The 110,406-nt window shown below is 65.0% G+C and carries 125 protein-coding genes and 1 pseudogene (1 of these 126 only partly in view); 67 read left to right on the top strand and 59 right to left on the bottom strand.

Annotation, left to right across the window (positions count from 1 at the left end):
• The 7 genes in view from ACAG21_RS23470 to ACAG21_RS23440 are tightly spaced (at most 32 nt apart) and all read right to left on the bottom strand, a layout consistent with a single transcriptional unit that may run on beyond the window.
• Positions 1-955: the 5' portion of an MCE family protein gene (locus ACAG21_RS23470; protein WP_370498662.1), read on the bottom strand. The gene continues 185 nt to the left of window position 1, outside the view; the window shows 955 of its 1,140 coding nt (coding positions 1-955); the start codon lies at positions 953-955; its stop codon lies beyond the left edge, outside the window.
• Positions 952-2,253 (bottom strand): MCE family protein, encoded by a 1,302-nt coding sequence (locus tag ACAG21_RS23465; RefSeq protein ID WP_370498734.1) that lies wholly within the window; start codon positions 2,251-2,253, stop codon positions 952-954. Before ACAG21_RS23465 ends, ACAG21_RS23470 begins: the two co-directional genes overlap by 4 nt.
• A 32-nt stretch (positions 2,254-2,285) precedes the next feature.
• A complete protein-coding gene (locus tag ACAG21_RS23460; protein ID WP_370498661.1) occupies positions 2,286-3,629 on the bottom strand; it encodes an MCE family protein in 1,344 nt (447 codons plus the stop codon).
• Positions 3,626-4,654, bottom strand: coding sequence for an MCE family protein (locus ACAG21_RS23455; RefSeq protein ID WP_370498660.1), 1,029 nt, complete (start codon positions 4,652-4,654; stop codon positions 3,626-3,628). Before ACAG21_RS23455 ends, ACAG21_RS23460 begins: the two co-directional genes overlap by 4 nt.
• Before the next feature lie 24 nt (positions 4,655-4,678).
• Positions 4,679-6,022 (bottom strand): MCE family protein, encoded by a 1,344-nt coding sequence (locus tag ACAG21_RS23450; RefSeq protein WP_370498659.1) that lies wholly within the window; start codon positions 6,020-6,022, stop codon positions 4,679-4,681.
• 3 nt (positions 6,023-6,025) lie between these two features.
• The gene (locus tag ACAG21_RS23445; RefSeq protein WP_370498733.1) at positions 6,026-6,859 is read right to left on the bottom strand and encodes an ABC transporter permease; all 834 of its coding nucleotides are present in this window, start codon (positions 6,857-6,859) and stop codon (positions 6,026-6,028) included.
• Positions 6,860-6,870: 11 nt separating this feature from the next.
• Complete coding sequence (locus ACAG21_RS23440) at positions 6,871-7,638, bottom strand: MlaE family ABC transporter permease (protein ID WP_370498658.1); 768 nt, start codon at positions 7,636-7,638, stop codon at positions 6,871-6,873.
• 286 nt (positions 7,639-7,924) lie between these two features.
• On the opposite strand from ACAG21_RS23440, the gene ACAG21_RS23435 reads away from it, so the two are divergent.
• The 3 genes from ACAG21_RS23435 (at position 7,925) to ACAG21_RS23425 (ending at position 10,414) form a co-directional block, all read left to right on the top strand.
• Positions 7,925-8,695, top strand: a complete 771-nt coding sequence (locus tag ACAG21_RS23435; RefSeq protein ID WP_370498657.1) for a FadR/GntR family transcriptional regulator — start codon at positions 7,925-7,927, stop codon at positions 8,693-8,695.
• A gap of 328 nt (positions 8,696-9,023) precedes the next feature.
• Positions 9,024-10,229: a cytochrome P450 gene (locus tag ACAG21_RS23430; RefSeq protein WP_370498656.1), complete on the top strand. Its 1,206-nt coding sequence runs from the start codon at positions 9,024-9,026 to the stop codon at positions 10,227-10,229.
• Positions 10,226-10,414, top strand: coding sequence for a ferredoxin (locus ACAG21_RS23425; protein WP_370498655.1), 189 nt, complete (start codon positions 10,226-10,228; stop codon positions 10,412-10,414). The genes ACAG21_RS23430 and ACAG21_RS23425 overlap by 4 nt, the downstream gene beginning before the upstream one ends.
• A gap of 139 nt (positions 10,415-10,553) precedes the next feature.
• Here ACAG21_RS23425 and ACAG21_RS23420 read toward each other — a convergent pair whose 3' ends face one another.
• Genes ACAG21_RS23420 through ACAG21_RS23405 form a run of 4 tightly spaced genes read right to left on the bottom strand, consistent with a single transcriptional unit; the run spans position 10,554 to position 14,248 of the window.
• A complete protein-coding gene (locus ACAG21_RS23420; protein ID WP_370498654.1) occupies positions 10,554-11,474 on the bottom strand; it encodes a VOC family protein in 921 nt (306 codons plus the stop codon).
• A gap of 37 nt (positions 11,475-11,511) precedes the next feature.
• Complete coding sequence (locus ACAG21_RS23415) at positions 11,512-12,372, bottom strand: fumarylacetoacetate hydrolase family protein (RefSeq protein WP_370498653.1); 861 nt, start codon at positions 12,370-12,372, stop codon at positions 11,512-11,514.
• 30 nt (positions 12,373-12,402) lie between these two features.
• Positions 12,403-13,617: an acyl-CoA dehydrogenase family protein gene (locus tag ACAG21_RS23410; RefSeq protein WP_370498652.1), complete on the bottom strand. Its 1,215-nt coding sequence runs from the start codon at positions 13,615-13,617 to the stop codon at positions 12,403-12,405.
• A gap of 34 nt (positions 13,618-13,651) precedes the next feature.
• Positions 13,652-14,248, bottom strand: coding sequence for a flavin reductase family protein (locus tag ACAG21_RS23405; protein WP_370498651.1), 597 nt, complete (start codon positions 14,246-14,248; stop codon positions 13,652-13,654).
• 865 nt (positions 14,249-15,113) lie between these two features.
• On the opposite strand from ACAG21_RS23405, the gene ACAG21_RS23400 reads away from it, so the two are divergent.
• From ACAG21_RS23400 to ACAG21_RS23380, 5 genes are all read left to right on the top strand, one after another.
• Entirely contained in the window at positions 15,114-15,866 is a 753-nt protein-coding gene (locus tag ACAG21_RS23400) for a hypothetical protein (protein ID WP_370498650.1), read from the top strand.
• A gap of 2 nt (positions 15,867-15,868) precedes the next feature.
• Positions 15,869-16,432, top strand: coding sequence for a hypothetical protein (locus ACAG21_RS23395; RefSeq protein WP_370498649.1), 564 nt, complete (start codon positions 15,869-15,871; stop codon positions 16,430-16,432).
• A 165-nt stretch (positions 16,433-16,597) separates the two neighbouring features.
• Complete coding sequence (locus ACAG21_RS23390) at positions 16,598-17,347, top strand: dienelactone hydrolase family protein (RefSeq protein WP_370498648.1); 750 nt, start codon at positions 16,598-16,600, stop codon at positions 17,345-17,347.
• 179 nt (positions 17,348-17,526) lie between these two features.
• Positions 17,527-18,666, top strand: coding sequence for a M24 family metallopeptidase (locus ACAG21_RS23385; RefSeq protein ID WP_370498647.1), 1,140 nt, complete (start codon positions 17,527-17,529; stop codon positions 18,664-18,666).
• 54 nt (positions 18,667-18,720) lie between these two features.
• Complete coding sequence (locus ACAG21_RS23380) at positions 18,721-19,539, top strand: IclR family transcriptional regulator (protein WP_370498646.1); 819 nt, start codon at positions 18,721-18,723, stop codon at positions 19,537-19,539.
• A gap of 3 nt (positions 19,540-19,542) precedes the next feature.
• Here ACAG21_RS23380 and ACAG21_RS23375 read toward each other — a convergent pair whose 3' ends face one another.
• From ACAG21_RS23375 to ACAG21_RS23340, 8 genes are all read right to left on the bottom strand, one after another.
• Positions 19,543-20,268 (bottom strand): class II aldolase/adducin family protein, encoded by a 726-nt coding sequence (locus tag ACAG21_RS23375; RefSeq protein ID WP_370498645.1) that lies wholly within the window; start codon positions 20,266-20,268, stop codon positions 19,543-19,545.
• 9 nt (positions 20,269-20,277) lie between these two features.
• Complete coding sequence (locus ACAG21_RS23370; protein WP_370498644.1) at positions 20,278-21,516, bottom strand: NAD(P)/FAD-dependent oxidoreductase; 1,239 nt, start codon at positions 21,514-21,516, stop codon at positions 20,278-20,280.
• A complete protein-coding gene (locus ACAG21_RS23365; protein ID WP_370498643.1) occupies positions 21,516-21,710 on the bottom strand; it encodes a ferredoxin in 195 nt (64 codons plus the stop codon). Before ACAG21_RS23365 ends, ACAG21_RS23370 begins: the two co-directional genes overlap by 1 nt.
• A gap of 17 nt (positions 21,711-21,727) precedes the next feature.
• Positions 21,728-22,537, bottom strand: coding sequence for a 3-(cis-5,6-dihydroxycyclohexa-1,3-dien-1-yl)propanoate dehydrogenase (hcaB, locus tag ACAG21_RS23360; RefSeq protein ID WP_370498642.1), 810 nt, complete (start codon positions 22,535-22,537; stop codon positions 21,728-21,730).
• A complete protein-coding gene (locus ACAG21_RS23355) occupies positions 22,521-22,775 on the bottom strand; it encodes a dihydrodiol dehydrogenase (RefSeq protein ID WP_370498732.1) in 255 nt (84 codons plus the stop codon). Before ACAG21_RS23355 ends, hcaB begins: the two co-directional genes overlap by 17 nt.
• A 68-nt stretch (positions 22,776-22,843) precedes the next feature.
• Positions 22,844-23,419: a 3-phenylpropionate/cinnamic acid dioxygenase subunit beta gene (locus ACAG21_RS23350; RefSeq protein ID WP_370498641.1), complete on the bottom strand. Its 576-nt coding sequence runs from the start codon at positions 23,417-23,419 to the stop codon at positions 22,844-22,846.
• Complete coding sequence (locus ACAG21_RS23345; RefSeq protein WP_370498640.1) at positions 23,416-24,864, bottom strand: Rieske 2Fe-2S domain-containing protein; 1,449 nt, start codon at positions 24,862-24,864, stop codon at positions 23,416-23,418. The genes ACAG21_RS23350 and ACAG21_RS23345 overlap by 4 nt, the downstream gene beginning before the upstream one ends.
• Before the next feature lie 61 nt (positions 24,865-24,925).
• Positions 24,926-25,675, bottom strand: a complete 750-nt coding sequence (locus tag ACAG21_RS23340; RefSeq protein WP_370498639.1) for an IclR family transcriptional regulator — start codon at positions 25,673-25,675, stop codon at positions 24,926-24,928.
• A 69-nt stretch (positions 25,676-25,744) separates the two neighbouring features.
• Here ACAG21_RS23340 and pcaH point away from each other — a divergent pair, with 69 nt between their 5' ends.
• Genes pcaH through ACAG21_RS23310 form a run of 6 tightly spaced genes read left to right on the top strand, consistent with a single transcriptional unit; the run spans position 25,745 to position 30,746 of the window.
• On the top strand, positions 25,745-26,497 hold the full coding sequence (gene pcaH, locus ACAG21_RS23335; RefSeq protein ID WP_370498638.1) for a protocatechuate 3,4-dioxygenase subunit beta: 753 nt from the start codon (positions 25,745-25,747) through the stop codon (positions 26,495-26,497).
• Positions 26,494-27,054, top strand: a complete 561-nt coding sequence (gene pcaG, locus ACAG21_RS23330; protein WP_370498637.1) for a protocatechuate 3,4-dioxygenase subunit alpha — start codon at positions 26,494-26,496, stop codon at positions 27,052-27,054. Before pcaH ends, pcaG begins: the two co-directional genes overlap by 4 nt.
• The gene (locus tag ACAG21_RS23325) at positions 27,051-28,250 is read left to right on the top strand and encodes a lyase family protein (protein WP_370498636.1); all 1,200 of its coding nucleotides are present in this window, start codon (positions 27,051-27,053) and stop codon (positions 28,248-28,250) included. The genes pcaG and ACAG21_RS23325 overlap by 4 nt, the downstream gene beginning before the upstream one ends.
• Positions 28,247-29,404, top strand: coding sequence for a 4-carboxymuconolactone decarboxylase (gene pcaC, locus ACAG21_RS23320; protein WP_370498635.1), 1,158 nt, complete (start codon positions 28,247-28,249; stop codon positions 29,402-29,404). Before ACAG21_RS23325 ends, pcaC begins: the two co-directional genes overlap by 4 nt.
• Entirely contained in the window at positions 29,404-30,069 is a 666-nt protein-coding gene (locus ACAG21_RS23315; protein ID WP_370498634.1) for a 3-oxoacid CoA-transferase subunit A, read from the top strand. The genes pcaC and ACAG21_RS23315 overlap by 1 nt, the downstream gene beginning before the upstream one ends.
• Positions 30,066-30,746, top strand: a complete 681-nt coding sequence (locus ACAG21_RS23310; protein ID WP_370498633.1) for a 3-oxoacid CoA-transferase subunit B — start codon at positions 30,066-30,068, stop codon at positions 30,744-30,746. The genes ACAG21_RS23315 and ACAG21_RS23310 overlap by 4 nt, the downstream gene beginning before the upstream one ends.
• Positions 30,747-30,813: 67 nt before the next feature.
• Here ACAG21_RS23310 and ACAG21_RS23305 read toward each other — a convergent pair whose 3' ends face one another.
• Positions 30,814-31,596, bottom strand: a complete 783-nt coding sequence (locus tag ACAG21_RS23305) for a FadR/GntR family transcriptional regulator (protein ID WP_370498632.1) — start codon at positions 31,594-31,596, stop codon at positions 30,814-30,816.
• A gap of 57 nt (positions 31,597-31,653) precedes the next feature.
• On the opposite strand from ACAG21_RS23305, the gene ACAG21_RS23300 reads away from it, so the two are divergent.
• The 12 genes from ACAG21_RS23300 (at position 31,654) to ACAG21_RS23245 (ending at position 41,016) form a co-directional block, all read left to right on the top strand.
• Positions 31,654-32,697 carry an ornithine cyclodeaminase family protein gene (locus ACAG21_RS23300; protein ID WP_370498631.1) on the top strand — a complete coding sequence of 348 codons (1,044 nt, stop codon included), beginning with the start codon at positions 31,654-31,656 and terminating at the stop codon, positions 32,695-32,697.
• Positions 32,697-33,776, top strand: coding sequence for a cupin domain-containing protein (locus tag ACAG21_RS23295; protein ID WP_370498630.1), 1,080 nt, complete (start codon positions 32,697-32,699; stop codon positions 33,774-33,776). The genes ACAG21_RS23300 and ACAG21_RS23295 overlap by 1 nt, the downstream gene beginning before the upstream one ends.
• Positions 33,773-34,672: a 4-hydroxy-tetrahydrodipicolinate synthase gene (dapA, locus tag ACAG21_RS23290; RefSeq protein WP_370498629.1), complete on the top strand. Its 900-nt coding sequence runs from the start codon at positions 33,773-33,775 to the stop codon at positions 34,670-34,672. The genes ACAG21_RS23295 and dapA overlap by 4 nt, the downstream gene beginning before the upstream one ends.
• A 28-nt stretch (positions 34,673-34,700) precedes the next feature.
• On the top strand, positions 34,701-35,453 hold the full coding sequence (locus ACAG21_RS23285) for a hypothetical protein (RefSeq protein WP_370498628.1): 753 nt from the start codon (positions 34,701-34,703) through the stop codon (positions 35,451-35,453).
• Between the two features lie 17 nt (positions 35,454-35,470).
• Positions 35,471-36,034: a hypothetical protein gene (locus ACAG21_RS23280; protein ID WP_370498627.1), complete on the top strand. Its 564-nt coding sequence runs from the start codon at positions 35,471-35,473 to the stop codon at positions 36,032-36,034.
• 23 nt (positions 36,035-36,057) lie between these two features.
• Positions 36,058-36,339 (top strand): hypothetical protein, encoded by a 282-nt coding sequence (locus ACAG21_RS23275; protein ID WP_370498626.1) that lies wholly within the window; start codon positions 36,058-36,060, stop codon positions 36,337-36,339.
• Between the two features lie 59 nt (positions 36,340-36,398).
• Positions 36,399-37,355, top strand: a complete 957-nt coding sequence (locus tag ACAG21_RS23270; protein WP_370498625.1) for a hypothetical protein — start codon at positions 36,399-36,401, stop codon at positions 37,353-37,355.
• Between the two features lie 42 nt (positions 37,356-37,397).
• Positions 37,398-38,147, top strand: a complete 750-nt coding sequence (locus ACAG21_RS23265; protein ID WP_370498624.1) for a dienelactone hydrolase family protein — start codon at positions 37,398-37,400, stop codon at positions 38,145-38,147.
• A complete protein-coding gene (locus ACAG21_RS23260; RefSeq protein ID WP_370498623.1) occupies positions 38,144-39,184 on the top strand; it encodes an NAD(P)/FAD-dependent oxidoreductase in 1,041 nt (346 codons plus the stop codon). The genes ACAG21_RS23265 and ACAG21_RS23260 overlap by 4 nt, the downstream gene beginning before the upstream one ends.
• Positions 39,185-39,188: 4 nt before the next feature.
• Positions 39,189-39,530, top strand: a complete 342-nt coding sequence (locus tag ACAG21_RS23255; protein WP_370498622.1) for an indolepyruvate ferredoxin oxidoreductase subunit alpha — start codon at positions 39,189-39,191, stop codon at positions 39,528-39,530.
• Between the two features lie 9 nt (positions 39,531-39,539).
• Complete coding sequence (locus ACAG21_RS23250; protein WP_370498621.1) at positions 39,540-40,142, top strand: carboxymuconolactone decarboxylase family protein; 603 nt, start codon at positions 39,540-39,542, stop codon at positions 40,140-40,142.
• 175 nt (positions 40,143-40,317) lie between these two features.
• Positions 40,318-41,016: a class II aldolase/adducin family protein gene (locus ACAG21_RS23245; RefSeq protein ID WP_370498620.1), complete on the top strand. Its 699-nt coding sequence runs from the start codon at positions 40,318-40,320 to the stop codon at positions 41,014-41,016.
• Positions 41,017-41,136: 120 nt separating this feature from the next.
• On the opposite strand, the gene ACAG21_RS23240 is transcribed toward ACAG21_RS23245, so the two are convergent.
• From ACAG21_RS23240 to ACAG21_RS23230, 3 genes are read right to left on the bottom strand one after another with little or no spacing between them, the layout of a single operon-like run.
• A complete protein-coding gene (locus ACAG21_RS23240) occupies positions 41,137-41,712 on the bottom strand; it encodes a hypothetical protein (protein WP_370498619.1) in 576 nt (191 codons plus the stop codon).
• Positions 41,709-43,211, bottom strand: a complete 1,503-nt coding sequence (locus ACAG21_RS23235; protein WP_370498618.1) for a hypothetical protein — start codon at positions 43,209-43,211, stop codon at positions 41,709-41,711. The genes ACAG21_RS23240 and ACAG21_RS23235 overlap by 4 nt, the downstream gene beginning before the upstream one ends.
• Positions 43,211-43,510, bottom strand: coding sequence for a hypothetical protein (locus tag ACAG21_RS23230; RefSeq protein ID WP_370498617.1), 300 nt, complete (start codon positions 43,508-43,510; stop codon positions 43,211-43,213). The genes ACAG21_RS23235 and ACAG21_RS23230 overlap by 1 nt, the downstream gene beginning before the upstream one ends.
• Before the next feature lie 204 nt (positions 43,511-43,714).
• Here ACAG21_RS23230 and ACAG21_RS23225 point away from each other — a divergent pair, with 204 nt between their 5' ends.
• The 4 genes and pseudogenes from ACAG21_RS23225 to ACAG21_RS23210 all read left to right on the top strand — a co-directional run bounded on the left by ACAG21_RS23225 (position 43,715) and on the right by ACAG21_RS23210 (position 45,273).
• Entirely contained in the window at positions 43,715-44,122 is a 408-nt protein-coding gene (locus tag ACAG21_RS23225; protein ID WP_370498616.1) for a hypothetical protein, read from the top strand.
• Positions 44,123-44,233: 111 nt separating this feature from the next.
• A pseudogene (locus tag ACAG21_RS23220) lies at positions 44,234-44,398 on the top strand (hypothetical protein); the annotation flags it as partial.
• A 213-nt stretch (positions 44,399-44,611) separates the two neighbouring features.
• Positions 44,612-44,860 carry a hypothetical protein gene (locus ACAG21_RS23215; protein ID WP_370498615.1) on the top strand — a complete coding sequence of 83 codons (249 nt, stop codon included), beginning with the start codon at positions 44,612-44,614 and terminating at the stop codon, positions 44,858-44,860.
• Between the two features lie 221 nt (positions 44,861-45,081).
• A complete protein-coding gene (locus ACAG21_RS23210; RefSeq protein ID WP_370498614.1) occupies positions 45,082-45,273 on the top strand; it encodes a hypothetical protein in 192 nt (63 codons plus the stop codon).
• Positions 45,274-45,289: 16 nt separating this feature from the next.
• On the opposite strand, the gene ACAG21_RS23205 is transcribed toward ACAG21_RS23210, so the two are convergent.
• The 7 genes from ACAG21_RS23205 to ACAG21_RS23175 all read right to left on the bottom strand — a co-directional run bounded on the left by ACAG21_RS23205 (position 45,290) and on the right by ACAG21_RS23175 (position 52,843).
• Entirely contained in the window at positions 45,290-45,781 is a 492-nt protein-coding gene (locus tag ACAG21_RS23205; protein WP_243393846.1) for a hypothetical protein, read from the bottom strand.
• Between the two features lie 115 nt (positions 45,782-45,896).
• A complete protein-coding gene (locus ACAG21_RS23200; RefSeq protein WP_370498613.1) occupies positions 45,897-47,570 on the bottom strand; it encodes an alpha/beta hydrolase in 1,674 nt (557 codons plus the stop codon).
• 12 nt (positions 47,571-47,582) lie between these two features.
• The gene (locus ACAG21_RS23195) at positions 47,583-47,909 is read right to left on the bottom strand and encodes a hypothetical protein (protein WP_370498612.1); all 327 of its coding nucleotides are present in this window, start codon (positions 47,907-47,909) and stop codon (positions 47,583-47,585) included.
• Between the two features lie 1,467 nt (positions 47,910-49,376).
• A complete protein-coding gene (locus ACAG21_RS23190; RefSeq protein ID WP_370498611.1) occupies positions 49,377-49,730 on the bottom strand; it encodes a VOC family protein in 354 nt (117 codons plus the stop codon).
• Between the two features lie 13 nt (positions 49,731-49,743).
• Positions 49,744-50,217, bottom strand: a complete 474-nt coding sequence (locus ACAG21_RS23185; protein WP_370498610.1) for a GtrA family protein — start codon at positions 50,215-50,217, stop codon at positions 49,744-49,746.
• A gap of 69 nt (positions 50,218-50,286) precedes the next feature.
• Positions 50,287-52,260: a serine/threonine-protein kinase PknD gene (locus tag ACAG21_RS23180; RefSeq protein ID WP_370498609.1), complete on the bottom strand. Its 1,974-nt coding sequence runs from the start codon at positions 52,258-52,260 to the stop codon at positions 50,287-50,289.
• Positions 52,261-52,510: 250 nt separating this feature from the next.
• Positions 52,511-52,843 carry a DUF732 domain-containing protein gene (locus ACAG21_RS23175; RefSeq protein ID WP_370498608.1) on the bottom strand — a complete coding sequence of 111 codons (333 nt, stop codon included), beginning with the start codon at positions 52,841-52,843 and terminating at the stop codon, positions 52,511-52,513.
• Positions 52,844-52,924: 81 nt separating this feature from the next.
• On the opposite strand from ACAG21_RS23175, the gene ACAG21_RS23170 reads away from it, so the two are divergent.
• Positions 52,925-53,959, top strand: coding sequence for a polysaccharide deacetylase family protein (locus tag ACAG21_RS23170; RefSeq protein ID WP_370498607.1), 1,035 nt, complete (start codon positions 52,925-52,927; stop codon positions 53,957-53,959).
• Here ACAG21_RS23170 and ACAG21_RS23165 read toward each other — a convergent pair.
• Together ACAG21_RS23165 and ACAG21_RS23160 are read right to left on the bottom strand one after the other, a co-directional pair.
• Positions 53,956-55,062 carry a glycosyltransferase family 4 protein gene (locus tag ACAG21_RS23165; RefSeq protein ID WP_370498606.1) on the bottom strand — a complete coding sequence of 369 codons (1,107 nt, stop codon included), beginning with the start codon at positions 55,060-55,062 and terminating at the stop codon, positions 53,956-53,958. The genes ACAG21_RS23170 and ACAG21_RS23165 overlap by 4 nt on opposite strands.
• 46 nt (positions 55,063-55,108) lie before the next feature.
• Positions 55,109-55,792, bottom strand: a complete 684-nt coding sequence (locus ACAG21_RS23160) for a GAP family protein (protein ID WP_370498605.1) — start codon at positions 55,790-55,792, stop codon at positions 55,109-55,111.
• A gap of 190 nt (positions 55,793-55,982) precedes the next feature.
• Between ACAG21_RS23160 and ACAG21_RS23155 the strand changes: the two genes are divergently transcribed.
• The 3 genes from ACAG21_RS23155 to ACAG21_RS23145 are packed head-to-tail and all read left to right on the top strand — an operon-like array spanning position 55,983 to position 58,228.
• Positions 55,983-57,143 (top strand): glycosyltransferase, encoded by a 1,161-nt coding sequence (locus ACAG21_RS23155; protein WP_370498604.1) that lies wholly within the window; start codon positions 55,983-55,985, stop codon positions 57,141-57,143.
• Positions 57,144-57,176: 33 nt separating this feature from the next.
• On the top strand, positions 57,177-57,524 hold the full coding sequence (locus ACAG21_RS23150) for an ArsR/SmtB family transcription factor (protein WP_370498603.1): 348 nt from the start codon (positions 57,177-57,179) through the stop codon (positions 57,522-57,524).
• The gene (locus tag ACAG21_RS23145; RefSeq protein ID WP_370498602.1) at positions 57,521-58,228 is read left to right on the top strand and encodes a cation transporter; all 708 of its coding nucleotides are present in this window, start codon (positions 57,521-57,523) and stop codon (positions 58,226-58,228) included. Before ACAG21_RS23150 ends, ACAG21_RS23145 begins: the two co-directional genes overlap by 4 nt.
• A 34-nt stretch (positions 58,229-58,262) precedes the next feature.
• Here the strand turns inward: ACAG21_RS23145 and ACAG21_RS23140 are convergent, their stop codons facing one another.
• The 3 genes from ACAG21_RS23140 to ACAG21_RS23130 all read right to left on the bottom strand — a co-directional run bounded on the left by ACAG21_RS23140 (position 58,263) and on the right by ACAG21_RS23130 (position 60,422).
• Complete coding sequence (locus tag ACAG21_RS23140; protein WP_370498601.1) at positions 58,263-58,916, bottom strand: hypothetical protein; 654 nt, start codon at positions 58,914-58,916, stop codon at positions 58,263-58,265.
• A 167-nt stretch (positions 58,917-59,083) separates the two neighbouring features.
• Positions 59,084-60,016, bottom strand: coding sequence for a cytochrome c oxidase assembly protein (locus ACAG21_RS23135; protein ID WP_370498600.1), 933 nt, complete (start codon positions 60,014-60,016; stop codon positions 59,084-59,086).
• A 31-nt stretch (positions 60,017-60,047) separates the two neighbouring features.
• The gene (locus ACAG21_RS23130; protein WP_370498599.1) at positions 60,048-60,422 is read right to left on the bottom strand and encodes a DUF732 domain-containing protein; all 375 of its coding nucleotides are present in this window, start codon (positions 60,420-60,422) and stop codon (positions 60,048-60,050) included.
• A gap of 90 nt (positions 60,423-60,512) precedes the next feature.
• On the opposite strand from ACAG21_RS23130, the gene ACAG21_RS23125 reads away from it, so the two are divergent.
• Entirely contained in the window at positions 60,513-61,121 is a 609-nt protein-coding gene (locus ACAG21_RS23125) for a hypothetical protein (protein WP_370498598.1), read from the top strand.
• Between the two features lie 7 nt (positions 61,122-61,128).
• Here ACAG21_RS23125 and ACAG21_RS23120 read toward each other — a convergent pair whose 3' ends face one another.
• Positions 61,129-61,470 carry a DUF732 domain-containing protein gene (locus ACAG21_RS23120; protein WP_370498597.1) on the bottom strand — a complete coding sequence of 114 codons (342 nt, stop codon included), beginning with the start codon at positions 61,468-61,470 and terminating at the stop codon, positions 61,129-61,131.
• Between the two features lie 120 nt (positions 61,471-61,590).
• On the opposite strand from ACAG21_RS23120, the gene ACAG21_RS23115 reads away from it, so the two are divergent.
• From ACAG21_RS23115 to ACAG21_RS23105, 3 genes are read left to right on the top strand one after another with little or no spacing between them, the layout of a single operon-like run.
• Positions 61,591-62,358: a Clp protease N-terminal domain-containing protein gene (locus tag ACAG21_RS23115; RefSeq protein ID WP_370498596.1), complete on the top strand. Its 768-nt coding sequence runs from the start codon at positions 61,591-61,593 to the stop codon at positions 62,356-62,358.
• Positions 62,359-62,412: 54 nt separating this feature from the next.
• Positions 62,413-62,931 carry a hypothetical protein gene (locus ACAG21_RS23110; protein WP_096291019.1) on the top strand — a complete coding sequence of 173 codons (519 nt, stop codon included), beginning with the start codon at positions 62,413-62,415 and terminating at the stop codon, positions 62,929-62,931.
• On the top strand, positions 62,919-63,467 hold the full coding sequence (locus ACAG21_RS23105) for a GNAT family N-acetyltransferase (RefSeq protein WP_370498595.1): 549 nt from the start codon (positions 62,919-62,921) through the stop codon (positions 63,465-63,467). Before ACAG21_RS23110 ends, ACAG21_RS23105 begins: the two co-directional genes overlap by 13 nt.
• On the opposite strand, the gene zapE is transcribed toward ACAG21_RS23105, so the two are convergent.
• Complete coding sequence (gene zapE, locus ACAG21_RS23100; protein WP_370498594.1) at positions 63,445-64,521, bottom strand: cell division protein ZapE; 1,077 nt, start codon at positions 64,519-64,521, stop codon at positions 63,445-63,447. The genes ACAG21_RS23105 and zapE overlap by 23 nt on opposite strands.
• Positions 64,522-64,555: 34 nt before the next feature.
• Here zapE and ACAG21_RS23095 point away from each other — a divergent pair, with 34 nt between their 5' ends.
• The 4 genes from ACAG21_RS23095 to msrB are packed head-to-tail and all read left to right on the top strand — an operon-like array spanning position 64,556 to position 68,730.
• The gene (locus tag ACAG21_RS23095; protein ID WP_370498593.1) at positions 64,556-65,335 is read left to right on the top strand and encodes a pyrimidine reductase family protein; all 780 of its coding nucleotides are present in this window, start codon (positions 64,556-64,558) and stop codon (positions 65,333-65,335) included.
• 9 nt (positions 65,336-65,344) lie between these two features.
• The gene (locus ACAG21_RS23090) at positions 65,345-66,925 is read left to right on the top strand and encodes an alpha/beta fold hydrolase (RefSeq protein WP_370498592.1); all 1,581 of its coding nucleotides are present in this window, start codon (positions 65,345-65,347) and stop codon (positions 66,923-66,925) included.
• A 20-nt stretch (positions 66,926-66,945) separates the two neighbouring features.
• Positions 66,946-68,292: an arabinofuranan 3-O-arabinosyltransferase gene (aftC, locus tag ACAG21_RS23085; RefSeq protein WP_370498591.1), complete on the top strand. Its 1,347-nt coding sequence runs from the start codon at positions 66,946-66,948 to the stop codon at positions 68,290-68,292.
• A gap of 27 nt (positions 68,293-68,319) precedes the next feature.
• Positions 68,320-68,730 carry a peptide-methionine (R)-S-oxide reductase MsrB gene (gene msrB, locus ACAG21_RS23080; RefSeq protein ID WP_370498731.1) on the top strand — a complete coding sequence of 137 codons (411 nt, stop codon included), beginning with the start codon at positions 68,320-68,322 and terminating at the stop codon, positions 68,728-68,730.
• Positions 68,731-68,814: 84 nt separating this feature from the next.
• Here msrB and ACAG21_RS23075 read toward each other — a convergent pair whose 3' ends face one another.
• The 4 genes from ACAG21_RS23075 to hemE are packed head-to-tail and all read right to left on the bottom strand — an operon-like array spanning position 68,815 to position 72,719.
• Positions 68,815-69,567 carry a class I SAM-dependent methyltransferase gene (locus tag ACAG21_RS23075; RefSeq protein WP_370498590.1) on the bottom strand — a complete coding sequence of 251 codons (753 nt, stop codon included), beginning with the start codon at positions 69,565-69,567 and terminating at the stop codon, positions 68,815-68,817.
• A 28-nt stretch (positions 69,568-69,595) separates the two neighbouring features.
• Positions 69,596-70,291: a hydrogen peroxide-dependent heme synthase gene (gene hemQ, locus ACAG21_RS23070; RefSeq protein WP_370498589.1), complete on the bottom strand. Its 696-nt coding sequence runs from the start codon at positions 70,289-70,291 to the stop codon at positions 69,596-69,598.
• Between the two features lie 5 nt (positions 70,292-70,296).
• A complete protein-coding gene (locus tag ACAG21_RS23065; protein ID WP_370498588.1) occupies positions 70,297-71,673 on the bottom strand; it encodes a protoporphyrinogen oxidase in 1,377 nt (458 codons plus the stop codon).
• Complete coding sequence (hemE, locus tag ACAG21_RS23060; RefSeq protein ID WP_370498587.1) at positions 71,670-72,719, bottom strand: uroporphyrinogen decarboxylase; 1,050 nt, start codon at positions 72,717-72,719, stop codon at positions 71,670-71,672. Before hemE ends, ACAG21_RS23065 begins: the two co-directional genes overlap by 4 nt.
• Positions 72,720-72,807: 88 nt before the next feature.
• Between hemE and ACAG21_RS23055 the strand changes: the two genes are divergently transcribed.
• From ACAG21_RS23055 to ACAG21_RS23030, 6 genes are all read left to right on the top strand, one after another.
• Entirely contained in the window at positions 72,808-73,602 is a 795-nt protein-coding gene (locus tag ACAG21_RS23055; RefSeq protein ID WP_370498730.1) for an enoyl-CoA hydratase/isomerase family protein, read from the top strand.
• Between the two features lie 131 nt (positions 73,603-73,733).
• Positions 73,734-74,369 (top strand): DUF3000 domain-containing protein, encoded by a 636-nt coding sequence (locus tag ACAG21_RS23050; protein WP_370498586.1) that lies wholly within the window; start codon positions 73,734-73,736, stop codon positions 74,367-74,369.
• Position 74,370: 1 nt separating this feature from the next.
• Complete coding sequence (locus ACAG21_RS23045; RefSeq protein WP_370498585.1) at positions 74,371-75,666, top strand: HRDC domain-containing protein; 1,296 nt, start codon at positions 74,371-74,373, stop codon at positions 75,664-75,666.
• 194 nt (positions 75,667-75,860) lie between these two features.
• Positions 75,861-77,126, top strand: a complete 1,266-nt coding sequence (locus ACAG21_RS23040) for an EspA/EspE family type VII secretion system effector (protein WP_370498584.1) — start codon at positions 75,861-75,863, stop codon at positions 77,124-77,126.
• Complete coding sequence (locus ACAG21_RS23035; RefSeq protein ID WP_370498583.1) at positions 77,123-77,440, top strand: ESX-1 secretion-associated protein; 318 nt, start codon at positions 77,123-77,125, stop codon at positions 77,438-77,440. Before ACAG21_RS23040 ends, ACAG21_RS23035 begins: the two co-directional genes overlap by 4 nt.
• A gap of 62 nt (positions 77,441-77,502) precedes the next feature.
• Entirely contained in the window at positions 77,503-78,090 is a 588-nt protein-coding gene (locus tag ACAG21_RS23030; protein WP_370498582.1) for a hypothetical protein, read from the top strand.
• 40 nt (positions 78,091-78,130) lie between these two features.
• On the opposite strand, the gene ACAG21_RS23025 is transcribed toward ACAG21_RS23030, so the two are convergent.
• From ACAG21_RS23025 to ACAG21_RS23005, 5 genes are all read right to left on the bottom strand, one after another.
• On the bottom strand, positions 78,131-78,478 hold the full coding sequence (locus tag ACAG21_RS23025) for a YbaB/EbfC family nucleoid-associated protein (protein ID WP_370498581.1): 348 nt from the start codon (positions 78,476-78,478) through the stop codon (positions 78,131-78,133).
• Positions 78,479-78,593: 115 nt separating this feature from the next.
• Positions 78,594-80,507, bottom strand: coding sequence for a 1-deoxy-D-xylulose-5-phosphate synthase (gene dxs / locus ACAG21_RS23020; protein ID WP_370498580.1), 1,914 nt, complete (start codon positions 80,505-80,507; stop codon positions 78,594-78,596).
• A 37-nt stretch (positions 80,508-80,544) separates the two neighbouring features.
• Entirely contained in the window at positions 80,545-82,008 is a 1,464-nt protein-coding gene (locus tag ACAG21_RS23015) for a cation:proton antiporter (protein WP_370498579.1), read from the bottom strand.
• Positions 82,009-82,417: 409 nt separating this feature from the next.
• Positions 82,418-83,614: a class I SAM-dependent RNA methyltransferase gene (locus tag ACAG21_RS23010; RefSeq protein WP_370498729.1), complete on the bottom strand. Its 1,197-nt coding sequence runs from the start codon at positions 83,612-83,614 to the stop codon at positions 82,418-82,420.
• A 40-nt stretch (positions 83,615-83,654) separates the two neighbouring features.
• On the bottom strand, positions 83,655-85,649 hold the full coding sequence (locus tag ACAG21_RS23005; RefSeq protein WP_370498578.1) for an APC family permease: 1,995 nt from the start codon (positions 85,647-85,649) through the stop codon (positions 83,655-83,657).
• A gap of 123 nt (positions 85,650-85,772) precedes the next feature.
• Between ACAG21_RS23005 and ACAG21_RS23000 the strand changes: the two genes are divergently transcribed.
• Complete coding sequence (locus ACAG21_RS23000; RefSeq protein ID WP_370498577.1) at positions 85,773-86,456, top strand: TrkA family potassium uptake protein; 684 nt, start codon at positions 85,773-85,775, stop codon at positions 86,454-86,456.
• A 38-nt stretch (positions 86,457-86,494) separates the two neighbouring features.
• Positions 86,495-87,172, top strand: coding sequence for a TrkA family potassium uptake protein (locus ACAG21_RS22995; RefSeq protein WP_370498576.1), 678 nt, complete (start codon positions 86,495-86,497; stop codon positions 87,170-87,172).
• Here the strand turns inward: ACAG21_RS22995 and ACAG21_RS22990 are convergent.
• Positions 87,169-87,843 (bottom strand): DUF3159 domain-containing protein, encoded by a 675-nt coding sequence (locus ACAG21_RS22990; RefSeq protein WP_370498575.1) that lies wholly within the window; start codon positions 87,841-87,843, stop codon positions 87,169-87,171. The two genes, ACAG21_RS22995 and ACAG21_RS22990, sit on opposite strands and share 4 nt — an antisense overlap.
• Positions 87,840-88,208 carry an OB-fold nucleic acid binding domain-containing protein gene (locus tag ACAG21_RS22985; RefSeq protein ID WP_036468284.1) on the bottom strand — a complete coding sequence of 123 codons (369 nt, stop codon included), beginning with the start codon at positions 88,206-88,208 and terminating at the stop codon, positions 87,840-87,842. The genes ACAG21_RS22990 and ACAG21_RS22985 overlap by 4 nt, the downstream gene beginning before the upstream one ends.
• Positions 88,209-88,346: 138 nt before the next feature.
• Between ACAG21_RS22985 and ACAG21_RS22980 the strand changes: the two genes are divergently transcribed.
• Positions 88,347-89,045, top strand: a complete 699-nt coding sequence (locus ACAG21_RS22980; RefSeq protein WP_370498574.1) for an alpha/beta hydrolase — start codon at positions 88,347-88,349, stop codon at positions 89,043-89,045.
• Positions 89,046-89,081: 36 nt separating this feature from the next.
• On the opposite strand, the gene ACAG21_RS22975 is transcribed toward ACAG21_RS22980, so the two are convergent.
• Both ACAG21_RS22975 and dut read right to left on the bottom strand, forming a co-directional pair.
• Positions 89,082-89,861 carry a DUF3710 domain-containing protein gene (locus tag ACAG21_RS22975; RefSeq protein ID WP_370498573.1) on the bottom strand — a complete coding sequence of 260 codons (780 nt, stop codon included), beginning with the start codon at positions 89,859-89,861 and terminating at the stop codon, positions 89,082-89,084.
• On the bottom strand, positions 89,858-90,322 hold the full coding sequence (gene dut, locus ACAG21_RS22970) for a dUTP diphosphatase (RefSeq protein WP_370498572.1): 465 nt from the start codon (positions 90,320-90,322) through the stop codon (positions 89,858-89,860). The genes ACAG21_RS22975 and dut overlap by 4 nt, the downstream gene beginning before the upstream one ends.
• Before the next feature lie 25 nt (positions 90,323-90,347).
• Between dut and ACAG21_RS22965 the strand changes: the two genes are divergently transcribed.
• Positions 90,348-90,827 carry a DUF3093 domain-containing protein gene (locus ACAG21_RS22965; RefSeq protein WP_370498571.1) on the top strand — a complete coding sequence of 160 codons (480 nt, stop codon included), beginning with the start codon at positions 90,348-90,350 and terminating at the stop codon, positions 90,825-90,827.
• A 9-nt stretch (positions 90,828-90,836) separates the two neighbouring features.
• Here ACAG21_RS22965 and ACAG21_RS22960 read toward each other — a convergent pair whose 3' ends face one another.
• A complete protein-coding gene (locus tag ACAG21_RS22960; RefSeq protein ID WP_036468275.1) occupies positions 90,837-91,139 on the bottom strand; it encodes a DUF4193 domain-containing protein in 303 nt (100 codons plus the stop codon).
• 182 nt (positions 91,140-91,321) lie between these two features.
• Between ACAG21_RS22960 and cei the strand changes: the two genes are divergently transcribed.
• Complete coding sequence (cei, locus tag ACAG21_RS22955; protein WP_370498570.1) at positions 91,322-91,975, top strand: envelope integrity protein Cei; 654 nt, start codon at positions 91,322-91,324, stop codon at positions 91,973-91,975.
• Between the two features lies 1 nt (position 91,976).
• Here the strand turns inward: cei and ACAG21_RS22950 are convergent, their stop codons facing one another.
• Positions 91,977-92,855, bottom strand: a complete 879-nt coding sequence (locus ACAG21_RS22950; RefSeq protein ID WP_370498569.1) for an inositol monophosphatase family protein — start codon at positions 92,853-92,855, stop codon at positions 91,977-91,979.
• A 127-nt stretch (positions 92,856-92,982) separates the two neighbouring features.
• Between ACAG21_RS22950 and ppgK the strand changes: the two genes are divergently transcribed.
• The 4 genes from ppgK (at position 92,983) to ACAG21_RS22930 (ending at position 96,889) form a co-directional block, all read left to right on the top strand.
• Entirely contained in the window at positions 92,983-93,792 is an 810-nt protein-coding gene (gene ppgK / locus ACAG21_RS22945) for a polyphosphate--glucose phosphotransferase (protein WP_370498568.1), read from the top strand.
• Positions 93,793-93,968: 176 nt separating this feature from the next.
• Positions 93,969-95,501, top strand: coding sequence for an RNA polymerase sigma factor (locus ACAG21_RS22940; protein ID WP_370498567.1), 1,533 nt, complete (start codon positions 93,969-93,971; stop codon positions 95,499-95,501).
• Between the two features lie 69 nt (positions 95,502-95,570).
• Positions 95,571-96,431: a DUF4436 family protein gene (locus ACAG21_RS22935; protein WP_370498566.1), complete on the top strand. Its 861-nt coding sequence runs from the start codon at positions 95,571-95,573 to the stop codon at positions 96,429-96,431.
• A gap of 68 nt (positions 96,432-96,499) precedes the next feature.
• On the top strand, positions 96,500-96,889 hold the full coding sequence (locus ACAG21_RS22930; RefSeq protein WP_370498565.1) for a RidA family protein: 390 nt from the start codon (positions 96,500-96,502) through the stop codon (positions 96,887-96,889).
• On the opposite strand, the gene ACAG21_RS22925 is transcribed toward ACAG21_RS22930, so the two are convergent.
• Positions 96,862-97,248, bottom strand: a complete 387-nt coding sequence (locus tag ACAG21_RS22925; protein ID WP_370498564.1) for a DUF952 domain-containing protein — start codon at positions 97,246-97,248, stop codon at positions 96,862-96,864. The two genes, ACAG21_RS22930 and ACAG21_RS22925, sit on opposite strands and share 28 nt — an antisense overlap.
• A gap of 135 nt (positions 97,249-97,383) precedes the next feature.
• On the opposite strand from ACAG21_RS22925, the gene ACAG21_RS22920 reads away from it, so the two are divergent.
• Positions 97,384-97,572, top strand: a complete 189-nt coding sequence (locus ACAG21_RS22920; RefSeq protein WP_036468267.1) for a hypothetical protein — start codon at positions 97,384-97,386, stop codon at positions 97,570-97,572.
• A 65-nt stretch (positions 97,573-97,637) separates the two neighbouring features.
• On the top strand, positions 97,638-98,642 hold the full coding sequence (locus ACAG21_RS22915; RefSeq protein ID WP_370498563.1) for a YihY/virulence factor BrkB family protein: 1,005 nt from the start codon (positions 97,638-97,640) through the stop codon (positions 98,640-98,642).
• On the opposite strand, the gene ACAG21_RS22910 is transcribed toward ACAG21_RS22915, so the two are convergent.
• Positions 98,643-98,882 carry a DUF3039 domain-containing protein gene (locus ACAG21_RS22910; RefSeq protein WP_096286390.1) on the bottom strand — a complete coding sequence of 80 codons (240 nt, stop codon included), beginning with the start codon at positions 98,880-98,882 and terminating at the stop codon, positions 98,643-98,645. It lies immediately after the preceding gene.
• A gap of 45 nt (positions 98,883-98,927) precedes the next feature.
• Between ACAG21_RS22910 and ACAG21_RS22905 the strand changes: the two genes are divergently transcribed.
• From ACAG21_RS22905 to ACAG21_RS22895, 3 genes are all read left to right on the top strand, one after another.
• Positions 98,928-99,401, top strand: a complete 474-nt coding sequence (locus ACAG21_RS22905; protein WP_370498562.1) for a DUF3099 domain-containing protein — start codon at positions 98,928-98,930, stop codon at positions 99,399-99,401.
• 138 nt (positions 99,402-99,539) lie between these two features.
• Positions 99,540-100,502, top strand: coding sequence for a sigma-70 family RNA polymerase sigma factor SigB (sigB, locus tag ACAG21_RS22900; RefSeq protein WP_090601317.1), 963 nt, complete (start codon positions 99,540-99,542; stop codon positions 100,500-100,502).
• Between the two features lie 137 nt (positions 100,503-100,639).
• Complete coding sequence (locus ACAG21_RS22895; RefSeq protein ID WP_096286386.1) at positions 100,640-101,329, top strand: metal-dependent transcriptional regulator; 690 nt, start codon at positions 100,640-100,642, stop codon at positions 101,327-101,329.
• A 7-nt stretch (positions 101,330-101,336) separates the two neighbouring features.
• Here ACAG21_RS22895 and ACAG21_RS22890 read toward each other — a convergent pair whose 3' ends face one another.
• Positions 101,337-102,395, bottom strand: coding sequence for a DUF4192 domain-containing protein (locus ACAG21_RS22890; protein ID WP_370498561.1), 1,059 nt, complete (start codon positions 102,393-102,395; stop codon positions 101,337-101,339).
• A gap of 114 nt (positions 102,396-102,509) precedes the next feature.
• Between ACAG21_RS22890 and sthA the strand changes: the two genes are divergently transcribed.
• Positions 102,510-103,916, top strand: a complete 1,407-nt coding sequence (sthA, locus tag ACAG21_RS22885; protein ID WP_370498728.1) for a Si-specific NAD(P)(+) transhydrogenase — start codon at positions 102,510-102,512, stop codon at positions 103,914-103,916.
• On the opposite strand, the gene ACAG21_RS22880 is transcribed toward sthA, so the two are convergent.
• Complete coding sequence (locus ACAG21_RS22880; protein WP_370498560.1) at positions 103,917-104,738, bottom strand: serine protease; 822 nt, start codon at positions 104,736-104,738, stop codon at positions 103,917-103,919.
• Between the two features lie 206 nt (positions 104,739-104,944).
• Between ACAG21_RS22880 and ACAG21_RS22875 the strand changes: the two genes are divergently transcribed.
• The 3 genes from ACAG21_RS22875 to ACAG21_RS22865 are packed head-to-tail and all read left to right on the top strand — an operon-like array spanning position 104,945 to position 107,707.
• Entirely contained in the window at positions 104,945-105,919 is a 975-nt protein-coding gene (locus ACAG21_RS22875) for a proteasome assembly chaperone family protein (protein WP_370498559.1), read from the top strand.
• A 35-nt stretch (positions 105,920-105,954) separates the two neighbouring features.
• Positions 105,955-106,986 carry an alpha/beta fold hydrolase gene (locus ACAG21_RS22870; protein WP_370498558.1) on the top strand — a complete coding sequence of 344 codons (1,032 nt, stop codon included), beginning with the start codon at positions 105,955-105,957 and terminating at the stop codon, positions 106,984-106,986.
• A 34-nt stretch (positions 106,987-107,020) separates the two neighbouring features.
• Positions 107,021-107,707 carry a PhzF family phenazine biosynthesis protein gene (locus ACAG21_RS22865; protein WP_370498557.1) on the top strand — a complete coding sequence of 229 codons (687 nt, stop codon included), beginning with the start codon at positions 107,021-107,023 and terminating at the stop codon, positions 107,705-107,707.
• 3 nt (positions 107,708-107,710) lie between these two features.
• Here the strand turns inward: ACAG21_RS22865 and ACAG21_RS22860 are convergent, their stop codons facing one another.
• The 3 genes from ACAG21_RS22860 to ACAG21_RS22850 form a co-directional block, all read right to left on the bottom strand.
• A complete protein-coding gene (locus ACAG21_RS22860; protein WP_370498556.1) occupies positions 107,711-108,196 on the bottom strand; it encodes a peroxynitrite isomerase in 486 nt (161 codons plus the stop codon).
• A 5-nt stretch (positions 108,197-108,201) separates the two neighbouring features.
• Positions 108,202-108,666, bottom strand: coding sequence for a transcriptional regulator NrdR (gene nrdR, locus ACAG21_RS22855; RefSeq protein WP_370498555.1), 465 nt, complete (start codon positions 108,664-108,666; stop codon positions 108,202-108,204).
• A 156-nt stretch (positions 108,667-108,822) separates the two neighbouring features.
• Positions 108,823-109,332 (bottom strand): LysM peptidoglycan-binding domain-containing protein, encoded by a 510-nt coding sequence (locus ACAG21_RS22850; protein WP_370498554.1) that lies wholly within the window; start codon positions 109,330-109,332, stop codon positions 108,823-108,825.
• A gap of 292 nt (positions 109,333-109,624) precedes the next feature.
• Here ACAG21_RS22850 and lexA point away from each other — a divergent pair, with 292 nt between their 5' ends.
• A complete protein-coding gene (gene lexA / locus ACAG21_RS22845) occupies positions 109,625-110,326 on the top strand; it encodes a transcriptional repressor LexA (RefSeq protein ID WP_370498553.1) in 702 nt (233 codons plus the stop codon).
• Positions 110,327-110,406 lie beyond the last annotated feature (80 nt).

The following is a 110,406-nucleotide window of genomic DNA, read 5'->3' as shown; positions in this document are numbered from 1 at the left end:
TGGCGGCATCGCCACGAAATACCTTGTCAACATCCTCTTTTGGCCAGGGGAAGGTGGGTAACAGACTCAGCGACCGCGTCAGCGCGGGACCGGCGTTGGCCAGCGACTCGAGCACCGGCCCGAGATCGCGCAGCTCTTGTACGAAAGCGGCTTTGGTTTTGTTCGCCGAGTCCGCTGCTAACGCACTGAACTTGCCGAGCCGGTCGAAAGCTTGAACAAGATTCTCTCTTTGGTCCTTCAGGACTGCCAGCGCATCCGGAATCGCCCGTAACCCCCTATCGATCACGGGTTGTTGTTCGGCGAATTGGCTGGCAAGGCTGTTGATCCGGTCAGTAGCTGTCAGGATGTCGTCCTTCTGCCGGTTTAGCTGGCCGACAAACTCGTCGACTCGTCGAATCAGCGTGCGCAGGTCTTCCTCACGTCCGTCGAAAGCGGTGCTGAACGCTTTGGTGATGTCTTGGACTTGGCCCAGGCCTCCCCCATTCAGGAGCATCGAAGCCACCGACAATGTTTGTTCTGTCGTTGGGTATGAGCCGGCCCGCGACAACGGGATCAGTGCGCCGTTGCGCAATCTTCCTTGCGGCGGTACCTCCGTGGGGCCGGCCAGCTCGACATGTACGGTGCCGAGGACGCTTGTTTGGCCTAGCTTCGCGGTGGCATTAGCGGGCAGCTCGACGTCACCGTTGATCCTCATGGTGATCAACGCGTGCCAGCCCTGCCGTTCGATCTTGGTGACCGTGCCTACGGTGACATCGCCGACCCTGACCCGTGAATTGGCCTGGATGTTAGTGACATTCGGCATTTGGGCTTGCACTTGGTAGGACCCCGGCCCGTATCCTTGAGTGCCCGGCAGCGATATCGAGTTCACACCCCGCCAGCCACAACCCGTGAGCACGGTTGCGAGCAGGGCCAGAAGCAATGTTGCGCTTGCGCGGACGGCACCACGCTGGATCATTGGCCGCCCCCAGGGGGAACCATCAGGCCGGTTAGGCCTGCGGCCGGGTTGGTTGGGATCGGTGTTCCAGCGATCGGAGGCGCCGTGCCAGTGATCGCCGGCACAGAGTCAGGCGGCTGCGTCTGAATTGTCGGCGCCGGTCCAGGTGCGGCTGGCGGTGGGTTGGGCCGGTAATCGGGCCGCAGCCAGTCCTCACTGTAGGTAATCTCATTCGGTCTTGCCTGTGCGGTAACAAATGGGTTCATTCCCAACGGGAGAAAGTTGTACTGCCGGTTCTTGATAATCGGCGCCAGATATTGCACGCAGAGCTTGGCCGACTGCTCGTTGTTCAGTCTGGACGCGGCCTGAATTGCCCCGCACAGGAACGAGATCGGGTTAGCGAAGTTGTTGATCGCCAGAATTCCTGTTATCGACCCCTGCGCTGGGTCGTAAATGTTGACGAAGTTGCTCACCACGTTGGGAAGGACATGCAGTGTCTGCTTGACATCATCAAGGCTCTCGGTCAAAGCCTGTGAGATGCTGGCCAGTTTGTCCGATGTGGTGCCGAGTGCTTCACGGTTGTCGGCTACGAATCCCTTAACATCATCGACTGCGGCGTTGAAATCGGTTATCGCCTGGGCGATTTGGTTGGGATCACTTGCCAGAAGTGACGTCACCGCGGCGAGATTCACGTTGAGTTGACGCATCAGGTCGGCACTGTCGTGTAGCGCCGAAACCAGTGTTGAGAGGTTCTTGACGGTCGAAAATGTGTCGTTGCTGTGATCACCGAATGCCGACACCGCTTGGGACAGTTTAACAATGGTGTCGTGTATTCGGCTTCCCTGACCGCGCAGGTTGTCGGCGGTCGTGTTGATGAAAGCACCCAGCGGGCTGACACCGTCGGGGCGCGTCGGCTGCAGGCTATCGCTGAGTTTCTCCAACTGTTGACGCAAGTCATCAAATTCCACCGGCACCGCCGTGCGGTTTTGCGGTATGACCGCACCATCTGCGAGCCTCGGACCGCCCGTATAGGCCGGCGTGAGCTGGATTGCGCGAGACGTGATCAGCTTTGGCGAGAGGATTACTGCATTAGCCTCAGCGGGGACTTGGTATTTGCGGTCCAGCGAGAAGCTGATCTTGGCACGCTGAGGCTGCGGCTCGATCTTGTCGATCCGACCAACCCTGACGCCGAGGATCACGACGTCATCACCGACGAAGATTCCATTGCTGTTATCGAAGTACGCGATCACGTGTGTTCGGCTGATTGCCGGTAGTGACACGACGAGGACGATTCCGCCGAGCAGGATCACCGCGTGCAGACCGGCCAACGCAATTCGAGTGGCCCGCGACCTCACGGTTGCCCCTTCGGCTGGCTGGGCGGCGGAACCTCGTTGGGCGCCGGCACATACACCGGCGATGGCGTAGGTTCGGGAACCGACGCCAGTTCCGGTGGAGCGGCCGCGGGCGGGCCGGGCGGCGGTCCCCCCGGAGGCGGAGCGGGCAGTGGCGGACGGTAGGGATAGCAGCCCGGGCCCGGGAGGCGACAAGGATGATCGCCGGGATTGCCCGTAATCGCATCCGGCAGCCTGAGATTCGGCTCGCCCGCTTGGCCGGTGCGGGGGTAGGGCACGGGAAGCGCGGGTGTGCCGGGCTGCCCCGTCTGTGGGTCGGTGCGTTGCGATGGCAGCAGCACGTTCGGGTCCAGGCCCAGGTCAGAGAAGGCAGTGTCGACAAACGGCTGCAGGAATTGGCCCGGCAGCAAATTGACAACGTAGGCTTTGAAGAACGGCCCTCCAGCCACCGATTCGCCCAACGACATCGAGTACGCATTAAGCAGTTTCAGTGACTTCTGCACCCTGTCTTTGCGGTTGTCTACGATCGTCAGAACCCCGTTCAGCTTGTCTAGGGCCGAATGGAGCTGAGAGCGGTTATCGGCGACGAACCCCGACAACTGTCGGGAAAGAGCAGAGATATTGCCTGAAAGCTGTTCGAGCGCGGCACTTTGAGTCCGCAGCTGAGCCAGAAGCGCGTTGGTGTTGGCGATCAGCTCTACTACTTGATCGCTGCGTTTAGCCAGGACTGCCGTCGCCTTGTTGGCGTTGGCAAGTAGCGTCCGCAGTTGAGCATCACGCTCGTCAAGTGTTTGGGCGAACCGGGCGACGCCATCGAGTGCCGCCTTCAGGTCTGGTGGCGTGTCTTTGAATGTTTGCGCCAACGTGCTCAGCGATTGGTCAAGCCGATTCGTGTCCAGTTCGTGGACGGTCTGTGTTAGATCACCCAGTGCGTCCGGTAGCTGGTAGGCAGGTGTGGTGCGGTTCAACGGAATAGGACCGGACAGGTGGCCATCCCCGCGGGGGGTAATTTCGAGCACCTTCGCGCCCAACAGGCTCTTGGCCCTAATGGCTGCCTCGGTGCGATCGCCGAGACGGATATCTTTATCGATGTTGAACTTGATCAGTACACGGGCACCGTCGAGCTCGACGCTCGTGATGGCGCCGACCTGGAACCCAGAGACTTGAACGTGCGCGCCGGTGTCGATTCCACTCGATTCCGCGAAGTAGGCTGAATACTCTGCCTTTTGGGCCGTGAAGATGGGCAACTTGTCGTACTCGAGTGCGCCCAGCACGGTGGTAGCCGTCACGGCGATACCGATCACGCCGATCAAGGTGTGGTTGCGCTCAGAGAACGGTTTCATTTTGGCGTGCACCGCCCGGATGGCTGGTTGGCGAGCCTGACGTATACCGGTTGCCCGCCTTTCCCATTGACTTTGAGGACGGCTTCGCAGAGGTAGAAGGTGAAGAAGTCGCCGTACATCCCTTGTCGCGCCAGTGCCTGGTATGCGTCTGGCAAGGTGTTGAGCAAGTTGTCAAAGTAGTCGTGGTCGGCCAGCACCAGATTGTTGGCCCGTTCCGATTGTGCAACAACGCTTTTGAACGGTGCACGTGCTTGAGAGAGCATGTCGGCGATCGAACCGGCCGCGGCGTTGCTGTAGGCGACCGAGTTAGAGAGATCAGTCTTGCTAGCGGCTAGCCGCTTTACCAGTTCCGCCAATGAGGTGAGAGCCTTGTCGAACTGCTGGCTTTGATCACCCACAGCACCCAGTACCGTGTTGAGGTTGACGATAACCTGGCCAATCAGTTCGTCCCGGTTTGCCAGCGTGCTGGTGAGGGCGGCGGTCTGGGACAGGAAAGAGCCGATGGCTTCGCTCTGCCCCTGCAACACTTGAATGAGCTGTCCCGACAACGCATTTACCTGAAGTGGATCCAGCGCCCGGAACAACGGGCGGAACCCCCCGATGAGCGCATCCAAGTCCAGTGCTGGCTCGGTCCGATCTAGTGGGATGGCTTGGTCATGGCCCAACCGCTTGACCCCGCCGGCGCCCTCTTGTAATTCCAGGTAGCGGTTGCCGATGACGTTGTCGTAGCGGATGACTGCCCGGGTCCCCTCAGTCAGTACCACCGTGTTGTCCGCCGAGAACTGCACAGTGACGACGGTGTCGGGGCGTATCGAGATGTGTTTCACCTTGCCGACCTCGACGCCGGCTATACGCACGAAATCGCCAACTTTCAGTCCACTCACATTGGTGAACTCGGCGTTGTAGGTGGACTCCGATTGAAACCGCAGCTGCGCGAACACCATGAACAAGCCGAACGTCGCGAGCCCGCACACGATGACGAATATGGCCAGACGCCATATCGCCCCGGCAAGGTTATCTCTCACGGATCGGATCCTTACGTAGTTGCATCATCCGGGTGGTGGGCCGGGTAGTGGCCCAGGCGGTGGCGGGAAGAGAGGTGCGCCGTCGGGTCCGTATTGCGGCGCACCATAGGGAGGTGCGCCCGGGTAGGGCACCGGGCCCGGTGCGGGCGGGCCAAAGTTGCGTAACGTGGGCGGCTCCGGCACACCCCGAGTGACGGGGAAGAAATCAGCCCATCCCGGGAAGCCGATCCCGGGATTGGGCCTGATGTCCAGACCCGTACCCCAGCCGGTGTTGGTAACTAGTTGCCGGACAGGATAATTCGCTGCAACGTCCGGAAGTGACCCGCAACCGGGCTTGCCCCCGGGACCGCCCTTGGCCGCCACGATTGGCAAATTGTCGGGATACCGATAAGGGTCACTGCCCAACAAGAACGCGTCGTCGAGCAGAATGCTCCGACCGTTCTGCCCGCCCACAACGTTGTAGCCGCCGTTGTCGAGCCACGACTTTGCCCCTACCAGCAGGCACGTGAACTCGGGGTTGTACTTCATCAGCAAATCCGTCGTGGGCTGCAGCACGTTGACCGCCTGCACGAGATGTTCTCTGTTGGGAGCAAGAAGATCAATCCCAGCCTGAGACACACCAATAACGCTGAGCAACAGCACATCTAAATCAGAAGCTTGAGTGCTGATAGTGGCGCTTGTCGTAGTGAACGCCTTGATCGTTTCTAACAGGTCGTGGGCGGCTGCACCGTAAGGGCGACTGGCATCGCCCAGCGACCGCCAGTCGTGTTGCAGTGTTGTCATGCGCGGATTGATCTCGCCGAGAACATGATTGCTGGCGGTGATGGCGTCACCCATCCGCTCGCCGCGTCCCCGAACCGCGACTGCGAACGCAGTCAGAACTGCGTTCAATTTTGGTGGGTCGATCTGATGGAGAACGTTGACGAGGTTTTCGAAGACGGTATTCACCTCGGTGGTCACATTACGCGACCGCAGCACAGCTCCCGGCGAAATATGCTGTCTGCTAGGGCTATCCGGATAAATCAGGTCGACATATTTCGCGCCGAACAGAGTGGTGGCCCGGATCTGGGCTTCGACATTGGCGGGAATATGGTTGACCTCAGCTGGGAAGAGGTCAAGTTTGAGACGCACGGGATTTCCGCTCTCGATGCCGGCGACTCGCCCCACTTGCACACCACGCAGCTTGACTTTGGCGCCGGATTCCATCACCAGGCCGGCGCGCTCCGACGTGAGGGTGACCGGAACGTAGGTGTCGAGAGTCCCGGCGAACATCGCCGAGCAAATCCACACGAAAGTCAGCACCACCGCGATGAGAGCCGCTGTCCAGTAGGCCGGGTGAACACGAAATCGCTTAGCTTTAGTCGTCATTGGCTAACCCGATAAGTTGAATCCGCCGGACTGCCCGTAGATGGCCAGTGAGATGAAGACCGTCAAGACTCCCGAGGCTACGAGCGAGGTTCGGACCGCGCGCCCCACTGCTTCCCCTACCCCAGCGGGTCCACCCGACGCGGTATAGCCGTAGTAGGTGTGCACAAGCATGATGACGATTGCCATCGATACTGCAAGCAGGAACGACCACACCAGGCTCATCGGGTAGAGAAAGGTGTTGAAGTAGTGGTCGTATACGCCCGTCGATTGCCCGTATATGGCAGTGGTGCTGATCTTTGCTGACGCGAAGGCCGCCAGGACGGCAACGCAATACAGCGGGATCACGACGATCACTCCGGCGACAAGCCGCGATGAAGCGAGATAGGCGATTGAGCGGATGCCCATCACTTCCAGCGCGTCAATCTCTTCGTTGATGCGCATCGCGCCGAGTTGCGCCGTCGCACCCGCACCTATGGTGGCGGCCAAAGCGATGCCCGAAGTCAACGGCGCGGCCAGCCGGACATTGAAGTATGCCGACGCGAATCCGGTCAACGCTTCCACGCCTATGTCGGAGAACTGGTTGTACCCAATGACTGCGGCTAATGCCCCGGTCGTGATTGTCAGGAAGGCCACGATCACGGTGGTTCCGCCGACCACTGCCAATGCTCCGGTGCCTAGCCCCATCTGTGCGACTAGTCGCATCAACTCGGTCCTGTAATGCACAAACACGTCGCCGGTGGAACCGATAGTCCTCGCGTAGAACTGGGCCTGGGTGCCGATTCTGTTCCACCCGTCTGACCATCGGCGCAATGTGCGCGATAGGCGGGGAAACGGCATCTGGGAGACGGTCACAAGGTGACCTTTACGCCGACGGCTGTGGTGATGATGTTGATGGCGAACAGCGCCATGAAGGCGTACACGACGGTTTCGTTGACCGCGTTGCCGACCCCCGCAGGCCCCCCGTCGACCGAAATGCCCTTGTAGCAAGCGATGAGCCCGGCTGCCATTCCAAACAGGCCGGCTTTGACGAGAGCCAGCACGACGTCCGGGATTCTGGTGAGTACCGTCATCCCAGCCGCGTAGGCGCCCGGGGTCACATGCTGAATGAACACCGAGAAGAAGAACCCGCCCACCAGGCCCACGGTGATCACTACGGACGACAGCAGCACAGCGACAAGCGTTGCTGCGAGCACTCGGGGCACGACCAACTTCTGGATCGGGTCGATGCCCATCACTCGTAGCGCGTCCAGCTCTTCGCGGATGGTTCGTGCACCAAGGTCTGCGCACATTGCGGTGGCACCCGCGCCTGCTACCACGAGCACGGTCACGATGGGACCTACCTGCGTCACCGTCGCGAAAGCGGCCGTGGTGCCGCAAAAGTCAGCGGCCCCGAATTCCACCAGCAAGATGTTGAAGGTAAACACCACCAAAACGGTGTACGGGATCGCCAACATCAGCGTTGGCAGCAACGACACGCGTGCCACAAACCAGGCCTGGAGCAGAAGCTCCCGCCATGCGAAAGGCTTCCGCGGTATCAGCATCATGGTGTCTAGCGCCATGGCGAAGAATCCCCCGAGAGCCGAGGCCGGCTTGGTGGCGCTCGTCCATACGGTCATCCCGGCCGGCCTTGTGAGTCGACGGTGTGCCGTACCGCCAGCACTGGCCAGCGGCAGCGGTGCGCTGACAGACCAGCGGCCCAGTGACCGCTGCTCGGCGCGCATCGTCCTACCAGCTGAACCACCCCGTATCAGTCCTTTGAATTCACCATGCTCAATTGATCTGGTGAGAGTCTGGGGTGATATCAGTCACTTGTCAATAGATTCAGCCTAATCCAATATGCTGAATGTTGACGCGGGGCGTCCTACCGCGTCGAGCCGGTTACGAGTGGGAAGATGAGCGGTGATGACAGTCGATCCACCGGCCTTTCGCCGCGCTGACTGGGAGCGTCGGTCCAACCGCGGCCAGACGAGGCCCGAACAAGCTGCAGAGCAGCTGGCAACCATGGCCTTGGCGGCCGAGCCGGGAGAACGGCTGGGTACCAAAGACGAACTGCGCGCGTCGTGCGGTGTGTCTGTAGGCACCTTCAATGAGGCGTTGCGCATCGTCCAGGCGCGCGAGCTTGTCACGGTCCGGTCCGGTCCTGGCGGTGGCCTATTTGCTAGCCGCCAGTCGCCCCTTGTCCGTTTCGGCAACGCGATGCTGGCCCTCGACGATGACGCCGCGTCGCTGGCCGATGCTTTTCGGTTGCGCCACGCACTGGATCCTTTGCTGATGCAGGATGCCTTGGAGCACTCGTCTGCCCATGACATCGCGGCGCTACGCGCCGAGCTAGACCAAATGAAGGGGGCGGCCGCAAGCTCCGACAGCACCGCCTTCATTCGGGCGAATTGGCAGCTACACATCAGGCTTGCCGAAATCAGCCCGAGCGCCCTATTACGCTCGTTCTACCTACACCTTCTAGAGATCACCGACTCCCACCTGTTGGCAGCGGAGCCTGTCCAAGACGAGTCACTGTCCGAATACCTTCAGAGCAGATACCTCCTTCATGTCGCCTTGGTCGACGCGCTCGCGCAGCACGATTCGCGCGCAATTGAGTTGATCCACGAGCACAATGCCACTGGCCCGTGGATCGGCGAAGACCCCAGAACACCGGCTGCCACTGCCGACCGTTAGGACTCTCGCCGGTCTGTAGCCAACAGTCGCCGGTACGCAATTGAGCAGGCGCGGGTTGCTGTTGCCGGCAACCAGTCCCTTCGCGTCGATCCATAATTCAGGATGATCAATATGGCCAATCCTCTTGACATGAGACCTGCGCCACAACATGCTTGCAGCGGGCCGATTCGAAAACGGTGAAGCAGGCTGCAACGGCTCTCTTGGTGACGGAAGCCGCACTTGGATTCCGGACCGGTTAGACAGCTGGCAATCACCGCAAACCGCACATCTGCAACGTGGCAGTCAATTTCGGCTCCGTCGGGCCGAAATACGTTGGAAGGGAAGGCTCATGACGACCTCGGCAGACCCGGACCAGTTCTTTAATCCCCTGAACCCGGACCATCTTGCTGAGCCCGACGAATTGATGCACGCATCCCGGATGGGTTGTCCGGTGGGCGAAGTCAGCGACATCCTCTACACCGTCAACACCGATCTCGGAGTTCGACAAGTGTTCGAGGACACAGCACATTTCTCTAACCGGGGCAATTTCTCCGTCGGAGCTGAGGATGTTCAGTGGCCGTTTACCGTTGCTACCCAGGCAGACCCGCCGGCCCACACGGCGTTACGCGCTCGGCTTCTCAAAGATTTCGCGCCCGCAAGGTTGCGCAAACTCACACCGCGGGTTGAGTCGATAGTTGCGGCTAGCCTCGACGCACTGCCTGAGTCCGGCAGTGTCGACCTGTACGCGGACTACGCGCATTACATCCCGGCGAGGATTCTCTACGCCCTGATCGGCATACCCGAAGAGGCGTGGACCGATGTTCAACGATGGTCTGATGCGATCGTTGCAACGGTCCCCGAACCAACCCATGTGCTGCCCGAATTTCATTCCCTTACCCGGTATCTCGGCCAGCTGGCGGAGCGCAGACGCGCCCATCCCGACCACCGCGAAGAAGATGTACTCGACAACCTATGCTTCGCAGGTCCCGACGAGGCCGACATGTCGACACCAGAGGTGATGACACACATCCTTCAACTCGTCGTCGCCTCGACCGATACCACGCGGGCGCTCATTGCAAATTGTCTGTACCGGCTGCTCGAGAATAGGAAGCACTGGGAAGCCGTCCTGTCTGATCGGTCCCTGTTGCCAAACGCTATCGAGGAATCATTGCGAGTGGACTCACCCGCGCAGTTCATGGTGCGTTCGGTGATCGAGGACGTGACCATCGATGCCTGCCCCGTACCTGCCGGCAAGAAGGTCTACCTCAACATCCAGTCTGCGAACCACGATGAAAAGCGATGGGGCCCAGACTCGCAGAAATATCGCTTCGATCGGCCGCACGCGGCGGCCCACTTGGCATTCGGGCGGGGAATTCACACCTGTATCGGTGCACCTCTGGCCCGAATCGAGGCGCGAATCGCAATCGAAGCACTCCTAGACCGCTACCCCGGAACGAGACTGGTCCCACACGCGAGATGGGCGAAATGCCCGGGGCCATTGACACGAAGGGTTCAGAGCGTACCCGTCCTGCTGTCCAGAGAGGATGTCCGGTGAGAATCGAACTCGATCGAAACCGCTGTGAAGGCCACGGAATGTGCGAAGTGGTAGCGCCGAAATTCTTTGCGGTTCAGGATGACGGAAGCCTCACCATCCTGTCGGAGGAGATCTCAGATACCGACGAGTCGCAATTGCACGATGCTGCAATTGCATGCCCCGTCAACGCATTACGACTGACGTGATGTCACCGCCTGCAAGCGCCGACGCTTGATGCGCTAAGTGGGCAGGCAAGTCTTCGAAGATCGCGGTAACAGCGTGGTGAGCGTTTCCAACTCGCACGCCGACGTCAGGACCGTGAAAATAGCTGCAAAATTGCGACCATCACGGCGCGTGCACACCAGTCATCAGCGCAGCCAGATCTTCGGGAGCCAAGAACGACGGCGGTGGCGGTGGGCCCCAATTGAACAGACCGCGCGCACCTTCGAATGTCTCAGGAGTCCAAAGTTGGTCATCAACAATGCAATCCAGATCCGAGTAGTACTCACTGAAATTGCCGGCGGGGTCTTTCAGGTACCAGAAGAAATTCGATCCCGCGTGGTGACGGCCGAGTCCCCAGATATGGCGTGCCGGGTCGGCTTGCAGCATCGCCGTCGCACCCCGGCCCACCTCGTCGATGTCGTCGACCTGCCACGAGGTGTGGTGCAAAAAGCTCACTGGCGCCTGCAGAATCAGAACGTTGTGATGATCTGTCGAGCAGCGCAGGAACGCCCCAACGTCTTTAATCCGATCGCTTACCTTGAATCCGAGGCCCTCGATGAAGAAGCGTTGTGTGGCTTGGAAGTCGGTGGTTCCCAACACAGCATGACCTAGCTTGCGCGGTCGCACCGGCCCGCTGCGCATGACACCCGGCGCGCGTTGGCCGACCCGCTCGGCCCGCCCAGGCGTGTTCGGGACGGGAGCCAGAGTGGGCAGTTGAACAATGCGGCCCATGACACCGACAGTCGCGCGGACCCCAGTCACCGGTTCGACAGCACTGATCTGGCGTGGCTGCACATCGGCGCTGACCTCGATCCGCGCGAGGTTGCGTGCAATCTGGCCGATGTCGTCCTCGTCCTCGGCGCCGAATTCGATTTCGACTAAGCGTCGTGTTGGCGCGTACACGATACGCAGTTGCCGTCCACCGTCGCGCGTCGTGAACCAGCCGTCCGCGAACGGTTCCAATCCGAACTCGCAGTAGTAGGCCTGTGTTTCGGCCACGTTAGGGACCCCAATTGTGACGGTGGCGAACCGGTGTAGGGCCATGCGGTCTCCTGCGGGTGCGAGCGGTTTTGTTGTCGGATCAGACGGGCTCGGCAGCAACGAACTGTTGTCGCAGCTCTCCGATTCCACTGACGTAGCTGATCAATTCGTCGCCGGGGGCGATGAAGCGCGGCGGCGTTCGTCCCAAGCCCACCCCAGCGGGCGTGCCTGTGAACAACACGTCGCCAGGCAACAAGGGCAGTTTTTGCGACAGCCGCGAGATCAAGACCGGCACCGAGAAGACGAGGTCACTGGTGCGGCCCTTTTGCATCTGCTCCCCGTTGATGGAGCAGCCCAGCTCGAGGTCATCTGGGTTGTCGAATTCATCGGGGGTAACCAGCCACGGCCCCGTAGGACCGAAACCCGGCAATGATTTTCCCAAGCTGAATTGAGGCGAGGGACCACTTGTTTGCGTGATGCGTTCTGAAAGATCCTGTCCAACGGTCAGCCCCGCCACGTGCTCCCACGCCTGATTCGGCGGGATCCGATGGGCCAAACGGCTCATGATGATCACCAACTCCACCTCCCAGTCGGTATGCCCGCCGGGTGGCAGCTCGACCGTGGTGACCGGGCCGGTCAGGCACGACGACCATTTGGTGAACATCACCGTCGGTTCGTCGGGCACGTCGAAGTGCGATTCGGCAGCATGTGCGCGATAGTTCAGACCGATCGCGAAGACTTGCTTGGGTTCTGGTGCCGGTGCACCGAGCTCGCTAGCCGAAAACGGTGAAGCCGAAGCGAAGTCGGCGCCGCGGGCCCATGAGACGAACTCATCCCACTCGTTGTAAATCCGTTGAGGCGACGGGTCAAAGCGACCGTTGCTCGCTTCGTGCACATCGACGGAACCCGCTCCATCGGCACTGACCAGCGCGAGCCGACCACGTACATTTGCCACGCGCACGCGTGAGTCCTTTCGATTTGGCTGGTGGTTTCAGACCAGCGGGGTGATGGAGTCCTCTAGGCCCAGAAGCGCCTTCCCGTACACCTCGTAGGCAACCGTTGGCGACACCACCGCGTGCCGGGCGGCAGTAGCTGAATCGCGCCAGATCCGTTGGAGCGGATTGACGTCCGCGAACGCCCCCGCGCCGTGGGCGAACAATAGGATTTCAATAGCACGCGTGATCGTTTCTGCGATGTAGCCAGTGTCGGAACGAACTCGGGCGCGCGTCAGGAAATCTGGATACTCCCCGCGGGCGGCCGCCTCGTCTATGTCGCTGGCAGCGCGGTATGCGTGAAGCTGCGCCGTGTCGATGAGTCTCGCCGCCTCGGCAACCTGCAGCTGGAAGGCTACCGAATCCTGTTGGGCCTCATAAAATGTGTAGGAAATGGGCTTCTTTGCCGCCTTGCTCGTCACGTACTGCAGCGCGGCCCTGCCCATACCCAGCTGAGGACCGACGAGCACCAGCGCGACGACTGGGACGAAGGCTGACCGGTATAGCGCTTCCTTGTCGGTGTGTTCGGACGGGTACTCTCCACGAATCGCGTTAGGCACCCGCAAGATCCGATGCTCAGGCACCATTACATTCTCGGCGATCACCGCGTTGCTGCCCGTGGACTTCATGCCTGCGACAAACCACATGTCCTCCATCTGCAGCTGGGACCGAGGGATCAGCGCGAGGCCTTGATCGACAACCTGGCCCGTTTCGTCGGTGATCGGAATCCCCAGCACCGACCAATCCGAGTGCCATGACCCGGAGTTGTAATACCACTTTCCTGTGACTATCCAGCCGCCGTCGGTCTTGCGCGACTCGGCGGTGGGCGCTAACACGCCGGACACCTTGGCATCTGGATTGGCACCGAAAACTTCGTCCTGCGCTTGTGCGCAGAACAGGCTAGTCATCCAGTTACACACGTTGATTAGCGTGACGATCCACGCGGTTCCGCCATCGGCTTCGGCGACTGCGGCCGAAACGTCGAGCATCGTACGCATCGAGGTTTGGTATCCCCCGTAGCGCTTCGGGATCGTCAGCCGAAACAGTCCTGCCTCGGCCAGCGCTTTGATGCTGTCCTCTGCGACTCGACGATCCTGTTCGCCGACCACAGCGTTCTTCGACAGCAAAGGATGCAGTTCCTTGACCCGCGCTACCAGCTCGGCCGCGTCCGGTGTCGTGGTGCCGCCATCAAGCGATGGCTGGATGGTTGTCATCTCGTTTCACTCCTCGGTGTAAGGCATGCGGGATTCACCGAGTACACGCTGCGATGTGATCGGTGATGGGCTTGCGCGGCCGCTGTTGGAATTGGGAATGGGTGCCGAAGGTCCGGTGCCCGTAAATCAAAGGTGGTTGAGGTGACGATGCGGCATCGCGAACCAACCCGATGAGCAGCAGGTGATCACCGGCCTCCACCGCCTGATTGAGGTCACATGCCGCCCAACCAACCGCGCCTTCGATGCGCGGCAATCCGTCCGCCATCGACCAGCAGGCGTGGTGGAACCGGTCTACTCCCCTGCTGGCAAACACAACTGCAAGATCGTCTTGCGCCCTGCCGAGCACATTCACGCCGAAGCGCTTACTACCGAGGATTCGCGCGAGCAAGGTGGATTTGCGATCTAGAGCGATCGAAACCAGTGGCGGCCTAAGCGATACCGAAGCCAACGAACTTACCGTTGCGCCGTGTGGCCCATCGTGGTCCGCTGTCGTCACGAGCGAAACAGGCGCGCACACCCCCGCCATCAAGTCACGAAAGTGTTGATCCAAAACCACAGCGGCCTTCCCACCGAATTCACCATGCTGAATTGCTTTCCCTGCAGTCTGCGAGGCAGGACGGCCACCTGTCAATAGATTCGAGGTTATTCATCATGCTGGTTTCCGAAGCTGCTTGAGGCTTGCTTCTCGCGAGCTTTCGATCAGCCCCCTACGGACAACCCGTTCGGCTGGCTGCGCAGCAGGGGAACCCGGTGGCGTATCGCGGGAGCCGACCCGCGCCAACGGCGTTGCCACCGCGACGTCTACCGGCCGGCAGGAGCCCCTCGCGGGCGGCGCGTCAACACTCTCGCGAGGAAGGATGAACCGCCGGACATTGTCAACCGTTGAGATGGGCGCCACTCCAGGGCGATACAAGCGTCAACACTTGGCGCAGTAGCTGGATCGAATGCTGCGTTCCCTTGTCGCGCAGAATATTTCGCTTCAGTTCAAAGCGCCCTCCCCACGCCACCGTCACGCGATTCCGTGTTACCCGCATGGGGGCGATGACAGGCTGGGCCACTTCGCCCGATGGGAAGGAGCCCCGCTGCGGCAGACTCCCGCGGCAGGTCGCATCTCCAACAACGAAAGAGCGCATGGGACGTCCAAACCCTGAACCATGGGTCCCGAGGCAGTCCGGTAAAACACGACGCTCGCGGTGAAAGCGGGTTTCTTGCCGGCAACCCCATCCATCGGCGTCCCTCACCCCCACCCGCGTTCCCGTAGCAACCGGGGTTCTCTGCCCTACAGAAAGGTGCTGCGGTCATATTCTTGACAGCTGCAGTGGTGTGTCACACACTGTATTCGCCATGGTGAATTTCGTCATAGGTCATAGCCAGCACGCCGGCGGTGTCCCGACCCCGCTGCACTGGCACAGCTCACGGGCGCTCTACCTAACTCGGGCGCCACGGACTTTCCTCGGCGCGCCGCCCTGGGACTGCACCGCATGAAGGAGAAAAACGTGACTCACACCAGCCACAGCGTGGAGCCGGCAGATCAGCAGGCGCACCGCATCCCGCCTCCGTCGGGACATCGTGAGGCGTTGAAAGTCAACGTGTTCGAATTCATGGCCGGCGCCGCGTGTCAGCTCCTGCCGTTGTTCCCCTACCACGACGCGGGAGCAATCGTGCCGTGTGGCGCGGTATTCACCGGCGACGCCGACGACAGCGATTTCGGTCATTTCTTTCACTACAACACCGTGCAGGAAGTCGCGGTGACTTTCGGCGCCCACAACGGGATGCTGCAGAGCGGACAAATCTTTGTCACCCAGCCGATGCACGGGGTGAACTCATTCCTCCGCGACCCGGCCGACCCCGAGGCGTTCATCCTGATGACGATCACACAGCACCAGTCCGAGGAGGGCGATCAACGCGAGGCGATCCTGTTCCGCTGTCAGAAATGCCACCAAGAGCTGCTACGCCACGACTACAACGCCACCCCTAAAGGCGCCGAAGGCTACGACCCATCACAGTGGGGCGGCTCTGTCGATGACGAACTGCCGCCGTTCATGACCTTGTGGGGCACCAATAAGGCCGCGGTCGACTACGACGACGAATCCGTGCGTACCTGCTCTAAGTGCGGTCACACGAATCCCCGCCACCCGCACCACAAGTCGGGTTTTCATCGTTATCTGAGCCAAGTCCGCTCAGCGGAGGCGGCGAAACGAGCATTGCGTGCGGCCGCACGACCGATGGCCGAAAGCCAGGAGGCCTGATCATGGACAGGCGCAGGATGTTGCACACGTTCAAAACCGCACCCGAGGTCGGCAACTACGAGGAAGTGCCGGTGTTGCCCACCGCAGTCGACCCGCAGCTCTACATGTCACGCAATACGGTGGCGCAGCCGTTTTACCTGATCTGCGGGAAGGACACCGTCGTGGCGCAGATGTCCGGATCCGCCGACGTGTATCTCAAAGACTCCACTGTCAGTCGCTTCCACATGGACGTGGGCGACCATGTCTACGTGCCAGCCGGGACGCCGCACCGGATCGTGCCGTCCGAGGAAGGCGTTCAACTGCGATACCGGGCACGTTCTGCGGGGCTCGAAGGAGTCGCATGGTACTGCCCGGGGTGCGACCGTGAGCTGCACCGTGTCGAGTGGGACACCGCTGAAACTGTTTCGCAGCAAGCTTATTACGACGCGTGCCGCGCGTTCAACGACGATCAGGCGCTGCGTCTGTGTACTGATTGCGGCGCCCAGCACCCGCGCCTCGACCTTGAACCGTTTGACTCCTGGCAGCCGCTGGCCGAGCAGTTACGCGAGGAGTTGCTCGCCACGTAAGTGGTGCCCACCGGCGACGGTGGCACTAACGACCCGAAGACGTAAAGCCGGCGATCACTGCGCCGAGACCTCGATGCGGCTAGCTATGACAGTGCCGTCGGCGCTTGCCGTGCTCTAACCGCTCCACCTGAAGCGGTCTCATCGAAGAAAGGAACCCTGCATCACATGACTGCAACAACCGCCGGCGACCTCAGCGCCGACTGGACGACCGTGAGCACCCCCGACGGCCCGATGCGCGTCTACCGAGCGCACCCGCCAGCTAGTCAGGCCGTTAATCCCGCGGCGGCAGTCATCGTGCTGCAGGAAGCCTTCGGCGTTAACGACCACATCCAAGACGTCACTCGGCGGCTGGCCGCGCAAGGTTACCTGGCGGTCGCCCCTGACTTGTTTCACCGCTCAGGCAAGGAGACGGTCGAATACACGGACTTCGAGACAGCTATGGGACTCATCGGGGAGTTGGGACCCGAGCAGATCAATGCCGACGTCGCAGCGGTCCTGGCTCAATTAGCCAACGATGGGATCCACGCCGACAGGACGGCGATCGTCGGATTCTGCTTTGGCGGCCGGGCGGCGTTCACCGCGGCTACCGCATTCCCGGTCGCGGCGACGGTGGTCTTCTATGGGCCGGGCATCGCGAGCGGACCTCACGCGGTGGTGGACCGGGCCGACCAGATCAAAGGCTCGGTTTTGATGTTCGTCGGCGATGCCGACCCGCACGTTCCCGAAGACGATCGGCTCGCCATCGAGTCGGCGGCTCGCAAGTCCGGCGTCGACTTGCGCTCGGTTGTCGTCGGCGGTGCGGGTCACGCGTTCCATTGCGATGCGCGACCGGACGCCTATGTGGCCGACGCCGCCCAACAAGCATGGCGCGACACCACCGGGTTCCTGAGCGAGACGCTCTCGCCGCAATCGTGACCGAACCGGGGTCGGATTCCACTCCCCCCTCAATAGTTTTGGCGGGCTCGCATCCGAAGGAGCAATCAATGCAGGGAATTCGCGGCGTCCAGGGGATCCTCGGCATTCCGCCGCCGATCAGGGAGCCGATGTTCAGCAGGAATGAGCGGGACCGGCGATGGGCTCGTTTGCGGGAGCTGATGGCGCAGGAGGGCGTTGAGCTTCTCATCGTGCTGCCACAGTGGATCAATTCCGATGCGCTCTACGTTGCCGACACCGAAGGCGTGACGCTCTTACCGCTATCTGGAGATCCAGTCTTGATCCTCGGTGGCGAGTCAAGTAACTACGCCGTCGAGGTGCCACACTGGATCGACGACCGAGTCAGCGCGACCGAACTCGGTTCTACGGCCGTGGAGTACGGTCGGGTGATCGCGGAAATGCTGAGAAAGCGGAATCTTGTGGGTCGCCGAACGGCCATCGCCGGGCTTCGCGGCGGCGAGTTCTCCTCGGTCCGCCAACCTGACGGCTACGTCGCCTATACAACGGTTAAGCACATCGCCGAAGCGGTTGGTGCGGAACATATCGTGGACGGCACCGGAATCGTAGGTAAAGCCAGATACGTCAAGGGTGCCGAGGAGATCGACCGGATCGCCGCGACTGCTCGTATCGGCGAGGCGTCTCTGGATGCCATGTCCGCCACCGCCGCTGCCGGTATTCCCCAAGCCGAGGTCTACGGGCAAATGCTGCTGGCCCAAGTGAGAGCCGGAGCCGACGAACTGCATGTCGCCTGGTGCCCCGGCCGATGGGGTGACAGGCGGCATCGGTACGTCACGACTCCCCCGGGTGTGCTGGAGCCGGGTTTGTACGTCTCGACCGAGTTGATGCCCGAAATCCGGGGATATCAAGGGCAAGTGGCACAACCAATGGTGATCGGAGAGCCTAGCGCCGCGGCTCGAGAAGTCTTCGAGCGAAACGCTGCTGCCTTCGACGCCGGACTTGCCGCGATGCGACCGGGCAGGCGATGGGGCGACGTATTCGAAGCCGTACGAACGGCGGTCGGACGCGTTGATGGTGAATTGTTCACATTGCTCCATGGCCGCGGGCTAGGCAACGACGGACCGCTGGTGATACCCACTGGTGCAGACGAATCCGGCATCGCCGAGCAGCCCATCCTCGCGAATACAACGTTCATATTGAAACCGTTCCTGAAGCTCCCGGAGGCCCCAAAGGCGTTCGCCCGCACTCACGATGTGACATGGGGGGACACGGTCGTCGTCACCGACGACGGTGGCCGGCGGTTGGGTACACGCCGTCGCCAGCTGACCGTGATCGAGGAATGAACATTGCCGCGGACCGTCGACCAAAACCGTCATCCGGCGGGTACCTTCTCTGTTATGCAGAAAGCTGGACAGCGCCGGCACATCTTGGAGTCTGCTACCGAAGACGCTCTACTGCCGCAGTATCCGGTCGAATCGGTTGATAAGGCGTTGAAACTCATTCTGCTCTTGGCAGAACGGCCGGAGGTTCGGCTGAGCGAGGCAACCCGGTATCTGGATGTCGCTTCCTCAACCGCCCACAGGCTGCTCGCGATGTTGCAGTATCGCGGCTTCGTTCGCCAAGACCCCGCGACGAAGGCCTATCACGCCGGTCCGGCAATAACCAGCGTCGCATTCGCGGTTCTTGGCCGCATAGACCTCCAGGGAACGGCGACGCCGATCATGCGTCGTCTCAGTGAACGCCTACGCGAGTCAGTACATATGGGCTTGCTCGAGGGTTCCTCCGTTCGTTTCGTCGCCGCGGTGGAGGGGCCGACGGCCGTGCGCGTCGCATCCCGAATCGGCTTGATCATGCCGGCGCACTGCACTTCGACGGGCAAGGCGATGCTCGCCCAACTCTCCGACGCGGAGATCGAACGACTATATCCGGACAACGAGCTAGAGCGAATCACCGGCAAATCCATCGGCACCCGGATCGAACTACTCAAGGAGCTCAACCGAATTCGACGACGGGGTTATGCGGTGAATCGCGAAGAGAGCGAGGAAGGCGTTGCGTCAGTTGCAGTACCGATCCGCACCCGCGCGCCTGGTCTGCGACTGGCCCTCAACGCCGCCGCGCCGGAAAGCCGTCTCAAGGCATCCCAGTACTCCATGGTCGCTGCCGGTCTGGTGGAGGCCGCCAAGCTGATCGGCGACCACCTTAGTGACTCATCGTGACCCTCAACGGGTCCCGATACGTGCGATCTCGTGCCGCCACGCCGCGTCGGCAGTGAAACTCGGGCCCAGGTCCGGCAGGTCAGCCCAATCCGCGTCGTCGATGTCTCGCAGCGTGCCCCCCGCGGAGAGTATGCGCAATGACATGCGAGCCAGTTCGTCAAGGCTGATGGATTGCAGCACGGCCTGCTGTACCGTCGCTGCGGCACTGACGATTCCGTGTCCGCGGCAGATCACCAACGCCCGGTCACCCATCGCGGCTACCATTTCTTTACCCAGCGCGGCACTGCGAATCAGTACGGCTCGTTCATAGACCGGTACGCCACCACGTGCCAACCACGCGCCTGGAATGTCGTAAGCGCCGTAGATCGGCCGGATGGTGATTCCGGCGAGATCGGCGGCGACAACGGCCGGCGGATGCAGGTGCGCCACCGCGCGATGCTGCGGGGCAGCCAGCAAGGTTTCGGCATGGATCGGAAACTCGTTGGGAACCCGATAACCATCGAGTTCTCCTGCGGCACCTGCTGTTCCGTCGAAACGCACAAGCCGGATATCGGCCGGACGGGTGTACGCGACACCATCGTCGCTATCGCTGCGGCAACGTAGCAGCAGGCATTCGTCGTCAACCCGCAGACTGATGTGACCGAGGATTCCGTCGACCAATCCGCGAGCAGCCGCGATCCGGCATGCCGCGGCCACCAATGAGCGTTGCTCTTCCAACCCGTATGTCACGTTGTGCTCCTATGCATTGATATGTCGCGGCCCTGCAAGCTGCTCGAGCGCTTCTTTTAGCACTGCATAAGGTGTTTTCTGTGCGAGTGCCTTGCGCCCAGCGATGAGCGCCCGCGGCCAGTTGACGACAACCACGCCGCTCAATGTGCGGCCGTCTGGGCTATACAGTCCAGCGAATCGGCCAGTATCGGGGTCCTCGCCGATCACCTCCACGAGGCAATCTTGCGTGCTACCGGCTTGGCCGACGATCCTGACTTTCCAATCGTATTGATCGCTCCACACGTATTCGACCGGCGCGCAGGCTATGAGCGCGCCCGGTTGTGCGATGTTGTGCCCCACGATGGCGGCCTGCTCGACCGCGTTGGTCCAGTGCTCCACGCGGGTGAGGCGGTCGTGACGCGGGTTCTGCCAACGGCAAACATCGCCAACTGCAAACACATTCGTCGTGTTCGGCACACGGAGGTATTTGTCGCAAACAACACCGTCGTCGATGTGCAGACCGGAAGAGATCAGCCAGTCATCGTTCGGAACGGCGCCAATTCCGACGACGACGTAATCGGCGTCGAGAACACCGCCGTTGGTGAGCGCCACACGGAACCCTCCGCGCCGCCCGGTGATCCCCTCCACCCCGGCACCGAACAGCGTGCCGACCCCGTTACGTTCGTGCAGGCGGATGAACCGCTCGCCCACCTGTTGGCCGAGCGCGCGCTCCATCGGCACCGCGCTGGGATCGACTATGGTGACAGAATTGCCCAATGACCGTGCAGTGGCTGCTATTTCGGCGCCGATGAAACCGCCGCCGACAATCACCAGCCGACCACCTCGGGTGAGATCCGCGCGCAGCCGCCGCGAGTCCTCGAACGTGCGCACGACATGCACGCCGTCGGGTTGACCCCACGGCGACGGCCGCGCTCGCGCCCCCGTTGCGATGACCAGATGGTCGTACCCGACGCACTCGCCGTTGTCGAGTTCGATCTCGTCGCGCGACAGATGCAAATGAACGGCTCGGCTGCCAAGCCGGACCTCGACGTCCAGTTCGGCAGCTTGCCGATGGCTCAGCAGTGCGATATCGGTGAGCCCTGCCGTGCCGGCGAGGAAAGACTTTGACAGGGGCGGTTTGTCGTAGGGCGGCACCGCTTCATCACCGACGAGAAGGATTCGGCCGTGGTAGTTCGCGGCTCGCAGCGCCTGCGCCGTCCGTACCCCGCCGATCGATGCTCCGACAATGACCGCTGTCGGGCGGCTCATCAATCGTCAACCCGCAGAGCCGAAACGGGGCAGCTGCGTGCCGCTTCCTCCACTCGGGCACGGTCGGATTCCGCCACGTCGGCCGTCAGTAAGATCACCAGACCCTCGTCGTCGATGTCGAAGTACTCGCCGGCGGCAGCTACGCAATTGGCGTAGCCCTGACACGCACGCAGATCGGCTTTGACGGTTGGCACGGTGGCTGCCTCCTTCGCTAACTCGATGGCACGGGTCTCGTTGCTCCCATGCCGGACCCGCCGTCGGGGTGGGTCGTAGTACCCGTGATCCCGCGCGACCGGTCAGACGCCAGGAATACGAAGCTCCAAGCATGGTCTTCTCCGGACAACGCCACGTTCAACGGCGTCCGCGCCGCGAGATCGCCGGAGCGCCCTGGCGTGTCGTCAAGTCGTTTGTCGCCCAACGACAAACTCTCTAGACCCCGAAGATCGGTATTCAAGGTGCCGCCGGGCGCTACCCCGTTCACTCGGATGTGCGGTGCCAGTTCGTACGCCAGCGTCGTTACCAGACCACGCACCGCGAACTTCGAGGCCACGTAGAGCACTCCTCCGCGGCCCGGGTAGAACGACGAAGCCGACTCGGTGAGCACGATCGACGAGCCGGTCTGCGCTCGTAACGCAGGGACCGCGGCCTTCACCGAGTGCAAAAGGCTCAGCACGTTGGTGTGGAACATCTCGTCGAACGCTGCGCTCAAGTCATCGGCGTCGATGTCACCTATCCCCTTGTAGAAGTCGAAGATTCCAACGCAATTGACGAGGGTGTCCAACCCGCCGAAGCTCTCGACCGCAACGGCGACCGCGTCGTCGTTGGCCGCGCGCGATCTTGCATCGCCCTCAACCACCGCGACGTCCGGCAATTCACCCCGAAGCCTTTCGCATTTCGCGTCGTCGCGTTCCAGCACGGCAACCCGAGCGCCTTCGGCGCGAAAGGCGTCAACGACCGCCCGACCGATACCGGAACCGGCGCCCACGACCAGGGCCCGCTTGCCGTCAAGCCATCCGGTCATCGCGGGCTTTCTCGTCGTCCGGGAAAAGCGGCGCAAACATGTTGCCTACCATCGCCGCAAGAGTCCTAGGGTTCTGCCACGTCAACGCCTCGACCTCGAGCGCATCGAGCGTGATCCACTGCCCGGACTTAGGTGATGTGATAAGCAGACGCGATCCATTCCTTGTGTCAACTCGGCGCAGCACGACGTCGGCGAATTCGTTTGCCACAGTGAGAGGCTCACCGACGGCGCCTTCCAACAGTGCAGCCAGCTCCTGCGCCCGGCCGGCGGCCTGCTCGCCTTGTCCTTCGCCTTGTCGCCCAGGGCTCACAGGAACACCGCCAGGTTCTGCATTCGGATCACCGACTCGTCGATCAACACGATGCGCCGAGCCAACGTCCACCGCTCCTGGTCGAAGCGCAACAGGTCTTCGCGACCGCAGGAAACCAACGCTGACTCGTTCACGTCGCCGCGGCTGCGGAACAACAGTTCGGCGGATTCGACGACGAGATGGTCGCGGTCTTCGGTGGCGAACGTGCGGACGTTAGTGATGTAGTGACGCAGCCGTGACGGCGGATCCTCGGTCCAGGCATGCTCGGTGAGGAACCGCGCCACCCGTCGGCTCAAAGAATATTTGTCCTCATCAAAATGGGCCATGCCCGGCGAGGTGTCGAAGCCCGCACCAAGTGCGGTCGTCACGCGAACCGGCATCAGGTAGTGGATGTCGTCAGTGAGCAGGTCGAGCCATTCGTCGTACCGCTGGGCGTCGAGCAGGTAGGCCTCGTCGACGAGGAACTGATGCGCTTGTAGGTGCCGTTCGTCATTGAACGGCAACGGCTTTCCCACTCGTCGTTGGCGCGGAGCGTGATCGCCGAGGACCGCCTGTTCGGAATGGGTCGTCATCGATGCGCTCCCGTAACCACAGCCGTCGAGCGCTTTGTCTGCCTCAGCGGCGTGAGGCCGTCCGGGTTGTGAGTACCGATGTCGGTTCGGGGGCGGGTCGGCCCCGCAGGCGACTCGAGATGATCGGCCCACATATTCAGCAGCTCGCGCTGGTTCGACTCGTTGTAGCCAACGCGGGCCACACCCGGCCCGTGAAACCGGCTCGGGGGTAAGGGCTCGACGACCGGGGTGCCATCGGCCAACAAGCCCATCCGACTGTTCAGCAGTAGTCGGCGCGCCATCGAACCGCCGGCCGTGTTGGTGAGCGAGACCCAATTCTCCACGTCGTCCTGCTCGAACATGCCGGTCGATCCGAAACACATGAGATATGCCTTGTAAGAGTTCTTCTTGAATTGCTCGGGCGCGGCCGAATCGACCGCGAACCACGAATAAACCTCCGTCTCGTGCTCATCGATCGGCTGCCACATGCGAATCGAGATGAAAGGCAAGACATCGCAACCCGTTTGGCTGCCCTCTTCCACCTTGGGCCAGTTGTGCACAAGGCTCAGGTTCGGAAAGCACGACGCGGCCGAGATCATGAAGCCGTCCTCCCCCACCACTTGCTGCTGTTCGGTCGTCCAGACTTCCTTGATGCGGCCGATCATGTCGTCGGTGTAGCCGACATAACGCATTCGTTCGTCAAACGTGCCCGGGGGCAGCTTGTATGTCGTTCCGCCGCCCCGGTGAGCCCAATAGGTCGCGCCATCCTTGCGCTTTTCGGCCTTGGGTTCGCGGAACAAACCGATCTCCACCACGGACGCGTGCGTCTGCGGTGTGTGGTACATGTCCCCGGCGAAGTTCTCCACGCCGATCTTCCAGTTCGCCTTGATTCGCCACCGTTGTGGCCCGCGGACTTCGAGTCCGCCGTTGCTTTGCCTCGTGTAGAAGTCAAGGTAGAACTTGAAGTCACCAAGGTAGTCCTCGAGCGGCTCCACGTCCGCGTCCAAACTGATGAAGATCAGGCCGTTGTAGCTCGCCAAATTCGGTGCGGGCAGCAGGGTTTGGCCCTTCTTTTTAAACCCCGCTTCCCCGCCATAGGCATCTTTGTGAAACGGCAAGCCAATGATGCGACCATCGTTGCGATAGGACCAGCCGTGATAGGGGCAGCGGAAGTTCGATGCGTTGCCCATCTCGGCGCGGCATACCTGCATTCCGCGGTGTAGGCACATGTTGAACATTGCCCGAATCTCACCCGCGGAGTCGCGGGCGATAATGAACGAGTCATTCAGGACCCGCCGCACGACATAGTCGCCATCCTGCGGTATCTCGGACTCGTGTGCCACGAAGATCCAGGCGCGGTTGAAGATCCGTTCTTTCTCGAGTTCGAAGATCTCCGCGTCGTTGTAGATGTGCGCGGGAATCATCCCGCGACGAACATCTTCGAGGACCCGTCGCTGATCAGCCATGTCAGCAAGAATGCTTCCTCTACGGAGAGACCGTCAACTATCTCTCTGCAAAACAGAGAGGTCAGATCATTCGACCGATACCACGGGCGGCGACCTGCAAAGCACCCAATAGTCGCTGACGGTCGCGCTTTAGGGTCGCGACGACCACCCCGATGGCGGCCACCACAGCTTCGTCGGAAGATTGAACCACCGGCACCGCAAGGGAACACGCTCCGAGCGACATCTCTTCGCTTGTCGTGGCCATGCCCTCGCGGCGAATCTGGTCCAGTTGTGCGCGCAGCACGTCCGGCCGGGTAATCGTGTGCGGCGTAACGCGCGTCAGATTGGCACACACCCGCGTTTGGACATCCGTAGGCGCATGAGCAAGCAGCACTTTGCCGACGCCGGTGGCGTGCATGGGCAGCCGACTGCCCACCTCGCTGAGGATCGGCACCGAAGCGCGGCCCGCCATTCGCTCCAAATACAACACCTCGTCGCCATCACGAACCGCCAGATGCACGGTCGCCATCGTCGCGGCGTAGACGTCGTGGAGGAAGGGCTCCGCCACCCGTTGCAAACCGCCGCTTACGGGGGCCAGCAACCCGGCACGCCACATCAACGGCCCCGTCGCATATCGCCCATCGGCAAGCCGCTGCAATGCGCCGCCCGCGACGAGTTCACCGATCAGGCGGTGCGCCGTGGGCACCGGGATGCCGGCTCGCCGAGCCAGTTCAGTCTGCGTCAGACTGCGGTGCCTCGCGTCGAACGCACCCAATATCGCAAGGACCCTCGAAGTAACCGTCGTACCGGCCACCGAGGTGTTTCCTGCCACGGGACTATCCTTCCGCTCAGCGAAAGCTTACCGTTCCACAGGTGGCCTCAGAACCCATAGCCTGCGCGTATGACGACACTCCCCAGCCAAGCCGAGATCTCCGCGGAGATTGCGGAAATCGAGGCCGGTTACCACCGGGCCGGCGTGGAGTTGACCCAGCCGAGGCTGAACTACCCGCCCTATCGGAGCAGTTTGCTACGCCACCCCACCAAAGCGCTCCTGCATGCCGATCCGGAAACAATCGAATTGACGGCACCGTGTTTCGGGGATCGTGACGTGGACCCCAGGGATTCCGACCTGACCATCCAGCACGGCGGCGAACCCATCGGAGAGCGGATTGTGGTGACCGGCCGCATAGTTGACGGCACAGGCAGTCCGGTACGTCGCCAACTCGTTGAGATCTGGCAGGCGAACGCCTGCGGTCGCTACGTTCATATAGGCGATCAGCATCCCGCGCCGCTGGATCCAAACTTCACCGGGGCGGGCCGCTGCCTGACCGATGACAACGGCATCTACCGCTTCACCACAATCAAGCCCGGGCCCTATCCCTGGCGAAACCACCACAACGCGTGGCGGCCAGCCCACATCCATTTCTCGTTGTTCGGAACGGCTTTCACGCAGCGGATGATCACCCAGATGTACTTCCCTGCGGACCCGCTGTTCCCCTTCGATCCGATCTACCAGTCCATCAACGACCAGAAGGCGCGTAAACGGCTGGTCGCCACGTACGACCACGACCTGAGCGTTCCCGAGTGGGCCACCGGTTATCGATGGGACATTGTGCTCAGCGGCGACATTGGCACCCCAATGGAGTGCCAATGAGAACCTTGCTGACCGCCACCCCGGGCCAAACGATCGGGCCGTTCTTCGGCTACGCACTGCCGTTCGCGAACAGCTCCGAACTGGTGCCGCCATCGTTAGCCGGATCGATTCGCCTGCACGGAGTGGTCAGTGATGGTGCGGGCATCCCGGTACCCGATAGCCTCATCGAGATCTGGCAAGCCGACCCCGACGGTGTCATCCCGTCGTCCACCGGTTCGTTGCGCCGCGACGGTGTGACCTTTACCGGTTGGGGCCGCGCCAGCACCGACCAAGCGGGTCACTACAGCTTCAATACCGTCAAACCGGGTGTTACAGAGCCGAATTCGGCGCCCTTTTTCGCGTTGACGGTATTCGCACGCGGTCTGCTCAACCGCCTCTTCACGCGCGCCTACCTGCCCGGCGGTCGGCTCGGCAGCGACCGACTCCTGGCCTCGGCGCCCCTCGACCGGCGGCACACTCTGATCGCCGAGCCCGACGAGCTGGGCTTGCGCTTCGACATCAGGCTGCAAGGCGAAGACGAGACCGTGTTCTTGCGTTACCCGGGATGCCTGCCATGACGGACCTCCTCTGGCCGGGGGACGAGCGTGCCGGCCCGCTGATGACCGACGCCGCATTCCTCACCGCGATGGTCCAGGTCGAACACGCTTGGCTGCGGGTGCTTGTGGACGCCGGCGTGGCCCCTGCGGCCGCCGTCGCAGACCTGCCCCGGCTGGTGTCGACCGACGACACCGAGGCGCTGGCGTCGGCGGCGGAGCGCGACGGCAGCCCGGTGAGCGGGTTGGTCGAGCTGCTGCGTCAACGCAGCGGTGCCGAAACCGCCCGGTGGGTACACCGCGGTTTGACAACCCAGGACATCATCGACACCGCGATGATGCTATGCCTGCGCGACGCGCTCGCCACTGTGCAGAAGCAGCTTGCGTCCCAAGTGCGCACGCTGGCCGCTCTGGTCGAAAGGCATCCGACCCCAATGCTGGCCCGAACGCTGACCCAGCCCGCGGTGCCGAGCACGGTAGCAGCGAAACTGGCCAACTGGCTGTCGGGGGTGCTGGACGGCGCCGACGCGGTGGGAGCTCTGCCCCGGCTACCCGCACAGGTAGGCGGTGCTGCCGGAACCCTTGCGGCAACAACAGAATTGACGGGATCGGCGGCTTCGGCACTCGCTTTGTCGGGCTCGTTGGCAGCAGCGCTGGGTTTGGCCAGCGCGCCGCCGTGGCATACCACACGGTCTGTGGTGACCCGGATCGGCGATGCGTTGGTCGCCTGTTGTGACGCCTGGGCGCACATCGCCAACGACGTGGCCATCGGCAGCCGACCCGAGATCGGTGAACTCGCCGAGGGTCGCGGCGGCAGGTCATCGACGATGCCACAGAAAAGAAATCCGATCCTGTCGGTGCTGATCCGGCGGGCCGCGCTGACCGCTCCTCCCCTGGCCGCCACGCTGCACGCCGCGTCGGCGGCCAGCGTCGACGAACGCGCCGACGGCGGATGGCATGCCGAATGGGCAACCCTGCGGACTCTTACGCGTCGCACCGTCGTTGCCGCGGCCCAGATGAGTGATCTGCTGGCCGGGTTGGAGATCAATACGGAGCGGGCCGGCACGAATCTTGCCGCCGCCGGTGAGATTCGCGCCGAGCAGCGATCGATGACCGAATTGACCGGGCGGGCAGCGCTACCCGCCTATACCGGGGCGACAGATAACCTGGTCGACACCGCACTTCGACGCGCCCAGCAATACCTCGAGGACGCGACGTGAGCATCCCGCAACTGACGGGCACCCACTTCGCCGGGCCAGAGAACGGCGAACTGTTGCTGCTCGGCCCATCGCTAGGCACCTCGGTAATCGCATTGTGGCAAGCCGCTGCCGAATCGCTGTCCAAACATGTTCGTGTGGTGGGTTGGGATCTGCCGGGACACGGACGCAGCCAGCCCACTGCGTCGCCGTTCACTATCGCCGAACTCGGGGCTGCGGTGCTGGCTCTGGCGGACGAAATATCCCCGGGCGCCCCGTTCCACTACGCGGGCGATTCCATCGGCGGCGCCGTGGGGTTGCAACTGCTGCTCGACGCGCCCGCCAGAGTCGCGACCGCGACATTACTGTGCACCGCTGCGGTTTTCGGCGGAACTTCGATATGGCGCGACCGCGCGGCACTCGTGCGGCAGTCCGGTACCGGCGCTGTCGTCGATATTGCACAACAGCGCTGGTTCGCAGCCGGATTCACCGATCGCGAACCGGTCGTTACCGCGGCGCTGCTTGACGCATTACGCAGTGCTGACGCCGAGTCCTACGCCATCGCCTGCGAGGCGCTGGCCTCGTTCGATGTCTCCGATCGCCTGACGCACATCGCCAATCCGGTGCTGGCAATCGCCGGCAGTGAGGACGTTGCAACGCCGGTGGAATGTTTGCGACACATCGCATCTGACGTCAAGCCCAGTCGCCTCGTGGTGCTCGACGGGGTGGCTCATCTCGCTCCGGCGGAGGCACCTGTCAAGGTCGCCCATCTGATCGTGGGTCACGTCAGACCACACACGCCATTTGGGACGGCTACGGCGGTGCGGCGGGATGTGCTCGGCGACAACCATGTCGATCGCGCCGTGGTCGCGACGACGCCTTTCACCGCCGACTTCCAAGACCTGATCACCCGCTACGCCTGGGGCGGCATCTGGACCCGTCCGGGTCTTGACCGCCGCAGCCGGTCGTTGATCGCACTGACCGCCCTGGTAGCCCGGGGTCACCACGAGGAGTTTGCCATGCATCTGCGCGCTGCGCGACGCAACGGGCTGTCCAATGACGAGATTCAGGAGTTGTTACTGCAGACGGCGATCTATTGCGGTGTGCCCGAAGCGAACTCGGCATTCCGGATCGCTGACAAGGTCCTCGCCGAATATGACGCGGAGCAGGCGCGCTGATGGGCCGCACCGTTGTTTGCAATCCGGCGGAGGCGGTTGCGGGGATCCCCGATGGCGCAACGATTCTGATAGGCGGCTTCGGGACGGCGGGTATGCCGATCAACCTCATCGACGCGTTGATTGACCAAGGCGCCGCCGATCTGACGATTGTCAGTAACAATGCCGGCAACGGCGATACTGGACTGGCCGCTTTGCTGGCCAAACGCCGTGTACGCAAGGTGATTTGCTCGTTTCCCCGCCAATCGGATTCCTATGTGTTCGACGAGCTCTATCGGGCAGGCAAGGTGGCACTCGAAGTGGTGCCACAGGGAAACCTCGCCGAGCGGATCCGCGCGGCCGGAGCCGGCATCGGCGCGTTCTTCTGCCCTACGGGCGTCGGAACTGTCTTGGCTGAAGGAAAGGAAGAACGCACGATCGAGGGGCGAACCTACGTATTGGAATACCCACTACGTGGGGATGTCGCGCTGATCGCTGCGCATGTCGCCGATCGAGCGGGAAACCTGGTGTACCGCAAGACGGCGCGAAACTTCGGCCCGGTGATGGCCGCAGCCGCGGCTCTAACCGTCGCCGAGGTGTCCCGGGTAGTCGACGCGGGCGCGCTTGACCCGGAAACCGTCGTCACACCAGGTATTTTCGTCGACCGCGTCGTGGAGGTGAGCAAATGACGAACACCCCGAACGTCGGCCGCCGGGTCGAAAACCTCGACCGTGGACCGCTTGACCGCAATGAGCTCGCCGCGCTTATCGCCCGGGACATCCCCGCCTTCTCGTATGTCAACCTCGGCATCGGGCAGCCCACCCTGGTAGCCGACCACCTGCCGCCCGAAGCCGGCGTGGTGCTTCACACCGAGAACGGCATGCTGGGCATGGGGCCCACGGCGGGAGCCGACGAAATCGATCCGGACCTGATCAATGCCGGCAAGGTTCCGGTCACCGAAACACCTGGGGCGTCGTATTTCCACCATGCGGACTCGTTCGCGATGATGCGCGGTGGCCACCTGGATGTCTGCGTGCTCGGCGCCATGCAGGTCAGCCGCCACGGCGATCTGGCCAATTGGCACACCGGCGCCCCGGATGCGATTCCCGCCGTCGGGGGCGCGATGGACCTCGCGATTGGCGCCAAGAGCGTCGTCGTCATGATGGACCTGTTCGCCAAGGACGGCACCGCCAAACTCGTACCGGCTTGCACGTACCCGCTGACCGGGCTGCGTTGTGTCAGTAGGGTTTACACCAGTCATGCGGTCTTCGACATCGACCGCGGCGAAGGCACCGTGCGAGTCAGGGAGACGTATGGGATCGCACTAACTGAGCTTGCCTCTCAGATGGGAGTCGCACTGAACTGACCACTCCAGTCAGGTGGAGGACAACTCTTGAGGCAGAACGGTTTTCAACGTCCCAGGTCAGCGGGGATCAGTCGCCCGTGGCATTGTGTTCGGCGAGCGCATGGATCGCGGCGGCAGGATCTTGTACTGCGATTGCATCGACCAGCCGCACGTGCAGCCGGTAGCGCCGCAAAAGCGAGTCCGGCAACGGCTCTTCGACTGCCGGCACAACCGCCAGCGTGTGTGCCTCGATCACGTCGAGCAGGCCCACGTAAATAGAGCTCAGCATCGCGTTCGGGCTCACCTCGGCAATCTGCGCGTGCAGCGCGCAATTTGCATGCAGGAACGCGATGCCGTCGCCTATTTGCGCAGCGACGGCCATGTCTGCGAGTCGTGCCTGCAGCGCATCGATGTCGGACTGATTGGCATGCCATACCGCATCCTCGATCAGGAGCGCATCGAGTGCGTTGCGAATGCGCACGGCATCAGAGACCGAGGCCGTGTGCGAATCCAGCGCGAGCATGACGTTGCCCAGTCGCACCATCGGAGGCGGCTCGGATGCGAAGAGACCCCCACCGGGACCAGGACGCACCGAGACGAGACCCCGAGCCTGGAGCAACCGGATAGCTTCGTTGAGAGTCCCAACGGAGACGCCGCAGCGAATTCGCAACTCTTCTTTGGTTCCGAGCCGTCCACCGGGTTCGACGGCCTTGACGTTCGCAGCGATTGCCTGCGCGGCAAGTTCCGCGCGGGTGGCTGGACGGCTTCTCCGCGTTGCCGCCCGCCACTCGCTACGCCGCAGCGCGGGCGCCTCGACCTGGCCATACTCGCGTTCCTCAGCGCTCACCTGAACACCTCCGAAATTCAGCATGACGATTATGCCGAATTAGCTTGACATCGCGTGTGACCGCCAGCACACTAATTCATCATGGTGAATAGCGGACCCGCCCTGCGTCACGCCGGCCCGACGGGTACGGCGCGGCTCCGGGAACAGCCAGCGGGCAGTCCCCCGCGGTGGATTGACGAAGAAGACGTTGTCGCGTTGGTGTCATTACCCGAGGTCATTGATGCGATTCGGGATACCTACACGCGGGCTGCCGCAGGCGATGTAGTGGCGATGCCCAAGACTTTCGCGTCCTGGGCGGGTGGGAGCATGCACGCCATCGGAGCGATGGCGGTCTCATCGGGACTTGCCGTGTCGAAAACCTGGGCGCACACCGGTGGCGGGGCTACTCCCCTGTTAGCGGCCTGGGATGTGGACACGGGAAAGCTTCTTGCAGTCATCCAGGCGTTTGGGCTAGGCCAATTGCGCACCAGCGCAATCACCGGAACGGCGACGTCGATCTTGGCCGCCGACCGGTGCCAGAAACTGGCCGTGATCGGCTCGGGAAAACAGGCCGAAGGTCAGATTGCTGCGGTGGCCGCCGTGCGCGAAATCCAAGACATTGCGATCTACAGTCCCACCGCTGATCACCGGAAATCGTTCGCAGAGAAAATCACGGAGCATTCCGGAATCGCCGCACATGCCGCCGACTCGGTCGCAGAGGCTGTGGATCAAGCCGATGTGGTCGTCACAGTGACGCGGGCGACCGAACCATTCATTAGCAAGCCAATGTTGGCCCATCGGGTGCACATCAACGCTGTTGGTGCAATCACTCCCGAACGCGCAGAGCTCGAAGCCGCGGTTGTGGCGCACGCACGTCGCATCGTTGCCGATGATGTTGCCGCCGCCCGTCAGCTCTCACCTCGGGAGCTGTCGGCAACCAGTGCACCTCACGTGCTGTCACTCGGATCAGCGCTCACGGGAGACGAGCGCATCGAAGGCGACGGCATAACGATCTTCAAGGCTCTTGGGACCGGCATTTCAGACCTGGCGGTAGCCGAAATTGTTTTCGAACGGGCCACCGCTGCCGGCGCCGGCCGCCCCCTTTCAGTCTCACCTCGGTCTCAACCAAGATTATGGAGCAATTGATGTCTTTGTTTGTCGATGTCAGCGACCGTCCCGCCCCGACTCAGCTCGACTTCTGGGATCCAGTGCTGATCACAAAGGCCGAAATCGATGCCGAAGTAGAGCGGCTGAGCCGGCAACCGCGGCCCAGCAATGGCCGGCGCGAGGCCTTGATCGTTCATCCGAAAGCCACGGCACCCGGCAACGGGCTGGCGCCCGGCATCCGCGTAACGCTGTCGGTGCTGCTGCCCGGCGAAAGCTCTGCACCGTCGCGCCACAATGCAACTCAGGTGTCATTCTGCATCGACGGCAGCGGAACGGCTGTCGTGGGCGACAAAAAGTTCAGCTTCGGTCAATACGACGTATGGAATCACCCTTCCTGGACCACATTTCAGCACATCAACGACACCGACAGCGTGCAAGTGCGATTGAGCTACTCCAATGCCGCTTTACTCGACCAGCTCGGCGTCTACCTGGTGGAGGACAATCCACTCGAAGAACTCCCCAGCGCCCCGAATGAGGAGTCTGGTGAGCGCAAACAGAGTCCGTTCGGTGTCTTTCAACTCACCGACGAAGGGGCGTGGCTGATGCCCTACGAGAAGCTGATCAGTCCACCCAATGTTGAAAGCCCGGCGCTGTATTGGCCGTGGCAGCGGGTCAAGGACAATCTCGACAAGCTGACCGCCCTGGGAGCGGAATATCGCGGACGCCGACTGTACCTCCTCTACAACCCGGCAACCGGGCGGACCAACGGCACCACCCCGAACTTCTTTGCCACCATCACGATTCGTCCGCCAAAGATCATCGATCGTCCCCACCGTCACGTGTCAGCTGCCATCAACTACTACTTTCACGGGCGCGGTCACAGCCTGGTCAACGGCAAACGTTATGACTGGGAAGCCGGTGACCTGATGTTGTCGGCACCGGGTTGGGCCGTGCATCACCACGCCAGCGGCCCCGACGAGCATGTTCACGAATTGACCATCCAGGACCAGCCGTTCCACATCGCCCTGGAATCGCTGCTTTGGCAAGAGGATTTGAAGCGCGAGGCGCGGTTACTGGGTGTGGAGTCGGGCTTCGCGACGAACCGGTCCGCGGGATGATCGCACTGGCACCCGAGGAGTTGCGTGGCTCCTACCCACCGCTGGTCACCCCGTTCAGCGACGGGCGCATCGACTTGGCGGTCTACGAGAAGTTGGTGGACTTCCAAGCCCGATCGGGCAGTCACGGAATCGTTGTGGCGGGAACCAGTGGCGAGCCGGCGCTACTGTCCGTCGCCGAGCGCAAAGAACTCGCGGCCACCGCGGTCGGCGTCGCCGGTGGACGGTTACCCGTCATGGTCGCCACCGGAGCTCCATCCTTGGCAGAGACGATCGAGCTAACCCGGCATGCCGAGGATATCGATGCCGCAGCGGTTTTGGTGGTTACGCCGGCATTCACTCGACCCCCGCAGCGGGGGTTAGTCGAGTTCTATGAGGTCGTGTGCCGCAACACCAGCAAGCCGGTACTGCTCTATCACATTCCGGTACGGTCGGCCGTCTCGGTGACCATCGACACCCTCGAGGCGATTGCCGAGCGCTGCGACAACTTCGTCGGGGCCAAACATGCGTCCACGGACTTGGGGTGGGTTACGGACGCGTTGTTGCGTCTTGGTCCGCAGTTTCGGATTTTTGTGGGGCTTGAGGAGGTCTCGCTGCCGATGCTGGCCGTCGGAGCCGCCGGGATGGTCAACGCGGTCGCCAATGTCTTTCCGGCGCCAATTGTTGCTCTTTACCAGGCTATCCAGGACGAGAAGCTCGCCGAGGCACGGCGGTTGCATCAGGCGCTGTGGAAGCTGAACCAGTCGGTGTTCTTCGATACCAACCCCATTCCGGTGAAGTACATGATGCGACAGCGCGGACTACTTCCCACCAATGAAGAGCGGCTGCCCATGGCCCCAGCTACACCCGAAGTCGAACGACTCTGCGACGCGGTCTTGGCCGCCGCAGCGGATCTTTAGCACAGAAACGATCAGAAGGGAGATCGGCATGGCGCAGACGGTGACAGGGGCGTCATCTGCAACGGAGAGGACGCGGCGAATTCCACCACCGTCAGGGAATCGGGAACCGTTGAAGGTCAACGTTTTCGATTTCATGACCGGGGCAGCGTCTCAACTGCTGCCGTTGTTTCCCTACCATGACGCCGGCGCCATAGTCCCTACCGGCTCAATCATGAGGGGCGACCGAGACGATAGCGCCTTCGGTCACTTCTTCCACTACAACACCGTGGAAGAAGTCGCAGTCACCTTCGGTGCAAACCAGGCGATGTTGCAGACCGGCCAGATCTTCGTCACCCAACAACTGCATGGCGTGAATTCGTTTCTGCGTGATTCCGCCGATCCCGAGGCCTTCATTCTGATAACCGTCACCCAGCACCAGGCGGAAGAGGGCGATCAAGCGGAGGCGATCTTGTTCCGCTGTCAGAAGTGCTCCGAGCAGCTTGTGCGCTTCGACTACAACGCAAGTCCCAAAGGTGTCGATGGCCACGACCCCACCCAGTGGGACGGCAACGCAGATGACGAAGTTCACATGTTTCCCACCATCTGGGGCAGTAATCGCGCCGCCCTGGACTACGAGCCGGAACCCGCGCGCACCTGTCCCAAGTGCGGGCATATCAGCCCACCTCATCCGCACCACAAGTGGGGTTGGAATCGATACGTCGCGCAGGTTCGTACGGCGGACTCGGCCAAGCGGGCCATGCGCGCAGCGGCTGCGGCAACGCAGGAAACCGGGGCGGTGTGACCATGGACCGACGACGAATGTTGCACGCGTTCAAGGCAGCTCAGGAAATCGGCAACTACGAGGAAGTCCCGGTGCTGCCGACGAAGGTGGACCCGCAGCTATACATGTCCCGCAACACGGTCGCCCAGCCATTTCATCTCATCTGTGCGAAAGACACGGTGGTCGTTCAGATGTCTGGTACGGCCGAAATGTATTTGAAGGACTCCTCAGTCAACCGATTCGCGATGGACGTCGGAGACCACGTCTATGTCCCTGCGGGTACTCCGCACCGGATCGTGCCGTCACAAGAGAGTGTCCAGATGCGCTATAAGGCGCGGTCCGCAGGACTCGAAGGCATCGCATGGTACTGCCCCGGCTGCGACCGTGAACTACATCGGTTCGAATGGGACACTGCCGAAACCGTCTCGCAGGAAGTATATTTCGACGGCTGTCGGGCATTCAACGACGATGAGACCCTGCGACACTGCAGCGGTTGTGGTGCCCAACATCCCCGCATTGACATGGAACCCTTCGCGGCCTGGAAACCGCTCGCCGAGCAGTTGCGTGCCGAGCTGCAGACCCCAGTAACTCAACCGTCGTAAATCACTTACAGAAAGGCACATTCATGCCCACCTACCTGACCACCCACTTAGCTCCTGGACTCTCGGCCGACGAGATCGCCGGCAATGCACCTGATGTCGCAGAGTCGCGATACGCGACATTTCAGAATCTGTATGTCGACATGTACAGCGGCTTCCTCGTGACGATCTACCAGGCCGAGAGCCGCGATGACCTGGAGCGCGAATTCGAGCGAGTCGGGTTCCCCTTCGACGAGATCCGCGAGATCCAATTCGCGCTGGACGCGCCGGGTCTGCAGGCAATGATCCAAGGTATCCCGACTTCATGACGTCTGTTCAGTCATGTAGCCAACGCCCTAGCGGACCCGTTCTCGACCGCCGAATAACCTTGACGCTGCAAGGCGACTGGGGCCAAGCCAACCTCCACCGCATCTGTGGCTGGCTGGCTCAGGAGGTCGGCGACCGATGCGAGCCCGACTCGGAGATCCTCATCCGTTCCGGACGCGGCGGAGCCGACGCGATTCACGCTGTCCTGTCCGGCCGGGTCGATGTTGCGCTGTTAACACCCACGGCTGCAATGGGAATGGTCGCCGGCGGAGGCCCATTGGCTGCCGAGCGATCGGAACGACTACGAGCATTGGGCACATTGCCCCAACGAGACCGCCTGGTCACCTGCGTGGACGCCGAGCTGGGCGTGTCGTCGTTAGACGAGCTCGCCTCACTGATGTCCCAGCTGCGCATCGCGACCAGTCCCGATGACGGTGTCAACCTCGTCGGGCTGGCCGCGCACCGTCAACTGCAAGCGGTAGGCATCGACGCTGCTGCCTTGGAAAGCGCTGGCGGATCGTGGCTTTACCATGAGCGACCGTTTCCAGCGATCGCCGCATTCCGCGACGGAGCGGCGAACGTACTAATTCACGAAGCAATCATGATGCCCGCCTGGCAACGCATCACTGACCGCCGATCGGTGGTCTACCTCGACGTGACCCGCCCCGTCCTCGATGCATTCCAGAGGTGGCATTGGCCATCGGCAGTCGTCCCGCACGGCTACTTGCCGGGCCTCGGTCGCGACCTCACCGCCCTCGAGTTCTCGGACTTCCTGCTGCTATGCACCGATGCACTACCCGATGACATCGCCGAGTTGATCGCCTGGTGCATGGTCGCGACGCGCGAGGCACTCGAGGTGCAATATCGACACATTCCACCGGAACGCAGCCCGCTGAGCTACCCGCTCGAGCCGCAAGCGATCGCCGCCGCACCGATCGCGCTGCATCCCGCGGCGGCCAAAGCCTATGACGCCTTCACCGAAGACCAACGTCCAACCCAAGCCCTGATATGGGACTGACTCCGGCCGCATTTGAATTCTCAGAAAGGACTCCGACATCTCATGACCGCCGCCGCTGATGAACTGACCGCCGACTGGTTGACACTGACCACAACTGACGGTCCGATGCGGCTCTACCGCGCTCGTCCCGACGCGCAACGCGCAGTCAAACCGCCAGCCGCGGTGATCGTTCTGCAAGAGGCATTCGGAGTCAATGACCACATCCAGGATGTCACCCGGCGCATTGCATCCGAGGGATACCTGGCCCTGGCGCCCGACCTATTCCATCGCTGCGGAATCGACACCGTGGACTACGCTGACCGCGACACCGCGATGCGGCTCATCGGCGAGCTGGGCACCGAACCCATCGTGACGGACGTCGCGGCCGCCCTCACCTACCTTGCGGATACGGAAAAGATTCCGGTTGAGAAGACCGCAATCGTCGGATTTTGCTTCGGCGGCCGCGCTGCGTTCGCGGCTGCCACTGCCCTCCCGGTGGCGGCCACGGTGGTGTTCTACGGACCGGGAATCGCACGAGGCCCGCACGCCACGTTGGATCAAGCGCCTAACCTCGAGGGACCGGTGCTGATGTTCGTTGGAGATGCCGACCCGACCATCCCGCCGGAGGACATCTCGGCGATCCAAGCTGAAGCCAAGCTGCACGATTTGGACCTGCGCTTGGTCGTGTTCAAAGGCGCAGGGCACGCGTTTCACTGCGACGCACGACCGGCACAGTACGTGGATGATGCGGCACGAAAGGCCTGGGCGGATACCACTGAATTGCTGGCCGAGACACTCGCAGCACGGCCGTGAACAGTTCCATTCCAGCCGCCATCGACACCGACGTCCTCATCATCGGGGCCGGCCCAAGCGGCCTCTTCGCGTCCTACTATGCCGGACTGCGTGGGTTATCCGTGGTGTTGATCGACTCACTGGCCCAACCCGGCGGACAACTCACGGCGCTGTACCCCGACAAACCCATCTACGATGTCGCCGGTCTCCCCGAGGTAATGGGATCCGTATTGGCAGCGTCCTTGACGACGCAGGCCGAGCTTGCACATCCCACCTGGCTGCTCGGTGAACAATCGGTGGAAATGCTTGCCGCACCGCATGATTGCAGCACCTCTGATCGCGCACCTCGTCGATTCACCATCGTCACAGACAAGGGCCGCCGAATCAGTGCCAGCGGAATCATCATCGCGGCTGGTATCGGGAGCTTCCAAACCCGCAGGCTGATTTGCGCAGATGACTACCTTGACCGCGGAGTGCAGTACACACTGCGCAACATCGCTGCCTATGTCGATGTCGACGTTGTCGTCGTCGGCGGTGGTGACAGCGCGGTCGACTGGGCCAACATGCTCTGCCCGATGGCTAGGTCCGTGACATTGATCCATCGCCGGCGAACCCTGACTGCACATCCAAAGTCGGTCAACCAGCTTGAACAAAACGGCGCCCGGCTGATTCTGGACAGCGAGGTCACCGCCGCACACGGCGATCGCTGGCTCGAAGCGATCACCGTGCGCACTGGCAGCACGAGCGAGACGGTAAAGACGCAAGCGGTGATCGCCGCTTTGGGCCACATCGCAAATCTGGGACCACTGCTGAAATGGGGACTAAAGGTCGAAAGTCGGCAGATCGTGGTCGATTCCACGATGGCTACCAACGTCCCAGGAGTGTTCGCAGTCGGGGATGTCACCGCGTATCCGGGCAAGGTTCGCATCATGGCAGTTGGTTTCGGCGAAGCAGCGACCGCGGTGAATAACCTTGCCGCGCAGCTTGACCCAGCGCGGTCTGTCTTCCCTGGCCATTCAACCGAGTTGATGGGTTCCGCAGCGGCGAGGAGGGGGTGATCCCATGCCTTACGTAATCGGCCCGACCTGCATCGAAGAACTCAACGGGTCATGTGTAGACGCCTGCCCCGTCGACTGCATCTATGAAGGCGAACGCAGACGATACATCCAACCTGACGAGTGCATCGAATGCGGTGCATGCCTACCCGTCTGCCCGGTGGACGCGATCACCAGTCGCGCAGACGCCCAACCCGAGTGGATCGAGGACAACGCGAAGTTCTTCAACGCAGTGCTTCCCGGACGCACCGAACCACTCGGATCGCCCGGCAGCGCTTCTTCGGTGGGCACGATCGGCGTAGACACTGAGCTGACCTCGACCACACCCGCTCCATCCAAGCCTGCATAAGGAGGAAACATGACAGAAATCGATTCTGCGCCAAATACATCGGACACCGACCGCGATAGTCAGCATCTTGCCGGGGTCCCGCTGATCGGCATAGAAGAATTGGATCCCGCGGTAAAGGCGCGACTTCAATCAAAGATCGATCGACTCGGCTACCTCGGTGGTTTCTTCCAGCTAACGGCCCACCAACCCGAGGCCCTGGCCGCTTTCATCGACTACACGGATGCGACCAAACGCGCTCTCCCCGACGACCTTACAGAGACCGTGGCACTCACCGTAGCCACCGCAACCGGTAACGACTATGAGCGTCACCAGCACGAGCGGCTGTCGGTGAAGCTCGGCCTGGGCAAAGACTGGGTTGCCACCGTTGAAAAGCTCGACCCCGACAATTCGAATCTCACGCCTGGGCAGCGCGCAACTCAAAAGTGGGTCCTCGCAGTACTGAAAGCACACGGCAACGGCTCAGCCGCTGAGCGAGATAACCTTGTGGCCGAGCTCGGTTACAAGTCCGCGATCGCGGTCACTTTGGCGTGCGGACGCTACGTCGCGCATGCCACAATTGCCAACAGCTTTAACATTCAGCCGCCCGTACCATCGATATTCGCCGCCGGCTAGGGCTGACCGACCCCACAGTCTTGTTCAGCGTCACGAACCGCCTGGCCGACGACTCGACGGAAAGAGGGTTAGCGGCAACGACACTGGCGTCCTGGCTGCCAGCCAAGCATGGCTAGCTCGTTTGGGATCGCCGTCGGGAGGAGCTCCGTGCAATGGACAGAGTGGTTTGACTGACATGAACGATCCTGTGGGTATCGTCGTGGCCGCGAGCGCTGCCCTGGCTACTGCCGGGCTGAGCGACATGGTGTGGGGGCACGCGTCTATCCGGGACCCAGACGGTCGTGGGGTATGGATGAAGGCCGCCGGCTGGGCATTCGAGGAGATCAATGCTGCAAAGGTTGTTCTCGTCGACCCCACCGGCAGCGTCCTAAGCGGGGAAGGTCGGCCACATCTCGAATTTCACATCCACACACAGATCATGACGGCTCGCAGCGACGTCGGCTGCGTCGTGCACACCCACTCACCTGCCGTAAACGCGTTCGCCTCACTTGTGCGTGATCTGCACCCGATATCGCATGACGGGGTTCCGTTCGCCTACCCCCAGATCCCCCGGTTCACCGAGACGGGAGCGCTGATCGCTACGCCCGAATTGGGGCGCTCCCTGGCCGCCACCCTGGGCGACGCCAACGCGGCTCTGATACCCAACCACGGCTCCGTGACGGTCGGCGCTGACGCACCCACCGCAGTGATGCTGTCCGTTCTACTTGAAAGCGCCTGCCGCACTGAGTTACTGGCCGCAGCTGCGGGCGGACCGCAGTACTGGTCGGACGAAGCGGAAACCCGATTCAAACGCGACCAAGCATGGAACCACACGCAATTCGACGCGGGCTGGCAGTACCTGCTGAGGCGGTCGGGTCACGTCCCTACGGACTGATCAGCCAAAACTGGTCCAATCCCATTATCGCGCAACAACTTTCAGATGCCGCCAGACTGGCCGTGTGACCTCAATGTGACCTGAGCGGCGGCGACCCGCCCCGCGAGGCGCTGGTTGCGCTCAGAAGGTCAAGTTGCCAGACGGCTTTAGCGCGAAGCCATGTTGTCCGATGCTGTTGTCCACACATGCGACCAGCCCGTCAGCGCCGACGGCGCACGTGACGTTCTGATAGGACAGTTTCTGTCCGGCACCGAGCAACGTGCCCGAGTTGTAGGCGCCGATAGGGCAGCCGCTCAACTCCTTGTCTATGCGGAATCCTGCGGCCCCCCAGTCGCCCACGGTGCCGGTCGCACAGGACTCGGTGGGTGTGGAACCTGATGCGACGCCGGGTATTTGGCCTTCGCAGTGAATGCCTTGGGACGATCCTGCAGGCTGCGGATTGATGGTGGCGGTGAAGCCGCACTGGATGTTGTAGGGAGTCGAGAACTCAACGAATCGACCCGGCCCTTTGGGACCGGTGCCGATGTAGTTGTCCACCGGCACGGAGGCGAAGCTGTCGAGGTTGGGGAAACCGGGCGGCAACGCGGCGGCGTGGGGTCCGCAGCCCATCAGGGTCAGTGTGGCTGCCAAGATTCCGGCGCCCAGGTACCGGGTGGTGCGAACGGCCGCAGTTCTCATCGAGTCCTCCTCGGTCATGGGTTGATGGTGATCGTCGAGGTGTAGGTGCGGGGAAAGTAGGGCGGTCCCTGCTGGGGATTTTCTGGTGGGGGGTGCCAGCCTTCCGGGATCGGCCAGGTGCTCGTGCGCAGCGTGACCTGTTCCTGGCCGTTGGGGAGAACGTCGATCTTGGTGACCGTAGGCCCGTAGGGCACCGACGGTGTGGTGCCGGGGCTGGCAATCGAAGCGGGCGTGAGGTTGGTAGGTGTCGCGTTGAGCAGCCCGTCGGGGGTGGCGGCAGTGACGCCGACCACCGGCGCACCGTTGCTGGCGCTGGTGAGCAGGTAGCCGCCCTTCGGCAAGCCGACGATCTGGTTCTCGCGATCGCCCGCCCCAAGATTGGTGAAGGTCCCGGTTTGATGCATCGTGTTCATCCACGCATTGGGCGGGTCACCGGGTTTGATCGGGTCGGACTGCCACAGTGCGCGTTGGCCATCCGCTCCCACGTTGCCAACGATGACCATCCTGTTGGTCTTCGGGTCGTACACCCCGCTGGCCTGTGAGATGCCCACCTTCTGACTGGAATTCAGCAGCGTGCCTTGCAGCGGCCCGAGATCGTGCGTCGGATCCGCAAGGTTCTGGACGTGCGACTCCTTCCCGATGAAGTTCTTGGGATCAGTGCCATCCCCGTACGGCTTGATGCTGTAGAACGCATACTGCTGGCCGTTGGGACCGACGGCCGTCCCGGTCGGTAGCGGGCGTTGGCCCTTGGGAACCGGAAACGGATTGTCACCGTCCCACTGCGTTCCGGGTATGTGCAGCTGCGGTCTGCCGTCGTGCGGGTCGCCGGTGATCAGGATTCCCGTTCCCGGGATCGTCACGCCCAAGTCGTAGGGCGAGCCTTTCTGCTGCTCCTGGGTCGGGTCGGATCCCGGCCCGGCGATGGTGGGATCGTGCTGGGTCGGGTCGTCGCCCGGCTGCCCACCAGCGCCGCCGCCTTCCTTGAAGTTCAGCGTGCCCCAGCCGGCCGACATCGCCCGCAGTTCGCTGTTGACCCGCGATTCGCTACTCACCAGCCTCGCGACCCGGTGCCCGATCTGTCCGGCGTGCGCTTCCGCCAACGCCAGTCGTTGCTGATATTGCTGCGCGGTTTCGGCCTCGTGGGTGTCGGCAACGGAATAGTCCTCGCCCACCACGAAACCGTCGCGTTCGGCGTCCTCGACGGCATCGAGCGCGGTGCGTGTCCCAGCCTCCAGCACGTCTTGCCAGCGCTGTGTCGATGCGGCCACTTCCTCCCAACTCCAGGTGAACGGCCGGGCCATCGACATGTCCAACCCGGCTTGATTGATCGCCGCGGCGCCACCCATGCCTTCCCACTCGACGCCGCCGGGGTGCTGCACGTCTTGGGCCAACTGCTCGAGGGCGGATTGCGTCTTCGTGCCTATGTTCTGCAGATAGCCGCTCAACTGCCCGAAGTAGGAATAGTCGGACGCGCGCAGCTGCGAAAGCGTTGGGACATGCGGTGTGTCGTCGGCCATCAGCGCGGTACCGCGCGCAGACGGACAGCGCCGTGTTTGTCGTTCTGCGCGTACGCGAAGCCCGCGGCGTTATACCCCGCGGCACGTGCGTTGATGCGTGCCACGACGGCGGACACGTCTTTGGCTGCCCGCCCGGCGGCGCGCCGCGCCGTCGCCGCACTTGACTGCCACCCCGACGTAGAAATGGGCGGCGGCTTGGATACGGCGCTCAACTCGTCGCTGACCATCTCGCTCTCTTTGGCGAGCTGATGCAGCCCAGAGGCCAGCACCTTTAGACGAAGGCCAGGCATCTCGGGCACTAGAGAATTTTAGCGAGATTCTCACCGCCGAAACTCGACTTCACACTCTGGGCCGATCGGCGGAGATGGACTGCCTTCCGAGGGGCGCGTAGCTCACCCGGTCCACCGGTACCTGCTGACGCTGCTCGCGGTCGATGAACTCCACGCGAGTTCACGAGAAGCCATATAAGGACCCGCGCCGAAACCGTGAGCTACCGTTCCACCATGCCCGGGTACCCCGCACAACCGTCAGATCTGTCGTGGTTCTACACGCTCAATCTGCACGACCGGGTCAACCTGCTGAACAACCCGCGCCAGTCACTCATAGCTGCGTTCGTCGAACGCATTCTGGCCCAAGTCAAACAGCACGGGATCGAGCAAGCGGTCGTCGACGAAACACAATGGAGCGGCACGTCCACCTGGAAGCTCGATGAGGCAGTGCGGGCAAAGCTCGAGGAGGACGGCCACAAGCTCGATGGCTGGTTCGACTCACTGACACCCACTGAGCGCAACCACGTCATTTTGCACCGCAGCGAAGAGGGCACACAGACCGCTGCGAGAAAAGCCGGCGTCGATCCACGCATGGCCCATCCCTACCTCGAGATGAAGGCGACCAAGCTCGGCCTGCCATGAGATGGCGCGCGACCTCTGGTCTCGCCTCGCCTACCAAGCGGCGTCACATCGACGGTTAACTAGGAGCGCACAGTGCGATTGATCAACGTTCGAGCCCTCGCAGTCGTCGGCATGGTGCTCGGTGTCGCGGTGTTCAATGCTGGTGCGGCAACCGCCGATGGCCCGGTCCAGGTGAGAAGCAGGCTCGGCGATGCGTGTCTGGACGCTCCGGGCGGGAACTGGTACGCCGCGGTAGTGGTCAACCCGTGCAACGGTTCAGACAGGCCCTGGGACTTGGGTGTCCACCCGCTATTGCGGCGATGATCCGGCTCAAGGTTGGGATGTCGTTCCGTAATGCGTAGACGCCCAATGCATTACGAGAGTTGATCCGCTCACCCCTACCACTTCTGCTGGGCGGCCCAGCGGTGAATAGCTCTACGCCCGAAACGATCCTAAACTCGCGCTGAGCCTTGATGCCCGCGTTGCCGCTACCGAGAGGACGGATGAGACATGACGCTGCTACTGATCGTCCTCAAGGTCGCGCTGATCGCCTTCGTCGTCGGCGGTACCGCCGCCCTGATCGCCCGCGGCATTGCGCGCTCGCGCGCGAATCGATTCGATCCGCGGTGGACGAGCCACCGCACCCAACCCGGATACGAGGCCTCGGCGTTGGGTGCGACGCCCGCTACACCACTGCCCGAGTGGGCCTATTGGGACGAAGACGGCGACGACAATCGCGAGGGCCTGCGGCGCCGCTGACGCTACGACCTCCATCGCGATGACTTCCGTTGCGGCAGCAGGTGTTCCGAGCTGTCCGACTTCGTCGAGATGCTGTGCTTCATCCAGGCGCCGGCCGAGCGAGTGCGCAGCGGATGTGAACGATCGTGGTGCGATCAAGTCCCAGGCCCGCACGCCTCATCCATAATGCAGTTGTGTCCCGCCGACCGATCGGCGGGACTGGGTAGGGGGTGCCATACGCTGTGGCCCTTAAGCGCGTCGACGAGTTGAGGCCAGGCGACCGGATACGGATGAAGATCGGGCGTGCCACCGTCGTCGCCGTCGAGGCCCTTCCCGACGATCGCACCTTGATCACTTTCGCCTACGGGACGAAAGGCGCCGCCGACAATGATCTGACCGTCGATGTCCTCGGCGACGATGAGTGGGGCGACTGAGCCAACCCGACCGGACTCAGGAGCCCGTCAGGATCGTCGGGAAGGGGCTGCGCTCCGCGGGCAGATCGGGCGGGAAACACGGAGAGACACCTTGCAGCGTCGGGGCATAGCCGGGCTGATACCGGGCGATGATCTGCAGGATGTAGCCATCAGGCGCATACCCGAATCGATTGGGCTTGTAGAAGCCGTCCCGCTCGTACACCTGCCAGCCCCAGCTCTTCCAGATGTCCCCGGCCTTGGCGACAATCGTGTTCGTGTCGACGCCGGCCGGCAGCGTCAGATCACCATTGGTCGCGAATTCCATTGGCGGCGTGCCGGTTTCGACATCCTTACACGGATGCACGGTACCACCGCCGCTGTAGCGGCTGGCGTCAAGCGTCGTCCCGGGCGGAAGCGCGGCAAGCGTCTTCTTGAGGTAGCCGATCACCGTATCCTGGGCCTGCTGTTGGGTTTTCGGGATGACGGGTTCCAGCTTCCAGCCGGGCGGTGGCGGTGGCGTTGATTCCACGGGTGGTCCTCCAATGGGCGTAGCACCGGTCGGCGTGGGTGGCCCCAGCGGGCGTTCGTGGCTACAGGCAACGACGAGCATGACCATCAACAGAGCACACGTACGGCGCATGCGTTTAGCCTCCCCCACTCGGAATAGCCTGGGGCGGTGGCACACCGGCGATCACAGCGCCCAGATTGAGCAGCGCCGGGTTCCCCTCGCTCCAGTAGCTACTGTGGGCCGCAACGCTCGGCGTCACGCCCAGCGGGTCACTGCTCGGCCCGGCAGCCGCGAACAGCCGCGTCGCACCGAAGTCGTCGGAGGTCGGGTCGTGCCCCAGCGTCATGTCAGTCACCAACTCGATGATGTCATTGCGGGCTCGCATGGCATAGACATTCGCACCGGCATCCAGGCTCAGGTCACCAGCGTGCTTGACGAGCATGCCGGGGCTGCCGACTGCGATGACGTTGTTGGCGTCTAGATGATGGCCACCCGATGCCGCCGCACCGACCAACGTCGAGCCGTAGCTGTGCCCGATCACCGTGTCGATCGACGGCGTTCCCACGTGGGACGCGCGCTGCCCGCTCTCGAACGCATCCAACGCGCCCGCGCCGGCCCGGGCCCGGTCGGGCCACGCCGCCTCGAAGAGATCCATCGGACGGTCGTAGCCCATCCACGTCGTCACCGCGACATCGCCCGGCCTCAAGTTCGGGTCGGCCGCCATCGCTGAGTTGTACATCGCCAACGACTTGAGGTCGCTGCCTTCGAAGGTCGCGAGGTCTTGGCCGGTGCCGGGCACCAGGATCGCATTGCGCCTGGCGTAGTCGGGGTTTCCGATCGCGACCGCGCCGTGGCCCTGGTCATCGATCAGGCCGAGGTAGCGCCGCACGCCGTCGTTGCGGTTCAACGCCGTCTGCACGGCCTTGTAGCCGTCGAGGCTGTGCCGGGCCGCGAGTAGTTGGGGCGCAAGTGCATTGAATTCGCCGGTCGTCGCTTCGGTGTGATCGCCCATGTAGATCTGGGCCGCAAGTTCGTCGACGCGGTGCTGCAGACGGTCGACGTCGGCTTGCGTCTGCTGCTGCAGCTCGGGCAGATGAAGCCGGTTGTAGTGATCCTTGCCGAGATGATCCTGCGGATCCCACGGCATCCCGGGGTGATTGCCGATGTTGTGGTCCTGGCTGTACAGCCAGTCCTTTTCCTCGGGCGTGAGCTTGTTCCACAGGTCGGCGAACTGCTTGGGATCCTGCGGCAGCGGCTGCCCCAACGCCCGTTGCACGTCGGGCCGGTTGTCGTGCGGTCCGGGCGGAATGGGCGCATCGCCGTCGGCCATATTGATCGCCGTCGCCAACTCCTGGTCGACGGCGTTGGCCTCGGCCACGATCGCGTCCAAGCGGGTTTGCAGCTCAGCCCGCTGCGCCTGCATCTTCGCCCATTCGGCCGCGGTGTAGCGCAGCTGGGGAATCGCCACCACCTGACTGGTCACGGCATCGACCTGCAGCCGAGCGGCGGCCACGTCCGCCCGCAACGTCGCGAGCTCGGCCTTGACCTTGTCGATGCCGCCGGCGGCTTTGTCGGCGGCCTGTGCGACGGCGAGGGCTTCGTTGCCATGCGCGTCGAGGTCTTGTCGCACTGCCGCATTCTGGTGTGCGGCGGCGTCGCGGGACGCACCCTCCCAGCTGGCGAACACCGAGAGCGTCGCCAACTCACGCGAGGCGCCGAAGGCGCTCTGCGAACGCGCGGAGGCCGCGTGAAACACCTCGCGCACCGCTTCGGCGTTCCAGCGGTCAATGTCTGCGACCGATAAGGTCATACCCCACTGTTCTCAGCCGCGGCCACTGACCGCGGCAGCTCTGGCAGCGACCCCGGCGAGTGCGCGGGCTCGCTCCGCCTCGGCCGCCGCATGCAGGACCGCGGCGTCTTGCAGCGCGAATCCGTGATCGCCGACCTTGCCCACTAACGCCTGCGACTCCGGCAGCCAGCGCGCCGCCCTGGCGCTCAGCGCCAGCGCCGACGTACCGGCCCATCCGTACTGAGCCGCCTCGACCCGGTTGTCGGCCGTCAAGAAGCCTGCCGCCAGATCCTCGGCCTGATCGCTCACCTGTCTTCCCGAAACCGTCAACTGCTCCACATCGATCTTGATGTCAGACACCGTCGGATCCCCTTCCCGGCAAGCCTGGAGCCGTGCATCGATGGCCCGCGAGGCTACGCATCTGCGCAGCGTAAGCACACAGGGCGGCCACCGCACTTCACCCTTGCGCAGGTGGCGGCGCTTCTGGGCCGCAAGGCCCGGCGGGGCGATCAACATGCCGAAAGTTGTGACTCAACCGCAGAAGAGAGCCCCCGGGTATGAACTTCGCGGCGATTGCAAACTAAAGGATTTGCTTGAGCCCCGTTCCACACGTGAATAAGAGGAACCCGGTATGGATTTTATGATCAGGGCAGACTTAGGGATTTGCAGAAGGCTATTGGGAACTCGGTTGTACGGATTACGCTTGAATAACAGACTTTGGGATTTATCAATTATTTATTGGTCGCCCCAAACGTCACACCCGCCACAGGCAACCATTCCACGCGAACCGGCGCGTGCGGCGGCCCCGCGAGCGAACGTGGGCGGGCAGGAGTCGTTCAGGTGAGGCCGTCCAAGCCGGCGCCGACCCCCCGGCGGCAGCGGACGAAGATCCGGAAAACTGCTCTGAACAGCAGATTTCTACTCGAAGAGGGTGGCCATCCGGCTCTCGCCGTCCTTGGGCGAGTCGCATGAGGTGCACTGCATTCCGGCGCCGTTGCCGAAGCATTGGCTAGTACAGTCGGCACTCCCGATCCCGATCGTCAACAGGAACGCTCCCACTGACGCTACAAACAGCGCCGCGACCGTCTCCATTTCTGACCTCCCACCCAACCCTGAATTAATTGCGAGCTGTATACCACCAACCCAAGGCGTCTAAGCAATAAAAATGGACCAAATTTTCATCAACGTCAAGTTCAAATGCAGAATTAATCAAGATCAATTCTTGTGACGATCAAGATCAGTTGCTCGGGAGACTCGAGCGGATCAGAAATTCCAATGATTAGTCCATTTCGGCAAGACGACCCGCCGTAGTGTGTGCTATCAGACCGAGGCGATGCGGACGTCTGGCCCGCGGCGCTGGGGCTACCGGATGCCGGAGGTGTCGCGAAAATCGGCGAGCGCGCCAACATGCCGCACGCGACACGCTGCGTGGCACCAGGCAGGGGATGCAAGAGCGAGAACGGCGAAGACCCGCTGCAGGCCCCCGCAATCGCGTTGGGACACAGGCAAATTCGGCCGCAGCGTCAAGGCTTGCGCTACACAGAGTTAAGGGATTCCGGCCGAAAAATTAAGTGAAGCGGCCACCGAGGATCCTCCCGGTGGCCGCCTCGTCGGCCATTAAACGATGCTAGCTTTCGCCCACGATCCGCGTGCCGTTTTTCGCGAGTTCTTCCCCAGATCCGAAGCTGGGGCCCGTCCAGTCCAGGACAGTGCAGGTCAGAGACCTCGAGCGCGTACAGCGTCGCTTGAAGGCGATCGGCTGGCAGGCCGACGGCGGCCGACCTCAGCTCGAGCCGCATTGCACCGCGTGATGCCGTTGCGGTCGTTTCAGCGGGCCAACGGCTTGTAGAAGACCACGCCGTTGCCCTTGTTGTCGTAGACCACGGCACGGCGTTCGTGGGCGTCGTCGTACGGGCCCTTCACGATGCCGCCGCCGCTGGCCTCGACAGCCTTGGCCGCCGCGTCGACATCGGCGGTCTTGATACCGACGACGACCTGCCCGGGTATGGGATGGTCGACGTCGGTCGCCAGGGCGAGAGTGATCGGCCCGCCGTCGAGGGCGGCGAAGTGAGCGCCGTCGCGGAATTTCAGCGCCATGCCCAGGGTGTCGCTGTAGAACCGGATCGACTCGTCCAAGTCGTCGGTCGACAAGATGATCATCTTTACTTCGTGATCGCTCAAGGGGCGCCTCCTGTCAGCGGCGGAAGACCACCCACCGCATCGCGCTATACATGTACACCGCTTCGCACATGCCCGCAACGACTCGCGACAGTTGGTACTGCAGACCGATAGCCGACAGCAGGGTGGTCACCCCGAGGATGAAGGCCAGGTAGTTGACGACGACCACGACGACGTAGACGGCGAGCTGCGAGCCGACCGCGCCGTGGGACTGGAAGTTAAAGGTGCGGTTGAGCACGTAGCTCAGCGCGAAAGCGCACGCGTAGGAGACGGTGACGGCGATCGGCACCGGAAGGTCGAGGCCGTCACGCAGCGTCGTGAGCAGGACGAGATCGACGCTGAAGGTGAAGCCGTTGATCACACAGAAGCCGAGGAACGTCGGGGCGATGATCGAACGGAGCCCGAACGGAAGCCGACTGACGACCGCCTCACAGGACTTGTGGAATCGGTCGACCGCCCGCGACTGGCTGACCCGCGATTCGGCTGTCACGCGGTCACCGTCCCATGACCGGGTTTCGGCCATGTGAGCACTTGGCCAACTCTTCACACGCCGCGTACTTCACTTCGCGGGCAGCTTGACGACCCGGTCGCCGGTGTAGTCGGTGACATAGAGGTTGGCGCCCTTGTCCACCGCGATACCGCTGGGGTGGTTGAGCCCGACGAAGGGCAGCACGCTCTGCTGCTGCGTCGCGGCGTCCATTTTGAGCACCCGGTTGTCGGTGTAGTCGGTGACGAAGATATCGCCCCCGTCGTCCACCGCGACACCGCTGGGATCGCCCGGGGTCAACAGGCCGCTGAACGGCACCACGCTCTGGCGGTTTGAGTCCGCCTCCAGCTTGACCACCCGGCTGTTGCCCGAGTCGGCGACGAACACGTTGCGCGCCTTGTCGAGCCCCACACCCTCGGGCGCGTTGAGCCCGGTGAACGGCAGCTCGATCGGGGTGCTCGAGCCGGCCGGCAGCTCCAGCACGCGATTGGCGTCGGTGTCGGCGAGATAGAGGGCGCCCGCGCTATCCGTCGCCACACCTTGGGGCCGGTGCAGGCCGCTGAACGGCAACACGATCGACGCGCTCGAGCCGGCCGGCAGTTTGAGCACGCGATTGTTGTTGGTGTCGGCGACATACAGGTTCCCGGTGCTATCCCCCGCCACACCCTCCGGCGAGTTGAGGCCGGTGAAGGGAAGTTCGATCGGAGCGTTGGCGCCCGGCGCCAGTTTGAGCACCCGGTTGTTCATGTCGTCGGCGACGTAGACGTTGCCGGCGGGGTCGACTTCCACATCCGCGGGATGGCCAAGCCCAGTGAACGGCAATGTGACCTGAGCGCCGTACGAAGGATCGCGATGTTGAGTGGATGGCTTGACGTCATGGGTCTCGAGGTGCCCGACGATGACGACGAAGGCGACCACGATGGCAGCCACCATCGCCAGCGCGGCTGGAGCCACGATGATCGGTCGGCGCCACCACGGGTGCCGCGCCGGGGTGTCGGCGTCGTCGGGCCACGGCTGCTTGAACGGTTCCAGATCGGACGATTCGTCGGCGGGTGCTGCTTCGACCGCGAGATACGAGGTGACCGGTGGCGGCGGCTCCGCACGATACGAACTAACAGGCGGCGCGGGCTCCGCGAGGTACCCGTTCGCGGCGGGGTTAGGCTCCGGCTCCGGTGCCGGCACGGGTTGTTCCTGCCCATCTGGCACCGGGTGTCTGACCGGTGCCCGCGTGGTCGCGGTGATGGCGTCGTGCGCGGCGTCGGCCAGCGCGACGGTGGTGGCATACCGGTTGGCGGGGTCTTTGGCCATGCCGGTGGCGATGACGTCGTCGAGGCGCGGGGTCACCCCGGGCCGGGTGATGGACGGCCGCGGCGGGGGCGTGCTCAGGTGCGCGGCGAACAGCCACGTATCCCCGGCGAAGGGCGGCTGCCCGGTCAGGCATTCATAGAGCACACACGCCAGCGAGTAGATGTCGGCGCGGGCGTCGGCCTCGCGGGCCCCGGATCGCTCCGGCGCCATGTAATGCCAACTGACGGCCTCGCTGTCGGAGTTCGTCAACCGCGACTCGTACCAGGGCGCCAACCGGGCGATCCCGAGATCGACGAGGTAGGCGAAGTCGTCGCGATCGATCAGGATGTTGGAGGGTTTGACATCGCCATGGACCAGGCCGATCTCGTGCACGGCGTGCAGCGCGTCCGCCACCTGCCCGATGATGCGCACCGCACGTGCCGGCTCGATCGGCCCATTCGCCAGCACCTCTTGCAGGTTGCGCCCGTCGATGAGCTCCATGTCGATGTAGAGCTGGTCGCCGATCTCGCCGTAGTCGTGGATGGGAACGATGTGCGGATTGTTCAGCCGTGCCGCCGCTGCCGCCTCGCGGCGGAACTGCTCCGCGATCGCCGGATCGGCAGCCAGCTGTGGCGGGAGCAGCTTGATCGCGGCAGTGCGATTGCCGGTCTCGGTGTCATGCGCGCGCCACACCTCCCCCGAATCGCCGCGGCCCAACAACTCCACGAGCCGGTAGCGACCGAACTCCCTACCCTCCACGGGCTCACCATACCCAGCCGGGCCGGTGTTTTGAGGTCAAGTTCTGCGTGCCTGTCGGTGGGCGGTCCCGGGTATCCGCTTCCCCCGCAGGGTTATTCGGATGCGTGCCACCCAGTGGATGCGCCGACGGGAGAGCGAGGGCCGCGCGAACGCGCACAGCAAACTTTCACGCACATAACATCACCGTCACCAAAATCGACGGCTGGCGAGCCGAGATGCCAGAAACGATGCCGAACCGGGCGTGGCCGGTCTAGGACTTGGGCGCTTTCTGGGCGTCGATATCCATGTCCGGGCAGAACGCCTCGACCGCGGCGAACGCGATCTGCTTGGTCTGCTGCTGGCTGTAGCCCATGTTCTGGATGCGCTGCAGGGCCTGATCCGGCGGGAGGATGTTGTTGCGCAGCTCGTTGCACAGATTCGTTCCGATGTGGACGATCGTCTCGTGGCTGGAGTAGTGGATGTTGTTCTGGTCCAGGTAGCTGATGTAGTCGGCAGTGTTTTCCGGGTCGGCGTTGGCGACTGCCGGCACTGAACACAGCAGTGCGGGCAGGGCGATGAAAGACGCCGCGAGTGCTGTTTTCATGGAACCGAGCATAGGATCACCCCCGAACTTCCAGGTGAACTATAGGCAAACGGTGGTACTCACGGCAGGGCTTAGCAAAACATGGCACGACCGAGCGACCTCGCCTCACCCGCGGCCCGAGCGACCGTCAAGAACATCGCGGCCGGGCTGCTCTGCACCGTCGGTGTACCGGCATTAGCCCGACGGCGCCACCGCGATTCGCTCGCGATCGTGATGTTCCACGGCGTGGAAGACCAACCGTTGTCGCCCGCGTGCTGGCATGTCCTGGACTTGGCGATGTATCGCCGTCAACTCGAATACATCCGCGACCACTTCAACGTCCTTGCACTCGAGGAGGCCCTGGAGCGGCTTGCCGCGGGGACGTTGCCGCCGCTCGCTCTGGCGATCACCTTCGACGACGGCACCCGCAACGTCGCCACGCACGCGGTCCCGGTGCTGCGCGAGCTGGGACTGCCCGCCGCGGTGTTCCTCGCGACCGGCCCGATGGACAGCGGCGAAACCCTTTGGCCCGACCGGCTTTGGCTCGCGATCGCACACACCACCGCGACCGAGGTCGATCTGACCGCCCTGGGACTGGGCGCTTGTTCACTGAACGGGACCGCCCGGCGCGGCGCGGTCTACGCGGCCGCGGTGCAGCGGTGCAAAGACCTGCCCGACGCGCAACGGATCGCGGTGCTGGACGACGCTTTCGGTGCACTGGGCGATCGCGACAGCGACGACGGCGGACCGTTTCGGATGCTGTCCTGGGATGAAGCGCGAGAGATGGCCGCCGACGGCTTGGTGAGGCTGTATCCGCATTCGGTCACCCATCCGATCCTGGCCCGCTGCGGGGACGACAAGGTCGAGCGGGAGATCGCGGAATCCTGCGCCGCCATTGAACGTGAAACTGGCCGAGCACCAACGGTTTTCGCCTACCCGAACGGCCGGGCGCAGGACTTCGACGCCCGCGCCCGCGACGTGCTGCGTGGCCGCGGTGTGCGCTGGGCGTTGTCGACCACACCGGGATTCGCCGACCGTCGTTGCGACCCAATGGCGTTGCCGCGGCTGGCGGTGGGCAGCAATTCGTCGTTCGACTACTTCCGGCTCATGGTCTGCGGCGGGCTGCCGCGCCGCTAGCGGCGACCGGCCTTCATTGCGGCGGCTGCCAGCCACACGTCGTGCAGGCCCGCTCGCCAGCGGGTGACGTCGAATTCGCACGCGCGCGCGTAGGCCGCCGCGGCCAGTCGATTGCGCAGCCCGACATCGACGATCAGCGACTTCAGTGCGTCGGCCAGCCCAGCGGCATCGCCCGGTCGGACCAGCAGCCCGTTCACCCCGTCGGTGACCACCTCCGGTATCGCGCCCACCGCGGTGGTCACCGGCACCACGCCGTTGGCCATCGCTTCCAGCACCGCCATCGGGAGGCCCTCGCTGTAGCTGGGCAACACGAAGATCGACGACTCGGCCAACAGCTGGTCGCGGCGCTCGGGGCCGACCCAGCCGACGACGTCGATCGTGTCGTCGAGTGCGTTGCTGCGGACGAACTCCCGCACCTCGTCCACTTCCCCATCGCCGGCGAGGGCGAGCCGAATTCCACTCCGAATCTTGTTGGGCAACATGTTGATCGCCCGGACCAGGTCATAACTCCCCTTATTGGACCCCAACCGGCCCAGCGACACCAGCCGCAACGGCTGCCCGTCACGCGGTGACGGGACAGTGGCGGGAAGGACCACCGGGTTGTAGAGAACCCGGATGTTGGCTTCGTCGACCCCCAGGCTGGACCGGAACCCCTCGAAGTGGGTACGACCGAGCACCACCGAATAGTCGGCGCGCAACGCCGCGCGCACGGCGCGGCGCTGGAGCCAGGACAGCTCGTCCAGCCATGCGAAGAAGTGGGAGCTGTGGCAATGAACGATGGTCGGAATGTGCCGACACCGTGCGACGAACAACGGCACGGACTTGCGGACGACGCTGCCGCGCAACGAATAGTGCACGTGCAGCACGTCGACGGAGCCGAACAACAGCAGGGCCGACGCCTTGAGCATGCCCGTGATGCCGGTCCACAGCTGCGCGGCGAGCGAGTCGTCGATGTAGGTGGTCACCAGGCGCACCTGAAATCGCGGATCGGTGTCCGCCAGCAGCAGGCGCATCATCGTCGCCATACCGCCGCGGCTGTTGGGCCCCGCCGGAGCATTCCCGATGAGCAGCACACGGATCGGACGACGGGCCGCTTCCGTCACCGGTGTGCCTCAACGTGCACCAGAGTTCTCACCGCTCAAGCTAGCCTCACCACAGGACGCTGCGGAACAGCAGAGCATCCGCCACGAGTCCGACACCGACGACCAGAAATAATATTCGCACCGAGATCGGACCGTAGCGAGTCAGGCCGCGCACGATGCCCCGCTGTATCCGGACGGCCCGCTTGGTCTTGCGAGTGGCGAGAAACAGGATCACCAGCGACGGCGTGAGTGCCAGCGTCCAGTAGGCGTAGACCAGCAGTGGCCACACCGGCGGCCGGGGATGCAGTGCCGCGAGCATGGCCAGCCCGGTGATGTAGGGAATCGAGGTCGGCGCCTGCCCGATGCCGACCGCGGCGCCGAGAATTCCGAGCAGCCAGGGGCGCTGCCGCATGGCCGCCAGCGCCCAGCCGGGCGCCGAGGTCTGCGCGGTCAACGGAAAGTAGGCCAGGCACATCAGCACCACACCCAGCACCAATTGGCCCCAAAAGTGAAGCGCCGGAGTAACTTTGAAGTCGACCGAGTGTTTCAAGACGCCAAGCCCGAGTACGGTACAGACGCCGAACGTCGTGGTGATCGCGAACAGCCCGGCGATAAAGCTCATGCCGCCCGGGATCGGTGAGCGGCGATCGAGTCGGCTGGCGTAGACGACGGCTGAGACAACGCCCACGTTGAGGACATTCAGCGAGTCGAGGAAGGCCAGACCGGCGAGCGCCAGCAAGAGAGCTTCCATGATCGCACCGAAGTTACTGCAACCGCCTGGACGTGACGACACAAAGGGGGGCGTTGGCCGTAGAAAAATGTGAAAATGCTAAGAATGCGGGGGTGCCCCGGGCCGTTGTCTTCCCGGGTTGCGCCCGGACGCCACGACCGCCAAGGTCGGACGGTCGACGTATAGGTATTCGCTCGAGTGAGGTCGCCCCGTGAAATTTGCGCTCGCCGGCTACGGCAGCCGCGGCGACATCGAGCCCTTCGCGGCCGTCGGCAGGGAGCTGCTGCGCCGGGGCCACGACGTGGCGATGGCGGTCACGCCCAACATGATCGGCTTCGTCGAGTCGGCCGGGCTGGCCGCCGGTGCGTTCGGGCCCGATCCGCCGCAGCACAAGGACTTCTCGCACACGACCCTGCAGAACCCGATCATGATGATGGCCGCGGTCACGGATCAGATCCGAGCGGCCTGGACGCAGTGGGGCGCGTCGCTGCTGGCGCTCGCGAACGGGGCCGACTTGGTGCTGACGGGCAAGAGCGAGCAGGGACTGGCCGCCAATGTCGCGCAGCACTACGGCATTGCGCAGGCCGCGCTGCACTTCTTCCCCGACGGCGCGGCTAAGACCAATGACATGCTGGCCGGCCTGGCGGCCGAGGCCGAAGACGCCCAGCGCGCCGAACTGGGCCTGACGCAGGCACCCGAATCGACCGCGCTGGAGATCCAGGCCTACGACAAGCTCTGCTTCCCGGGGCTGGCCGCGCAGTGGGCCCAACAGGGTCTGCGCCGTCCCTTCGTCGGCTCGCTGACTTTGGAGTTGCCGGCGGATGCCGACGGCGAGGCGTTGGCGTGGATCGAGGCCGCGACGCCGCCGATCTACTTCGGCTTCGGCAGCGGCGTGCGGGTCGCCTCGGCCGACACGGTCGCGGTGATCGCCGAGGCCTGCGCACAGCTGGGCGAGCGGGCGCTGATTTGTAGTGGCCCCAATGACTTCACCACAGCCGCGCACTTCGACCACGTCAAAGTCGTCGGCGAGGTGAGCCATGCGACCGTCTTCCCGGCGTGCCGCGCGGTCGTGCACCACGGTGGCGCCGGCACCACGGCAGCGGGCCTGCGGGCCGGAGTCCCGGCGTTGGTGCTCGGGCTCGGGGTCGACGATCAACAGGTCTGGGCCGAGACCGTGCAACGGCTGAAAGTCGGCTACGGCGGCGAATTTCGGACGACCACGCTGGATTCGCTGGTCGCGGCACTGCGCTGCATCCTGGCTCCGGAGTACACCACCCGGGCCCGCGCGATCGCGGCCCTGCTGGCCACACCGGCCGAAAGCATCTGTCGCGCGGCCGATCTCCTGGAAGAGGCAGCACGCGCTGGACGGTAGCGTCAATACAGCCACGGCTGTATTGTTCTGTGAATGCTGACGTGTGAGGCGCGGGAATCGGCCCTGGCCCGGTTGGGGCGGGCACTGGCCGATCCGACGCGTTGCCGAATTCTGGTGGCGCTGCTCGACGGCGTGCGCTACCCCGGCGAATTGGCGTCCCAACTCGGCCTGACCCGGTCCAACGTGTCCAATCACCTGTCGTGCCTGCGCGGATGCGGCTTGGTGGTGGCCAACTACGAGGGACGACAGGTCCGCTACGCGCTGGCCGACGCGCACCTGGCCCGCGCGCTGCGCGAGCTGGTTCAGGTGGTGCTCGCCGTCGACACCGACCAGCCCTGCCTCGACGAGCCCGCCTCCGGCAAGGCCGGTGCGCCGCGATGACCGATAGGGACGCCCCGCGTCCGGCCGGCCCCATTTTGCCGCTCTCGGCGCCGGAGGCCGACAGCTGCAATGCCGGATGCTGCAGCTCCGAGACCGCGAATCTTATTGAGCCGCAACGGCGTGCCGTGTTGTCGCGACGGGTGCGGCTGCTGGTCACGGCGACGATCAGCTACAACATCATCGAGGCGATCGTCGCGCTCTCGGCCGGGGCGGTGGCCTCGTCGGCCGCGCTGATCGGGTTCGGGCTGGACTCGGTCATCGAAGTCTCCTCGGCCGCCGCGGTCTACTGGCAGTTCTCCGGGCACGACCCCGAGGCCCGCGAGCGTGCGGCATTACGGGTCATCGCGCTGTCATTCTTCGCCTTGGCGATATATGTGACGGTCGAATCCATCCGGGCCCTGGCCGGCGGCCAGACCGCCGGATCCTCTACTGCCGGAATCATTTTGGCGGCCGTGTCACTGGTGGTCATGCCGCTGCTGTCGTACGCGCAGCGCCGCGCAGGGCGCGAGCTGGGTTCGGCCAGCGCGGTCGCCGACTCGAATCAGACCCTGCTGTGCACCTACCTGTCCGGCGTGCTGCTGGTAGGGCTGCTGCTGAACTACCTGTTCGGCTGGGCCTGGGCAGATCCGGTGGTGGCACTGGTGATCGCCGCGGTGGCGGTCCGGGAGGGCCGCACCGCCTGGCGCGGCGAGCACTGCTGCTGACTTAAATACGCCGCGCCACAGTATCTTTCGATGACTAACCGGGCAGCCCGGCCTTGATGGCCGCGTCCTGCTTGCGCGCCACGTCGAGCGCGATCTCCGGTGGCACCGGGTCGTTGGGCGCGCTCTCGAACTCGATCAGGGCGATGACCTTGCCTTCGCCGAAGATCACCGAGGTCTTGGCCTTGGCGCCGTCCGCCGCGGGCCCGGAAATGATAATGCCGCCGACGCCCACGTCGACCGGCGCCGGCGTTGCGCCCTTGATCGCACCGTTCTGCGGGTCGGTGTAGGACTTGGTGAGCGGGTCGCGATCCTTGTCCGCGGCAGCGGGGTCGGGGTAGACCAGCAGCGAGTCGACGATGCTGCGCGAGCCGGCCTGGTTGGTGAAAACACCCTCGATGCCGGGCGCCGGGTCGGTCAGCTGCCGCGTTTTGGGTCCGCTGAAGCTGTCGCCCGGCACGACGATGTCGGTGGGCTTGATCAGCAGGCTGCTGTAGTCCGACGGCTGCGCGGCGCCGCTGGTCGACGTCGCAGCGGCCGATGAGGAGGACGCCGCGGACGAACTCGTCGTCGACGATTTGGACGACGACGAGGGACTGGACGACTTGTCGTTGCCGCATCCCGTGACCGCGACGCCGACCACCAACGTGGTTGCCGCCAGACCGGCTGCCGCCACCGATACCTTCTTCACGATAGGCTCCCTTGACCGTCGTCCCGATTTGCTGGCGTCTCGCGCAACATAGCGGATGCTGGGTGAGTTTCCTGATTAACAAACCACACCCCGGCGCGCAGCGCTACCTCGAAAGTCGCCAGCGACATTGCGGGACGTGAACGGCGCCCCGATGGCTTGGGGCCCGCTCAGCCCCGGCGGAACCGTTCGCGCATTTGCGGGTCGTTCTCCCACCACAGCCCCGAGGCGGCGGCCTGTTCGCTTTCGACGGCTTCGGTGCGGTCCAGCTCGGCATCGACCTGGACGGCGTGCGCGCGTTCGTCGCGTGACAACGCCCGCATCAACAGCAGCACAAACGGCAACCCGACCACGTCGCCCAGGATCCACAGCACGCCGGCACCGATGGTCTGGTCGAGCCGCTGATCCGGCCCCCACGAGCGGTGCAACTGCGAGTAGTACGCCGCTGCGATCAACGAGCCCTGCCAGATGACCAGACCCAGCAGGCCATCGCCCAGGGTCTCGCCGACCGAGATCAGCAACGAGATCAGCTGAGAGTACCTGCGCGGCACGGGATCCGCCTGCAGTCGTGCGTAGAAGTAAGCAAACCCTATGATTACCAACACTATTCGGGTAGGCGCGCCGATCCATTGGTTTCGCAGAGCCGCGGTGTACCACGGCGTCAGGTAGAGCAGCCACGGCGTGGCCAGCATCGCCAGCGACGTCGTCAACGGATGTAGCAGCACTCGAGCCCATCGCGTGCCGAGCACCCGGTCGATGCGCTCGCGGCCGCCCGGTCCCGCCGCGTCCCGCAGGATGCTGATCGGTTTACCTTGCGCGAGAAAGAACGGCACCACATACAGCAACAGCAGTACCTGCAGCGCCCGCATCCAGAACAGAACGTAGGCGTAGCTGCCGATCGCGCTGAGGGTCGCCAGAGCCCACGCAGCAATGCCGGCGCCGAAACATCCGGCCTGCACGACGGATCGGCTGGCGCCGCGGGCCCTGCGGTAGCACCACGCATAAGTGCCCGCGAGCGACATGATCACGATCGCGGAGGTGGGGTCCAGATACCAGGTCTGGACCAGGGCGCCCCAGGTCAGCGGGCCCGGATCGACGGGCATGGCCCAAGCGTATTGCGTCGTGCGCCGGCGGTTAATCGCCTGCGGCGCCCTCGGGCTTGGGTCCGCGACCTTCGCCGGTCAGGTACTTGGGGCAATACGAGCCGGCCGCAATGGCCGTGAACTTGGCCGCGCCGTTGTCGGCAAATCCCGGATTGTGCAGCTGCAGGTTGTTGACGATTTCCTGATCCGAATGTCCCGCGTCGACGAGCTCACATACCGTCTTGCCGGCCGAGATCGCGGCGGCCGGGTCCTGGAAGGTGAGCCCGGCGTCTTTGAGCTCCTTGAGGAAGAGTGCATCGGCGGCTGGGTCCGGGGCGGGGCTGGGACTCGGGCTGGGGTCGGCGTGCGCCGGAACCGCCAGGACAATCGTGAAAGCAAAGCTGAGCAGCATCACGAGACGTCTCATAACTTCCGAATTGTCCCAGAGTTGCCGGGAACACGCATCCCGCCTAGTCGCCCGGGCGAGCCGAGTGCGAATGGTGTTGGCTAGGACGACGTGGCTGCCATCTTGATCGTTCTCGATGTCTTTATCGGCATCATCGCCGTGGTCGGGCTGTTCTTCACGTGGAATCAACTGCGGGCACGCCGTCGACGGTCGGGTGCCAAAGGCGTCGTGCTGGTCGTCGATCGGCTCACCCCGCGCCGAAAGAACATCGCCCGCCTGCAAGTGAGCCTGCGCATGGTCGGACCCACCGTGCGTTACGAGGTGGGCCTCGATCTGGAAGCAGACGGCAAGGCGTTCGACGTGTCAACGCCCAAGCCCGCGATGCGGCCGTCGATGAGCTGCGAGGACGCCGAAATGTCTTGGGGCTTCGAGATTCCCGAAGACGAGCTCGACAATGTCTGGGTCATCGCCTCGTGGATGTCGACCGAGAACGCCGACCTGCGGATGGCCGCGCTGGCGTCGAACCTGGGCACGGCGCAAACCTACGAGTGGAGATGGGCGGCCGACTTTCGCGTCTCACGCGCCGGCCATTGGCGCAGGCGCCGCGGCCCGACGACTCCCCCACGCACCGTGGCCGGTATGGGGCCGCTGGAACTGGGCCGGCCACCCGGCCGAGGTCGCGCAGCGGGGCCCATCGCCGAGCCCTCCGATCAGGAGTAACGCGTCGTTATTGACCAGCGCTGGTCGAGGTAGCAGTCGTCGCAGGGGTGCGCGGCAGCGACGCGGGGCAGTACGCCGTGGCCGCAATCGCCGCGAACTTCGCCGCGTTCTCCTCGCGCAGTCCGGGGTTGCGGTCTTCCACGGTCTTGACGACGTCCACCATCTGCGTGCCCTGGCCGACCGCCTGGCACACCCACTTGCCGGCCGCGATCGCCCGGCCCGGGTCCGGGAAGGTCACGCCGGAGGCCGTCAGCGCGGCGAGGAATTGGTCATCCATGGCGTCGGCGTACGCCGGGGCGGCCGTGCCGACCATGGCGACGGCGCTTACCAGCAGCAGGAGGCGTCTCATAGCCCCATGATCGTCGCAGACCAGCGGCGAATTCGCATCCCGCCGCCGCGGTGATTCCGCACTACCACATCGTCAACCCACGGTTGACACTGGCGCCTTCGTCAACCTAGTGTTGACGGTATGCCCGAGCCGACTCCGGTCGCCTATCCCGTCCGCCTCGACGAACTGATCAACGCGATCAAGCAGGTGCACAGCGATGCCCTCGATCAGCTGGCCGACGCCGTCCTGGCCGCCGAGCATCTGGGCGAGATCGCCGACCACTTGATCGGGCATTTCGTCGATCAGGCCCGCCGCTCCGGGGCGTCGTGGACCGATATCGGCAAGAGCATGGGCGTCACCAAACAGGCCGCCCAGAAACGGTTCGTGCCGCGCCCCGAGCCCACCACCCTGGACCCGGCACAAGGCTTCGGACGCTTCACCCCCCGCGCGCGCAACGCCGTCGTGGCCGCCCAGAACGCCGCGCACCAAGCCGGCAGCAGCGAAATCACGCCCGCCCATCTGCTGCTCGGCCTGCTCACCGATCCGGCCGCGCTGGCCACCGTGTTGCTGTTGCGCCAGCACGTCGACATCGCGGCCCTCCACGCGGCGGCCACCCCAGCGGCCGAAGCCGGGTCCGGTCATCGGCAGCCGGAGCTGATCCCGTTCAGCGGCCTGGCCCGCAAGGCACTCGAGCTGACCTTCCGCGAAGCACTGCGGCTGGGCCACAACTACATCGGCACCGAACACGTATTGCTGGCGCTGATCGAACTCGAAGACGATGCCGGTCCGCTGCACCGATCCGGCGTCGACAAGGACCGGGTGGAGTCGGATCTGATTGCCGCACTCGAGTCGCTCGTCGGCGACAAACGGGCTGCGGCGACCGACCCGAGCCCTGGTCAGCAAGGCTGACCAGGCGGTGCTAACCCCTCCCGCCGGGCGCAGCCGATGTGCGATTATTCGAAGATGCGCCGCTGGCTGATTGTCCTGTCGACCTTGCTCATCGCCGCCGCGAGTACGGCCGGCGTCGCCGCCGGGCGTGCGTGGGCGCAGGACGCGCCGATCGGTCACATCGGCGACACCCTGCGGGTGGACACCGGCACCTACATCGCCGACGTCACCGTCAGCAGCGTGACGCCCTGCGATCCGCCGCCCGGGTTCGGCTACACCCGCAGCGGGGTTCCGATCAAGAGCTTCCCCGGCAGCACCCCTAACCGCGCCGACGTGACGGTCCGCGCGATCCAGGTGCCCAACCCGTTCATCATGGCGACCGCGTTCAGCTTCGACGGGGTGACGCCGTTCGCCGACGCCTACAAGCCGCGCGCCTCCGATGCACCCGACGCCTTGGACAACGTGCTCACCAACGCGCCGAACGGCGCGATCGTGCGCGGCGGGGTGTATTGGGACGCCTACCGCGATCCCGTCTCCAACGTCGTGCTGCTGGACCGCAAGACCGGCAAGCACCTCGCCCAGTGGAACCTCTGACGCTTGCCGTCCAGCGCGCCACGACGGATTCCGTCGATGTCACAGAGCTGGCTAACGTTGCGGCCCTTACCTTTCCATTGGCATGCCCACCCACGGCAACGCCCGAGAACATCGCTTCCTTCGTCGGCGCCAACCTGTCGCCTGAGCGCTTCCGCGCCTATCTCGCTGACCCGCAGCGGGCCATTCTCACCGCGCGGCGCGACGACCGGATCATCGGCTACGCCATGCTTGTTCACGGCGTCTCCGACCACCCGGGCGTCCAGCAAGCGGTCGAAATCCGGCCGGCCGCAGAGCTATCCAAGCTATACGTGCTTCCCGACTACCACGGCAGCGGGGCGTCGGCGGCGCTGATGGAAAGCGCGCTGGCGGTCGCGGCCGACTGGCACGTGCGCTGCGTGTGGCTGGGAGTCAGCAAGGCAAACCAACGCGCACAACGCTTTTACACCAAGAGCGGATTCAAGATCAACGGCAGAAGGACGTTTCAAGTCGGCGATCACCTGGAAAACGACTACGTCATGATCCGCGAGGCTGGGTAGCCGCGGCCGTCAGCGCCAACAACCGAGAGGTGGCCCGCAAGTACTTCTTTCGGTAGCCACCGGCCAGCATCTCCGCACTGAAGATGGTGTCCAGTTTCGCGCCGGAGGCCACCACCGGAATGCCGACGTCGTACAGGCGATCGGTCAGCGACACCAGTCGCAGCGCCACGTTCTGGTCGTCGATGCCGTGCACGCCGGTCAGGAACACCACCGTCACACCCTCGATCAGCGTCAGGTAGCGCGACGGGTGCATGGTCGCCAAATGCGCACAGAGGGAATCGAAGTCGTCCAGCGTCGCCCCGGCCACGTCGGCAGCGCGGGCGATGACCTCGTCGTCGGACGGGGGCGGCGGCGCGGGCGGCAGGCCGCGGTGCCGATAGTCCGGGCCCTCGATCCGCACGGTAGTGAAAATGCTTGCCAGCGTGTTGATTTCGCGCAGAAAATCCTGAGCGGCAAAGCGCCCCTCCCCCAGCTGCTCGGGCAGCGTGTTGGAGGTGGCGGCCACCGACACCCCCCGCTCGACCAGCGACGACAGCAGCCGCGCGATCAGCGTGGTGTTGCCGGGATCGTCGAGTTCGAATTCGTCGATGCACACCGCGGTGTAGTCGGCCAGCAGGTCGATGCATTCGCTGAACCCGAACACCCCGGCCAGCTGGGTCAGCTCCCCGAACGTCGCGAATGCCTTGGGATGCTCCGGCATCCCCGGCCCCGACCCGGGCAGGTCGTAGTAGGCCGAGGCCAGCAGATGCGTCTTGCCGACCCCGAATCCGCCGTCCAGGTAGATGCCCACGCCGGGCAACACGGCCGGCTTACCGAACAGCTTCCGCCGACCCGCACGCCGCTGGACGGCTTCGCGGCAGAAGTCCTGGCACGCCACCAGGGCGGCGGCCTGGCTCGGTTCCGCTGGATCCGGGCGATAGGTCCCGAAGCTGACGTCGGCGAACGTTGGCGGAGGCCGCAATTGGGCGATCAGCCGCTGCGGCGACACGCTCGGATGCCGATCCACCAGATGGTCCACCCGCGCGAAACCATCGGCGGACGTGGACCCGTGCATGCGAAAACTCTAACGGCGTGCTGCAATCGTCCTCATGCCCGAGCCAGGCACCGGCAGAGCCGCCGACATCTCGTTGACCCTGCTCGGATCGGGGCGCGAACTCGACGACGGTGAACTCCCCCGGCTCTACGCCTACCCGGACGGGGACCAGACCTGGGTACGGGCGAATTTCATCACCAGCATCGACGGCGGCGCCACCGCCGAGGGCAAGAGCGGCTCGATGGCCGGGCCCGGTGACCGGTTGATCTTCCTTCTGCTGCGCGAGCTCGCCGACGTGATCGTCGTCGGCGCGGGCACCGTGCGGATCGAGGGCTATTCCGGCGCGCACGCGGGCATCGCCGAGCGACAACGCCGGCAGGCCCGCGGGCAAACCGAAGTGCCGCAATTGGGCATCGTCACCAGATCCGGCCGCCTGGATCGGGAGATGGGGGTGTTCACCCGCACCGAGGTGCCGCCGCTGGTGCTCACGTGCACGGCTGCGGCCGACGAGACCCGCCGCCGCCTGGGCGACCTGGCCGAAGTGATCGACTGTTCCGGACACGATCCCGACGACGTCGACGAGGGCGCGCTGCTGGCGATCCTGCGGGCCCGCGGAATGCGTCGGGTGCTGACCGAAGGCGGGCCGACGCTGCTGGGCGCGTTGCTGCAGCGGGATCTGCTCGACGAGTTGTGCCTGACGATCGCGCCGTTTGTGGTCGGCGGGCTGGCCCGGCGCATCGCGACGGGTCCCGGTCAGGCACTGACCAAGATGGGCTGCACCCACATCCTGCGCGACGACGCCGGCTACCTGTACACGCGCTACGTGCGGGCTTAGCCGGGCGGCATGGCTACTGTGGTCGGCATGAGTCGGCACATCCGGTCCGCGACCACCCTGGTCGCGGTCGCCGTGCTACTGACCGCCTGCGTTCCGGGCCTGGCCGCCGACCCGCGCTTCGCCACCAACTCCGGTGCCCGGCCACAGGGCGCCGCCACGACGAAGCCGCCGCCGCCCGGTCCGCCGCCGATTGCCGTCCCCAAGAACGACTTGTCCTGGCGCGACTGCACGTCGAAGGTGTTCAACGACGCCGGCGTGCGTAACGCCCCGGCCGGCGTGCAGCTGGACTGCGCGAACTACGACGCCGATCTGGATCCGGTCAACGGCGGATCGGGGACGGTGTCCGTCGGCGTGGTGCGGGCCCGGTCGAATCAGACCCCGAAGGACGCCGGCCCGGTCGTCTTCACGACGGGCTCGGACCTGCCGTCGTCGGCGCAGCTGCCGGTGTGGCTCGCCCGGTCCGGCAACGATCTGCTGCAGGCCCACCCCATCGTTGCCGTGGACCGCCGCGGCATCGGCATGTCGGCCCCGATCGATTGCCGGGATCGCGCCGACCGCCAGTCGATGCGCGATCAGACGCAATTCCAGAGCGGCGACGACCCGGTCGCCAATCTGTCCGACATCTCCAACAATGCGACGACGAGTTGCACCGACGCGATCGCGCCGGGTGACAGCGCCTACGACAACTCGCATGCCGCTTCGGACATCGAACGTCTGCGCAGCCTCTGGGACGTGCCGGCGGTCGCGTTGCTCGGCATCGGCAACGGCGCCCAGGTCGCGCTGACCTACGCGTCGTCGCGCCCCGACAAGGTCGCCCGGTTGATGCTCGACTCGCCAATCGCATTGGGCGTCAACGCCGAAACGGCGGCCGAGCAACAGGTCAAGGGCCAGCAGGCCGCGCTCGACGCGTTTGCTTCGCAATGCATCGCGGTGAACTGCGCGCTGGGTCCCGATCCCAAGGGCGCGGTCAGCGCGCTGCTGGCTGACGCCCGGGCCGGCCGGGGGCCCGGCGGCGCCTCGCTGGCCGAGGTCGTCAACGCGATCACCGTCGCGCTGGGTTTCCCGTCCGGCGGCCGCGTCAACGCCACGACGAGCCTGGCCGGCGCGCTGGCCGCGGCCCGCTCCGGCGACACCAGCCAGCTGACCAGCTTGATCACCCACGCCGATGCCACCCAGGACACCGACGGTCAGTTCGTCAGCTCCTGCAGCGACGCGATCAACCGTCCGACCCCGGACCGGGTCCGGGAACTCGTGGTCGCCTGGGGCAAGCTCTATCCGCAGTTCGGCACGGTCGCCGCGCTCAACTTGGTCAAGTGCGTGCACTGGCCCACGATCTCGCCGCCGGCACCGCCGAAGGAGCTCAAGGTCGACGTCGTGTTGCTGGGCGTGCAGAACGACCCGATCGTCGGCTCCGAAGGCGTGGCCCAGACTGCGGCCACGATCATCAACGCGGGCGCGGCCAGCCGGCGGGTGATGTGGCAGGGCATCGGCCACGGGGCGAGCATCTACACGCCCTGCGCGATCCCGCCGTTGGTCGGCTATCTCAACAGCGGCAAGCTGCCCGGAACCGACACATACTGTCCCGCCTGAGCTGACGGCCCTGCGCCGCGGTGTACGGTGCGCTGGTGACGGCAGCTAAACCGACTCCGACCGGCCTGCGCGATTGGGTGCTGGCCGCCTTCCGTCCCCGCTCCGGGCCCCCCAGCACCGCGACGATTCTGCGGTCCGCGCTGTGGCCGGTGGCCATCATGTCGGTGTTGCACCGCAGCATCGTGCTCACCCTCAACGGCAATATCACCGACGACTTCAAGCCGGTGTACCGGGCGGTGCTGAACTTCCGCAACGGCTGGGACATCTACAACGAGCACTTCGACTACGTCGACCCGCACTACCTGTACCCGCCGGGCGGCACGCTGTTGATGGCGCCGTTCGGATACCTGTCCTTCAACCCGTCGCGGTACCTGTTCATCCTGATCAACACCGTGGCCATTCTGATCGCCTGGTATCTACTGCTTCGCCTGTTCAAATTCACGATGTCCTCGGTGGCGGCGCCCGCGCTGCTGCTGGCCATGTTCTGCACCGAGAGCGTGACCAGCACGCTGGTGTTCACCAATATCAACGGCTGCGTCCTGCTGGCGGAGGTGCTCTTCCTGCGCTGGCTGCTGGACGGGAAGCTCGCCCACCAGTGGTGGGCCGGCCTCGTCATCGGACTGACGCTCACGCTCAAACCCGTGCTGGCCCCGCTGCTGCTGTTGCCCCTGCTGAACCGCCAGTGGCGGACGCTGGTGCCCGCGGTCGTTGTTCCGGTCGTCGTCAACGTCATCGCGTGGCCGTTGGTCGCCGACCCGATGGACTTCGTCACCAAAACGCTGCCGTACATCGGTGGCACCCGGGACTACTTCAACAGCTCGATCGAGGGCAACGGCGTGTACTTCGGCCTGCCCACCTGGCTGATCGTGTTCATGCGAATTCTGTTCATCCTGCTGACAATCGGCGCGCTGTGGCTGCTGTACCGCTACTACCGCACCCGAGACCCGCTGTTCTGGTTCACCAGCTCGTCGGGAGTGCTGCTGCTGTGCTCCTGGCTGGTGCTGCCGCTGGCCCAGGGCTACTACTCGATGATGCTGTTCCCGTTCTTGATGACGGTGGTGCTGCAGAACTCGCTGATCCGCAACTGGCCGGCCTGGCTCGGGATCTACGGCTTCATGGCGCTGGACGATTGGCTGATCTACAGGTTCATGCGGTACGGCCGCGCGCTGCACTACCTGAAGATCACCTACGGCTGGTCGCTGCTGCTGATCGTCGCGTTCACCGTGCTGTACTTCCGCTACTTGGACGCCAAGGCCGAAAACCGGCTCGAGGACGGCATCGATCCCGCCTGGCTGGCGTCCGAGGGCGAGCACGACGCGGCGATCGCCAGCGCGGCGCAGCCGGGCGCGGCGGGTCACCTCCATTAGCGCTAGCGTGGAGACATGACTTCCGACGTGTCGCAGCCCAAATTGCAGCTGACCGACGACGAGTGGCGCAAGAAACTGACTCCCGAGGAGTTCGCGGTGCTGCGTCGCGCCGGTACCGAGCGCCCGTTCGTCGGTGAGTACACCGACACCAAAGCGGAGGGCGTCTACGAGTGCCGGGCCTGCGGGGCAGAGTTGTTCCGCAGCACGGAGAAATTCGACTCGCACTGCGGCTGGCCGTCGTTCTTCGATCCGGCCAATTCGGATGCGGTGATCCTGCGGCCCGACCATTCGATGGGCACGACGCGCACCGAGGTGCTCTGCGCGAACTGCCACAGCCACCTCGGTCACGTGTTCGCGGGCGAGGGTTACCCGACGCCGACGGATCAGCGCTACTGCATCAACTCGATCTCGCTGCGCCTGGTGCCGACCGGGGCCTGATTACCCGTCATTACCCGTCTGCGAGTGTGGACCCGACGACGCTGAATCGGCGTGTCGCGTCGTGAGATTCACACTCGACGCGCCTTAGTCCACCCGCGTTGCGTGGACTTCCCAGAACGGAGCATGGACCCGGCCGCCCTTCAGCCAGGGCTCCATCGCGCGGTACCGCTTCAGCATGTCCTCGGCCTGCTCGGCCATCTCGGGGTTGCGCTTGGCCATCATCTCGATGCTCTCGGCGCTGACGTTGACCTGGTAGGTGGTCGTGCCCAGGTAGGTGATCTCCCAGCCGGCGACCGGAAGCACATCACGAAAGTCCTTCTCGGACAACGAGCGCATCATGGTAAACCCGTTGACGTCGTGGGCGCCGAATTCGAACATGTAGAGCCGCGCGCCCGGCTTGGTGGCCCGCCGCAGCGCGTGCGCGTAAGTCTGCGCGAGCTCGGGCTCGCTGCTGAAGGTGTGGTAGAACGCGCAGTCGACCACGGTGTCGAAGCGGTTCTCCAGCCCTGCCAGCTTGGTGGCATCTGCCAGCTCGAAATTAACTGCTACACCGGCCTTTTGGGCGTTTTCGCGAGCCCGCTCCAGAGCGCTGGCCGACCCGTCGATGCCGGTCGACGAGTAGCCCTTGGACGCGTAGTAGATGGCGTGGTGGCCCGGCCCGGTGCCCGGATCGAGCACCTCACCCTTGATCGCGCCGAGTGCGACCAGCTGCTGGACCACCGGCTGCGGGCCGCCGATGTCCCACGGTGTCGCGGTGGGCAGGCCGTGCGACGTTCGCTCGTCGCGGTACATCTCTTCGAAACGGGCGGGATCGGTCGGGTCGAAATCGGTTGTCATATATCCCCCTTCGCTTCCGGATCGCCCGTCAGGGCAGTGCGTTCACCAGCTGCTCGATGGACACCCGCGGCCCGGTGAAGAACGGCGTCTCCTCGCGGGTGTGCCGGCGGGCGTCGGTGGCGCGCAATTCGCGCATCAAGTCGACGATGCGGTGCAGTTCGGGCGCCTCGAAGGCCAGGATCCATTCGTAGTCACCGAGCGCGAACGCCGGAACGGTGTTGGCGCGGACGTCCTTGTACTCGCGGGCGGCCATGCCGTGTTCGGCCAGCATGCGGCGGCGTTCCTCGTCCGGCAGCAGGTACCACTCGTAGGACCGCACGAACGGATACACGCAGATGTAGGCACCGGGTTCCTCGCCGGCCAGGAACGCCGGGATGTGGCTCTTGTTGAACTCCGCCGGCCGGTGCAGCGCCACACTGCTCCACACCGGCGCGCTGACCTGGCCCAGGGTGGTGGTACGGCGGAAATCGGAGTAGGTGGCTTGCAGCGCCTCGACGCGCTCGGCGTGCGTCCAGATCATGTAGTCGGCGTCGGCCCGCAGTCCGGCGATGTCGTAGAGGCCGCGCACCACGACGCCGCGTTCCTCCTGCTGCTTGAAAAACCGGGTGGCGTCGTCGATCACGTTATCGCGCTCCGCCCCGAGCTCGCCGGGCTCCACCGAGTACACCGAGAACATCAGGTAGCGAATCGTGGCGTTGAGGGCGTCAAAGTCGATCTTGGCCATGAGACCTATCGTGCCACTTCCGGATTCGAGGGCTCGGTGGCCCTGATCACACGCTCGACGGCCTTGCCGGCCGCACCGATACAGGCCGGCACACCGATCCCGTCCAGATAGCTGCCCGCCACAGCCAACGTCTCCGGCAGCCCGGCTCGCAGCTGCGCGACCACCTCGGCGTGCCCCGGCCCGTACTGCGGCATCGCCTCGATCCACCGCTGCACGCGGGCGTCCACCGGCTCGACGGCCAGCCCGAACACGGTGAACAGGTCGTCGACCGCCCAGGCCCGCAGCTCCTCGTCGGAGGCGGTGGCGGCCAGCTGATCGCCGAATCGCCCGAACGACATCCGCAGGAATTGCAGGTCACCCGGGATACCCCATTTGCGCGACGACAGGGTGATCGCCTTGGCCCGCAACTGCTCACCGCTGGCGGCCAGCACACCCGAGCACTGCGGGAAGGCCGTATCTGCGGGCACGGCGAGCGCCATCACCACCGCCGACGCGCTGGTGATGCGGCGCGCGGCGGCGACCGTCTCCGGTGCCACGCCCTCGAGCAGGCGCGCCAGCCGCGGGGCGGGAATCGCCAGGATCACCGCGTCGGCAGTCCAGGCGGCGCCGGTGTCATCGCGCAGCGCCCAGCCCTGTCCGGCACGCTCAAGCCGGTTCACCGCGGCGCGAACCCACCGCGGCCGGGCACGCGCGACCAGCTCGTCGAGCAGCACCTGATAGCCGCCGGCCAGCGCCCCGAACACGGGCGCGCCCGTGGCCGGCGGCAACCCCTGCCGTACCGCCTCGGTCAAGCTGGTGGCGCCGCGGTCCAGGGCAGCCGCCACGCTGGGGGCCGCGGCGCGCAGCCCGATCGTGGCCGCCGAGCCGGCGTATACCCCGCTCAGCAGCGGGTCGACGGACCGCGCCACGGTCTGCTCGCCGAACCGGTCGCCGACCAATTCGGCTGCGGCCGGGTCGCTTCCGGGCTGCCAATCCAGTGGCCGGCCCGGTTCGGCGTCGATGCGCGCGACGGTGGCGTCGTCGACCAGTCCGGCCACCGACACGGCCGATGAGGGAATTCCGGCCACTGTGCCCGCCGGCAGCGGGTGCAGCTGTCGCTGGCTGTAGATCAACGGCCGGGCACCGGTGGTGCCGAGCTGACGATCGGACAGGCCCAGCTCGGCCAGCAGTGCCGGCATCTCGGGCCGGCGCAGCACGAACGCCTCGGCGCCCAGGTCCATCGGCCGCCCGCCGAGCTGCTCGGTGCGCAAGATCCCGCCGAGCCGATCGCCCGGATCGAACAGCGTGATGTCCGCGTCGTCCCCCGCCGCCATCCGCAGCCGGTAGGCCGCGGTCAGGCCGGAAATCCCGCCGCCCACAACACAATACGACCGCGCGGTCATAGCGAGTGGACCAGCGACACCAGATCGGTCAGCACGCCCGGATCGGTCTCGGGCAACACTCCGTGACCGAGATTGAAGACGTGGCCACCGGCTCCGGCGTCGATCGCGCGACGGCCGTCGTCGACGACCCCGCGCGCCGCGCGTTCCACCACCGGCCAGCCCGCCAGCAACACCACCGGATCGAGGTTGCCCTGCAGCACCGTGCCGGGCCGCACCCGGGCGGCGGCGTCGGGGAGCGAGGTGCGCCAATCGACGCCGACGACCGTGGGGCCCGCTTCGCCCATCGCGCCCAGTAGTTCCGCCGTCCCGACCCCGAAATGTGTCATCGGCACGCTGTATTCGGCCAGGGCCGCGAACACGCGGGTGCTGTGCGGCAGCACGTATTGGCGGTAGTCGGCCAGCGACAACGTTCCCGCCCACGAGTCGAACAGCTGGATGGCGTCCACCCCGGCGCTGATCTGGCCGCGCAGGAATTCCACGGTGAGATCGGTGAGCTTCGACATCAGCGCGTGCCAGCTGGCCGGCTCGGCCAGCATCAGCGCCTTGGTGCGGGCGTGGTTGCGGCTCGGCCCCCCCTCGACGAGGTAGGACGCCAGCGTGAACGGCGCACCGGCGAAACCGATCAGCGGCACCGCGCCCAGCGCGTCGACCAGCAGCGAAACCGCCTCGCAGACCGGCTGAATCGCCTGCGGCTCAAGCGGTTTCATCGCCTGGATATCGGCATCGGTGCGGATCGGGTGTGCGATCACCGGCCCGACGTCGGCGACGATGTCCAACTCGATGCCCGCGGCGCGCAGCGGAACCACGATGTCGGAGAACAAGATCGCGGCGTCGACGTCATGGCGGCGGATCGGCTGCAGGGTGATCTCGCAGACCACCTCGGGCTGCAGACACGCCGCCAGCATGCTGTGGTGTTGACGCAGCGCGCGGTATTCGGGCAGCGAACGCCCGGCCTGCCGCATGAACCACACCGGCACCCGGCCGGGTTTGCGGCCGGTGACGGCCGCCAGGTAGGGCGACTCGGGAAGGTCGCGGCGCGTACTCATCGATCTCAATGCTGCCACGGGGGCCCGACGGCGGCCCCTGGAGCACCTGGCCACGCTGCGTAACATCAACCCGGTGTCAGTCGCACCGATCTCCGTCAACTACGACGAATTCCCCAGCCTGCGCTTCGAACACGGCGAGAACGGCGTCCTGACGGTGGTTCTCGACGCCCCCGGGCTGAACTCGGTGGGGCCGCAGATGCACCGCGATCTCGCCGACGTCTGGCCGGCCATCAATCGCGACCCCGATGTGCGGGCCGTCCTGATCCGCGGTGAGGGCAAGGCGTTTTCCTCCGGCGGCAGTTTCGACCTGATCAGCGAAACCATCGGCGACTACGACGGCCGGCTTCGCATCATGCGCGAGGCCCGCGATCTGGTGCTCAACATCATCAATTTCGACAAGCCGATGGTCTCGGCGATCCGGGGGCCCGCCGTCGGCGCCGGCCTGGTGGTGGCGCTGCTCTCCGACATCTCGGTGGCCGGGCGGACCGCCAAGATCATCGACGGGCACACCAAGCTCGGAGTGGCCGCCGGCGACCACGCGGCGATCTGCTGGCCGCTGCTGGTCGGCATGGCCAAGGCCAAGTACTACCTGCTGACCTGCGACACCCTGCTGGGCGAGGAGGCCGAGCGGATCGGCCTGGTATCCATCTGTGTCGACGACGACGACGTGCTCTCGAAAGCGACCGGCATCGCCAATGATCTGGCGCAGGGGGCCCAAAACGCGATCCGGTGGACCAAACACAGCCTCAACTACTGGTATCGCATGTTCGCGCCCGCCTTCGAGACGTCGCTCGGCCTGGAATTCTTGAGTTTCAGCGGCCCCGACGTGCAGGAAGGGCTGGCCGCACATCGCGAGAAGCGCCCGGCCCGGTTCAACGACTGAATAGCCCCTGAGCAGGCTAAACACCGAATGAAGACGACGTGACACAACCTGGTAACAGCTTGGTCGCGACGGGTTTGGAAATCGGCGCGCCTGTCGCGGCGTGTCGGGCCATAGGTCTAGCGTCGAACGCTGTGACCCGCGCATACGACGATGCGGAGCAGGAGCGACGAGCAGGAGTTGCGCCAGTGACCTCAGTCGAACCAGGCCCGTTCCGCGAGGCGGTGGCGGCCATGAACGCCGTTAATGCCCGGCCGGAGATCGAGCTGGGCCCGATCCGGCCGCCGCAGCGCTTGGCGCCCTTCAGCTACGCGCTGGGGGCCGAGGTGAAGCACCCCGATCTCGAGATCGTCCCCGAGCGGTCGGAGGGCGATGCGTTCGGCCGGCTGATTCTGCTCTACGACCCCGACGGCGCCGACGCCTGGGACGGCACCACCCGCCTGGTCGCCTACATTCAGGCCGACCTGGACTCCAGTGAGGCCGTCGATCCCCTACTGCCGGAAGTCGCGTGGAGCTGGTTGGTCGACGCGCTGGAGGCCCGGACGGACCAGGTCACCGCCCTGGGCGGCACCGTCACCGCCACCACGTCGGTGCGTTATGGCGACATCTCCGGCCCGCCGCGAGCCCACCAGCTCGAGCTGCGGGCCTCCTGGACCGCGACCACACCCGCTGTCGGCGCGCATGTCGAGGCATTTTGCGAGGTGCTGGAGCACGCAGCGGGCCTGCCGCCGGCCGGGGTCACCGACCTGAGCTCGCGGTCACGCGCCTGACATGCCTGAGTCGGAGGACCCGGGGCCTGACGGCACCGTGCCCGACAGCAGCGCGCCCGAACCCACCCCACTGCTGCACCCGGCCGAGGGCTTACCCGACCTGTCGGTGACGGTCAGCCAGATCTCGGAAGCCGCGCGTTTCCTGGACAGCGGGCACGGGCCGTTCGCGGTGGACGCCGAGCGGGCGTCGGGCTTCCGCTACTCCAACCGGGCCTACCTGATCCAGATCCGGCGCGCCGGCGCCGGGACCGTGCTGATCGACCCGGTCAGCCACGGCGACGATCCGCTGACGGCGCTGCGGCCCGTCGCGGAGGTGCTCAGCACCGACGAATGGATCCTGCACGCGGCCGACCAGGATCTGCCGTGCCTGGCCGAAGTCGGCATGCACCCGCCGGCGCTGTACGACACCGAGCTCGCCGGTCGCCTGGCCGGATTCGAGCGGGTGAACCTGGCGGCCATGACCGAGCGGCTGCTGGGCCGTGGTCTGGTCAAGGGTCATGGCGCGGCCGACTGGTCCAAACGACCGCTGCCCACGGAGTGGCTCAACTACGCCGCCCTCGACGTCGAACTGCTCGTCGAACTGCGCTCCGCTATCGCCGCAGAGCTGGCAGACCAGGGCAAAACCGATTGGGCCGCACAGGAATTCGACTACCTGCGCAGCGCGGGCAGCAGGGAGGCCACACCGCGGCGCGACCGCTGGCGGCGCACGTCGGGCATCCATCGGGTGCGCGATCGCCGCGGTTTGGCGGCGGTGCGCGAGCTGTGGACCACCCGCGACAGCATCGCCGCGCGCCGTGACATCGCACCGCGGCGCATCCTGCCGGACTCGGCCATCATCGAGGCCGCGATCGCCAATCCGAAGACGGTCGAAGAACTGGTCGCGTTGCCGGTTTTCGGCGGGCGCAACCAGCGGCGCAGCGCGGCGACGTGGTTGGGGGCGCTGGAAACCGCGCGCAGGAGTCAGGACCCGCCCGAAGACGCCGAGCCGCCGAACGGTCCCCCGCCGCCGGCGCGGTGGAGCAGGCGCAAACCGGAGGCGGCCGCCCGGCTGGAGGCCGCCCGGGCCGGGCTGTCGCAACTGTCGGGGCGGGTGGGGGTTCCGGCAGAGAACCTGGTTTCACCCGACCTGGTGCGGCGACTGTGCTGGGACTGGGTCGAAGCGCCCGACCCGGTCGAGGCAGTCGAAGAATTCTTGTGCGCCGGCCACGCGCGGGCCTGGCAACGCGAGCTCGTCGATCCGGTGCTGGCCACCGCGCTGCAGCCGCCATCCAAAACCGAAGACGACTCCGCGCAATAGGCGACTCGCCGATTTCTTCGTCGCTGCGTTATGCGGCGCAAACAAGTGGCGCGAACCTTACACCAAACTGAGTAAACCTGAAAAATACCTGTAGAAATTCCTGATCGTCGCAAAATTGGTGCACCCGGCACGTTACGACTGCGGTTAAGCTTGCGATAAGAAGCGAGTTCCAACCCGAAGAAGGGTCTATTGAAATGGCCGTTGCAGCATCAGAAATTGGCGGCCTAGTGGGTAGTCTCGCCGGCATAGGCAGGAATATCGCCGCCAAAGATTGGATTGCAACGGGTATTGGCGCCGGCGCATTCGGCATGGAAACCACCAAAATCATCGTCAAGGGCATCGCCGAGCGGAGAATCAAGGCCGAAATAGAACGCGGCCTTCAGGAGCGAACCAATCCCTGGGCGGCAGAGGTGCCGATTATCGAGTGGGGCATCGTCGCCATTACGGTCTTCGAATACTGCCTCGGCCTTGGTGACGCGACCAAGGGCGTTGAATTCGACAACGCCCGTTCCAAACTCGACTCGCCCAAGCGAGACTTGCAGTTGGCCATCCCCGACAACAGGTGGGAGTCGATCGCATCGCAAGAGTATGCCAAGCAGAACCAAGCCCAACTGAATCGCGTTTCCCTGATTCAAGCCAAGGATCAGGCGATGATGGATGCGCTTGCCGCCGAAGTCGCTCAGCTCACTGAAATACGCCGAGCGGTCGCTGGAATCAAGGACGGACTTACCGGGTGCATATTCGTCGCCCTGCTGATCAAAGCCTATGGCAGCGAAGCCTCGTCGTTGGTGTTTCAGAAAGTGGTCACCCTGGCCGCGATCGCAGCAACGGTTAGTGCCATCGGTTATATGGAATTCTACTCGGGCACCGAGACCAAACCCAAGCTAAAGGAAGTGGTCGAAGAATACGAGAAGATGATCGCCGAGATGAACAGTTATCTGTCCGCTTCTCACCTGGCGCCGACCGCCGGCTCGGCGCCCGCGAAAGGCTCGAAAGTCGCCGATTTCTCCATCCAGACCGGTGCGACGGTCATGCAAAACCCGTCCACGTCAGCGGGCGAGGCCGCACCGAACACATCGACAACCGTGTCCGCCCCCAGGCAGCAGAGCCAGACGTCGGAGCAACCGGTGAGCGGCACGCCCGGCCTGAGCCCGCTGCTCCGAGAGCCCACCCCAGCCGAAGACCGGCCCGGGCAGTCCACTTCGCCCCTGCCGAGCACCGGCACCCCGCCGCCGGCCACCGCCGCTCGGCGGAGCAAGACGGCCCCGGCCGCCGACGAACAGGCCGCACCCGCGAGCGTCCCCCCCGAGGAAGCCACCGTGAGCCCGGACATCGAAGTCGCGGGTGCGGCCGCGGGCGCCGAGGCCACCGAGCGCCCGCCGGTCGAACTCACCTCCCCGGGCGCTGAGCAGGCACCCGGACCGTCAACGGCGTACGAGACATCGAGGAGAATCCGATGACCAATCTGAGCGTCACGTCAAATTATCTCGTCGACGTGCTCGCGGCCGCGCATCAGCGAACCACCGATGACTTCAAGAAATCCGCGGCGGCGGTCGAGGGAGTCGGCGTCAACGCGTGGGTCAGCCATGGTGTGGCCTGCGGAGCCGGCAACGATGCGGTGGTCGAGGTCGAGGCTCGCCGCGCCGAGGCGATTCGTCTGATGATCAAGGTTGCCGACGACCTCGCCACGAAGCTGCGTGCGGCCGCCCAAGCGTACGAGGTCACCGACCACAAGGCCGCTCAAGATCTCGACACACAGCTGCGCCCCGGCTGAGCAAGCACAGCGAAAAGGCCGCCATCCCACCGAAATTCGCAACCTCGAGAGAGCAGGACGCCATGCCCCAGGACCCGAGTGAAGACGGCGTAGATGACCTCTTTGCCGCGATAGACTTCTCCGGCGCCGGTGAACCCGCCGGCAACAGCACCGATTCGGCTGCCGCCCTTGACTTCTCCGCCGCGGACAACGAGGAAGGGCCGGAGAGCGAAGCCGTCGGCATCTCACCCGTATATGCACCGGCCGCACCCGAGGAGACCGCGACAGTGCTGGACGCCATCGATGCGGTGACACACGCCCCCGAGGAAGCCGAAGATGTTGTTGCGCTGTTCACCGTGACCAATCCTCCTGGGACGGTATCGGTTTCGGCACTCGGAGACGGGGCCATCGATCGGGTGGCGCTGTCAGCAGAGGTGACACGCCTTACCGAATCGCAGCTGGCCGAGGAGATCCTCGTCATCGCGCACCTGGCAACCCAAAAAGGGCAAGCCGCCCAGCATGAGTTGCTCTTCGAGACCATGTGCGAGCTGGGCGCGGGCGATCCCGACGCGCTCGGCGACCTGCTGGAGAAGGGCATGGAATTGGCCTCGCCGCAGCGCGCCGCCGAGACACAGGCCCGAATGTTCGCGACCCGCTACCACAATGGCTGATCGCCCACTGCCGCGACGACTCCGACGGCGTTAGGCGCCGCTAGACCACGCCCAACGTGTCCGTCATCGACCCGGCAATGCCGGCCAGGGACTCGACCAGCCGTTGCTGCTGGGCTTCGTTGGCCACATTCACGACGGCCGCCGCGTTGCACAGGGCCTCGTTGACGCGCCGCTCGACCGTTTCGGCACCGAGGCGCAACAGGCCATCCTCGATACGGAGGTCGGTGAGGTTGCGGCGCCCGTTCACCGTTACTTCGACGGTCTTGGCGTCGTCGGTGGCCGTGAACGTCTCGGTGTGCGTGCGATACAGCTCGTCCTCGAGGGCCGACTGCAATTGTTGTCCGTACTCCAGCGCCTGGGCCAGCTGTGGGTGGCGGTCTGTGCTCATTAACCAGGTCCTTTTCGTCGGGCTCGCCGTCGCGTGGTCAAGCACCAATTGTGTCCTTGGTCCACAATTTCCATTGTATTGCTTTGACCGGGGCCCTCAGCGCACCAAATCGGACCTAGTCCAGGGGCTCGCGGATCTCGGCTTCGGATTCGCTACTGACCAGGGCGGCAACCCAACCCGTGATCCGGCGGGCCACATCCTGGTCGGTCAGCCCGAGGTCGGCGAGCACCTCACCGCGTGTGGCGTGCTCGTAGAACCGCTGATCCAGGCCGACATCGCGGCACGGCATGTCGATGTCGGCACGGCGCAGCGCGGCCGAAACCGCCGACCCCACACCACCATTGACGCCGTTGTCCTCCAGCGTGACGAGCAGCTTGTGTTGCACCGCCAATTCGAGTACGCCGTCGGAGACCGGCAGCACCCACCGCGGGTCGATCACGGTCACACCGATCCCCTGGTTGTGCAGCCGCTTGGCCACCTCGAGCGCCATCGGGGCGAACGCGCCGACGGCCACCAACAGCACATCGTCGTTGAGCCCGTCGGCGGGCACCGCCAGCACATCCACTCCGGACCGTTGTTCCAGAGCCGGAATGTCTTCGCCCACATCGCCTTTGGGGAAACGCAGCGCCGTGGGGCCGTCATCGACCTGCAGCGCCTCGCCGAGTTCTTCGCGCAGCCGGGTGCCGTCGCGCGGAGCGGCTACCCGCATGCCGGGCACGATGTTCAGTATCGACAGGTCCCACATGCCGTTGTGGCTGGCGCCGTCGGAACCGGTGACCCCGGCACGGTCGAGCACGATGGTGACGGGCAGCTTGTGCAGCGCCACGTCCATCATGATCTGGTCGAACGCCCGGTTGAGGAACGTCGAGTAGATGGCCACCACCGGGTGCATCCCACCCATTGCCAACCCGGCGGCCGACGTCAGCGCGTGCTGCTCGGCGATACCGACGTCGAACAGCCGGTCCGGGAAGCGCTGCCCGAACGCCGACAGCCCGGTCGGGCCGGGCATCGCCGCCGTGATCGCCACGATGTCGCGACGCTTTCGGGCATATTCGATCAGCGCCTCGGAGAAGGTCGCCGTCCAGCCCGGGCCCGGGATCTTGGTGGCCAGGCCGGTGGCCGGGTCGATCGGCGCGGTGGAGTGCATCTGCTCGGCCTCGTCGGCCTCGGCCGGGGCGTAGCCCATGCCCTTGCGGGTGGCGACGTGCACGATCACCGGTCCGCCGAAACCGCGGGCACGGCGCAGCGCGGCCTCGACCGCGCGTTCGTCGTGGCCGTCGACCGGGCCGACATACTTCAGCCCGAGGTCGGTGAACAGCAGCTGCGGGGCCAGCGAATCTTTGATCCCCGCCTTGACGCTGTGCATGAAGTGGTAGCAGATCTCGCCGATCAGCGGCACCGCGCGCACCACGTCGCGGCCCTTTTCCAGCGCCTGCTCGTAGGCCGGCTGCAGCCGCAGCATGGCCAGGTGGTCGGCGACACCGCCGATCGTGGGGGCGTAGCTGCGGCCGTTGTCGTTGACGACGATCACCACGGGACGACCCGAGGCGGCGATGTTGTTCAGCGCCTCCCAGCACATGCCACCGGTCAGCGCGCCGTCCCCGACGACGGCGACCACATGCCGGTTGCGGTGTCCGGTCAGCTCGAACGCCTTGGCCAGGCCGTCGGCGTAGGACAACGCCGCGCTGGCGTGGCTGGACTCCACCCAGTCGTGCTCGCTCTCGGCGCGCGACGGATACCCCGATAGGCCGCCCTTTTTACGCAGCGTCTCGAAGTCCTGGCAGCGACCCGTCAGCATCTTGTGCACGTAGGCCTGGTGGCCGGTGTCGAAGATGATGGGGTCGTGCGGCGAGTCGAACACCCGGTGCAGCGCCAGCGTCAGCTCGACGACGCCGAGGTTCGGCCCCAGGTGGCCCCCGGTGGCAGCCACCTTGTGAATCAGGAACTCGCGGATCTCGGAGGCCAGATCGCGGAGCTGCTGTTGGGAAAGGTGCTGCAGATCGGCAGGGCCGCGGATCTGTTCCAACATCACGTCAGTCTACGCAGCCGACGCCGGATGTAGCTCGCTACGAGGTGCCGAACAGTTCGGCCAGGCTGTCATGAAGTTCGGGATCGGCCAGGACGACGACCTCGTCACCGGCCTGCAGCGCGGTGTCGCCCCGCACCGGCACCAGGCCGGTGGCGCGCACCACCATGCTCACCCAGATGTCCCCGGCACGATCGCCGAGACCCTCGATCGTGCAGCCCTCGGCGGCCGACCCCGGGGCAACGCGCAGGCGATGGATACCCTCTGGTTCGTCCTGCAGCCGGATACCGATCTCCCACGGCTGCGTCTCGACGGTACGCATGGGCAGCCGCAGCAACTGTGCGACACCGGGCACCGAGCTGCCCTGCACCAGCACCGAGAAGATCACGACGACGACCACGATCCCGTACAGACGTTCCGCATCGGCGACATGTGCGGCCCGCAAGAACTCGCCCAACAGGATCGGCACCGCGCCCTTGAGGCCGGCGAAGAGGATGAAGATGCGTTCGTTGTGCTGCAGTCGGACCGGAAGTAGACAGGAGCCCACCGCCAACGGCCGAATCACCAAGGTCAGGGCCACGCCGAGGACGAGCCCGGGAATCCATACGTCGGGGTGGGCAAGGACGTTGAGGTCGACGGTCAACCCCAGAACGGCGAACGCGACGATTTCGGCCAGACCCGCCAACGCGGCGTGGAATCGCTTGATATCCGGCTTGTAGGGCGCCCGAGCGTCGCCGATCACGATGCCCGCGACGAACACCGCCAGAAATCCCGAGCCGTGTGCCAGCGTCGCGATGCCGTACAGCATCAGGCTGGATGCCAGCGTCCGCAGCGAGTAGAGGCCTTCGCTCGGCAGTGCCACGCGGCGCATGAACACGAGCAGAGCGCGGCCGCCGATGACCCCGACGGCCAGGCCAATCGCCATCTGCAGCGCGAATTCGGTTCCCACCCGGGCGAATCCGGCCGCCGTGAGGCCGCCGGCGGCGATCAGGCTGGTCATCAACGCGATTCCGACCGGGTCGTTGGCGCCGGACTCGCCTTCCAGGATGGTGCTGCTGCGACCGGCGATCTCACGTTTGCCCAGCACCGAGAAGACCACGGCCGGGTCGGTGGGAGCCACGGCGGTGGCCACGAGCACCGCAGGGAACCACGCGATTCCGCTCAGGTAATGCAGGATCACCGCGGCGCCGGCGGCGGTGAGCGCGGTGCCGATGACGCCGACCGAGAGGATCGGGGCGGCGGCCGCGCGGAAGCGCGCCGGCCCGATGTGCATGCCGCCGTCGAACAACACCAGCACCAGCGCGATCGTGATCACCCGCTCGACGGTCGGCTCCGATGGTGACTGCACCGCTGATACGGTGTGCGCGGCGACCGCGGCTCCGACCAGAACCAGCAGGGGCACCGGGATTTTGACGCGCTCCGTCAGCCGATTCGCCAACACCGCAATCAGACCAACGGCACTGGCGAACAAGACCAGCAATGCGTACCGGAGAGTCTCGTTCACATCGCCGGCCCGGCGCTGAGCATGAATCGGGCAGTCGCGAAGCGTTGTTCGGCGGCAGCCACTCCAGCCTCTCGATCGTTCGACAACGAAATCGCCGACCAGACTTCCCGGCACACCGCGACGCAGTCTAACCTGCCGCGCAGTCGCGTGGGTCGGGCAGTAGGCGCGTTTGGCGAACCCCCCACTAGTCGGCTTGTCACCGAAGCCGGCCAGGGGTGCAGCCCAATCGAATGCGAGTTTCCTGAATCTTGTTGCCGGACAATGCGATAACTAGCCACTGGGTCCCCCTGCAGACATCCCGGAGCATAGTCGATGCCGATTCGTGCCTGCGATGGTGGCGCCGAGGCTGCGCCGAGGGCGCACTCCCCAGCCCAGATCACGCCCTGAGCGCAGGCTCGGCGGGGGGACGTCACCGGGTCAGCAGCGCGATGCATTCGGTGTGATGAGTCAGCGGGAACGCGTCGAACACCGTGATCTTTTCGACGGCATAGCCGTGACCGAGGTACAGGCCGACGTCGCGGGCGAAAGACGCTGCCTCGCAACCGATGTGCACTACCCGCGGAACACCGGCGGCGGCGAGCAGGTCGATGACGTCACGTCCGGCACCTGAGCGCGGCGGATCCAGCACCGCGATGTCGGCGCCGGCTTTCTGCGCCGACACCGCGCGACGCACCGAGTCGGTGATGATGTCCACCTGCGCGAGATCGTCCAGTGCGGCCCGCGCGGCCCGCGTCGACGCGCGCGAGGTGTCGACACAGAGCACCCGCCCCGACTCCCCCACCGCGTCGCCCAGCGCGGCGGCGAACACGCCGACGCCGCCGTAAAGATCCCACACGCTCATGCCGGTGCCGGGTTGCGCCCAGTCGGTGACCAGAGCGCTGTACACCCGCGCCGCATCCCGGTGCGCCTGCCAGAACGCGGTCACCGGCACCCCCCAGCGACGCCGCCCGACGCGTTGGGTTGCCTCGTAGTTGCCCTGCACCACGTTGGTCGCCGTTCGCCCGCCCTGACGCAGGGTGCGCACCACATGGCGGCATCCGTCGTCGTCGACGGCGACGTGCAGCTGTGCGTTCGCGGACACCTCGGCCGGAGAACACGTCTGGGCCAGTCCGTCCAGCATGCCCGGCGGCAATTGCGCACACCGCAGGTCGGTCACCAGCTCATCGCTGTGGTAGCGGTGGAACCCGGGGCGGGCGTCTGCGCCCACCTCGAGGCGCACCCGGGTGCGCCAGCCCGTGGGACCGCAATCCGAAAGTGGTTGTGCCTCACCGCTCCAGTGATGCCCGCCCAGGCGCTCCAGCTGATTGGCCACCACCTGACCCTTGAGCGTCCGAACCGCTTCCGGGGTGGCAAATGCCAGATCGCAACAACCGGCGCCCTCGACGCCGGCGATCGGGCACAACGAATCGGTCCGGTCCGCCGACGCGTCGAGGACTTCGACAACCTCTGCGTGCCAATAGGATCCACGCTCCGCGGTGACCCGCACCCGCACCCGCTCGCCGGGCAGGGCGTAGCGGACGAACACCACCCGGCCCTCGTGGTGCGCAACGCAGCTACCGCCGTTGGCGGCGGCACCGGCTACCAGCGTCAGCTCCCCAGGCGGCAGCGCGGACTCGGCACTCACGATATCGTCCTCGTCGAGCCGCTTAGTCGAAGATCCCGCGACGGGCGTCACCGGGAGCGGCGTGCGGCTGCAGGGTCTTGAGCCGCTCCGACGAATTCAATTGCCAGGGAACCGAAGTCACCATCACGTTAGGCATGAACAGCAGCCGGCCCTTGAGTCGCAGCGCACTTTGGTTGTGCAGCACCTGCTCCCACCAGTGGCCGACGACGTACTCGGGGATGAACACCGTGACCACGGTGCGCGGCGAGTCCTTGCTGACCCGCTTGACGTAATCGAGCACCGGGCGGGTGATGTCGCGGTAGGGAGAGGCGATGACCTTCAGCGGCACGCTGATCTCGCTGTGCTCCCAATCATGCACCAGCTCACGGGTTTCCACGTCGTCCACGCTGACCGTGACGGCCTCGAGCACATCGGGGCGGGTCGCACGCGCGTAGGCCAGCGCGCGCAGGGTCGGTAGATGCAGCTTCGACACCAGCACCAGGGCGTGGTTGCGGCTGGGCAGCACCACGTCGTGCTGGGCGGCTGCCTGCTCCTCCAGTTCCCGGGAGACGGTGGCGTAGTGCCTGCGGATCATCTTCATGATGACGAACAGCGCGCCCATCGCGACGATCGCGATCCAGGCCCCGGCAAAGAATTTCGTGACCAGCACCACCAGTAGTACCGCGCCGGTGGATAGCAGACCGACCGTGTTGATCACCCGCGAGCGCTTCATCTTGGCCCGCATCTTCGGGTCGGTCTCGGTGCGCAACAGGCGAGTCCAGTGCCGGACCATGCCGATTTGGCTCAGCGTGAACGATATGAACACACCGACGATGTAGAGCTGGATCAGCGCGGTGACCTCACCGCGGAACGCGATGACGAACGCCAGAGCCGCCGCCGACAGAAACAGGATCCCGTTCGAGAAGGCCAGGCGGTCACCGCGGGTGTGCAGCTGGCGCGGCAGATAGCTGTGCTGTGCGAGCACCGAGCCGAGGACGGGGAAGCCGTTGAACGCGGTGTTGGCCGCCAGCACCAAGATCAGGGCCGTCACGGTGGCGATCAGCAGAAACCCGATTCGGAAGCTGCCGAACACCGTCTCGGCCAGCTGGGTGACCAGTGTCTTCTGCATGTAGCCGGCTGGCGCACCCGTCAGCTGGGTGGCCGGGTCGTCGACCAGCTGCACATGGATCTGCTGGGCCAGCACGATGATGCCCATCAGCAACGTCACCGCGATCACGCCGAGCATCAGCAGCGTCGTTGCGGCGTTGCGGGACTTGGGTTTCTGGAACGCCGGGACGCCATTGCTGATCGCCTCGACACCGGTCAGCGCCGCGCAGCCGGACGAGAACGAGCGGGCCAGCAGGAAGGCAAACGCGAAGCCGACGATCTGGCCGTGCTCGGCATGCATCTGGAAGGCCGCGGACTCGGCCCGCAGCGGGTTGCCCAGCACGAAAATCCGGATCAGTCCCCAGCCGATCATCACCACGACCCCGACGATGAACGCGTACGTCGGAATCGCGAAAGCCACCCCGGACTCCCGGATCCCACGCAAATTCAACGCCATCACGAAGATGATGGCGGCCACACAGAACCACACCTTGTTCTGCGCCACGAGCGGAACCGCCGAACCGATGTTCGCCATCGCCGACGACGTCGAAACGGCAACGGTGAGAACATAATCCACCATCAACGCACTGGCCACGACGAGGCCGGCGGTCTCGCCGAGGTTGGTGGTGACCACTTCGTAATCCCCGCCCCCGGAGGGGTAGGCGTGCACGTTCTGCCGGTAACTGGCCACCACCACCAACATCACCGCGGCCACCGCAAGCCCGATCCACGGCGTCAGCGCGTAGGCGGCCGCGCCGGCCACCGAGAGCATCAAGAAAACTTCCTCGGGCGCATACGCCACCGACGACAGTGCGTCAGAGGCGAACACCGGCAAGGCGATGCGTTTGGGCAGCAGGGTGTGGCTCAGCCGGTCGCTGCGTTGCGGTCGCCCGATGAGCAACCGGCGCGCTGCGGTTGAAAGTTTGGACACGAGAGCCAAGAGTAAGCGCAACAGGCCATGCCGGTAGCGTCCGTGGGCGAGAATGTTCCCGACGGAAATCGGCTGGCCACACAAGTTTGCCGATGGAACGCGACCCAGCCGAGAGGACCTGACGTGCGGGTGGTTGTAATGGGCTGTGGCCGGGTGGGCTCTTCGCTGGCCGACGGGCTGTCCCGAATTGGCCACGACGTCGCCGTGATCGACCGCGACAGCACCGCATTCAACCGGCTGAGCCCTGAGTTCGCCGGCGAGCGGGTGCTGGGCCAGGGCTTCGACCGGGATGTGCTGCTGAAGGCCGGAATCGAGGAGACCGACGCGTTCGCCGCGGTGTCCTCCGGTGACAACTCCAACATCATTTCGGCCCGGTTGGCCCGCGAGACGTTCGGCGTTCACCGGGTGGTGGCCCGGATCTATGACGCCAAGCGCGCCGAGGTCTACGAGCGCCTCGGCATTCCCACCATCGCCACCGTGCCGTGGACCACCGACCGGCTGCTCGGCCTGCTGACCCGCGACACCGAGACCGCCAAGTGGCGCGACCCCACCGGCACGGTCGCGGTCGCCGAGGTCGTCCTGCACGAGGACTGGGTGGGGCGCCGCGCCACCGACCTCGAGCAGGCCACCGGTGCGCGGGTGGCGTTTCTGATCCGGTTCGGCACCGGCATCCTGCCCGAGCCCAAGACGGTCATCCAGGCCGGCGATCAGGTCTACATCGCCGCGATCTCCGGCCGCGCGGCCGAGGCGGTAGCCATCGCCGCCCTGCCTCCCGCCGACGACATTGATTCGGGGGCGGGGCATTGAACCCGAGCCGCCGGACCGCGACTTAAGGAGCGCCGCACATGAAGGTAGCTATCGCCGGGGCGGGAGCGGTCGGCCGCTCGGTCGCCCGCGAACTGCTCGAGAACAACCACGACATCACCCTGATCGAACGCAACCCCGACCACGTCGACGTCGACGCGATCCCGGCCGCGCACTGGCGGCTCGGCGACGCCTGCGAACTGAGCCTGCTGGAATCGGTCCACCTCGAGGATTTCGACGTGGTGGTCGCTGCGACCGGGGACGACAAGGCCAACGTGGTGCTGTCGCTGCTGGCCAAGACCGAGTTCGCGGTGCCCCGGGTGGTGGCCAGGGTCAACGATCCGCGCAACGAGTGGCTATTCACCGACGCCTGGGGTGTCGACGTGGCGGTGTCCACCCCGCGCATGCTGGCGTCGCTGATCGAAGAAGCCGTCGCCGTGGGCGATTTGGTGCGCCTGATGGAATTCCGGCGGGGTCAGGCCAACCTGGTCGAGATCACGCTGCCCGACGACACGCCGTGGGGCGGCAAGCCGGTTCGCCGGCTCGAGCTGCCCCGCGATGCCGCCCTGGTGACCATCCTGCGCGGCCCACGCGTGATTGTCCCGGAAGCCGACGAGCCACTGGAAGGCGGCGACGAGTTGCTTTTCGTCGCGGTCACCGAGGTCGAAGAGGATCTGCGCAAGCTGGTGCTGCCGTCGGTGGCGCCGCCCGCCACCTAGTCGACGACGGTCTCGGGTTCGATCTGCGGATCGACAGTATCGCCGGCGCCGGCCATCGCGCGCTGCGCGGCCCTGATCGCCCCGTAGGTGACCAGCGCGGCAGCCGCGGTCAGCGGCCAGCCCATCCCGATGCGCGCCGCTGCCAGCCAGCCGGTCTGGTCGGCGTCGTAGAGCAGTCGCTGCACCACGAACCGAGCGGCGAAGACCAGCGTCCAGCACAGCGTGGCGATGTCGAACGCGTAGACGGCCCGCGATACGTTGCGCCAGGCGCGGTCGCGCCCGGTAGCCCAGCTCCAGGCGTAGCCGACCAGCGGCCGGCGGATCACGACGGACACCGCGAAGACCACGGCCCACACCAGCGAGACCCAAATGCCGAGCAGGAAGTAACCCTTGGAGGCTCCGACGATGTAGGCGATCAGCGCGCTGACCGCGACCCCGAAGAACCCGGAGAACGCCGGCTGCGTGGATTCGCGCCGAATCAGCCGCCACACCAGGACGAGTGTGGCCAGCCCTAGCGCGGCCCCGATCGCGGGCACCAGGCCGACCAGGCTGGAAGCCGCCACGAAGGTGACGACGGGTAGCGACGAGTAGATGAGACCGCTCACCCCGCCCAGCTGGCTCAGCAGGCGTTCTGGGTTGATGCGGTTAGACGTGTTGCCGGGCAGAGTCAACGCTGAATTTCGTAATGCGGGTTGTAGATGGCCTTGGTTCCGTTTTCCAGCTTGCCCATCCGGCCGCTCACCCGCAAAGTGCGTCCCGAGTCGATGCCGGGGATCCGGCGCTGGCCCAACCAGACCAGGGTCACCGTGTCGCTGCCGTCGAACAGCTCGGCCTTCACACCGCCCGCGCAGCCCTTGCCGTTACATTCGACGCTGCGCAGCGTGCCCACCATGGTGACCTCTTGGCCACGTTCGCAATCGATCGCGCGCTGTGCGCCAGTGCTCGCGACTTCGTCCGACAATTCCTCGGAATCGCGTTGCTCCGGGTCCTCCGTCAACCGACGGGTGAGGCGGCGCAAATAACCCTGGGCCCCCATGGCCACTCCTGACAATTGGAGAAAAAGCTGCGGTGCTTTCATCTATGCCAACGGACACCGTAGACCTGTTGGTTCCCCTGCGCCAACCGAATCAAACTGTGATTTTGGGAGGTTCGCCGCGCCGGACAGTATCGAGGCGTGGGTGTGGATCTGCGCGGTGTGACGGCGGTGCTATTGCCCGGAACCGGATCCGACGACGTTTACGTCAATCGGGCATTTTCCGGACCGCTGCGCAATGCCGGCGCGCGGCTGATTTGCCCGCCGCCGCGGCCGCAAGGATTGGTCGACGGCTACCTGTCCGCCTTGGACGAGGCCGCGGGTGCAGGCCCCATCGCCGTCGGCGGAATCTCGATCGGTGCGGCCGTAGCGGCCGCGTGGGCACTGACACACCCAGCCCAAACGGTGGCCGTGCTGGCCGCGCTGCCCGCCTGGGCGGGACCGCCGGGGTCGGCGCCGGCCGCGCTCGCCGCGCGGTATTCGGCGTCCCAGCTACGCACCGAGGGCCTGGCCGCCACGACCGCACAGATGCGGGCGTCGAGCCCGGCGTGGCTGGCCGACGAGCTGACCCGGTCCTGGCGTGCCCAGTGGCCATTGCTGCCCGACGCGATGGACGAAGCGGCCGCCTACGTCGCGCCCAGCTGTGACGAACTCAACACGCTCGCGGCACCGCTCGGCGTGGCGGCCGCGGTCGACGATCCGATTCATCCGCTGCAGGCCGGTGTCGACTGGGTCGCCGCCGCGCCCCACGCGGCGTTGCGGACGGTGACGCTCGATCAGATCGGCGCGGACAGCGCCGCGCTCGGGGCGGCCTGCTTGGCGGCGCTGGCCGACGCGTAGGCGCGAGGCAGGGTGGCCTGGCCGTTTCGGGCCGGGTCAGCCGCCGGTGGTGGTGCGCAGCTGCTGCATGGCCGACCCGTCCGCGCTGCGGCGCGCGGCCGGATCGTTGGGCGGCGTTTGCGCATCGGTTTGTTGGGCGGCCTGCTGCGCCGCCTCGGCCTGCTGCAGGGCGGCCTGACGCAGTTGCTCGGCCATCGGTTCGGGAAGGTTCACGGCCAGCGGCGTGCGCACCGGCAGCGGGGTGTCGCCGCGGCGAACAACGGTGTCCGCCAACGCCGAACGCGCCTCCTGCTCGAGTGCCTCGATGGTTTCGTGCGGGCCGTTGATGACGCATCGGATCATCCAGCGGTAGCCGTCGACCCCGATGAAGCGCACCACCCCCGACGCGGTACCCACCACCTCGCGACCCCACGGGCCGTCCTTGATGCTGACTTGGGCCGAGTCCTTGCGCAGCGACTCGGCGAGTTCGCCGGCCACCTCGCGCCACAGGCCGCCGGTCTTGGGCGCGGCGTAGGCGGCGATCGTGAACCGGCCGTTGGGCGTGACGACCCACACCGCGCTCGGGACGCCGGTCTCGGTCAGCTCGACCTGCAGCTGGCCGGCCTCGGGCATCGGGATGAGCACCGAGCCCAGATCGAGCCGGGCCAGCTGCGCGACCGACGGGTCGTCGAAGTCGTCGATGTCGAACGGACCCTCCAGCTCGTCCTCGAACTCGTCGTCGACCGGGTCGGCGGCGACGTCGGCTGCGGCCGAGTCGTCGCCGGCCAGTGCGGCGGAGGCGTCGTCGTTGCCTGAACGTTTACCGAATGCCATCACAAACTCGCATGTCCGCCGGAGGAACCGTGACCACCATCGCCACGGGATGTTTCGGCCAGCCCAGCCTCGTCGAACGACGCGACCTCGACCAGCTCGACTAACTCGACCCGCTGCACCAGCAACTGGGCGATGCGATCGCCGCGGTGCACCACGATCGGCTCGGCCGGGTCGAGATTGATCAGTGAAATCTTGACCTCGCCGCGATAGCCGGCATCGATCGTACCCGGACTGTTGACGATCGAAAGTCCAACCCGCGCAGCCAATCCCGAGCGCGGGTGCACCAGGCCGACCATCCCGAACGGGATAGCGACGGCCACACCGGTACGGACCAGGGCGCGTTGCCCCGGGCCCAGCGTGACGTCTTCTGCGCTGAACAGATCAACTCCCGCGTCGCCGTCGTGGGCACGGCTGGGCAGCGGGAGCTCGGGGTCGAGGCGGACTATGGCCAGACTGGTCGACACGGGGCCACAGACTACCCTTGACCGGGTGTCGAGTACGCGCGTCGCGCCGCACAGTGTGCGATATCGCGAACGGCTGTGGGTCCCGTGGTGGTGGTGGCCACCGGCCTTCGCGCTGGCGACGTTGATCGCCGTCGAGGTCAATCTGGGTGTCAAGGCGCTTCCCGACTGGCTGCCGTTCGTGGTGCTGTACATCGTGGCGACCGGCGCGCTGCTGTGGCTGGGCCGCATCGAAATCCGGGTCACCGCCGGCCCAGACGGTGTGGTGCAGCTGTGGGCCGGGGAAGCCCACCTGCCGGTCACCGTGATCGCCCGATCCGCGGCGATAGCGCCGACGGCGAAGTCGGCGGCCTTGGGGCGTCAGCTCGATCCCGCGGCGTATGTCGTGCATCGCGCGTGGGTCGGGCCGATGATTTTGCTGGTCCTCGACGATCCAGACGACCCGACGCCGTACTGGATGGTGAGCTGCCGTCACCCCGAACGGGTGCTGTCGGCACTGACACGCTAGCTGCGACTATCAGGCTGCACAGTCGGTGCAGATCATCACGCCGTTCTTCTCGCTGGCGAGTCGACTGCGGTGTTGCACCAGAAAGCAGCTCGAGCAGGTGAACTCGTCGGCTTGTTTCGGAATGACCCGAACCGAGAGCTCCTCACCAGACAAGTCAGCGCCAGGCAGTTCGAAATTCTCGGCGGACTCGGATTCGTCCACGTCGACAACAGCCGACGCGGCCTCGTTCCGCCGTGCCTTGAGCTCCTCCAGCGAGTCCTCCGAAACGTCGTCTGTTTCGGTACGCCGTGGAGCGTCATAGTCGGTAGGCATCGTCCAATCCCCTCACATGCCTGCGTTACCTCAGGCAACGCTTTGTACCAGCGTCGAACGCATCCACCAAACGATTCGTGCCCGCAACGCGGTCGGATGGGTTGTGATTTACCTCACACCCCCGAATTAACCCTCATATTCGCCGTTAAACAGTGGATTTGGTGTGCGGCTAGAGTGCAGCTGTGGTCGCACAAATCACCGAGGGTACAGCCTTCGACAAGAACGGTAGGCCCTTTCGGCGACGCAATCCCCGACCCGCGATTGTCGTGCTGGTTTTCCTGGTGTTGGTGACCGGCGTCGCCTGGACGGTGGCGCTGACGCGACCGGCCAAGGTTCACGAGGCCGCGGTGTGCAACCCGCCCCCGGCACCGGCCAACGGATCGGCGCCGGCTCAACTCGGCGAGCAAATGTCGCGCAGTGCGATGGCCGATGTGCCGCCCGCCAAACTCGCCGACACCAAGGTTCGCGTGCTCAACGCCAGCGGCCGCGGCGGCCAGGCCGCCGACGTCGCCGGCGCGATGAAGGATCTGGGCTTCGCTCAGCCGACCGCGGCCAACGACCCGATCTATGCCGGCACCCGGCTGAACTGCCAGAGCCAGATCCGGTTCGGCACGGCCGGCGGCGCCACCGCCGCCGCGGTGTGGCTGGTCGCCCCCTGCAGCGAGCTGTTCAACGACAACCGCGCCGACGATTCGGTCGACCTGGCGATCGGCACGGAATTCACCGCGCTGGCCCACAACGACGACATCGACTCGGTACTGGCCAGCCTGCGTCCCGGTGCCACCGGATCGTCAGATCCCTCGCTGTTGTCCAAGATTCACGCCAGCAGCTGCTGACTCAGTCGGCGATCGGCGCTAACCCGTCGAACTTCTCGAGTGCCGCCAGCAGCGCGTCGGCGATTCCGGGCGCGGCGGCCACCACCAGCCCCGCCTCCGATCCAGGCGGCCCGAGGGTCCCGGGCGGCGGTACCAACACCCGTGCCCCGGCCTCGGCCGCGATCAGCCCACCCGCGGCACGATCCCACACCTGCAGCCCGTGCTCGTAGTAGGCGTCCAGCCGTCCCGCCGCGACCATGCACAGATCCAGGGCGGCGGACCCGACGCGGCGCACGTCGCGCACCAACGGCAGCATGTTCGCCAACAGCGCGGCCTGAGTGGTGCGGCGCCCGATCGAATACCCAAAACCCGTGCCCAACAAGGCCATCGATAGGTCGGTGACGTCGGCGCACCGCAGCGGATGCGTCCCCTGCGCGTCGATGACGTGGGCACCGAGGCCCTGCGCCGCGGAATAGACCCGGCCTGCCACGACGTCGGCGACCGCGCCGGCCACCGACACGCCGTTGATCTGGGCGCCGACCGACACCGCGTAGGCCGGGATGCCGTAGACGAAATTCACCGTGCCGTCGATCGGGTCGAGCACCCAGGTGACCACATCGTCGGACGCCGCCTCCTGTTCGGTCGGCCCGCCGCCCTCTTCCCCGAGAATCGGGTCGCCAGGCCGTAATTCGGCCAACCGGTCGCGCAGCAGCCGTTCGGTCTCGGTGTCGACCACCGTGACCGGATCGGTCGGTGTGCTCTTGGACCGCACCGCGCCGCTGTCGGTCCCGCCCGCGTGGGCGCCGAACACCTCGGCGCGGCGAGACCTGACGAACTCGGCGGCTTCGGCGGCCAGTGTTTCGGCTGCTGCGCGCAGCTGGGCGGGCTCGGATCGCGTCACCGGACCATCGCAACACAGTCGGCCACCGCGGCGCGCAGCGACGGCACCCCTATCGGATTGCCCGACCGCAACCGCGGCGTGGCCAGCTAAGGTGTGAACGATCCCAAATCTCGCCAAGGAGATTTCGATGACCAGCACCGACTCGGCCACGGACGTCCCGGGTACCGAGGCAGCCTCCGGCACGCCGCAGCGTCGTGGATTCGGCATCGACGTCGGCGGCAGCGGAATCAAAGGCGGAATCGTCGACCTGGACACCGGACAGCTGATCGGTGACCGGGTCAAATTGCTGACACCGCAACCCGCCACCCCGTCGGCCGTCGCCAAGACCATCGCCAAGGTGGTCAACGAATTCGGCTGGACCGGTCCGCTCGGCGTGACCTACCCCGGCGTCGTCACCAATGGCATCGTCCAGACCGCCGCGAACGTGGACCGCGCCTGGATCGGGACCAACGCGCGCGACGTGATCAGCTCCAAGCTGGACGGCCAGGACGTCACGGTTCTCAACGATGCCGACGCGGCCGGGCTCGCCGAGGAGCGCTACGGAGCCGGCAAGGGTAAGTCCGGACTGGTCGTGCTGCTCACCTTCGGAACGGGCATCGGATCGGCGTTGATCCACAACGGAAAGCTGATACCCAATACCGAATTCGGCCACCTCGAAGTCGGCGGCAAAGAGGCCGAGAAACGTGCGGCGTCCTCGGTCAAAGACAAGAACAAGTGGAGCTACCCGCGCTGGACCAAAGAGGTGACCAGGGTGCTGATCGCGATCGAGAACGCGATTTGGCCCGATCTGATCATCGCCGGCGGTGGGATCAGCCGAAAGGCCGACGAGTGGGTGCCGCTGCTTCAAAACCGGACCCCGGTGGTGGCCGCGGCGTTGCTCAATACCGCCGGAATTGTGGGCGCCGCGATGGCCTCTACCGCGGACGTAACGCACTGAATTTTCCCCGCTAGGGCGGTACGAGCGCACACTGTCGTTACAATGGTCCACGGCGACCGCCCGACAGAAAGCGTGCGAGAGTCACGCTCATACCAACGCCGACATTCGACATAGCAGACACTTTCGGTTAACCATGCCCAAACCCACCGAAAGTGAGTCCAACCAAAGGGGTGTACGTGGCAGCGACCAAGACGAGCGCGGAAACCGATGAGCCGGTGAAGCGCACCGCCACGAAGACTCCCGCCAAGCGACCCGCGGCAAAGGCCGCCAACGGCTCCGCGACGGCAAAACGCGCGACCAAGACCGCACCTCGGGCCACCAAGCCCGCCGACGACACCGAGGCGACCATCGAGAAGAAGCCCCGCACCCCCGCCAAGGCCGCCACAGCCAAGGCGCCGGCCGGACGCGGCACCAAGGCCGCGGCCAAAGAGGCCGGCGACGACGAGAACCTGGAGAGCGTCGACGAGACCGCCGAGGAACTCGACGGCGAGCCCGACCTCGAAGGCGAGGACCTCGACCTCGAGGGTGACCTCAGCCTCGACGACCTCGAGGATGACGTCGCCGGCGACGAGGCCGAAGCCGAGGCGGACGACGACACCGCCGAGGGCGAGGGGGACGAAGCCGGAGAGGTCGTGACGGTCGTGAAGCCCGCGGCCGCCAAGAAGCCGGCCGACGAGGACGAGGAGATCTCCGAGCCGTCCGAAAAGGACAAGGCATCCGGCGATTTCGTCTGGGACGAAGACGAATCCGAAGCGTTACGGCAGGCCCGCAAGGACGCCGAGCTCACCGCGTCCGCGGACTCGGTTCGCGCCTACCTCAAGCAAATCGGCAAGGTGGCACTGCTCAACGCCGAGGAAGAGGTCGAGCTCGCCAAGCGGATCGAAGCCGGTCTGTACGCCACGCAGCTGATGGCCGAGCTGGTCGAGCGCGGCGACAAGCTGCCCGCCGCTCAGCGCCGCGACATGATGTGGATCTGCCGCGACGGCGATCGTGCGAAAAACCATCTGCTGGAAGCCAACCTGCGACTGGTGGTCTCGCTGGCCAAGCGCTACACGGGCCGCGGCATGGCCTTCCTCGACCTGATCCAGGAAGGAAACCTGGGCCTGATCCGTGCGGTCGAGAAGTTCGACTACACCAAGGGATACAAGTTCTCCACGTACGCGACGTGGTGGATCCGCCAGGCGATCACCCGCGCGATGGCCGACCAGGCCCGCACCATCCGCATCCCGGTGCACATGGTCGAGGTGATCAACAAGCTGGGCCGCATTCAGCGCGAGCTGCTGCAGGATCTGGGCCGCGAGCCCACGCCTGAGGAGCTGGCCAAGGAAATGGACATCACGCCGGAAAAGGTGCTGGAGATCCAGCAGTACGCGCGTGAGCCCATCTCGCTGGACCAGACGATCGGCGATGAGGGCGACAGCCAGCTGGGTGACTTCATCGAGGACAGCGAGGCGGTCGTGGCCGTCGACGCGGTGTCGTTCACGTTGCTGCAGGACCAGTTGCAGTCGGTGCTCGAGACGCTCTCGGAGCGTGAAGCCGGCGTAGTACGACTGCGCTTCGGGCTCACCGACGGCCAGCCTCGTACTCTCGACGAGATCGGTCAGGTCTACGGCGTGACCCGCGAGCGCATCCGCCAGATCGAATCCAAGACCATGTCGAAGTTGCGCCACCCCAGCCGTTCCCAGGTCTTGCGCGACTACCTCGACTAGCCCTTTGCTGTTCAGCCGGCGTTCAACCGTCGGCCCGCCCGGATGGGTGCACTCCCTTAGGGTGTGGGCGTGAGGGTGGACCCGGGCGTCAAAAATGTTGCCGCAGTGCGCAACCGGCGTCCGCTGTTACTGCTTGCCGTAGCCGCGTTCCTGGCCGTCCTGACGATCACCGCGGTAGCCTACGAGAAGGCGGGCCACGCGACGGGCGTAAACGGCGACCGAAACCTGAGCGACGGCATCCGCATCCACGCCGACATCCAAAAGATCAGTCCGACCGATGACCAATTGGTGGTCGGGCTGCAATTCGAGCCGAGAGGACGCTTCGCACAGGACGGCGTGTTCCTGGCCAAGAACGTGCGGGTCGTCGCGGTCGGAGGCGCGGGCTTGGTTGACGAATCGTTTGCCGCGGGCGGGCTGATGACATCGCAAACGCTGCCGGTCGCGCTGGAGACCGGCGACATCAGCCAGTACCCATTCGACCGCTACACATCGCTTTTCAGCGTTCGCATCCTGACCGCCGATGGCGCCCCCGTCCCGACGGTGCTGGTGGCCGGCGGGTCGGTGCACGGCTACAGCATCAGCATCGGCAATCCCCCGCGGGAGCCGAACGAGGGCAACGACCTGACGATCAGCGTGGGACGCGCGCCTTCGACATGGATCTTCGCGGTGTTCATCATCTTGCTGATGTGGACGTTGACGATCCTGTCAATCATGCTGGTAGCCAATCAGATTCGTAGCGATCGACCGATCGACGGCACACTCATCTCATTCCTGGGCGTTCTGCTGTTTTCGTTTTCGGCGGTGCGCAACTCGATGCCCAACGCGCCGGCCGTCGGCGCACTCACCGATTACCTGTCCTTCTTCTGGTGTGAGCTGGTACTGGGACTCTGCGTGGTCGCGATGCTCATCGTCCGCATCCGCCGCAACTGAATCACTTGTGCGGTGGCCATTTTCGCGATCGTGACAGCGCGAGTTCGCGCGCGGGCTACGGTGACCTCATGACACCCACCCGCAAGCTCGTCTCATCAGGATCCGAATTCGAAGCGACGGTGGGCTATTCGCGTGCGGTACGAATCGGTCCCTACGTGGCGGTCGCCGGCACCACCGGCGCCGGACCCGCGGACGACATCGGCGCTCAAGCCCAAGACGCCTTGCGCCGCATCGAGATTGCACTGCACGAGGCCGGCGCAACGCTCTCCGATGTGGTCCGTACCCGGATCTATGTCACCGACATTTCCCGGTGGCGCGAGGTTGCCGCGGTGCATGCGCAAGTGTTCTGCGAGATTCGGCCGGTGGCGACCATGGTCGAAGTCTCGGCGCTGATCGCACCCGAGCTGCTGGTGGAGATCGAAGCCGACGCTTATCTGGAGCCTCTAGACGGGTCGTGAGGTTCCGTGATCGGCGGGAACGTGCCGTCGTCCCCGGGCGAGTAAGCCGTGACGCTTGTCACAGCGGCAACGGGCAGCGGTCCGTACAGATGCGGGAACAGCATCGCCTCCGGATCCGTTGGCACACCTGGCTCCCACCGCACGGGCGCATCCAGCAAAGCCGGGTCGATGTGCAGCAGCACCAAGTCCTGGCGTCCGTGGAAGAGCCGATTGGCCGGCAGATGGACCTGCCCGGGCGCCGACAGGTGAATGAAATCGGCACCCGCGGCGGTGTCGGGGCGGATTTCACCGCGAGATCTGGCAGCCGACCAGTCGTCGGCGCCACAGAGGTGTACCAGCAGGTCGGCGGCGTTCGTCACGGTCGTTAACCCTAGAAGACCCCCACGAAACCAAACGTTTACAGCCCGTGAGAAACGACACACCCGATAACGATCGGGGAACAACGCAAAAACGCCGAACGTCTGAGACAGTGAAGGAACGAGAAGGAGAAGCCAATGAACGCAACTCTGACGACAAGCGCCGAGCTGACTAGAGCTGACCGCTGCGACCGCTGCGGTGCCGCAGCTCGCGTACGCGCCAAGCTGCCTTCGGGAGCCGAACTTCTCTTCTGCCAGCACCACGCTAACGAGCACGAGGCGAAGCTTGTCGAGCTGGCCGCCGTGCTGGAGGTTAGCGGTAGCTAGGTCCAGCGAACTCGCCCATTCACAATGTGAGGTGTGGGCGTACTGATCGGTAATGCTGGACCGATATGAGTGATCAGACCGTAAGACCGTCGCGCCATCACATTTGGCGAATCACGTTGAGGACCCTCGGAAAAAGCTGGGACGACTCCATCTTTGCCGAGTCCGCGCAGGCGGGTTTCTGGTCGGCGCTCTCGACGCCTCCGCTGCTGTTGGGAATGCTGGGCAGCTTGGCCTACGTGGCCCCGCTGTTCGGGCCGGACGCGCTGCCTAGCATCGAGAAGAGCGCCATTTCGGCGGCACACAATCTGTTCTCGTCCAGCGTCGTCAACGAGATCATCGAGCCCACCGTTCGCGACATCACCGCGCACGCCCGCGGTGAGGTGGTCTCACTGGGCTTCTTGCTGTCGTTGTGGGCGGGGTCGTCGGCGATCTCGGCCTTCGTCGATTCCGTCGTGGAAGCGCACGACCAGACACCGCTGCGCCACCCGGTGCGCCAGCGGCTGTTCGCGCTGTTCCTCTACGTGGTGGGGCTGGTGTGCGCCGTGGTGGCCGCGCCGGTCCTCGTGGTGGGCCCGCGCACGGTGTCCGAACACATCCCGGACGCCCTGGCCAACGTGCTGCGCTACGGCTACTACCCGGCGCTGATCCTCGGGCTGATCCTGGGTGTCGTCATCTTGTACCGGGTCTCCCTGCCGGAACCCCTGCCAACGCATCGACTGCTCTACGGCGCCGTCCTGGCCACCGCCGTGTTCGTGATCGCGACCCTGGGCCTGCGGATCTACCTGCGCTGGATCACCAGCACCGGCTACACCTACGGCGCGCTGTCCACGCCGATCGCGTTCCTGTTGTTCGCCTTCTTCGGCGGTTTCGCGATCATGCTCGGCGCCGAACTCAACGCCGCGATCCAGGAGGAATTCCCCGCGCCCCGCACGCACGCCCACCGGCTGCGCAAGTGGTTGCTTTCGCGTTCGCCCGCTCTGCGGCGGACGGCGCAGGCTCTGTCGAATCCGGTGACGACCAATCCGGCGACACAGGACCGTGCCGGCGAGCCGGCCAACCGTCCGACCTGATCAGCCCTTCTTGAGCTGCTCGTAGATTTTCTTGCAATCCGGGCAGACCGGTGAGCCCGGCTTGGCCGCCCGCGTGACGGGAAAAACCTCACCGCACAACGCGACCACGTGGTTACCCATGACCGCACTCTCGGCGATCTTGTCCTTCTTGACGTAATGGAAGTACTTGGGGGTGTCGCTGCCGGTCCCGTCGTCGACGCGTTCGTCGGTGTCGGTGCGTTCGATCGTCTGGGTCTGCATACCTCACATTGTGCCTGCCGATGCGCCCTGACCGGAATCGGCGGGATGTGGGACAGTGGAGGAATGAAGCGCGGCCCGGATTTGGGGTTCGATGACGACGGTCGGCCGGTGCTGATTACCGCCGCCGAGCCTTCCTACGAACAACAGCATCGCGCCCGGGTGCGTAAGTATCTGACGCTGATGGCTTTCCGGATTCCCGCGCTGCTGCTGGCCGCTTTCGCCTACGGCGCGTGGCACAACGGACTGATCTCACTGGCGATCGTGGCCGCGTCCATCCCACTGCCCTGGATGGCAGTGCTGATCGCCAACGATCGGCCGCCTCGCGCCAAGGACGAGCCCCGGCGGTTCGACGATGCCGCGCGGCGCACGCCGTTGTTCCCGACGGCCGAGCGGCCCGCACTCGAGGCGCGCCGGCCCGCGCCTCCGCAACCGGGTTCCCCGGGCGCGGAATACAACCCGGGCCGCGGGTACAACCCGGGGCCCGGATACGGCGCCGGTTCCGGGGTAACCGGGTTCTGAGCACTCTTCTCAGGACATTCTCAGGTCGGCGGCACATTTGTGCACGTCAAAGCGTGTGAGATGACGGCGACGCGGGAACTCTCAGGGCTGATCTGTCGTTTAACACCATGACAGCTACAAGCCAATCGGGAGGCCGCCATGGCGAATGCCATCACAGGCAGGATCGACACCAGCGATCTTGATGCTCAAAGCCCTGCAGCGGACCTCGTGCGCGTATATCTGAACGGCATCGGGAAGACGGCGTTGCTGACCGCCGCGGACGAAGTCGAACTGGCGAAGCGCATCGAGGCCGGACTGTATGCCGAGCATCTGCTCGCGACGCGAAAGCGCCTCGGCGAGAACCGCAAACGCGATCTTGCCGTCGTCGTACGTGATGGCCAGGCGGCGCGTCGTCACCTGCTGGAAGCGAACCTGCGCCTGGTGGTCTCGCTGGCCAAGCGCTACACCGGCCGGGGAATGCCGTTGCTCGACCTGATTCAGGAGGGCAACCTCGGACTCATCCGCGCGATGGAAAAGTTCGACTACACAAAGGGATTCAAGTTCTCGACGTACGCCACGTGGTGGATCCGCCAGGCCATCACCCGCGGAATGGCCGATCAGAGCCGCACCATCCGGCTGCCCGTTCACCTCGTTGAGCAGGTCAACAAGCTGGCCCGGATCAAGCGGGAGATGCACCAGAACCTCGGCCGCGAAGCCACCGACGAGGAACTGGCCACCGAGTCCGGGATCCCGGTCGAGAAGATCAACGACCTGCTCGAGCACAGCCGCGACCCGGTAAGCCTGGACATGCCCGTCGGTTCCGAAGAAGAAGCGCCGCTGGGCGATTTCATCGAGGATGCCGAAGCGATGTCCGCGGAGAACGCGGTGATCGCCGAGCTGCTGCACACCGACATCCGCAGTGTGCTGGCGACCCTCGACGAGCGTGAGCACCAGGTGATCCGGCTGCGTTTCGGTCTCGACGACGGCCAGCCGCGGACGCTGGATCAGATCGGCAAGTTGTTCGGTCTGTCCCGTGAGCGGGTCCGTCAGATCGAGCGCGACGTGATGGCCAAGCTGCGCAACGGAGAGCGCGCCGACCGGCTGCGCTCATACGCGAGCTGAGGCACCCCACTTCGCCAGCTAGCGCCGACAGTATGCCCGCCGCGATATCGCGGCGGGCATACTTGCTTGCCGAGGGGAAGCGTTGAACCCATTTCGGCAGCTGGCCAAGTAGACTCGGCGTCAATGGAGGGTGCTGAATGAACGACCTGGTTGATACCACCGAGATGTACCTGCGGACCATCTACGACCTTGAGGAAGAGGGCGTAACGCCACTGCGCGCCAGGATCGCCGAGCGGCTCGACCAGAGTGGTCCGACCGTCAGCCAGACTGTCTCCCGGATGGAGCGCGACGGGCTGCTCCACGTGGCCGGTGATCGGCACCTGGAACTCACCGACAAGGGCCGGGCCCTGGCCATTTCCGTGATGCGCAAGCACCGGCTCGCCGAGCGGCTGCTCGTCGACGTCATCGGGCTCCCCTGGGAAGAAGTGCACGCCGAGGCGTGCCGGTGGGAGCACGTGATGAGCGAGGACGTCGAGCGCCGGCTGGTCAAGGTGCTCAACAATCCCACCACCTCCCCATTCGGCAACCCGATTCCCGGTTTGCTGGACCTGGGCGTGGGCCCCGATTCCGGCGCCGACGACGTCAATCTGGTCCGCCTGACCGAGTTGCCGGCGGGATCGCCGGTCGCGGTCGTCGTCCGTCAGCTCACCGAGCATGTTCAGGGCGACATCGATCTGATCGCACGGCTCAAGGACGCCGGTGTCGTGCCGAATGCGCGCGTCACCGTGGAAACCGGCCCCGCCGGGGTCACCATCCTGATACCCGGACATGAGAACGTCACCCTGCCCCACGAGATGGCACACGCCGTCAAGGTCGAGAAGGTCTGACTCGCCGCTATCCCGCGCAGCGCCCGGATGCCCGTCGCGGCGGTAACCGCACCCCAAGCCGCTTGGCCAGCCGGTAGCCGGTCGCTGCGAGTTCGCGGATCTGTTCCGGGCGCAGCCCCGACTGCAACGCCGTATCGAGCATGCCCGCCATTCGATGTTCCGGATCGCAGCGCAGCGCGGCCTCCAGCGACACCCCGGCCAGCGGGCCGTCCCCGCGAACGTAGGCACTGAACGCGAGCAACACCAGCGCTTCGACCCGCCACGGCACGGGCAGGATGCGGGCCAGCGACGCCCACAACGTCTCGGCCTCCCCGGCCTTCTCCCCCACCGCGAGGGCGTACAACGTGTCGCGTACCTGCGCGTCGTCCAGCGCGCAGCCCAGGGCGACCAGCTCGGTATCGGACAGCGATTGCCCGTCGCTGACGCGAGACGCCGCGGTGATCGCGCGTTTGACGTCGCGGCGCGCGCATCCGGCGGGATCCTTGAGATGGGCCACCGCGCGCTTGGCGGCCTGGCGCCGAAGCCGATCGGTCAGCGCGTCGCTGCGGGCCGGATCCTCGACAGCCAGCACCGCCAGCAGGTCGGCGCGACGCAAATACAGCCGCCGGCCTTCCAATACCGCCGCGGCCGCCAGGGGCGACGCGGACGGATCCTCCACTGTGCCGCCCGCGCCGCACTCGTCGACGCAGTGCCAACGCCCGCCACGGGCCACCCGATCCACCACGTGCGCCGCCAACAGCTCAATGTTGTGCTCCGACAACACTTCTGCGAGCATCGCGCAGAGCTGCCGGTACTCCTCGTTGCACTGCGGGCAGTGCGCGCCCTCGTCGTCGACGATCACGGCGATCGCGGCCTCGGGCGCCGCCGCGGCGGTCACCTCGGCCAGGTGCCCGATCCGGCCGACCAGCTCTTCGGAGAGGTCGACGCGAAGCACGGCGCCGAGCTCGCCGCGGTCCAACGACACCAAGACCAATGAATTCTCCGGAACGAAGCCAAGAACGGCCGGTAGCGCCGCAATCAGTGTGCCGGGGCGGTTCAGTTCAAAATCGGGTGTACGCGCTGTCATGAGGCCCAACGGTGCTGGCCGCCACCGTCAGACGGCGCTCGGGCAACGCGATTGAGCCCTCCGTCTGTGGAGAAAGTCTCGACTGTGGGCTCTATCGTCTATCTCATGGGATCGATGCAGGAATACGACATGGTCGTGATCGGCTCGGGGCCGGGCGGCCAGAAGGCCGCCATCGCCTCGGCCAAGCTCGGCAAATCGGTGGCGATCATCGAACGCGGCCAGATGCTGGGCGGTGTGTGCGTCCAGACCGGCACGATCCCGTCAAAAACGTTGCGCGAAGCGGTGCTCTACCTCACCGGCATGAGCCAGCGCGAACTCTACGGTGCAAGCTACCGCGTCAAGGAAAAGATCACCCCGGCCGACCTGCTGGCCCGCACCCAGCACGTGATCGGCAAGGAAGTCGACGTCGTGCGTAACCAACTGATGCGCAACCGGATCGACCTACTGATTGGGCACGGACGCTTCATCGACCCGCACACCATCGAGGTCGAAGACCCGTCGCGACGCGAAAAGCTAACCATCAGTGGCAAATACATCGTGATCGCCACCGGCACCAGGCCGGCCCGGCCCTCCGGAGTCGAGTTCGACGAAGACCGCGTGCTCGACTCCGATGGGATCCTGGACCTCAAGACGCTGCCCACCTCGATGGTGGTCGTCGGCGCCGGGGTGATCGGTATCGAGTACGCGTCGATGTTTGCCGCGCTGGGCACCAAGGTCACCGTCGTCGAAAAGCGCAGCGACATGTTGGACTTCTGCGATCCCGAGGTCATCGAGGCGCTGAAGTTCCACCTGCGCGACCTCGCGGTGACGTTCCGGTTCGGCGAGGAAGTCACCGCGGTCGACGTCGGCTCGGCCGGCACCGTCACCACCCTGGCCAGCGGCAAGCAGATTCCGGCCGAAACGGTGATGTATTCCGCCGGGCGCCAAGGGCAGACCGACCACCTCGACCTGCACAACGCGGAACTGGAGGCCGACAACCGCGGCCGGATCTTCGTCGACGACTTCTTCCAGACCAAGGTGCCCCACATCTACGCCGTCGGGGACGTCATCGGCTTCCCGGCCCTGGCCGCGACCTCGATGGAACAAGGGCGGCTGGCCGCCTACCACGCCTTCGGGGAGCCGACCGACGGCATCACCGAGCTGCAGCCGATCGGCATCTACTCCATTCCCGAGGTCTCCTACGTCGGGGCCACCGAGGTGGAACTGACCAAGGCCTCGATCCCCTACGAGGTGGGCATGGCCCGCTATCGCGAGCTGGCCCGGGGCCAGATCGCCGGCGACTCCTACGGCATGCTCAAGCTGTTGGTGTCCACCGAAGACCTCAAGCTGCTCGGGGTGCACATCTTCGGCACCAGTGCGACCGAGATGGTGCACATCGGGCAGGCCGTGATGGGCTGCGGGGGCACCGTCGAATACCTGGTCGACGCGGTGTTCAACTACCCGACGTTCTCCGAGGCGTACAAGGTGGCGGCGCTGGACGTGATGAATAAGGTGCGCGCGCTCAACCAGTTCCGCCGCTGACTAGCAGGTGTCGTCCACGTCGACGGGTATCGGATCGCCCGGGCCGCCGGCTTGCGCGCGGGTCAGCAGCGCGGCGATGTGGTCGTCGAACGGCGCGGAGTAGGACACATTCTCGGCGCATCCCCCGCGTTCGAGCCCACCGATCAGCCCGACGACGGTCGTGCCGCTGACCCAGGGAGCCCCGCTGGTGCCGCCGACGAGCCCCTGGCATACCAATGAGGGATATCCGCCATCGGTGACCGCGGTGCTGCCCTGACAGCCGATCGGCGAGCCGCCCACGCCGGAGGGATAGCCCACCACGGTGACGCGGCTACTCGGCGGTGGGGCGGTGCCCAGGGTCAGCGCCAAGCCGGCCCGCGCCTCCACCGAACCACCATGCTCGCTGTTGACCCGCGCGATCGCGTAGTCGGCGTGCGGGTCTTTGCTGGCAACCCAGCGCGGGTCCAGGTAGACGTTGTCGGCCGTCCAGAGATCGGGCGGCGCCCCATCGCCGGACAAACCGGGCACGAAGGTGATCTGGGCAGCTCCGGCCAGGCAGTGCGCGGCGGTCAACACCAGATTGCCGGTCGTGGAATGCAGCACCGAGCCCGTGCACACATGCTGGGTGCTGCCATCGAGGAAGATTGCTCCCACCCGCCGGTCCGGATCCACCGGCGCCGCAACCGCGACCGGCTCGGGCTGACTGAGACGCTGGACCGTCTTACTCGTTTTCGGCGCCGCAGTGGTAGTGGGCAGCGACACGTGCAGCACCGGGCGCCCGCACGACGCCAGTAACGTCGCCAGGCCGATCACTGGGCATAGCAGCAACATCCGGACGCGCATCGATTCCCATCATGCCCGACCACAGCGGTGGAAGCGGAATTCCACGCTTGGCACCGCGGTTGTAGATTTGCTCGACGAAACCGATCCGGCGGAATTTGTTCCATCCGGATTACGTTCACGCGTCATCCCGTTTCGAGTCACAGCGCGTATTGATTCGGGAGACACTGGGTAAGGCACCCTGGAGAAACCCCCGGGAGGAGGCAACGATGTCTAACGAGCGCAACGACGACGATCTGTACTACCAGCCAGGGCAACCCGGCATGTATGAGCTGGAGTTCCCGGCGCCGCAGTTGGTGACATCGGACGGCCGGGGGCCGGTGCTGGTACACGCTTTGGAGGGGTTCTCGGACGCCGGCCACGCGATACGGCTGGCCGCTACCCACCTGAAGGAGGCCCTGGACACCGAGCTGGTGGCGTCTTTCGCGATCGACGAACTGCTGGACTACCGCTCGCGCCGGCCGCTGATGACCTTCAAGACCGACCATTTCACCAACTACGACGACCCGGAGCTGAGCCTGTACGCGCTGCGCGACAGCGTCGGCACGCCCTTTCTGCTGCTCGCCGGGATGGAGCCGGATCTCAAATGGGAGCGCTTCATCACCGCGGTGCGCCTGCTGGCCGAACGGCTGGGCGTGCGGCAAACCATCGGCCTGGGCACCGTCCCGATGGCGGTCCCGCACACGCGGCCCATCACGATGACCGCGCACTCGAACAACCGTGAGTTGATCACCGATTTCCAGCCGTGGATCTCGGAGATCCAGGTCCCAGGCAGCGCGTCGAACCTGCTGGAGTACCGGTTGGCACAGCACGGCCACGAGGTGGTCGGGTTCACGGTTCACGTTCCGCACTACCTGACACAGACCGACTACCCCGCCGCCGCGCAAGCGCTGCTCGAGCAGGTCGCCAAGACCGGGTCGCTGGAGCTGCCGCTGTCGGCGCTGACCGAGGCGGCAGCCGAGATCCGGGGCAAGATCGACGAACAAGTGGAGGCGAGCGCCGAGGTCGCTCAAGTGGTGGCCGCACTCGAGCGCCAGTACGATGCGTTTATCGACGCTCAGGAAAACAGGTCGTTACTAACGCGCGACGAGGACCTTCCTAGCGGCGACGAACTTGGTGCCGAGTTCGAGCGATTCCTAGCCCAACAGGCGGAGAAGAAGCGCGACGACGAAAACCCGGCTTAACCGCCCCGAGGGGCGCGACAACAAGGGTGGGCGAGATGACTGAGCGGAAGCGCAAGAGCAATCTTCGTCCAGTGCGCGAAGTCACGACTCCCCGACTCGAGTTCCGCACCATCCACGGATACAAACGGGCATTCCGTATCGCCGGCTCCGGGCCGGCGATTCTGTTGATTCACGGCATCGGTGACAACTCCACGACGTGGAATACCGTGCAGGCCAAGCTCGCTCAGCGGTTCACGGTGATCGCCCCCGATCTGCTGGGGCACGGACGGTCCGACAAGCCGCGCGCGGACTACTCGGTGGCCGGCTACGCCAACGGAATGCGCGACTTGCTGTCCGTGCTTGATATCGAACGGGTGACCATCATCGGTCACTCTCTCGGTGGCGGGGTCGCGATGCAATTCGCTTACCAGTTCCCGCATTTGGTCGAGCGGCTCATCCTGGTCGCCGCGGGCGGTGTCACCAAGGACGTCAACGTCGCGTTCCGGTTGGCGTCGCTGCCGATCGGAACCGAGGCGCTGGCACTGCTGCGGCTGCCCCTGGTACTGCCGGCAGTCCAGCTGGCGGGGCGGCTCGCGGGCCTGGCGATCGGATCGACCGGCTTGGGCCGCGATCTGCCGAACGTGTTACGCATCCTGGACGACTTGCCGGAGCCGACGGCCTCATCGGCCTTCAGCAGGACACTGCGGGCCGTGGTGGACTGGCGCGGGCAGATCGTCACGTTCCTGGACCGATGTTATTTGACCGAGGCCATCCCGGTGCAGATCGTCTGGGGCACCAAGGATGTGGTGGTTCCGGTCCGCCATGCCTGGATGGCACACGCCGCGATGCCCGGCTCGCGCCTGGAGATCTTCCAGGGCGCCGGCCACTTCCCGTTCCACGAAGACCCGGCCCGTTTCATCGACGTCGTCCAGCGCTTCATCGACACGACCGCACCCGCCGAATACGACCAGGCCGCGTTGCGCGCGCTGCTGCGCACCGGCCGGGGTGAAGGCACCGTCACCGGCTCGGCGGACACCCGCGTCGCGGTGCTCGAGGCGATGGGTTCCGACGAGCGCAGCGCGACGTAGATAATTGGTTTGACCCGGCCCGTACAGTCGCACCATGGGCATCGACGTGACGGTGTTGCGTGTCTTCACCGACCGGGACGGCAACTTCGGTAATCCGTTGGGCGTCGTCGACGCCAGCCAGGTCCCACCCGCCGATCGCCAGCGGCTGGCCACCCAATTGGGTTACAGCGAAACGGTATTCATCGATCTGCCGATCGACGGCGCGACCACCGCGCACGCCACGATCTACACCCCACGCACCGAGATTCCGTTCGCCGGGCATCCGAGCGTCGGGGCGTCATGGTGGCTGCGTGCGAGTGGCATGCCGGTCGACACACTTGCGGTCCCGGCCGGCATCGTGGGGGTGCACTACGAGGGAGACCTGGTGGGTGTGTGCGCCCGCCCGGAATGGGGCCCGCAGTTGCGCTTCCACGAATTCGCGTCCGTTGACCAGGTTCTCGCGGCCGATCCCGGCGAATTTCCCGACGACTCCGCGCACTACTTGTGGGCCTGGATCGATCAGTCCGCCGGGGCACTGCGTTCCCGGATGTTCGTAGCGAATCTCGGTGTGCCAGAAGACGAAGCGACCGGCTCGGCGGCCATGCGGATCACCGACCATCTCGGCCGCGACCTGAGCATCGTCCAGGGCAAGGGATCGATGCTGGAAACATTGTGGAAGCCCGAGGGCTGGGCTCGCGTCGCCGGGCGCGTCGTCAACGACGGTGTGACACAACTCGACTGAGATTCACGACGTGCGCTGCAGCTCCGCGGACAGATGATGCTGCAGGGGTTGCCCGACCGCACCCATTCGCACCGAGTAGGAGAGCCGGTCGCCGTCGATCCGCACGGTTCTGCCAAGCGCGGAAACCTCTTTGGCGGTCGGGGTCAATCCGACCGATGTGGTGGCCAACTCGATTTCGATGACGCCGCCGGTCACCCGGTAGGTCCCGACCTCGATTTCGGTCACACCGCTGGGGTGGGCCAGCACCATCTCGACGTGGCCGGGCCGCGGCACCCGAAGGTAGCCGGTCTCGGCATGCATCGGCTTGCCGTCGTCGGCCCCTTTCGTCTTTTGCGCGTAGGCCAGAAACGGTTTGCCCACATGGGAAAATACGATTTCTTCGAGATAGTCGAAGGGCTGGATGGTCGGGTATTCGCCCGAACCGCGGCCGGCCCAGGTGCCGAGCAGCGGCGCGAGCGCTTCGAGATCGGGATGCAAGTCCGGGGGCATCGGGGTCAGCTCGGTGTCGATACTTGGCGGTGCTTGCGAAGCGCGGCGATCTCGCGCTCAAAATCGTCGGCCGACGAAAAGGACCGGTATACCGAGGCGAAGCGCAGATAGGCCACCTCGTCCAGATCGCGCAACGGGCCGAGGATCGCCAAGCCGACTTCGTGACTGGGAATCTCCGGCGAGCCGGCGGCACGCACGGTGTCTTCCACCTGCTGGGCCAGCAGGTTCAGCGCGTCCTCGTCTACCTGGCGGCCCTGGCAGGCGCGCCGCACGCCTTTGATGACTTTTTCGCGGCTGAACGGCTCGGTGACACCGCTGCGTTTGACGACGGCCAGGACCGCGGTTTCTACGGTGGTGAACCGTCGCCCGCACTCCGGGCAGGATCGCCGGCGCCGAATGGCTTGGCCTTCATCGGTTTCCCGGGAGTCGATCACCCGGGAGTCGGGATGGCGACAGAACGGGCAGTGCATGACCGCTCCTTCGCTGTGCCGGCTTCTCGGAAGAACACTCCGAGCGTACCCGTGCGCTCCCCCGGCAGGCGAACATAGCCACAGCGCGGGTGCCGTGACCGACGAGAGGATCGAGGAGCCTTGGCGTAGAGCGGTTTTCGCGATACCCGGTCAGGGTCAGCCGACCGGCGCGATCAGGGTCTGACCGGCGGCCAGCGCCGGCGAGCTCAGGTTGTTGAGTTCGCGGATGCGGTCTGCGACCTGGCGGGCCGGCGCTTCCGGCGCGACCCGGTGCGCCACATCCTGAAGGGATTCGCCCGGCTCGACCTGCACGACCGACAGCCGGTCCGGCACGGGAGCGGCCGCGGAGTCGCCGTTGGCGATCTGACCGAGATTCGCGACCAGGCCCAGCCACAGCGTGATGACGCCGGCCATCAGGGCCAGACCCACCGTCGTCCCCAGCGTGACCGGGCGGCGGCGATGCGTCGCTTGCGACATCGAAACACCGGTACCGCGGTAGCGCATCGGCGCTCCCGCCGGCCGGGTCTGCCCGGAACGGCGCGAGCGCAGCACGCGCTCCTGCTCGTAGCGGGGCCGTGCGACGTCATAACAAGGCCGAGCGACCAGCCCATCGCTGGGGCGCCGCATGTTGCTGGTCCGCGGTGAGACTGTGTGCATGAGCGTCATGGTGCGTTCCTCCGGTCGTCGAATCCTCGCTCGTGTGTTCGACACTATCGCTCGTGTGTTCGAAATCCGAACATTTGAGCGAAGCGTGTCGCACGAGCCAAACGCTAGACCTCGCCACCGACAACTTCTGCCGATCGCCGTCCCTTCCATGCAGCACAGGTACCCGGTCTACGCAAAAGTTACACACGTGTGATTCGGCCGTTCTAGGGTCTTTAGCCACCATGTGCTGGCCATGACACGCCAGTCGAACACATGTTTGATTCTTGCGTTGAGGGAGGCTACATTCAGTGCCATGAGCGACAGCAACGACACTTCGGCAACCGGCCCAGACGGCCGCTTGCATTCCGTGGATTCATCGCTTACTCAGCGGCAACGCACCATCTTGAATGTCATCCGGGAGTCGGTGACCACCCGTGGCTACCCGCCGAGCATCAGGGAGATCGGCGACGCCGTCGGCCTGACATCGACCTCTTCGGTGGCTCACCAACTGCGCACCCTCGAACGCAAGGGATATCTGCGCCGGGACCCGAACCGGCCCCGGGCCGTCGATGTCCGCGGCGCCGACGACGCGGTGGCGGCCGCGCCGGCCACCGAAGTCGCCGGATCCGACGCGTTGCCGGAACCCACGTTCGTGCCCGTCCTGGGGCGCATCGCGGCCGGTGGACCGATCCTGGCCGAGGAGGCCGTCGAGGACGTTTTCCCGCTCCCCCGCGAGCTGGTCGGCGAGGGCACGCTGTTCTTGCTCAAGGTGGTCGGCGACTCGATGATCGAAGCCGCGATCTGCGATGGCGACTGGGTGGTGGTGCGGCAGCAGAATGTCGCCGACAACGGCGACATCGTCGCCGCGATGCTCGACGGTGAGGCCACCGTCAAGACATTCAAGCGCGCCGGCGGTCAGGTGTGGCTGATGCCGCACAACCCGGCGTTCGATCCCATTCCCGGTAATGACGCGACCGTGCTCGGCAAGGTCGTGACGGTGATCCGCAAGGTCTAGCTGTACTCGGTCGGTACGTTGGTCACAGTCGGCTGATTGGTGGTTGGCCGTCGAGTGCGCTGTGGCGGCGTTGAGTGTTG

It is taken from the genome of Mycobacterium sp. pR1184, assembly GCF_041287235.1.
In the GTDB taxonomy this organism is placed as follows: Bacteria; Actinomycetota; Actinomycetes; order Mycobacteriales; family Mycobacteriaceae; genus Mycobacterium.
The sequence above is the reverse complement of the archived record's forward strand: the minus strand, read 5'-3'. Positions and strand labels throughout refer to the sequence as shown.

Bases quoted from the DNA above. Each gene is read 5' to 3' on its own strand.
- ACAG21_RS23115 (WP_370498596.1), top strand. From the start codon at position 61,591: ATGCCCGAGCCGACTCCGGTCGCCTATCCCGTCCGCCTCGACGAACTG.
- ACAG21_RS22920 (WP_036468267.1), top strand. From the start codon at position 97,384: ATGAACGCAACTCTGACGACAAGCGCCGAGCTGACTAGAGCTGACCGC.
- lexA (WP_370498553.1), top strand. From the start codon at position 109,625: ATGAGCGACAGCAACGACACTTCGGCAACCGGCCCAGACGGCCGCTTG.
- ACAG21_RS23045 (WP_370498585.1), top strand. From the start codon at position 74,371: ATGCCTGAGTCGGAGGACCCGGGGCCTGACGGCACCGTGCCCGACAGC.
- ACAG21_RS23430 (WP_370498656.1), top strand. From the start codon at position 9,024: ATGACGACCTCGGCAGACCCGGACCAGTTCTTTAATCCCCTGAACCCG.
- ACAG21_RS22865 (WP_370498557.1), top strand. From the start codon at position 107,021: ATGGGCATCGACGTGACGGTGTTGCGTGTCTTCACCGACCGGGACGGC.
- pcaG (WP_370498637.1), top strand. From the start codon at position 26,494: ATGAGAACCTTGCTGACCGCCACCCCGGGCCAAACGATCGGGCCGTTC.
- ACAG21_RS23350 (WP_370498641.1), bottom strand. From the start codon at position 23,419: ATGACGACCCATTCCGAACAGGCGGTCCTCGGCGATCACGCTCCGCGC.
- hemE (WP_370498587.1), bottom strand. From the start codon at position 72,719: ATGAGTACGCGCCGCGACCTTCCCGAGTCGCCCTACCTGGCGGCCGTC.
- ACAG21_RS23025 (WP_370498581.1), bottom strand. From the start codon at position 78,478: ATGAGCACAGACCGCCACCCACAGCTGGCCCAGGCGCTGGAGTACGGA.
- sigB (WP_090601317.1), top strand. From the start codon at position 99,540: ATGGCGAATGCCATCACAGGCAGGATCGACACCAGCGATCTTGATGCT.
- ACAG21_RS23390 (WP_370498648.1), top strand. From the start codon at position 16,598: ATGACTGCAACAACCGCCGGCGACCTCAGCGCCGACTGGACGACCGTG.
- ACAG21_RS23280 (WP_370498627.1), top strand. From the start codon at position 35,471: ATGTTGCACGCGTTCAAGGCAGCTCAGGAAATCGGCAACTACGAGGAA.
- ACAG21_RS23310 (WP_370498633.1), top strand. From the start codon at position 30,066: ATGACGAACACCCCGAACGTCGGCCGCCGGGTCGAAAACCTCGACCGT.
- ACAG21_RS23345 (WP_370498640.1), bottom strand. From the start codon at position 24,864: ATGGCTGATCAGCGACGGGTCCTCGAAGATGTTCGTCGCGGGATGATT.
- ACAG21_RS22890 (WP_370498561.1), bottom strand. From the start codon at position 102,395: ATGACAGCGCGTACACCCGATTTTGAACTGAACCGCCCCGGCACACTG.
- dxs (WP_370498580.1), bottom strand. From the start codon at position 80,507: ATGTTGGAACAGATCCGCGGCCCTGCCGATCTGCAGCACCTTTCCCAA.
- ACAG21_RS23120 (WP_370498597.1), bottom strand. From the start codon at position 61,470: ATGAGACGCCTCCTGCTGCTGGTAAGCGCCGTCGCCATGGTCGGCACG.
- ppgK (WP_370498568.1), top strand. From the start codon at position 92,983: ATGACCAGCACCGACTCGGCCACGGACGTCCCGGGTACCGAGGCAGCC.
- ACAG21_RS23035 (WP_370498583.1), top strand. From the start codon at position 77,123: ATGACCAATCTGAGCGTCACGTCAAATTATCTCGTCGACGTGCTCGCG.
- ACAG21_RS23200 (WP_370498613.1), bottom strand. From the start codon at position 47,570: ATGACCTTATCGGTCGCAGACATTGACCGCTGGAACGCCGAAGCGGTG.
- ACAG21_RS23445 (WP_370498733.1), bottom strand. From the start codon at position 6,859: ATGCCGTTTCCCCGCCTATCGCGCACATTGCGCCGATGGTCAGACGGG.
- ACAG21_RS23065 (WP_370498588.1), bottom strand. From the start codon at position 71,673: ATGACCGCGCGGTCGTATTGTGTTGTGGGCGGCGGGATTTCCGGCCTG.
- ACAG21_RS23130 (WP_370498599.1), bottom strand. From the start codon at position 60,422: ATGAGACGTCTCGTGATGCTGCTCAGCTTTGCTTTCACGATTGTCCTG.
- ACAG21_RS22915 (WP_370498563.1), top strand. From the start codon at position 97,638: ATGAGTGATCAGACCGTAAGACCGTCGCGCCATCACATTTGGCGAATC.
- ACAG21_RS23315 (WP_370498634.1), top strand. From the start codon at position 29,404: ATGGGCCGCACCGTTGTTTGCAATCCGGCGGAGGCGGTTGCGGGGATC.
- ACAG21_RS22895 (WP_096286386.1), top strand. From the start codon at position 100,640: ATGAACGACCTGGTTGATACCACCGAGATGTACCTGCGGACCATCTAC.
- ACAG21_RS22905 (WP_370498562.1), top strand. From the start codon at position 98,928: ATGTGGGACAGTGGAGGAATGAAGCGCGGCCCGGATTTGGGGTTCGAT.
- ACAG21_RS23145 (WP_370498602.1), top strand. From the start codon at position 57,521: ATGACCGATAGGGACGCCCCGCGTCCGGCCGGCCCCATTTTGCCGCTC.
- zapE (WP_370498594.1), bottom strand. From the start codon at position 64,521: ATGCACGGGTCCACGTCCGCCGATGGTTTCGCGCGGGTGGACCATCTG.
- ACAG21_RS23450 (WP_370498659.1), bottom strand. From the start codon at position 6,022: ATGACGACTAAAGCTAAGCGATTTCGTGTTCACCCGGCCTACTGGACA.
- ACAG21_RS23245 (WP_370498620.1), top strand. From the start codon at position 40,318: ATGAACGATCCTGTGGGTATCGTCGTGGCCGCGAGCGCTGCCCTGGCT.
- nrdR (WP_370498555.1), bottom strand. From the start codon at position 108,666: ATGCACTGCCCGTTCTGTCGCCATCCCGACTCCCGGGTGATCGACTCC.
- ACAG21_RS23030 (WP_370498582.1), top strand. From the start codon at position 77,503: ATGCCCCAGGACCCGAGTGAAGACGGCGTAGATGACCTCTTTGCCGCG.
- pcaH (WP_370498638.1), top strand. From the start codon at position 25,745: ATGACGACACTCCCCAGCCAAGCCGAGATCTCCGCGGAGATTGCGGAA.
- ACAG21_RS23440 (WP_370498658.1), bottom strand. From the start codon at position 7,638: ATGACCGTATGGACGAGCGCCACCAAGCCGGCCTCGGCTCTCGGGGGA.
- ACAG21_RS23370 (WP_370498644.1), bottom strand. From the start codon at position 21,516: ATGAGCCGCCCGACAGCGGTCATTGTCGGAGCATCGATCGGCGGGGTA.
- ACAG21_RS23170 (WP_370498607.1), top strand. From the start codon at position 52,925: ATGGCACGACCGAGCGACCTCGCCTCACCCGCGGCCCGAGCGACCGTC.
- ACAG21_RS23410 (WP_370498652.1), bottom strand. From the start codon at position 13,617: ATGACAACCATCCAGCCATCGCTTGATGGCGGCACCACGACACCGGAC.
- ACAG21_RS22850 (WP_370498554.1), bottom strand. From the start codon at position 109,332: ATGACGCTCATGCACACAGTCTCACCGCGGACCAGCAACATGCGGCGC.
- ACAG21_RS23160 (WP_370498605.1), bottom strand. From the start codon at position 55,792: ATGGAAGCTCTCTTGCTGGCGCTCGCCGGTCTGGCCTTCCTCGACTCG.
- ACAG21_RS22960 (WP_036468275.1), bottom strand. From the start codon at position 91,139: ATGCCTACCGACTATGACGCTCCACGGCGTACCGAAACAGACGACGTT.
- ACAG21_RS23225 (WP_370498616.1), top strand. From the start codon at position 43,715: ATGCCCGGGTACCCCGCACAACCGTCAGATCTGTCGTGGTTCTACACG.
- ACAG21_RS22870 (WP_370498558.1), top strand. From the start codon at position 105,955: ATGACTGAGCGGAAGCGCAAGAGCAATCTTCGTCCAGTGCGCGAAGTC.
- ACAG21_RS22985 (WP_036468284.1), bottom strand. From the start codon at position 88,208: ATGGGGGCCCAGGGTTATTTGCGCCGCCTCACCCGTCGGTTGACGGAG.
- ACAG21_RS23235 (WP_370498618.1), bottom strand. From the start codon at position 43,211: ATGGCCGACGACACACCGCATGTCCCAACGCTTTCGCAGCTGCGCGCG.
- hemQ (WP_370498589.1), bottom strand. From the start codon at position 70,291: ATGGCCAAGATCGACTTTGACGCCCTCAACGCCACGATTCGCTACCTG.
- ACAG21_RS23325 (WP_370498636.1), top strand. From the start codon at position 27,051: ATGACGGACCTCCTCTGGCCGGGGGACGAGCGTGCCGGCCCGCTGATG.
- ACAG21_RS23275 (WP_370498626.1), top strand. From the start codon at position 36,058: ATGCCCACCTACCTGACCACCCACTTAGCTCCTGGACTCTCGGCCGAC.
- ACAG21_RS22880 (WP_370498560.1), bottom strand. From the start codon at position 104,738: ATGCGCGTCCGGATGTTGCTGCTATGCCCAGTGATCGGCCTGGCGACG.
- ACAG21_RS22875 (WP_370498559.1), top strand. From the start codon at position 104,945: ATGTCTAACGAGCGCAACGACGACGATCTGTACTACCAGCCAGGGCAA.
- ACAG21_RS23250 (WP_370498621.1), top strand. From the start codon at position 39,540: ATGACAGAAATCGATTCTGCGCCAAATACATCGGACACCGACCGCGAT.
- ACAG21_RS22860 (WP_370498556.1), bottom strand. From the start codon at position 108,196: ATGCCCCCGGACTTGCATCCCGATCTCGAAGCGCTCGCGCCGCTGCTC.
- ACAG21_RS23090 (WP_370498592.1), top strand. From the start codon at position 65,345: ATGGCTACTGTGGTCGGCATGAGTCGGCACATCCGGTCCGCGACCACC.
- ACAG21_RS23460 (WP_370498661.1), bottom strand. From the start codon at position 3,629: ATGAAACCGTTCTCTGAGCGCAACCACACCTTGATCGGCGTGATCGGT.
- ACAG21_RS23385 (WP_370498647.1), top strand. From the start codon at position 17,527: ATGGCGCAGGAGGGCGTTGAGCTTCTCATCGTGCTGCCACAGTGGATC.
- ACAG21_RS23175 (WP_370498608.1), bottom strand. From the start codon at position 52,843: ATGAAAACAGCACTCGCGGCGTCTTTCATCGCCCTGCCCGCACTGCTG.
- ACAG21_RS23435 (WP_370498657.1), top strand. From the start codon at position 7,925: ATGACAGTCGATCCACCGGCCTTTCGCCGCGCTGACTGGGAGCGTCGG.
- ACAG21_RS23075 (WP_370498590.1), bottom strand. From the start codon at position 69,567: ATGACAACCGATTTCGACCCGACCGATCCCGCCCGTTTCGAAGAGATG.
- ACAG21_RS23265 (WP_370498624.1), top strand. From the start codon at position 37,398: ATGACCGCCGCCGCTGATGAACTGACCGCCGACTGGTTGACACTGACC.
- ACAG21_RS23040 (WP_370498584.1), top strand. From the start codon at position 75,861: ATGGCCGTTGCAGCATCAGAAATTGGCGGCCTAGTGGGTAGTCTCGCC.
- ACAG21_RS23285 (WP_370498628.1), top strand. From the start codon at position 34,701: ATGGCGCAGACGGTGACAGGGGCGTCATCTGCAACGGAGAGGACGCGG.
- ACAG21_RS22930 (WP_370498565.1), top strand. From the start codon at position 96,500: ATGACACCCACCCGCAAGCTCGTCTCATCAGGATCCGAATTCGAAGCG.
- ACAG21_RS23110 (WP_096291019.1), top strand. From the start codon at position 62,413: ATGCGCCGCTGGCTGATTGTCCTGTCGACCTTGCTCATCGCCGCCGCG.
- ACAG21_RS23135 (WP_370498600.1), bottom strand. From the start codon at position 60,016: ATGCCCGTCGATCCGGGCCCGCTGACCTGGGGCGCCCTGGTCCAGACC.
- ACAG21_RS23255 (WP_370498622.1), top strand. From the start codon at position 39,189: ATGCCTTACGTAATCGGCCCGACCTGCATCGAAGAACTCAACGGGTCA.
- ACAG21_RS23300 (WP_370498631.1), top strand. From the start codon at position 31,654: ATGGTGAATAGCGGACCCGCCCTGCGTCACGCCGGCCCGACGGGTACG.
- hcaB (WP_370498642.1), bottom strand. From the start codon at position 22,537: ATGACCGGATGGCTTGACGGCAAGCGGGCCCTGGTCGTGGGCGCCGGT.
- ACAG21_RS23305 (WP_370498632.1), bottom strand. From the start codon at position 31,596: ATGCTGAATTTCGGAGGTGTTCAGGTGAGCGCTGAGGAACGCGAGTAT.
- ACAG21_RS23215 (WP_370498615.1), top strand. From the start codon at position 44,612: ATGACGCTGCTACTGATCGTCCTCAAGGTCGCGCTGATCGCCTTCGTC.
- ACAG21_RS22910 (WP_096286390.1), bottom strand. From the start codon at position 98,882: ATGCAGACCCAGACGATCGAACGCACCGACACCGACGAACGCGTCGAC.
- ACAG21_RS23420 (WP_370498654.1), bottom strand. From the start codon at position 11,474: ATGGCCCTACACCGGTTCGCCACCGTCACAATTGGGGTCCCTAACGTG.
- ACAG21_RS23240 (WP_370498619.1), bottom strand. From the start codon at position 41,712: ATGACCGAGGAGGACTCGATGAGAACTGCGGCCGTTCGCACCACCCGG.
- ACAG21_RS23380 (WP_370498646.1), top strand. From the start codon at position 18,721: ATGCAGAAAGCTGGACAGCGCCGGCACATCTTGGAGTCTGCTACCGAA.
- ACAG21_RS22995 (WP_370498576.1), top strand. From the start codon at position 86,495: ATGAAGGTAGCTATCGCCGGGGCGGGAGCGGTCGGCCGCTCGGTCGCC.
- ACAG21_RS23395 (WP_370498649.1), top strand. From the start codon at position 15,869: ATGGACAGGCGCAGGATGTTGCACACGTTCAAAACCGCACCCGAGGTC.
- ACAG21_RS23295 (WP_370498630.1), top strand. From the start codon at position 32,697: ATGTCTTTGTTTGTCGATGTCAGCGACCGTCCCGCCCCGACTCAGCTC.
- ACAG21_RS23150 (WP_370498603.1), top strand. From the start codon at position 57,177: ATGCTGACGTGTGAGGCGCGGGAATCGGCCCTGGCCCGGTTGGGGCGG.
- dapA (WP_370498629.1), top strand. From the start codon at position 33,773: ATGATCGCACTGGCACCCGAGGAGTTGCGTGGCTCCTACCCACCGCTG.
- ACAG21_RS23095 (WP_370498593.1), top strand. From the start codon at position 64,556: ATGCCCGAGCCAGGCACCGGCAGAGCCGCCGACATCTCGTTGACCCTG.
- sthA (WP_370498728.1), top strand. From the start codon at position 102,510: ATGCAGGAATACGACATGGTCGTGATCGGCTCGGGGCCGGGCGGCCAG.